The 114590-nt window shown below is 41.2% G+C and carries 131 protein-coding genes, 2 riboswitches and 1 other annotated feature (2 of these 134 cut by a window edge); of the genes, 106 read left to right on the top strand and 25 right to left on the bottom strand.

Annotated elements, in window-relative coordinates:
• On the top strand, positions 1-743 hold the 3' portion of the coding sequence (locus MKY11_RS11285; protein ID WP_039165914.1) for a dihydrolipoamide acetyltransferase family protein. It extends 514 nt beyond the left edge of the window; 743 of the gene's 1257 nt are visible here — the last part of the coding sequence; its start codon lies beyond the left edge, outside the window; it ends in the stop codon at positions 741-743.
• 68 nt (positions 744-811) lie between these two features.
• Positions 812-1105, top strand: coding sequence for a YesK-like family protein (locus tag MKY11_RS11280; protein ID WP_008342236.1), 294 nt, complete (start codon positions 812-814; stop codon positions 1103-1105).
• Positions 1106-1119: 14 nt separating this feature from the next.
• Here the strand turns inward: MKY11_RS11280 and MKY11_RS11275 are convergent, their stop codons facing one another.
• The gene (locus MKY11_RS11275) at positions 1120-2013 is read right to left on the bottom strand and encodes a YegS/Rv2252/BmrU family lipid kinase (protein ID WP_017367568.1); all 894 of its coding nucleotides are present in this window, start codon (positions 2011-2013) and stop codon (positions 1120-1122) included.
• Between the two features lie 167 nt (positions 2014-2180).
• Here MKY11_RS11275 and MKY11_RS11270 point away from each other — a divergent pair, with 167 nt between their 5' ends.
• From MKY11_RS11270 to MKY11_RS11245, 6 genes are all read left to right on the top strand, one after another.
• Positions 2181-2618 (top strand): BrxA/BrxB family bacilliredoxin, encoded by a 438-nt coding sequence (locus MKY11_RS11270; protein ID WP_024718894.1) that lies wholly within the window; start codon positions 2181-2183, stop codon positions 2616-2618.
• Between the two features lie 197 nt (positions 2619-2815).
• The gene (locus MKY11_RS11265) at positions 2816-3580 is read left to right on the top strand and encodes a transporter substrate-binding domain-containing protein (protein ID WP_008342238.1); all 765 of its coding nucleotides are present in this window, start codon (positions 2816-2818) and stop codon (positions 3578-3580) included.
• 119 nt (positions 3581-3699) lie between these two features.
• The gene (locus MKY11_RS11260) at positions 3700-4359 is read left to right on the top strand and encodes an amino acid ABC transporter permease (RefSeq protein WP_041507129.1); all 660 of its coding nucleotides are present in this window, start codon (positions 3700-3702) and stop codon (positions 4357-4359) included.
• On the top strand, positions 4352-5074 hold the full coding sequence (locus MKY11_RS11255) for an amino acid ABC transporter ATP-binding protein (RefSeq protein WP_338703591.1): 723 nt from the start codon (positions 4352-4354) through the stop codon (positions 5072-5074). Before MKY11_RS11260 ends, MKY11_RS11255 begins: the two co-directional genes overlap by 8 nt.
• A gap of 111 nt (positions 5075-5185) precedes the next feature.
• On the top strand, positions 5186-6139 hold the full coding sequence (locus MKY11_RS11250) for an aromatic acid exporter family protein (protein ID WP_007501130.1): 954 nt from the start codon (positions 5186-5188) through the stop codon (positions 6137-6139).
• A gap of 52 nt (positions 6140-6191) precedes the next feature.
• Complete coding sequence (locus MKY11_RS11245; protein WP_008342241.1) at positions 6192-6701, top strand: L,D-transpeptidase; 510 nt, start codon at positions 6192-6194, stop codon at positions 6699-6701.
• Between the two features lie 39 nt (positions 6702-6740).
• Here MKY11_RS11245 and prli42 read toward each other — a convergent pair whose 3' ends face one another.
• Complete coding sequence (gene prli42 / locus MKY11_RS11240) at positions 6741-6833, bottom strand: stressosome-associated protein Prli42 (protein ID WP_017357951.1); 93 nt, start codon at positions 6831-6833, stop codon at positions 6741-6743.
• A 101-nt stretch (positions 6834-6934) separates the two neighbouring features.
• On the opposite strand from prli42, the gene mce reads away from it, so the two are divergent.
• From mce to MKY11_RS11220, 4 genes are read left to right on the top strand one after another with little or no spacing between them, the layout of a single operon-like run.
• Positions 6935-7357: a methylmalonyl-CoA epimerase gene (gene mce / locus MKY11_RS11235; RefSeq protein ID WP_342501418.1), complete on the top strand. Its 423-nt coding sequence runs from the start codon at positions 6935-6937 to the stop codon at positions 7355-7357.
• The gene (locus tag MKY11_RS11230) at positions 7350-8813 is read left to right on the top strand and encodes an acyl-CoA carboxylase subunit beta (RefSeq protein WP_342501417.1); all 1464 of its coding nucleotides are present in this window, start codon (positions 7350-7352) and stop codon (positions 8811-8813) included. Before mce ends, MKY11_RS11230 begins: the two co-directional genes overlap by 8 nt.
• A 16-nt stretch (positions 8814-8829) precedes the next feature.
• A complete protein-coding gene (locus MKY11_RS11225; RefSeq protein ID WP_035390776.1) occupies positions 8830-9951 on the top strand; it encodes a tripeptidase T in 1122 nt (373 codons plus the stop codon).
• Positions 9952-9965: 14 nt separating this feature from the next.
• Positions 9966-10430, top strand: a complete 465-nt coding sequence (locus tag MKY11_RS11220) for a chemotaxis protein CheW (RefSeq protein ID WP_008342245.1) — start codon at positions 9966-9968, stop codon at positions 10428-10430.
• A gap of 126 nt (positions 10431-10556) precedes the next feature.
• Here the strand turns inward: MKY11_RS11220 and MKY11_RS11215 are convergent, their stop codons facing one another.
• Positions 10557-11336, bottom strand: coding sequence for a membrane protein insertase YidC (locus MKY11_RS11215; RefSeq protein ID WP_045034397.1), 780 nt, complete (start codon positions 11334-11336; stop codon positions 10557-10559).
• A gap of 64 nt (positions 11337-11400) precedes the next feature.
• A complete protein-coding gene (locus MKY11_RS11210) occupies positions 11401-11682 on the bottom strand; it encodes a hypothetical protein (protein ID WP_008342247.1) in 282 nt (93 codons plus the stop codon).
• A 120-nt stretch (positions 11683-11802) separates the two neighbouring features.
• On the opposite strand from MKY11_RS11210, the gene MKY11_RS11205 reads away from it, so the two are divergent.
• The 4 genes from MKY11_RS11205 (at position 11803) to MKY11_RS11190 (ending at position 16467) form a co-directional block, all read left to right on the top strand.
• Positions 11803-13059, top strand: coding sequence for a DNA polymerase IV (locus tag MKY11_RS11205; protein ID WP_007501120.1), 1257 nt, complete (start codon positions 11803-11805; stop codon positions 13057-13059).
• A 98-nt stretch (positions 13060-13157) separates the two neighbouring features.
• Positions 13158-14567, top strand: a complete 1410-nt coding sequence (gene gndA / locus MKY11_RS11200) for an NADP-dependent phosphogluconate dehydrogenase (protein ID WP_099496597.1) — start codon at positions 13158-13160, stop codon at positions 14565-14567.
• Between the two features lie 255 nt (positions 14568-14822).
• Positions 14823-15668 carry a GRP family sugar transporter gene (locus tag MKY11_RS11195; protein WP_024718904.1) on the top strand — a complete coding sequence of 282 codons (846 nt, stop codon included), beginning with the start codon at positions 14823-14825 and terminating at the stop codon, positions 15666-15668.
• Between the two features lie 13 nt (positions 15669-15681).
• Positions 15682-16467: an SDR family oxidoreductase gene (locus MKY11_RS11190; protein ID WP_008342255.1), complete on the top strand. Its 786-nt coding sequence runs from the start codon at positions 15682-15684 to the stop codon at positions 16465-16467.
• A gap of 125 nt (positions 16468-16592) precedes the next feature.
• Here MKY11_RS11190 and MKY11_RS11185 read toward each other — a convergent pair whose 3' ends face one another.
• On the bottom strand, positions 16593-17582 hold the full coding sequence (locus tag MKY11_RS11185) for a hypothetical protein (protein ID WP_342501416.1): 990 nt from the start codon (positions 17580-17582) through the stop codon (positions 16593-16595).
• Between the two features lie 424 nt (positions 17583-18006).
• Between MKY11_RS11185 and MKY11_RS11180 the strand changes: the two genes are divergently transcribed.
• From MKY11_RS11180 to MKY11_RS11160, 5 genes are all read left to right on the top strand, one after another.
• A complete protein-coding gene (locus MKY11_RS11180; RefSeq protein WP_017367558.1) occupies positions 18007-18318 on the top strand; it encodes a PTS sugar transporter subunit IIB in 312 nt (103 codons plus the stop codon).
• A gap of 3 nt (positions 18319-18321) precedes the next feature.
• Positions 18322-18654: a PTS lactose/cellobiose transporter subunit IIA gene (locus tag MKY11_RS11175; RefSeq protein ID WP_017357943.1), complete on the top strand. Its 333-nt coding sequence runs from the start codon at positions 18322-18324 to the stop codon at positions 18652-18654.
• Positions 18655-18679: 25 nt separating this feature from the next.
• Positions 18680-20026 (top strand): PTS cellobiose transporter subunit IIC, encoded by a 1347-nt coding sequence (gene celB, locus MKY11_RS11170; protein WP_039165893.1) that lies wholly within the window; start codon positions 18680-18682, stop codon positions 20024-20026.
• Positions 20010-21416 (top strand): glycoside hydrolase family 1 protein, encoded by a 1407-nt coding sequence (locus MKY11_RS11165; protein WP_039165890.1) that lies wholly within the window; start codon positions 20010-20012, stop codon positions 21414-21416. The genes celB and MKY11_RS11165 overlap by 17 nt, the downstream gene beginning before the upstream one ends.
• A 175-nt stretch (positions 21417-21591) precedes the next feature.
• A complete protein-coding gene (locus tag MKY11_RS11160) occupies positions 21592-22314 on the top strand; it encodes a GntR family transcriptional regulator (protein WP_008342268.1) in 723 nt (240 codons plus the stop codon).
• 50 nt (positions 22315-22364) lie between these two features.
• Here MKY11_RS11160 and zwf read toward each other — a convergent pair whose 3' ends face one another.
• Complete coding sequence (gene zwf, locus MKY11_RS11155; RefSeq protein WP_008342269.1) at positions 22365-23840, bottom strand: glucose-6-phosphate dehydrogenase; 1476 nt, start codon at positions 23838-23840, stop codon at positions 22365-22367.
• A gap of 222 nt (positions 23841-24062) precedes the next feature.
• On the opposite strand from zwf, the gene rnz reads away from it, so the two are divergent.
• Together rnz and MKY11_RS11145 are read left to right on the top strand one after the other, a co-directional pair.
• Complete coding sequence (rnz, locus tag MKY11_RS11150) at positions 24063-24992, top strand: ribonuclease Z (protein WP_039165882.1); 930 nt, start codon at positions 24063-24065, stop codon at positions 24990-24992.
• Between the two features lie 139 nt (positions 24993-25131).
• Positions 25132-26439, top strand: coding sequence for an aminotransferase class I/II-fold pyridoxal phosphate-dependent enzyme (locus tag MKY11_RS11145; RefSeq protein WP_039165881.1), 1308 nt, complete (start codon positions 25132-25134; stop codon positions 26437-26439).
• A gap of 44 nt (positions 26440-26483) precedes the next feature.
• On the opposite strand, the gene MKY11_RS11140 is transcribed toward MKY11_RS11145, so the two are convergent.
• Positions 26484-27248, bottom strand: a complete 765-nt coding sequence (locus tag MKY11_RS11140; RefSeq protein ID WP_041091946.1) for an alpha/beta hydrolase — start codon at positions 27246-27248, stop codon at positions 26484-26486.
• Positions 27249-27367: 119 nt separating this feature from the next.
• Positions 27368-28384: an NADPH dehydrogenase NamA gene (namA, locus tag MKY11_RS11135; protein ID WP_024718910.1), complete on the bottom strand. Its 1017-nt coding sequence runs from the start codon at positions 28382-28384 to the stop codon at positions 27368-27370.
• A 140-nt stretch (positions 28385-28524) separates the two neighbouring features.
• Here namA and MKY11_RS11130 point away from each other — a divergent pair, with 140 nt between their 5' ends.
• Positions 28525-30138 carry a M20/M25/M40 family metallo-hydrolase gene (locus MKY11_RS11130; protein ID WP_342501415.1) on the top strand — a complete coding sequence of 538 codons (1614 nt, stop codon included), beginning with the start codon at positions 28525-28527 and terminating at the stop codon, positions 30136-30138.
• 117 nt (positions 30139-30255) lie between these two features.
• A complete protein-coding gene (locus tag MKY11_RS11125; RefSeq protein WP_159145792.1) occupies positions 30256-30747 on the top strand; it encodes a DinB family protein in 492 nt (163 codons plus the stop codon).
• Positions 30748-30782: 35 nt separating this feature from the next.
• Here the strand turns inward: MKY11_RS11125 and proC are convergent, their stop codons facing one another.
• A complete protein-coding gene (proC, locus tag MKY11_RS11120; protein ID WP_024718913.1) occupies positions 30783-31610 on the bottom strand; it encodes a pyrroline-5-carboxylate reductase in 828 nt (275 codons plus the stop codon).
• Positions 31611-31651: 41 nt separating this feature from the next.
• Positions 31652-31863: a binding site (T-box leader), on the bottom strand.
• A 169-nt stretch (positions 31864-32032) separates the two neighbouring features.
• On the opposite strand from proC, the gene MKY11_RS11115 reads away from it, so the two are divergent.
• Both MKY11_RS11115 and MKY11_RS11110 read left to right on the top strand, forming a co-directional pair.
• The gene (locus tag MKY11_RS11115; protein ID WP_335364632.1) at positions 32033-32995 is read left to right on the top strand and encodes an MBL fold metallo-hydrolase; all 963 of its coding nucleotides are present in this window, start codon (positions 32033-32035) and stop codon (positions 32993-32995) included.
• On the top strand, positions 32996-33772 hold the full coding sequence (locus MKY11_RS11110; RefSeq protein ID WP_058336677.1) for an SDR family oxidoreductase: 777 nt from the start codon (positions 32996-32998) through the stop codon (positions 33770-33772).
• Positions 33773-33789: 17 nt separating this feature from the next.
• Here the strand turns inward: MKY11_RS11110 and MKY11_RS11105 are convergent, their stop codons facing one another.
• Both MKY11_RS11105 and MKY11_RS11100 read right to left on the bottom strand, forming a co-directional pair.
• Positions 33790-34119 (bottom strand): VOC family protein, encoded by a 330-nt coding sequence (locus tag MKY11_RS11105; protein WP_342501414.1) that lies wholly within the window; start codon positions 34117-34119, stop codon positions 33790-33792.
• A gap of 27 nt (positions 34120-34146) precedes the next feature.
• Entirely contained in the window at positions 34147-35475 is a 1329-nt protein-coding gene (locus MKY11_RS11100; RefSeq protein WP_342501413.1) for a CoA-disulfide reductase, read from the bottom strand.
• A 187-nt stretch (positions 35476-35662) separates the two neighbouring features.
• Between MKY11_RS11100 and coaA the strand changes: the two genes are divergently transcribed.
• On the top strand, positions 35663-36622 hold the full coding sequence (gene coaA / locus MKY11_RS11095) for a type I pantothenate kinase (RefSeq protein WP_008342294.1): 960 nt from the start codon (positions 35663-35665) through the stop codon (positions 36620-36622).
• A gap of 30 nt (positions 36623-36652) precedes the next feature.
• On the opposite strand, the gene MKY11_RS11090 is transcribed toward coaA, so the two are convergent.
• The 4 genes from MKY11_RS11090 to MKY11_RS11075 form a co-directional block, all read right to left on the bottom strand.
• On the bottom strand, positions 36653-37888 hold the full coding sequence (locus tag MKY11_RS11090; RefSeq protein WP_008343828.1) for an MFS transporter: 1236 nt from the start codon (positions 37886-37888) through the stop codon (positions 36653-36655).
• A gap of 231 nt (positions 37889-38119) precedes the next feature.
• Complete coding sequence (locus tag MKY11_RS11085) at positions 38120-38464, bottom strand: YolD-like family protein (protein ID WP_017367544.1); 345 nt, start codon at positions 38462-38464, stop codon at positions 38120-38122.
• Between the two features lie 15 nt (positions 38465-38479).
• On the bottom strand, positions 38480-39712 hold the full coding sequence (locus MKY11_RS11080) for a DNA polymerase IV (RefSeq protein ID WP_024718949.1): 1233 nt from the start codon (positions 39710-39712) through the stop codon (positions 38480-38482).
• A 141-nt stretch (positions 39713-39853) separates the two neighbouring features.
• The gene (locus MKY11_RS11075) at positions 39854-40303 is read right to left on the bottom strand and encodes a YfmQ family protein (RefSeq protein WP_024718948.1); all 450 of its coding nucleotides are present in this window, start codon (positions 40301-40303) and stop codon (positions 39854-39856) included.
• 286 nt (positions 40304-40589) lie between these two features.
• On the opposite strand from MKY11_RS11075, the gene MKY11_RS11070 reads away from it, so the two are divergent.
• Together MKY11_RS11070 and MKY11_RS11065 are read left to right on the top strand one after the other, a co-directional pair.
• On the top strand, positions 40590-41069 hold the full coding sequence (locus tag MKY11_RS11070; RefSeq protein ID WP_007501073.1) for a GNAT family N-acetyltransferase: 480 nt from the start codon (positions 40590-40592) through the stop codon (positions 41067-41069).
• The gene (locus MKY11_RS11065; protein ID WP_342501412.1) at positions 41066-42040 is read left to right on the top strand and encodes a GNAT family N-acetyltransferase; all 975 of its coding nucleotides are present in this window, start codon (positions 41066-41068) and stop codon (positions 42038-42040) included. The genes MKY11_RS11070 and MKY11_RS11065 overlap by 4 nt, the downstream gene beginning before the upstream one ends.
• A gap of 17 nt (positions 42041-42057) precedes the next feature.
• Here MKY11_RS11065 and MKY11_RS11060 read toward each other — a convergent pair whose 3' ends face one another.
• On the bottom strand, positions 42058-42765 hold the full coding sequence (locus MKY11_RS11060) for an expansin EXLX1 family cellulose-binding protein (protein ID WP_282745233.1): 708 nt from the start codon (positions 42763-42765) through the stop codon (positions 42058-42060).
• Positions 42766-42977: 212 nt separating this feature from the next.
• On the opposite strand from MKY11_RS11060, the gene MKY11_RS11055 reads away from it, so the two are divergent.
• From MKY11_RS11055 to MKY11_RS11045, 3 genes are all read left to right on the top strand, one after another.
• A complete protein-coding gene (locus MKY11_RS11055; protein ID WP_039165847.1) occupies positions 42978-43304 on the top strand; it encodes an iron-sulfur cluster biosynthesis family protein in 327 nt (108 codons plus the stop codon).
• A 12-nt stretch (positions 43305-43316) separates the two neighbouring features.
• Positions 43317-43556 carry a YqkC family protein gene (locus MKY11_RS11050; RefSeq protein ID WP_008343836.1) on the top strand — a complete coding sequence of 80 codons (240 nt, stop codon included), beginning with the start codon at positions 43317-43319 and terminating at the stop codon, positions 43554-43556.
• A 300-nt stretch (positions 43557-43856) separates the two neighbouring features.
• Positions 43857-45119 (top strand): tetratricopeptide repeat protein, encoded by a 1263-nt coding sequence (locus tag MKY11_RS11045; protein WP_024718943.1) that lies wholly within the window; start codon positions 43857-43859, stop codon positions 45117-45119.
• A 24-nt stretch (positions 45120-45143) separates the two neighbouring features.
• On the opposite strand, the gene MKY11_RS11040 is transcribed toward MKY11_RS11045, so the two are convergent.
• Positions 45144-46073 (bottom strand): alpha/beta fold hydrolase, encoded by a 930-nt coding sequence (locus MKY11_RS11040; protein ID WP_342501411.1) that lies wholly within the window; start codon positions 46071-46073, stop codon positions 45144-45146.
• Between the two features lie 119 nt (positions 46074-46192).
• Between MKY11_RS11040 and MKY11_RS11035 the strand changes: the two genes are divergently transcribed.
• Positions 46193-46417, top strand: coding sequence for a YqkE family protein (locus MKY11_RS11035; RefSeq protein WP_008343840.1), 225 nt, complete (start codon positions 46193-46195; stop codon positions 46415-46417).
• 175 nt (positions 46418-46592) lie between these two features.
• Here MKY11_RS11035 and MKY11_RS11030 read toward each other — a convergent pair whose 3' ends face one another.
• Positions 46593-47519, bottom strand: coding sequence for an aldo/keto reductase (locus MKY11_RS11030; RefSeq protein ID WP_008343842.1), 927 nt, complete (start codon positions 47517-47519; stop codon positions 46593-46595).
• A 168-nt stretch (positions 47520-47687) separates the two neighbouring features.
• On the opposite strand from MKY11_RS11030, the gene MKY11_RS11025 reads away from it, so the two are divergent.
• The 23 genes from MKY11_RS11025 (at position 47688) to lysA (ending at position 65847) form a co-directional block, all read left to right on the top strand.
• A complete protein-coding gene (locus MKY11_RS11025; RefSeq protein ID WP_342501410.1) occupies positions 47688-48245 on the top strand; it encodes an NUDIX hydrolase in 558 nt (185 codons plus the stop codon).
• Positions 48242-49423 (top strand): TIGR00375 family protein, encoded by a 1182-nt coding sequence (locus tag MKY11_RS11020; RefSeq protein WP_342501409.1) that lies wholly within the window; start codon positions 48242-48244, stop codon positions 49421-49423. The genes MKY11_RS11025 and MKY11_RS11020 overlap by 4 nt, the downstream gene beginning before the upstream one ends.
• Positions 49410-49862 (top strand): GNAT family N-acetyltransferase, encoded by a 453-nt coding sequence (locus tag MKY11_RS11015; protein WP_008343848.1) that lies wholly within the window; start codon positions 49410-49412, stop codon positions 49860-49862. The genes MKY11_RS11020 and MKY11_RS11015 overlap by 14 nt, the downstream gene beginning before the upstream one ends.
• A 267-nt stretch (positions 49863-50129) precedes the next feature.
• On the top strand, positions 50130-50351 hold the full coding sequence (locus MKY11_RS11010) for a hypothetical protein (protein WP_024718937.1): 222 nt from the start codon (positions 50130-50132) through the stop codon (positions 50349-50351).
• A gap of 111 nt (positions 50352-50462) precedes the next feature.
• Positions 50463-51593 carry a S8 family peptidase gene (locus tag MKY11_RS11005; protein ID WP_096881589.1) on the top strand — a complete coding sequence of 377 codons (1131 nt, stop codon included), beginning with the start codon at positions 50463-50465 and terminating at the stop codon, positions 51591-51593.
• A gap of 115 nt (positions 51594-51708) precedes the next feature.
• Positions 51709-52353 (top strand): stage II sporulation protein M, encoded by a 645-nt coding sequence (gene spoIIM / locus MKY11_RS11000; RefSeq protein ID WP_017367532.1) that lies wholly within the window; start codon positions 51709-51711, stop codon positions 52351-52353.
• A 121-nt stretch (positions 52354-52474) separates the two neighbouring features.
• Positions 52475-52927, top strand: coding sequence for a ferric iron uptake transcriptional regulator (gene fur / locus MKY11_RS10995; protein ID WP_003215577.1), 453 nt, complete (start codon positions 52475-52477; stop codon positions 52925-52927).
• A 117-nt stretch (positions 52928-53044) separates the two neighbouring features.
• Positions 53045-53272: a YqzK family protein gene (locus tag MKY11_RS10990; protein ID WP_008344420.1), complete on the top strand. Its 228-nt coding sequence runs from the start codon at positions 53045-53047 to the stop codon at positions 53270-53272.
• A 6-nt stretch (positions 53273-53278) separates the two neighbouring features.
• Positions 53279-54169 carry a site-specific tyrosine recombinase XerD gene (gene xerD, locus MKY11_RS10985; RefSeq protein WP_007501057.1) on the top strand — a complete coding sequence of 297 codons (891 nt, stop codon included), beginning with the start codon at positions 53279-53281 and terminating at the stop codon, positions 54167-54169.
• A gap of 153 nt (positions 54170-54322) precedes the next feature.
• Entirely contained in the window at positions 54323-55507 is a 1185-nt protein-coding gene (deoB, locus tag MKY11_RS10980) for a phosphopentomutase (protein WP_025207568.1), read from the top strand.
• An 11-nt stretch (positions 55508-55518) separates the two neighbouring features.
• Complete coding sequence (locus MKY11_RS10975) at positions 55519-56331, top strand: purine-nucleoside phosphorylase (RefSeq protein ID WP_019743098.1); 813 nt, start codon at positions 55519-55521, stop codon at positions 56329-56331.
• Positions 56332-56441: 110 nt separating this feature from the next.
• A complete protein-coding gene (locus MKY11_RS10970; protein WP_007501054.1) occupies positions 56442-57644 on the top strand; it encodes a D-alanyl-D-alanine carboxypeptidase family protein in 1203 nt (400 codons plus the stop codon).
• A 157-nt stretch (positions 57645-57801) separates the two neighbouring features.
• Positions 57802-58155 carry an anti-sigma F factor antagonist gene (gene spoIIAA, locus MKY11_RS10965; RefSeq protein ID WP_008344431.1) on the top strand — a complete coding sequence of 118 codons (354 nt, stop codon included), beginning with the start codon at positions 57802-57804 and terminating at the stop codon, positions 58153-58155.
• Positions 58152-58592, top strand: a complete 441-nt coding sequence (spoIIAB, locus tag MKY11_RS10960) for an anti-sigma F factor (protein ID WP_007501052.1) — start codon at positions 58152-58154, stop codon at positions 58590-58592. Before spoIIAA ends, spoIIAB begins: the two co-directional genes overlap by 4 nt.
• A gap of 12 nt (positions 58593-58604) precedes the next feature.
• The gene (gene sigF, locus MKY11_RS10955) at positions 58605-59372 is read left to right on the top strand and encodes an RNA polymerase sporulation sigma factor SigF (protein WP_007501051.1); all 768 of its coding nucleotides are present in this window, start codon (positions 58605-58607) and stop codon (positions 59370-59372) included.
• Between the two features lie 114 nt (positions 59373-59486).
• Positions 59487-60107 carry a stage V sporulation protein AA gene (locus MKY11_RS10950; protein ID WP_024718931.1) on the top strand — a complete coding sequence of 207 codons (621 nt, stop codon included), beginning with the start codon at positions 59487-59489 and terminating at the stop codon, positions 60105-60107.
• A complete protein-coding gene (locus tag MKY11_RS10945; RefSeq protein ID WP_007501049.1) occupies positions 60097-60513 on the top strand; it encodes a stage V sporulation protein AB in 417 nt (138 codons plus the stop codon). Before MKY11_RS10950 ends, MKY11_RS10945 begins: the two co-directional genes overlap by 11 nt.
• 20 nt (positions 60514-60533) lie before the next feature.
• Positions 60534-60986, top strand: a complete 453-nt coding sequence (spoVAC, locus tag MKY11_RS10940) for a stage V sporulation protein AC (RefSeq protein ID WP_024718929.1) — start codon at positions 60534-60536, stop codon at positions 60984-60986.
• Positions 60987-60998: 12 nt separating this feature from the next.
• Positions 60999-62015, top strand: coding sequence for a stage V sporulation protein AD (gene spoVAD / locus MKY11_RS10935; RefSeq protein ID WP_024718928.1), 1017 nt, complete (start codon positions 60999-61001; stop codon positions 62013-62015).
• Positions 62015-62365, top strand: coding sequence for a stage V sporulation protein AE (gene spoVAE, locus MKY11_RS10930; protein ID WP_007501045.1), 351 nt, complete (start codon positions 62015-62017; stop codon positions 62363-62365). The genes spoVAD and spoVAE overlap by 1 nt, the downstream gene beginning before the upstream one ends.
• A 6-nt stretch (positions 62366-62371) precedes the next feature.
• Positions 62372-62980 carry a stage V sporulation protein AE gene (locus tag MKY11_RS10925; protein WP_342501408.1) on the top strand — a complete coding sequence of 203 codons (609 nt, stop codon included), beginning with the start codon at positions 62372-62374 and terminating at the stop codon, positions 62978-62980.
• Positions 62934-64406 (top strand): spore germination protein, encoded by a 1473-nt coding sequence (locus MKY11_RS10920; protein WP_007501043.1) that lies wholly within the window; start codon positions 62934-62936, stop codon positions 64404-64406. Before MKY11_RS10925 ends, MKY11_RS10920 begins: the two co-directional genes overlap by 47 nt.
• Before the next feature lie 115 nt (positions 64407-64521).
• Positions 64522-65847: a diaminopimelate decarboxylase gene (lysA, locus tag MKY11_RS10915; protein ID WP_024718927.1), complete on the top strand. Its 1326-nt coding sequence runs from the start codon at positions 64522-64524 to the stop codon at positions 65845-65847.
• A 40-nt stretch (positions 65848-65887) separates the two neighbouring features.
• Here lysA and MKY11_RS10910 read toward each other — a convergent pair whose 3' ends face one another.
• The gene (locus MKY11_RS10910) at positions 65888-66772 is read right to left on the bottom strand and encodes a DUF1002 domain-containing protein (protein WP_277687675.1); all 885 of its coding nucleotides are present in this window, start codon (positions 66770-66772) and stop codon (positions 65888-65890) included.
• 321 nt (positions 66773-67093) lie between these two features.
• Between MKY11_RS10910 and MKY11_RS10905 the strand changes: the two genes are divergently transcribed.
• Positions 67094-67531, top strand: a complete 438-nt coding sequence (locus MKY11_RS10905) for a peptidylprolyl isomerase (RefSeq protein ID WP_007501040.1) — start codon at positions 67094-67096, stop codon at positions 67529-67531.
• Positions 67532-67562: 31 nt separating this feature from the next.
• On the opposite strand, the gene MKY11_RS10900 is transcribed toward MKY11_RS10905, so the two are convergent.
• On the bottom strand, positions 67563-68825 hold the full coding sequence (locus MKY11_RS10900) for an MFS transporter (protein ID WP_342502108.1): 1263 nt from the start codon (positions 68823-68825) through the stop codon (positions 67563-67565).
• A gap of 254 nt (positions 68826-69079) precedes the next feature.
• On the opposite strand from MKY11_RS10900, the gene MKY11_RS10895 reads away from it, so the two are divergent.
• The 7 genes from MKY11_RS10895 to MKY11_RS10865 all read left to right on the top strand — a co-directional run bounded on the left by MKY11_RS10895 (position 69080) and on the right by MKY11_RS10865 (position 73428).
• Complete coding sequence (locus MKY11_RS10895; protein ID WP_342501407.1) at positions 69080-69661, top strand: TetR/AcrR family transcriptional regulator; 582 nt, start codon at positions 69080-69082, stop codon at positions 69659-69661.
• Positions 69662-69861: 200 nt separating this feature from the next.
• Positions 69862-70098 (top strand): DUF2164 family protein, encoded by a 237-nt coding sequence (locus tag MKY11_RS10890; RefSeq protein WP_342501406.1) that lies wholly within the window; start codon positions 69862-69864, stop codon positions 70096-70098.
• A gap of 234 nt (positions 70099-70332) precedes the next feature.
• Positions 70333-70677, top strand: a complete 345-nt coding sequence (locus MKY11_RS10885; protein WP_008344451.1) for a hypothetical protein — start codon at positions 70333-70335, stop codon at positions 70675-70677.
• Positions 70678-70790: 113 nt separating this feature from the next.
• Positions 70791-70932, top strand: a riboswitch (FMN riboswitch).
• Between the two features lie 252 nt (positions 70933-71184).
• On the top strand, positions 71185-71835 hold the full coding sequence (gene ribE, locus MKY11_RS10880; RefSeq protein ID WP_026050106.1) for a riboflavin synthase: 651 nt from the start codon (positions 71185-71187) through the stop codon (positions 71833-71835).
• Positions 71836-71846: 11 nt separating this feature from the next.
• Positions 71847-72470, top strand: a complete 624-nt coding sequence (ribB, locus tag MKY11_RS10875; RefSeq protein ID WP_342501405.1) for a 3,4-dihydroxy-2-butanone-4-phosphate synthase — start codon at positions 71847-71849, stop codon at positions 72468-72470.
• Positions 72471-72496: 26 nt separating this feature from the next.
• Complete coding sequence (gene ribE, locus MKY11_RS10870; RefSeq protein ID WP_007501031.1) at positions 72497-72961, top strand: 6,7-dimethyl-8-ribityllumazine synthase; 465 nt, start codon at positions 72497-72499, stop codon at positions 72959-72961.
• 113 nt (positions 72962-73074) lie between these two features.
• On the top strand, positions 73075-73428 hold the full coding sequence (locus MKY11_RS10865; protein WP_017359785.1) for a GNAT family N-acetyltransferase: 354 nt from the start codon (positions 73075-73077) through the stop codon (positions 73426-73428).
• A gap of 24 nt (positions 73429-73452) precedes the next feature.
• On the opposite strand, the gene MKY11_RS10860 is transcribed toward MKY11_RS10865, so the two are convergent.
• Together MKY11_RS10860 and MKY11_RS10855 are read right to left on the bottom strand one after the other, a co-directional pair.
• The gene (locus tag MKY11_RS10860; protein WP_072367786.1) at positions 73453-73977 is read right to left on the bottom strand and encodes a DUF309 domain-containing protein; all 525 of its coding nucleotides are present in this window, start codon (positions 73975-73977) and stop codon (positions 73453-73455) included.
• Positions 73978-74064: 87 nt separating this feature from the next.
• The gene (locus tag MKY11_RS10855; RefSeq protein ID WP_008359694.1) at positions 74065-74157 is read right to left on the bottom strand and encodes a YjcZ family sporulation protein; all 93 of its coding nucleotides are present in this window, start codon (positions 74155-74157) and stop codon (positions 74065-74067) included.
• A 210-nt stretch (positions 74158-74367) separates the two neighbouring features.
• Between MKY11_RS10855 and MKY11_RS10850 the strand changes: the two genes are divergently transcribed.
• From MKY11_RS10850 to MKY11_RS10780, 15 genes are all read left to right on the top strand, one after another.
• Positions 74368-75126 carry a segregation/condensation protein A gene (locus MKY11_RS10850; RefSeq protein WP_007501021.1) on the top strand — a complete coding sequence of 253 codons (759 nt, stop codon included), beginning with the start codon at positions 74368-74370 and terminating at the stop codon, positions 75124-75126.
• Complete coding sequence (scpB, locus tag MKY11_RS10845) at positions 75116-75709, top strand: SMC-Scp complex subunit ScpB (protein ID WP_008344462.1); 594 nt, start codon at positions 75116-75118, stop codon at positions 75707-75709. Before MKY11_RS10850 ends, scpB begins: the two co-directional genes overlap by 11 nt.
• 112 nt (positions 75710-75821) lie before the next feature.
• Positions 75822-76301, top strand: coding sequence for a YpuI family protein (locus MKY11_RS10840; RefSeq protein WP_039165802.1), 480 nt, complete (start codon positions 75822-75824; stop codon positions 76299-76301).
• Positions 76302-76411: 110 nt separating this feature from the next.
• Complete coding sequence (locus tag MKY11_RS10835) at positions 76412-77563, top strand: D-alanyl-D-alanine carboxypeptidase family protein (protein ID WP_017367523.1); 1152 nt, start codon at positions 76412-76414, stop codon at positions 77561-77563.
• The gene (locus tag MKY11_RS10830; RefSeq protein ID WP_007501015.1) at positions 77551-78138 is read left to right on the top strand and encodes a nucleoside recognition domain-containing protein; all 588 of its coding nucleotides are present in this window, start codon (positions 77551-77553) and stop codon (positions 78136-78138) included. Before MKY11_RS10835 ends, MKY11_RS10830 begins: the two co-directional genes overlap by 13 nt.
• A 4-nt stretch (positions 78139-78142) precedes the next feature.
• On the top strand, positions 78143-78679 hold the full coding sequence (locus MKY11_RS10825) for a spore maturation protein (RefSeq protein WP_017359781.1): 537 nt from the start codon (positions 78143-78145) through the stop codon (positions 78677-78679).
• 134 nt (positions 78680-78813) lie between these two features.
• Positions 78814-79548: a 23S rRNA pseudouridine(2605) synthase RluB gene (gene rluB, locus MKY11_RS10820; RefSeq protein ID WP_008344472.1), complete on the top strand. Its 735-nt coding sequence runs from the start codon at positions 78814-78816 to the stop codon at positions 79546-79548.
• Between the two features lie 90 nt (positions 79549-79638).
• The gene (locus MKY11_RS10815; protein WP_017359780.1) at positions 79639-80169 is read left to right on the top strand and encodes a thiol-disulfide oxidoreductase ResA; all 531 of its coding nucleotides are present in this window, start codon (positions 79639-79641) and stop codon (positions 80167-80169) included.
• Between the two features lies 1 nt (position 80170).
• Positions 80171-81850: a cytochrome c biogenesis protein ResB gene (locus MKY11_RS10810; protein WP_039165796.1), complete on the top strand. Its 1680-nt coding sequence runs from the start codon at positions 80171-80173 to the stop codon at positions 81848-81850.
• Complete coding sequence (gene ccsB / locus MKY11_RS10805; protein ID WP_017359778.1) at positions 81834-83012, top strand: c-type cytochrome biogenesis protein CcsB; 1179 nt, start codon at positions 81834-81836, stop codon at positions 83010-83012. Before MKY11_RS10810 ends, ccsB begins: the two co-directional genes overlap by 17 nt.
• Positions 83013-83098: 86 nt before the next feature.
• The gene (locus MKY11_RS10800) at positions 83099-83821 is read left to right on the top strand and encodes a response regulator transcription factor (protein ID WP_003215596.1); all 723 of its coding nucleotides are present in this window, start codon (positions 83099-83101) and stop codon (positions 83819-83821) included.
• Complete coding sequence (locus tag MKY11_RS10795; protein WP_024718919.1) at positions 83818-85599, top strand: ATP-binding protein; 1782 nt, start codon at positions 83818-83820, stop codon at positions 85597-85599. The genes MKY11_RS10800 and MKY11_RS10795 overlap by 4 nt, the downstream gene beginning before the upstream one ends.
• 202 nt (positions 85600-85801) lie before the next feature.
• Complete coding sequence (sigX, locus tag MKY11_RS10790; RefSeq protein ID WP_007501006.1) at positions 85802-86362, top strand: RNA polymerase sigma factor SigX; 561 nt, start codon at positions 85802-85804, stop codon at positions 86360-86362.
• The gene (locus MKY11_RS10785; protein ID WP_327862406.1) at positions 86322-87428 is read left to right on the top strand and encodes a sigma X negative regulator; all 1107 of its coding nucleotides are present in this window, start codon (positions 86322-86324) and stop codon (positions 87426-87428) included. The genes sigX and MKY11_RS10785 overlap by 41 nt, the downstream gene beginning before the upstream one ends.
• A 100-nt stretch (positions 87429-87528) precedes the next feature.
• A complete protein-coding gene (locus MKY11_RS10780; protein ID WP_217967021.1) occupies positions 87529-88176 on the top strand; it encodes a M23 family metallopeptidase in 648 nt (215 codons plus the stop codon).
• 32 nt (positions 88177-88208) lie between these two features.
• On the opposite strand, the gene serA is transcribed toward MKY11_RS10780, so the two are convergent.
• The gene (serA, locus tag MKY11_RS10775) at positions 88209-89783 is read right to left on the bottom strand and encodes a phosphoglycerate dehydrogenase (protein ID WP_017359773.1); all 1575 of its coding nucleotides are present in this window, start codon (positions 89781-89783) and stop codon (positions 88209-88211) included.
• Positions 89784-90070: 287 nt separating this feature from the next.
• Positions 90071-90203: riboswitch (FMN riboswitch) on the top strand.
• A gap of 149 nt (positions 90204-90352) precedes the next feature.
• Here serA and MKY11_RS10770 point away from each other — a divergent pair.
• Complete coding sequence (locus tag MKY11_RS10770; protein WP_008344490.1) at positions 90353-90934, top strand: ECF transporter S component; 582 nt, start codon at positions 90353-90355, stop codon at positions 90932-90934.
• 34 nt (positions 90935-90968) lie between these two features.
• Here MKY11_RS10770 and MKY11_RS10765 read toward each other — a convergent pair whose 3' ends face one another.
• A complete protein-coding gene (locus MKY11_RS10765; protein WP_008344492.1) occupies positions 90969-91217 on the bottom strand; it encodes a ferredoxin in 249 nt (82 codons plus the stop codon).
• Positions 91218-91485: 268 nt separating this feature from the next.
• Between MKY11_RS10765 and MKY11_RS10760 the strand changes: the two genes are divergently transcribed.
• The 17 genes from MKY11_RS10760 to fni all read left to right on the top strand — a co-directional run bounded on the left by MKY11_RS10760 (position 91486) and on the right by fni (position 107519).
• On the top strand, positions 91486-92538 hold the full coding sequence (locus MKY11_RS10760) for a helix-turn-helix domain-containing protein (RefSeq protein ID WP_277518673.1): 1053 nt from the start codon (positions 91486-91488) through the stop codon (positions 92536-92538).
• Positions 92531-94039: an ATP-dependent DNA helicase RecQ gene (locus tag MKY11_RS10755; protein ID WP_058336694.1), complete on the top strand. Its 1509-nt coding sequence runs from the start codon at positions 92531-92533 to the stop codon at positions 94037-94039. The genes MKY11_RS10760 and MKY11_RS10755 overlap by 8 nt, the downstream gene beginning before the upstream one ends.
• On the top strand, positions 94036-94677 hold the full coding sequence (locus MKY11_RS10750) for a CPBP family intramembrane glutamic endopeptidase (protein ID WP_017359770.1): 642 nt from the start codon (positions 94036-94038) through the stop codon (positions 94675-94677). Before MKY11_RS10755 ends, MKY11_RS10750 begins: the two co-directional genes overlap by 4 nt.
• Positions 94622-95383 (top strand): LysM peptidoglycan-binding domain-containing protein, encoded by a 762-nt coding sequence (locus MKY11_RS10745; protein ID WP_236797595.1) that lies wholly within the window; start codon positions 94622-94624, stop codon positions 95381-95383. Before MKY11_RS10750 ends, MKY11_RS10745 begins: the two co-directional genes overlap by 56 nt.
• A gap of 64 nt (positions 95384-95447) precedes the next feature.
• On the top strand, positions 95448-95900 hold the full coding sequence (locus MKY11_RS10740) for a DUF2663 family protein (protein ID WP_007500988.1): 453 nt from the start codon (positions 95448-95450) through the stop codon (positions 95898-95900).
• Between the two features lie 87 nt (positions 95901-95987).
• The gene (locus MKY11_RS10735) at positions 95988-96776 is read left to right on the top strand and encodes a metallophosphoesterase (protein ID WP_008344501.1); all 789 of its coding nucleotides are present in this window, start codon (positions 95988-95990) and stop codon (positions 96774-96776) included.
• A 164-nt stretch (positions 96777-96940) separates the two neighbouring features.
• Positions 96941-97519, top strand: a complete 579-nt coding sequence (locus tag MKY11_RS10730; protein ID WP_007500984.1) for a genetic competence negative regulator — start codon at positions 96941-96943, stop codon at positions 97517-97519.
• Between the two features lie 196 nt (positions 97520-97715).
• Positions 97716-98990, top strand: a complete 1275-nt coding sequence (locus tag MKY11_RS10725) for a Glu/Leu/Phe/Val dehydrogenase (RefSeq protein WP_007500982.1) — start codon at positions 97716-97718, stop codon at positions 98988-98990.
• A 124-nt stretch (positions 98991-99114) separates the two neighbouring features.
• The gene (locus MKY11_RS10720) at positions 99115-100086 is read left to right on the top strand and encodes a YpdA family putative bacillithiol disulfide reductase (protein ID WP_024718498.1); all 972 of its coding nucleotides are present in this window, start codon (positions 99115-99117) and stop codon (positions 100084-100086) included.
• 155 nt (positions 100087-100241) lie between these two features.
• Positions 100242-100898: a glutamic-type intramembrane protease PrsW gene (gene prsW / locus MKY11_RS10715; RefSeq protein ID WP_008344507.1), complete on the top strand. Its 657-nt coding sequence runs from the start codon at positions 100242-100244 to the stop codon at positions 100896-100898.
• Positions 100899-101030: 132 nt separating this feature from the next.
• Entirely contained in the window at positions 101031-101951 is a 921-nt protein-coding gene (gene sleB / locus MKY11_RS10710; protein ID WP_138278688.1) for a spore cortex-lytic enzyme, read from the top strand.
• 16 nt (positions 101952-101967) lie between these two features.
• Positions 101968-103317 (top strand): germination protein YpeB, encoded by a 1350-nt coding sequence (gene ypeB / locus MKY11_RS10705; protein ID WP_008344510.1) that lies wholly within the window; start codon positions 101968-101970, stop codon positions 103315-103317.
• Between the two features lie 102 nt (positions 103318-103419).
• Positions 103420-104067 (top strand): flagellar brake domain-containing protein, encoded by a 648-nt coding sequence (locus MKY11_RS10700; protein ID WP_007500975.1) that lies wholly within the window; start codon positions 103420-103422, stop codon positions 104065-104067.
• Between the two features lie 63 nt (positions 104068-104130).
• Entirely contained in the window at positions 104131-104313 is a 183-nt protein-coding gene (locus tag MKY11_RS10695) for a YpfB family protein (protein WP_342501404.1), read from the top strand.
• 71 nt (positions 104314-104384) lie between these two features.
• On the top strand, positions 104385-105062 hold the full coding sequence (cmk, locus tag MKY11_RS10690) for a (d)CMP kinase (protein ID WP_017359766.1): 678 nt from the start codon (positions 104385-104387) through the stop codon (positions 105060-105062).
• 223 nt (positions 105063-105285) lie between these two features.
• Complete coding sequence (gene rpsA, locus MKY11_RS10685; protein ID WP_008344519.1) at positions 105286-106437, top strand: 30S ribosomal protein S1; 1152 nt, start codon at positions 105286-105288, stop codon at positions 106435-106437.
• A 14-nt stretch (positions 106438-106451) separates the two neighbouring features.
• Entirely contained in the window at positions 106452-107519 is a 1068-nt protein-coding gene (gene fni / locus MKY11_RS10680) for a type 2 isopentenyl-diphosphate Delta-isomerase (protein ID WP_342501403.1), read from the top strand.
• 175 nt (positions 107520-107694) lie between these two features.
• Here the strand turns inward: fni and MKY11_RS10675 are convergent, their stop codons facing one another.
• A complete protein-coding gene (locus tag MKY11_RS10675; protein WP_008344525.1) occupies positions 107695-107826 on the bottom strand; it encodes a YpzI family protein in 132 nt (43 codons plus the stop codon).
• A gap of 178 nt (positions 107827-108004) precedes the next feature.
• On the opposite strand from MKY11_RS10675, the gene MKY11_RS10670 reads away from it, so the two are divergent.
• The 8 genes from MKY11_RS10670 to spoIVA all read left to right on the top strand — a co-directional run.
• Positions 108005-108547 (top strand): hypothetical protein, encoded by a 543-nt coding sequence (locus MKY11_RS10670; RefSeq protein WP_017359763.1) that lies wholly within the window; start codon positions 108005-108007, stop codon positions 108545-108547.
• The gene (locus MKY11_RS10665; protein WP_007500964.1) at positions 108544-109428 is read left to right on the top strand and encodes a YIEGIA family protein; all 885 of its coding nucleotides are present in this window, start codon (positions 108544-108546) and stop codon (positions 109426-109428) included. The genes MKY11_RS10670 and MKY11_RS10665 overlap by 4 nt, the downstream gene beginning before the upstream one ends.
• Positions 109429-109434: 6 nt before the next feature.
• Positions 109435-109629 (top strand): hypothetical protein, encoded by a 195-nt coding sequence (locus tag MKY11_RS10660; protein ID WP_008344527.1) that lies wholly within the window; start codon positions 109435-109437, stop codon positions 109627-109629.
• A gap of 159 nt (positions 109630-109788) precedes the next feature.
• Positions 109789-111099, top strand: coding sequence for a ribosome biogenesis GTPase Der (gene der / locus MKY11_RS10655; protein WP_342501402.1), 1311 nt, complete (start codon positions 109789-109791; stop codon positions 111097-111099).
• A gap of 14 nt (positions 111100-111113) precedes the next feature.
• Positions 111114-112151, top strand: coding sequence for an NAD(P)H-dependent glycerol-3-phosphate dehydrogenase (locus tag MKY11_RS10650; RefSeq protein ID WP_039165750.1), 1038 nt, complete (start codon positions 111114-111116; stop codon positions 112149-112151).
• Between the two features lie 266 nt (positions 112152-112417).
• On the top strand, positions 112418-112621 hold the full coding sequence (locus MKY11_RS10645; RefSeq protein WP_024718503.1) for a DUF2768 domain-containing protein: 204 nt from the start codon (positions 112418-112420) through the stop codon (positions 112619-112621).
• Between the two features lie 18 nt (positions 112622-112639).
• Entirely contained in the window at positions 112640-113365 is a 726-nt protein-coding gene (locus MKY11_RS10640; RefSeq protein WP_007500961.1) for a hypothetical protein, read from the top strand.
• Positions 113366-113570: 205 nt separating this feature from the next.
• On the top strand, positions 113571-114590 hold the 5' portion of the coding sequence (gene spoIVA / locus MKY11_RS10635) for a stage IV sporulation protein A (RefSeq protein WP_008344534.1). The gene runs 459 nt beyond the window's last position; only the first 1020 of its 1479 coding nucleotides appear in the window; its start codon is at positions 113571-113573; its stop codon lies beyond the right edge, outside the window.

The following is a 114590-nucleotide window of genomic DNA, read 5'->3' as shown; positions in this document are numbered from 1 at the left end:
CGAAGCCGTCACAAGCAAAAGCGGCTCCTTCCATCTCTTCAATGCCTGGAGATGTTGAACTGCCGGTCACTCCGATTAGACAGGCGATTGCCGCAAACATGCTAAGAAGCAAGCATGAAATTCCACATGCCTGGACGATGATGGAAGTGGATGTGACAAACCTTGTGACAAGAAGAAATCAGCTAAAAGATCAATTCAAAGCAAAAGAAGGCTTTAATTTGACGTTTTTTGCATTCTTTGTCAAAGCAGTGGCTCAGGCCTTAAAGGAATTCCCTGAAATGAACAGCATGTGGGCTGGTGATAAAATTGTTCAAAAGAAAGCGATCAATGTCTCCATTGCTGTTGCGACAGATGATGCTCTTTTTGTCCCAGTGATCAAAGATGCGGATGAGAAAACGATTAAGGGAATCGCCAAAGAAATACATGAACTTGCTTTCAAGGTCAGACAAGGCAAACTGAAGCAAAGTGACATGGAAGGCGGCACTTTCACTGTGAACAACACAGGATCATTTGGTTCGGTTCAATCAATGGGGATTATTAACTATCCGCAAGCAGCCATTTTACAAGTAGAATCTATTGTAAAGCGCCCGATGATTGTAAATGGAATGATTGCCGCAAGAGATATGGTGAATCTTTGTCTTTCATTAGATCATAGAGTACTCGATGGTCTTGTATGCGGTAGATTCCTGCAAAGAATCAAACAAATTCTTGAAGGCATTGACGAAGAGACGTCCGTCTATTAAGCTCATTTATATGTCCCCTTCTCACAATGAGAGGGGGATTTCCATATCAATCAGAAAGGAGCGATGAGATGTCTGGACTAGATTTTTTTGCTTTTCTTACGATCGGTCTGATGTTTATCACAGCCATTGCGTTCGCTTTTCTTCGGTATATTTCCAAATCACGCAATCATCCTGAACGCTTACTGCTCATCATATCGATCGTTTCAATCATTCAAATCGCCTATTGCTTGTTGATGATAGGTGGATTTAAAGGAGTCGCCAATAGTTTATTAGGCATTTCCCTTCTGATAGGTACACTGCTAGGGTATGCACTTGAATATTTATACAGACGTTATATCAAAAAAACGCCCGCATCGAAATGATGCAGGCGTTTTCTTTATTCTGCTGGAACAATAAAGGTCAAATGCTGTTTTAATACTTCAAGGGAAGAAGGAGCGGTCATGTATACTTCACCATCTGTATCTGCATCCATTTCCTCTTTAGTATGAATATGAATGCGGGATGCTTGTATAAGAGACAGGTCACCTTTAAAATCTTCTAGCTCTTCGCGATTCATTGAAAAAATCTCTTTTAAAGCAGAGAAACTCGTATTTCTGCAAATTAAAATTTCGGCTTTTCCATCATCAATTGAAGCATTTGGCAGATCTATTTTATTTGTACCGATAAAGTGCCCATTCATGACAAGGACAATCACAGCTTCTTCTTCCCAGTTTTCCTCTTCGGTTTCAATGCGTACGTAGAAAGGTTCTGTCTGCTGAAGGGTTCGAAGAGCGCTCGTGAAGTAGCTGATTTTTCCGAGGACAGCTTTTTCTTTATCATTAATATTGTTTGAGGTATCTGCGATGAGACCAATCCCCCAAAAATTTAAAAGGTATCGATCCTCTGCTTTGATTAAATCGACCTTTTTTTCAGTGCCATCTATCACCATTTGAGCGGCCTTTGGCATCTGCTGAGGGATGCCCAGCGTTCTAGAAAAGTCATTGCACGTCCCGCCAGGTAAGATCGCTACAGTCGGCCTTTTTTCTAAACCGCCAATTCCATTCATACATTCATGGACGGTTCCGTCTCCGCCTAGTATAATCAGCAATTCAACCGACTCATCCATTTCACGGCAGAAATGATAGGCATCATTCGGCTGTTTTGTAGGCTTAAGGATGAGTTCATCAATATGTAAAGAAAGAAGAGGCACTGTTTGACCCAGTGTTTTTTCCATGTTTTTTTGACCAGCATTTCCGTTATAAATGAGTATTGCTTTTTTGAATTGTGCCATCACGCAGTTCTCCCTTTCATCACTTTACTATCACTTTTCCCCAATTCCACAGGTCATAAACGACGTTTGAAAAAAGTGAAGGGGGCGAAACAAGACATTTGCCCGCCGGCGTTTTCCTTGATATGATGTAGTTAAAATGGTTTGGTACGTAGAAGGAGTGGACGGTTATGAATATTGATTTTAATTTATTTATGAATGATATTGTGAAACAAGCACGAGAAGAGATTAAACAGGCAGGTTATACGGAACTGACAACAGCTGAAGAAGTCGATGAAGCGCTGACGAAAAAAGGAACGACACTTGTCATGGTGAATTCAGTGTGCGGCTGTGCAGGCGGTATTGCTAGACCAGCGGCTGGTTATTCTGTTCATTACGATAAGCGTCCAGATCAATTGCTCACAGTGTTTGCTGGACAGGACAAAGAAGCAACCGCAAGAGCACGTGAATACTTTGAAGGCTTCCCGCCATCTTCACCATCATTTGCTCTATTAAAAGACGGGAAAATCATGAAAATGGTCGAACGTCACGAAATCGAAGGACATGAACCGATGGAAGTGGTGTCAAAACTTCAAGCCGCTTTCGATGAGTATTGCGAAGAAGTGTAACATGTTACTTTTGAATGAATCATTTAGAGGCAGTCCGGTCTTTTGATCGGTCTGTTTTTTTTGTTTTATATGACATACGAATCAAAATAATTTTAGCAAAATACTATTGCATATCAAAAAGAAAGTGTTTAAAATACATTATAGTGAATAAATATTCAAATCTACTCATGATTTTAAATACTAGGAGGCATTATCATATGAAAAAGTGGTTATTATTACTTATGACAGCTGGTCTTGCAGCTGCATTAGCAGCATGCGGAACTTCTTCTAATAATTCAAACGCATCAGGAGACGACAAAACACTCATTATGGCGACTTCAGCAGATTATCCGCCATTTGAATCAAAAGACGGTGATAAAATTATCGGTTTTGATGTCGACCTTGCTACAGCTCTAGCGAAAAAGAACGGCTATAAGCTAGAAATTCAAGATATGGACTTTGCAAGCCTCGTGTCAGCTCTTAAAACAAATAAAGCTGATATTGTGCTTGCAGGCATGACACCTACTGAAAAGCGTAAAAAACAAGTTGATTTCTCAGATGTTTACTACAATGCTGAAAACTTGGTTGTATCAAAAAAATCTAGCGGTATAAAAACAGAGAAAGATTTAAAAGACAAAACGGTTGGCGTTCAATTAGGTTCTATCCAGCAAGATGAAGCAAACGGATTGCAAAAGAAATATAACTTAACGGTTGAAGATCGTAATAAAATCTCTGATATCATTCAAGAAATTAAAGCAGGCCGTTTTGATGCAGCCATTATTGAAGATAAAGTAGCGGCTGGCTACTTGAAAAAGGAAAAAGATTTCCAAGCATTTGGATTGAATAGCTCAAACGAAGGTTCAGCCATTGCATTCAAAAAAAATAGCGACTTAACAGCGAAATTCAATAAATCATTAAAAGAAATGAAGGATAATGGCGAACTTGATAAACTCATTAAAAAATGGTTTGCTGATGAAAAGTAAGTCAGGAAAAGGATCAGCGTCATTCATGAAAATCAAGTAGAAAGCGCTGAAAAGTTCAACATGTGTTGAACTTTTTTCCTGTTTATTCTTTGATTTTATCTGAAGGAAAAAAGGAGAATATCATGATGGATTTTAAAGAAGTAATACCTCAGATGCCCTTTATTTTAGAAGGTCTTAAAGTAACGCTTTCTATTGTTGTGGTATCACTGTTCCTTGGTTTTATTTTAGGAATCTTATTAACGCTCTGTAAAATTAGTGTATTTAAGCCGCTTATCTGGCTAGCCGATTTTTATACGTCAATCTTCCGAGGCACACCGCTTGTGCTTCAGCTTTTGATTATTTATTTTGGTCTTCCCCAGCTGCTCGGCTTTCAAATTGATCAATACTGGGCAGCTGTAGCCGCCTTTTCACTAAACTCGGCGGCGTACGTTTCTGAGATCATTCGTGCAGGAATCAATGCCATTGATAAAGGGCAAAAAGAAGCAGCCGTTGCTTTAGGTATCCCGTATGCTAAAATGATGAAGGACTTATTGCTTCCGCAAGCATTCAAAAATATTTCCCCAGCACTAGTGAACGAAACGATTACACTGACAAAAGAATCAGCGATTGTCACAGTCATTGGACTGGGCGATGTCATGAGACGAGCCTATCAAGCAGGTGCCGTCACCTATAACTATCTTGAACCGCTTATTTTTGCGGGTCTCATCTATTATGTCATCGTGCTTATTCTCACCTTCGTCGGCAAATCGGTGGAAAGGAAGTTAAAATCAAATGATTAAAATAGAGAAACTCACAAAATCTTTCGGTAAAAATGAAGTGTTGAAAGGGATTGATACCACGATTAAAGAAGGCGAAGTGGTAGCTGTCATCGGGCCGTCTGGTTCAGGAAAATCAACATTTCTTCGCTGTATTAACTTACTTGAAAAACCGACTTCTGGAATGATTACGATTCAGGGGACGGAAATTACCAATCCAAAAACAAATGCACTAAAAGTGCGCGAGAATATTGGTATGGTGTTTCAACATTTTCACTTATTCCCGCACAAAACAGTGCTAGAAAATATTACGTATGCGCCAATGAATGTAAAGAACCAATCGAAGGAAGACAGCATCAAGCAGGCAGAGGATCTTTTAAAAAAGGTCGGACTTTTAGAGAAAAAAGATGATTATCCAAACCGGCTGTCAGGTGGTCAAAAGCAGCGTGTCGCCATTGCACGTGCCCTTGCGATGACACCAGACATCATGCTTTTTGACGAGCCGACGTCTGCTCTTGATCCAGAAATGGTAAAGGAAGTATTAGAGGTCATGAAAGAGCTCGCTCAATCTGGGATGACGCTGATGATCGTCACACATGAAATGGGCTTTGCAAAAGAAGTAGCAGACCGTGTGATCTTTATGGATGATGGGAAAATTGTAGAGGATGCAAATCCTGTAGAATTCTTTGAATCTCCGTCTTCACAGCGTGCTCAAGATTTCTTGCAAAAAATATTATAATGAAAAAAACGAGGGGGAGACTTAACATCTCCTTCTTTTTTTGATTATAATGGGGAAAGTAAAAAAAGTTCATCATTTCACAAAAGTAGACAGAAAAGAGTGAATCACATCATGTTTAAAATCGGCTACCGAACGCTGAAAACAGCATTAGGAACAGCTCTAGCCATTTATATTGCACAAATGCTCGGTCTGCAAAACTATTCAGCTGCCGGCATTATTACGATCCTTTGTATTCAGGTGACGAAAAAAAGGTCACTCCTCGCATCGGGGGCTCGCTTTGCCGCATGCAGTCTTGCCATCTTATTTTCTTATTTGTTTTTTGATCTGATTGGCTATCATCCTTTCGTCATTGGACTGATGCTGCTCGTCTTTATTCCAACAACGGTCTTGCTTCGGATTAAAGAAGGGATTGTCACAAGTTCAGTGATTATCCTTCATTTGTATATGTCTGGAGGCATTACGCTTCATCTCATCTGGAATGAGCTTTTACTCATCACCATTGGTGTAGGGGTCGCACTCATTATGAACCTGTATATGCCTAGCGTTGATAAAAAGCTGAAACAATACAGTGAACAAATTGAAGCGAATTTTGCGAAAATCTTTGAAGAAATCGAGCAATATTTAATGACCGGAAAACAAGACTGGACAGGAAAAGAAATACCAGAGACGCATCAATTGATTAAAGAAGCGAAAGCTCTTGCATACCGTGATGTTGAAAATCATGTCTTAAGACATGAAAATCTGTATTATCATTATTTCAATATGAGACAAAAGCAATTTGAAATCATTGAGCGGGTGCTTCCGAAAATTACGTCCATATCTGTTACAACGGAGCATGGGCAAATCATTGCAGAATATATTAGAGATTTACGAGAACATATTCACCCAGGGAACACGGCGCATAAGTTCTTAAGACGCCTGATTGATATGAAAGAAGAGTTCGATGCACTGCCGCTTCCACAAACACGTGAAGAATTTGAAGCTAGAGCCGCACTCTTTCATTTTCTCGGGGAAATGGAACAATATTTGGTACTGAAAAGCTATTTTAAAGGGATGAAAGAATAAAGACGCATGAGTTCCTCCTTCATTGGTCAATCTAATGAAAAAGGAGGAGCCTATGCGTCTTTTATTTTATACTGTGCTGACCATGTCCCTTTCACCCATCTGGCCGCTCGGGCAAAACCCGCTTCCAGGAGATCCGTATGTCATTATTAATAAACAAACGAACGAGCTTGCGTATATTGATCATGGGAAAATTCAAAAAGTCTACCCGGCTTCTACTGGCAAAACAGCTGATTTAACGCCAGAAGGGGAATTTACGATTATGATCAAAGCGAAAGATCCTTATTACAGAAGAAAAAATATTGAAGGCGGCGCAAAGAATAACCCACTCGGCCGAAGGTGGATTGGATTTGATGCGCGAGGAACCGACGGGAGAACCTATGGCATTCATGGAACAAGTGATGAGACATCGATAGGGAAATTTATTACGGCAGGCTGTGTACGTCTTCATAATCAAGATGTAGAACGGCTATTTGATCAGCTTCCAGTTGGTACAAAGGTATGGATCACGACATCAAGCGATGCATTTGAGAAACTGGCCAAAGACAAACAGGCCATTCGTTAAAAAACGAATCACCTGCTTGTCTGCTTTTTTATCAACACTTTATAAAAAGGCTGCCGCTCCTGCTAAAAGTGAAGAAATTAACAGTAAGCTAATCATGAGCAATACCATAAATTTCATGAATTTCTGAGACATATCGCACCCCTATAATCAAATGTTTTTGCGACGAGCGCACCTTTCTTTATTCTAGCTCGTTTTTACGCAGGCGACAAGTGATGTACAAAGGAAGTGAACGGATGAATCAAATCGATCATATAGCCATTGCCGTTTTTTCTATTCAAAAAACAGCACGTACGTTCTCTAGGCTGTTTAACTGGGAATTTTCAGACATAGAAGTACTTCCGAATCAAGGGGTCAAAGTATCTTTTGCTTCCCTAGGTGATCTGCACATTGAGTTGATTGAACCGATGTCAAATCACAGCACATTACATACCTTTTTAATAAAAAGAGGAGAGGGGCTTCATCATATTGCATTAAAGTCAGGTGACATTCAGGCTGATCTCAGTCAACTTGACGAGCTCGGTGTACAGCTCATTCAAAAAGGCGCACAAAATGGTGCGAACGGAAAGCGCATTGCGTTTATTTCACCAAAAGAAACGTCAGGTGTGCTAGTTGAATTGTGTGAGCCTTTGAAAGGAGAGAAACAGGAAGATGCATGAATCGTTCAATGACTTGTCTGAATGGCGCGAGAAAGCTTTAAGGGGAGGCGGTGAAAAACGAGCAGCGGCTCACCGAAACAAAGGAAAGCTGACTGTTCGTCAGCGGCTTCATGAACTTCTTGATGAAGGCAGCTTTATGGAAATCCAGTCATTTGCTAAAGGCTGCCGCTCAGAACATTTAGGGGATGGCGTTGTCACTGGGACGGGACTGATTCATGGGAGACAAGTAGGCGTTTATGCACAAGATGCGACCGTGTACGGGGGTTCGCTAGGGGACATGCATGCGAAAAAAATAGCGGCTTTAATGGATTTGGCTGCTAAAAATCAAATGCCTGTTATCGGTCTAAAAGACTCAGGTGGTGCGAGAATTCAAGAGGGTGTGGTATCATTAGAGGGATACGGTCAGATTTTTAAACGGAATGTGCTGTACTCTGGTCAAATTCCGCAAATATCCGTTATTTTAGGCTCCTGTGCGGGAGGTGCAGTATATTCACCTGCATTGACGGATTTTGTATTCATGACGGAGCAAACAGCTCATATGTTTTTAACTGGTCCGAAAGTGATAGAAAAAGCAACAGGAGAGACGGTCTGTCCTGACCGGCTTGGAGGTGCAGCAGTTCAGCATCAAACAAGCGGGAATGTGCACTATACAGGGAAAGATGAGAGAGACGTGTTAAAAGCAGTTCGAACGCTTTTAACGTACATACCAACGAAACGACGGCCTGTCATTCATCGTAAGGTGCAAAAGCATGATGCGAGCGATCTTGGGAACATCTTGCCAAAGGAGCCATCACGTACTTATGATGTCAAACAAGTGGTGACAGCGATCACCGACCACGGCTCATTTTTTGAAACGCAGCGTTGTTTCTCCAAAAATATCGTCACAGGTTTTGCCAGATTACAAGGGTCTTCCATTGGTCTTGTAGCCAATCAGCCTAAGGTGCTGGCAGGAAGCCTTGACCTAGATGCTGCTGATAAAGCGGCTCGGTTTATTCGATTTTGCGATGCATTTCATATTCCCATTTTAACCCTTGTGGACGTTCCTGGATTTTTGCCAGGTGAGAAAGCTGAGCATGCAGGCATTATCCGCCACGGCGCAAAGCTTCTGTATGCGTACGCTGAGGCGACCGTTCCAAAGATCACTGTGATTTTGCGAAAGGCGTTTGGCGGTGCATACGTTGCGATGAATAGTAAGGGCTTAGGTGCTGACTTTGTGTATGCATGGCCAGAGGCAGAAGTTGATGTCATGGGAAAATCGTTTGCAGACGAAATTGTTCATCCTGCTTTGCGTGAGGTGGACAATGAACCTAGTGTCATGAAGGCAGCACAATTAGGATTAATCGACGATATTTTAATGCCAGATGAAACGAGAGAGCGGCTCATTCGCTCATTTGACCTGCTTCGCAGTAAGGAAGAAGATAGACCGTTAAAAAAGCATGGAAACATGCCGCTATAAGAGGAGGAACATCATCATGATCAATGAGAAACGCTTATTAGACGAATTTTTAGAACTTGTTCAAATCGATTCAGAAACGAAACATGAAGAAAAAATTGTTGAAGTCCTAAAAGAGAAATTTACTGGTTTAGGGCTTAATGTAGTTGAAGATGATTCAAAAGAGACAACCGGCCATGGAGCAGGCAATCTTATTTGCACACTTGAAGGGAATCAAGAGGCAGATACGATTTATTTTACTTCTCATATGGATACAGTTGTACCAGGTAATGGTGTTAAGCCAGTCATTGAAGACGGCTATGTCAAGACAGATGGCACAACCATTCTTGGTGCTGACGATAAAACAGGGCTTGCCGCGATGTTTGAAGCGATCCGTGTCCTAAAAGAGAAAAATGTACCGCATGGCAAGATTGAATTTGTCATTACAGCTGGTGAAGAATCAGGACTTGTAGGAGCAAAAGCGTTAGATCCGAAACTGATGACAGCAAAATATGGTTATGCCCTTGATTCAGATGGCAAGGTCGGTACCATTATCGTGGCTGCGCCAACACAGGCGAAAGTACGTGCAACCATTTACGGAAAAACAGCTCACGCAGGTGTGGCACCTGAAAAAGGCGTCTCTGCGATTACGATTGCATCAAAAGCGATCGCGAGCATGCCGCTTGGCCGTATTGATGAAGAAACAACGGCGAATATCGGTCGCTTTGAAGGCGGAACACAAACGAATATTGTCTGTGATCAAGTGGATATTTTGGCAGAGGCACGTTCTTTAGAACCGGCAAAAATGGAAGCGCAAGTAGCGAAAATGAAAGAAGCCTTTGAAAAAACCGCTAAAGAAATGGGCGGAAGTGCCGATGTACAAATTGACATCATGTATCCAGGCTTTAAATTCTCACACGGCGATCAAGTCGTTGAAGTGGCGAAAAAAGCGGCTGCGAAAATTGGCCGTCCTTCAGAACTACAGACAAGCGGGGGAGGCAGTGATGCAAACGTCATTGCTGGAAACGGCATCCCGACCGTCAACCTAGCTGTTGGATATGAAGATATTCATACGAAAAATGAGAAAATGCCGATTGAAGAATTAGTCAAGACAGCTGAAATGGTTCTCGCCATTATCGAAGAAACGACAAATCCATCGTAAAGGCAGGAGACTCTGTGAGCACGCAAAAGATCATTATTTTCCAAGTGGGACAAGAGGATTTTGGTATCAGCGTAGAACATATACGCTCAATTGAGAAGGTCCCTTATTTACAAGAAGTATCGAACCTTCCAAAAGAGATTAAAGGACTTATGTCGTTAAGAGGAGAGGTCATTCCAGTCAGTGACACAGGTGTCATGCTGCACGGAAAACCTCTGGATGTAACCGAACAGTCTAAGGTTCTACTATTTGAATTAAACGATCAAATGATTGGCTGCCTTGTTTCTGATGCAAAAGATATCATTGATATCGAGCTAAGTGAGATCAAGCCATTTCATATGAACACAAAGGCATCTGAATATTTCTTCGGCGTCGTTGAGAGAGAGAACAAGATGATTTTACAAGTGGACCCTAATAAGTTTCTAGGGAAAATCGAGGATCTTGATCAATTGCCTGAGCGATTGAAAGAGGAATTAGCATAAACAAAGGCCCCTTATCCATGGATAAGGGGTCATTTTGCGTGCCGGAGATCACGCATCTTTTATTTGTTGCGCTCTACAGAAGACAAATAAAGCCCCCTTATCATGTTCGGGTAAGGGGGCTATCATTTATTCAGCTGCTGGGTTAATTGAATCGTTTGCCGCAGCTTTTGTTTTTGATTTTTGGTACATCACATTTAAAATAATCGTTTGAATGGTGAGTAAAAGTCCACTTGTCATCCAATATAAAGGAAGTGCAGCGGGAGCATTAATTGATAGAAACAGCATCATGACTGGGAAAATCATGCCCATGATTTTTGCTTGTTTCAGTGCAGCTTCTGTTTGGGTGCCTGATTGCTTTGCGAATTTTTGTGTGACATAAAATTGCAAGAAATACATGGCCCCTGCAAAGATCGCCACCAAAAGATCAGTTTGTCCTAAGTTAAACCATAAGAACGAATGTGTTGCGATCTCAGGTGTTGAGCGGATTGCTGAGTAAAAGCCAAGAACAATTGGGATTTGAATCAGCATCGGCAGACAGCCCATTGCCAGCGGGTTCACATTGTTGTCTTTATATACTTTCATCATTTCCATTTGCAGTTCTTTTTGTTTTTCAGGTTCTTTCGTTTTTTTCAATTTGCTTTGTATTTGGTCAATCTGAGGCTTAACGAGTGCCATTTTCTCTTGCATCACTCTCTGCTTTTTAAATTGGTTTGCAAAAAGTGGGAAAATAAGCAGCCGGACAATCAATGTCACGAACATAATAGATAAACCGTAGTCATCATGGAAAAAGTTCGCAAGCCAGATAATCAACTCAGAAAAAGGCTGAACAAAATAATGATGGAAAAACCCATCAGAGCTTGTATTTGTTTGCGCACTTGCAGCAAATGCAGGTGACGCTACCATCATAAAAAATAAAGTCGTACAAATTGTCAATAAACGTTTCAATTCGTTTCCTCCTCAATAATAAAATCTAATAAGAGAGAGGAAGCGAATGGTCTTCATCATCATTTGATGATCTTTTCATTCGAATGACTTTACTAATCCAAGTTGTAATGCGATCATATATGATAAACAGAAAGTCTGTTCGATTCAAACAAGATGCATCCAACTCTTCTAAACGATGTCCTCCGAGGTGCTCGTTCATTCGGCAGTCTTTTAATAAGAAGGCAATGCCGATGGCGGTCAGCGCTGGAAGAATAATCGTAAAGAATTCAACAAGGAAAAAGACTTCATTGAATGTATCAATAATCATGATTATCACATCCATTTCATTACTCACAGTGTACTATACACCATATGAAATGTCTAATGGAACAAACAGGTGAAATCACGGTGAAGTGAAGGAAAGTAGATCACCTAAGGAGGCAAGCGAATGGCTGATTCTCAAAAGAAGGGGCGAATCATTTTTCATATTGATATGAATAGTTTTTATGCATCGGTAGAAATGGCGTATGATCCTTCTTTGAGAGGGAAACCTTTAGCCATTAGCGGAAATGCAAAAGAGCGCAAAGGGATTGTTGTGACTTGTAGCTACGAGGCAAGAGCACTCGGGGTAAAGCCGCCGATGCCACTCTGGGAAGCGAAGCGGCTATGTCCGGGACTGATTGTGCGTACACCCAACTTCGACCGGTACCGCAGCTCCTCACAAGAAATGTTTACCATACTAAGAGAATATAGTGACTTAGTTGAACCCGTTTCAATTGATGAAGGCTATATTGATTTAACCGATACACCTTATGCTGAGCATGCCGTGAAAACCGCTCATGATATTCAAACGAGGCTAGTAGAAGAGCTCATGCTTCCTTCGAGTATTGGCATTGCACCAAATAAATTTCTAGCGAAGATGGCGTCTAATTGGAAAAAGCCAATGGGCATTACCATTTTGCGTAAACGAGATGTCCCGACAATGCTCTGGCCGCTCCCTGCAGGTGACATGCATGGGGTTGGACAGAAAACGGCAGATAAGCTGAAAACCATCGGAATTCATACAATTGAAGATTTAGCGAAAGCGAATGAATATGCGCTGAAAGAGTTATTAGGCATCAATGGACCGAGGTTAAAGCAAAAGGCAAACGGAGAGCATGACGGCATTGTAGATCCAGAAAGAATATACGAATTTAAATCTGTCGGCAATTCTTCCACTCTTCCTCACGATTCTGATGATACAGATGAACTCGTCTCATTAATAGAGAAACTGTCGCAATCGGTGAGTGCCAGATTACGAAGAAAAGAAGTGATGGCAAACCGGCTGCTCATTATGATTCGGTATGCAAGCTGGAAAAATATCACACGGAGCGTCACACTCACGAATCCAACTGATCGAAAGGAAGATCTATTTGAGGCGGCAAAGCAGCTATTCCTAAAGCATTGGAATGACCAGCCAGTAAGACTTTTAGGCGTGACGGGGACCGATCTTGTGGAACGAAAATCAGCCGTCAAGCAACTTGATTTATTCTCTTATACAGAAGATGCAAAAGACGAACCGCTCCAATCTCTTTTAGACGGACTGAAAGAAAAATACGGTAAACCACTCATTCAAAGAGGAGTGACCATTAAGGAAAAAGAGAGCAAAACAAGTGGTACAAGTTTTAATAAAGACTTTTTTCAGGACGAAAGAGGAAATGACTAGCCTGAAAACTTGATAAAAGAGGTGATGTTGTGGTAATTTCAAAGGGTACATCATTTCAGCAGTAATCAATATAGTGTGTTAGAAGGGACGTCAGAATTATGTCAAAACAACAAATCGGTGTCGTTGGACTAGCCGTTATGGGGAAAAACCTTGCCCTAAATATTGAAAGCCGCGGTTTCTCCGTGTCCGTTTATAACAGATCTAGCAGCAAAACAGAAGAGTTTCTTCAAGAATCACAAGGGAAAAACGTTGTAGGCACATACAGCATTGAAGAATTTGTTCAATCGCTTGAAACGCCGCGTAAAATTCTTTTAATGGTAAAAGCGGGTGCAGCAACAGATGCAACCATTCAATCATTACTGCCTCACCTAGAGAAAGGTGACATTTTAATTGATGGTGGAAATACATATTACAAGGATACACAAAGACGTAACCAAGAGCTTGCGGAAAGTGGTATTCACTTCATTGGTACAGGTGTTTCTGGCGGTGAAGAAGGCGCACTTAAAGGTCCTTCTATCATGCCTGGCGGTCAAAAAGAAGCGCACGAGCTAGTGAAACCAATTTTAGAAGCCATCTCTGCGAAAGTAGATGGTGAGCCTTGTACAACGTATATCGGTCCAGATGGAGCAGGCCATTATGTCAAAATGGTTCATAACGGTATCGAGTACGGAGACATGCAATTGATCTCTGAATCATACTTTATCTTGAAGCATGTCGCTGGCTTATCAGCAGATGAGCTTCATGAAGTATTCTCAGAGTGGAATAAAGGCGAACTTGACAGCTACTTAATCGAAATCACAGCTGACATTTTCACAAAAGTGGACGAAGAAACGAACCAGCCGCTAGTAGATGTCATCTTAGATAAAGCTGGCCAAAAAGGAACTGGAAAATGGACAAGCCAAAGCTCACTTGATTTAGGTGTCCCGCTTCCAATCATTACGGAGTCTGTTTTCGCTCGTTTTATTTCTGCGATGAAAGATGAGCGTGTGGAAGCAAGTCAATTAATTCAAGGGCCTGAGCCAACTCAATCAGCTGAAGATAAACAAGCATTAATCGAAGCTGTTAGAAAAGCTCTCTTTATGAGTAAAATCTGCTCATATGCACAAGGTTTTGCGCAAATGAAAGCAGCGTCTGATGAGTATAACTGGGATTTGAAATACGGTGAAATTGCCATGATCTTCCGCGGTGGATGTATCATTCGTGCAGCCTTCCTGCAGCAAATCAAAGAAGCATATGACCGTAACCCTGAATTGAAAAACCTATTGCTTGATCCTTACTTCAAGGATATCGTAGAAAGCTATCAATCATCACTTCGTAAAGTGATTTCACTTGCAGTAGAACAAGGTGTTCCTGTTCCTTCATTCTCAAGTGCACTTGCTTACTTTGATAGCTATCGTACAGCTGTCCTTCCAGCTAACTTAATTCAAGCACAGCGTGACTACTTCGGCGCACATACGTATGAGCGTACAGATAAAGAAGGCGTCTTCCATACTGAATGGATGAAATAAGTATAAAACCTCAAAAGACCTTACCTTGGTAAGGTCTTAGATTGTTGACAAAGGGCTAAAATGAACTTGATTTTAGCCCTTTGTCTTCTTTTTAGCGTGATAGAAAACCTTTGCAGGACTGACACCGAATGCGAGGGTTTGTCTACACGCTGTGACCTTACCTTTGGTAAGGTCTTTTTTGTGTTTATATCTATTCGGCTAAAAATCCGAAAAAGAGGGATGCTAAGTAAAAAAGAACAGAAAGTAGGGATAGAAGTGGGCATTTTATATGCACTTCTCCCAGCGATATTTTGGGGAAGTATTGTTCTCATCAGTGTCAAACTTGGCGGGAATGCCTATCAGCAAACACTCGGCATTACCCTCGGCGCTTTTTTGTTTTCAATCGGCGCCTATTTGATCAAAATGCCGGAACTGACACCGCTTATTTTTGCGGTTTCCGTTATCTCTGGGATCTTTTGGAGTATTGGGCAAATGAATCAGCTTTCAAGTGTCGCCTTTCTAGGGGTGTCAAAGGCTGTTCCTTTATCAACGGGTATGCAGCTTGTGAGCACGACATTATTTGGTGTCATCGTCTTCAAAGAATGGCAAACCATGACGGTCATACTTATTGGTTCTTGTGCCATTTTATTTATTATTGCTGGCGTTGTCATGACATCCCTCGGTCAAAAAAAGAGTGGCGGAAACGAAGGCGGCAATTTTAAAAAGGGAATTATCATTTTGCTCATCTCAACCGTAGGCTACGTCGGATATGTCGTCATTTTAAGATGGTTTCATATAGATGGCTGGTCTGCGCTCGTTCCACAATCTGTCGGCATGCTGCTTTCATCGTTAGCGATTAGTCTAAAGCAAGACCCGTTTAGCAAATATACGTTCAGAAATATCATTGCTGGTCTTGTGTGGTCGACAGGAAATCTAGGGCTTCTTTTGGCGATTCCACTCATTGGCGTAGCAGTAAGTTTTTCCATGTCTCAAACAGGAATTGTCATCTCGACTTTAGGCGGTATTTATTTATTAAAAGAGAAAGCATCTAAAACAAGCTTTGTCATTGCAGGCTGCTTGATGATTATCGCAGGCGGTGTGCTACTAGGTTTTACAAAATAGGAGGTTTAAGCGAATGTATCCAGATTTGGAAGGAAAAACAGTTCTCATCACAGGAGCAGGTACAGGGATAGGTCAGGCGATGGCACGCCGGTTTGGACAAGAAAAAGCCAATGTAGTGATCAATTATTTCTCAGATAAAGAAAACCCGGACGACACGATTGCTGAGATTCAAAAAAGTGGCGGACAGGCTGTCAAAATTCAAGGGGATGTTTCAAAAGAAGAGGATATGAAGGCGATGATTGATCAAGCTGTTGATACATATGGCAGTCTTGATGTCATGATCAATAATGCAGGAATTGAAAATGAAGTTCCTTCAACTGAAATGACGCTAGATAACTGGAACAAAGTGATGTCCACCAATTTAACAGGTATGTTTTTAGGGTGCCGTGATGCATTAAAGTATATGACAGAACACGGGATCGAGGGGTCGATTATTAATATGTCGTCGGTCCATCAGCAAATTCCGTGGCCTCATTTTGTCCATTATGCAGCAAGTAAAGGAGGCGCCAAGCTTTTGACGGAAACGCTGGCACTAGAATATGCCCCTAAAAAAATTCGCGTAAACAGCATTGCACCAGGCGCAATTGATACCCCGATCAATGCCGAAAAATTTGATGATCCAGCATTGAAAAAGGGCGTCATTGAGCTGATACCGATTGGTTATATCGGAAAACCGGAAGAAGTGGCAGCATGTGCTGTCTGGCTTGCATCAAAAGAGGCGAGCTATGTGACAGGGTTGACGTTATATGTAGACGGCGGTATGACCAAGTACCCTGGATTCCAAGCAGGAAAAGGATAATCGTGATGATCACGGGCTGGGCCCAGAGGACAACACAACATCAAATTATGATCTAGTATGTGCATGTGAAGACTAGTGAAAAGCGTGTGTATAAACATTCACACGCTTTTATCCGTTTATACGCCTTATTCAAATATGGCTTCTTTGTTGTTCACGATGATGCCTACTTTGGTTTTGACACGAGGAACGCCATCTTTTTGAAGATAATCATATAAAATAGGTTCTATTTCATTTATATCTGTACGAAGTATTTTAGGAGATAACTCCTCGATAAATGGATCGTTTTTAACTGCTAGACAGTTCGCCATTGTATCGAGTGCAATTAAACTGAAAGGTCTTCCTTTGTTTAGCCATGATTTCATTCTGAGCCATGTTGGAAAGCATGCTGATGCCAACCTGCCCCAACTGTCGTTAAAAGAGGAGCAATGAGACTCCATCCAATCAAGTATGTGATGTGAACGGAAACGATATAGGCTGGAGAGAGCCGTCATTGGCAATTCCTTTTCACTTACACATTTCAATTGATCAAAAATACGTCTCATTCCTTCCTCGGCTGGTAAACTACTGGCTGCTGCCCAAGAAAGCGGATGAAAAAATTCATCGGCATCATTCTCCCAAAGCTCTCTTACCCAATCCGAAGCTGCAGTACCTAAAACATCAGCTGCGATCTCCAGCATTCTTGATTTAACTTCATGATTTTCCGTTCCATAAAATCTAGATTTTACAGACATCAAAATTTTTTGTGTATCGTGTTTTTTCAGGGCATTGATGACATCGTATTGAAGAAACCATCTTGTGATTGAGAAATCTAATAAAGACTCCAAATCGTGTTGAACCGCTTGTAATGTGGGTATTTTCTCTTCTGCTGTGACCAATACATCTTCTTCTGGCTGACAAGCCTCTCCGTCTTCTTCATAAAAATCATCGTGCAATAAAAATTTCTTTGGAGAGTGGATGATCGCTAAGTGATACCATTCAATTGGACGTAAAGAATAGGTTAAGAGCCGCCTGTGACAATCATTGCATAAACGATAAGGCTGAGCTGGTTCATCAGAAGTTTTTACAACATCAATCTCGTTTCTTTTACAGGCTTCACACAAATGAGTGACTGCCATGATATCGACTCCCTTTGATTGCAAAGATATGAATAGATTCGAAAAGTAGCAGCAAAAGACGTTTACCTATCCATCAAATTGAGTGGGAATAGCATCTGTTTCCATCTCGGGGCAGTTACTTCTCATGATTTATGGGTTTTTGAATGAGCTAAGTCATTAGCACTTATTTTAACAAAGTTCTCAAAGACTGTCTTCTGAAGAAGAAGCTACTTTATGGTTCATTCGGAGAGTATTTTTTAAAAGAAAAGGGGTCTCGTTCATATCTGGATGAGATCTCTTTTGTTCTGAAAGCTTGATGTGAGTATTGATACGGTCATTTTTAAAATAAAATACATACATATAAAATTAAATGTCTAGACATTTAAAAATAAAAATATATAATATTAACTGGAAGCGCTTTTATTACAACAATGGGGTGAGAGAAATGAAACGTATTTTATTAGCATGCAGTTCAGGTATGTCTACGAGTTTACTAGTCACAAAGATGAAGGCACATGCTGAGTCTATAGGGGAAGAAGCAGAGATTTGGGCAGTCGGACAAGACCAAGCGAAAAAAGAAATGGCACATGCCGATGTTGTATTAATTGGACCGCAAATGAGCTTTTTAAAAGGGGATCTTCAAAAAGAAGCTCAAAAATATGGGATTGAAGTAGAGGTCATCGATATGCAGGCGTATGGGCTAGCAGATGGACAAAAAGCGTATGAACAAGCGGTTTCATTGATGGGGGAATCTTAAAGGATGGAAAAGAAAACGCTCGAAGGACTCACGGAAGAACAAATCAGTTTTCAATTGATCTTACACAGCGGAAATGCACGAAGCAAATTGCTTCAATCTCTTAAACAATTTAGAGAAGGTCATGAAACAGTAGCATCTGACCTTCTCAAAGAAGCGGAAGATGACTTGCGGAATGCACATGATATCCATTTTCAGATGGTACAGCAAGAGGCAAGCGGAGAAACGATTTCATTCTCCTTGCTGCTCATGCATGCCGAAGATCATTTCATGTCAACGATGACAATAAAAGAGCTTGTGGGAGAGCTCTTACCGATATTGCAATCACTGAAACAATAAAGGGTGTAAACAAGGGGGGAAACCAATGTTTGATAAAATAAGTGCGATTTTGGTTCCGATTGCTGGGAGATTGAACAACAATCGCTATCTAGGGGTATTAAGGGATGCCTTTATGCTTGCGTTCCCATTAACAATTTTTGGTTCCATCATGGTCGTATTAATGAATTTGCCATTTTTAGATAAGATCATGAGTCAAACAGCACTGGAAGGTGTTCAGTCTGCACTGAATATTGCACCTAGTGCGACCATCAGCATTATGAGTGTGTTTGTTGTATTTGGGATTGGCTACTATTTATCGAAAAGCTATGATGTGGAAGCTGTCTTTGGCGGTGTGATCGCTTTAGCCTCTTTTCTACTCCTTACGCCATTTTTACTAGAACAAGAGGGCGGTGCATCCATTGCAGGCGTCATCCCAGTCGATCGTTTAGGCGCAAAGGGAATGTTTCTTGGAATGATCACAGGCTTTTTGTCGGCTGAAATTTATCGCTATTTTGTCCAAAAGAAATTTGTCATCAATATGCCGCAAGGGGTTCCGCCAGCTGTTTCTAAGTCTTTTGCTGCACTTATCCCGGCTACTTTGACACTCACAACCTTTTTACTGATCAATATCATCATTACACAAGGGTTCAAAACCAACATGCATGACTTGATTTACAATGCGATTCAGGCGCCGCTTGTCGGACTTGGAAGCGGTATCATTCCGACCTTGATCGCTATTTTCTTTATACAAATTCTTTGGTTCTTTGGGCTCCACGGCCAAATTATTATTAACTCTGTCATGGACCCGATTTGGAATACATTGTCCATTCAAAATCTAGAAAGCTACACAAAAACAGGTGAGGTTCCAAACATTATCAGCAAGCAGTTTATCGAAATCTATACAGTGGGTATGGGTGGAACCGGTATGACGCTAGCTGTTGTGTTTACGATTTTAATTTTCCTTAAAAGTAAGCAATTGAAACAAGTAGCAAAGCTCGGCTTAGGACCAGGTTTATTTAACGTCAATGAACCCATTATCTTCGGTTTACCGATTGTGATGAACCCGCTTATTCTCATTCCATGGATTTTGGCGCCAATGGTGATTACTTGTATTTCTTATTTTGCGATGGCCGCAGGTATTGTGCCGCCTCCGACGGGCGTGAATATTCCTTGGACAGTCCCGATCTTTATTAGCGGAGTCATGGCAACAAATTCATTAGCGGGCGGTCTGCTTCAGCTGTTTAATTTAATGATTGTGTTTGTCATTTGGTTCCCGTTCCTAAAATTTATTGATCGTATGAATGTGAAAAATGAAAAAATAGTCCCGACAGAAAAAACGAAACAAACAAACATCAAAGGTGAAGGAGACTCAATACATGTCGATGGAAACTAACAGTCAATCATATACATTTCCAGAAGGTTTCTGGTGGGGATCTTCTGCCTCTGCTACGCAAACAGAAGGCAGTTATCCAGGAGATGGAAAGGGACCGAACATTTGGGATCACTGGTTTGAAAAAGAGCCGAATCGTTTTTTTCAGGGCGTCGGTCCAGGTGTAACCTCGCAATTTTATCGTAAATACAAAGAGGATATCCGCCTCATGAAGGAGATTGGGCACAACTCGTTTCGTCTATCTATTTCATGGTCACGCCTTTTACCTGAGGGAAAAGGGGCTGTTAATGAAGAAGCTGTGGCTTTTTACAATGATGTGATCAATGAACTGATAGCGAGTGACATTGAACCGTTTGTGAACTTGTATCATTTTGATATGCCAATGGCGTTGCAGGAGACGGGAGGATGGGTAAACAGGCAGGTCGTAGACGATTATGTCAGCTATGCGACATTGTGTTTTCAGCTTTTTGGCGACCGGGTGAAAAAATGGTTTACCCATAACGAGCCGATTGTCCCTGTAGAGGGTGGATATATGTATAGCTTCCATTATCCAAACGAAGTTGATTTCCAAAAGGCAGTGCAAGTTGGATTTCATGAGATTTTATCAAATGCTAAGGCCATTGCGGCTTATAAAGAGATGAAGCAGGATGGGAAAATAGGCATTATCCTGAACCTTACTCCTTCGTATCCGCGAAGCCAGAATCCGCGGGATGTCGAAGCAGCTGAGATGGCTGACGCCTTCTTTAACCGGTCCTTCCTAGATCCAGCAGTGAAAGGACATTTCCCTGAAAAGCTGGTGGACGTGTTAAAGAAAGAAGGATTGATGCCGGCTATGGAGGAAGGAGACCTTGAACTCATTCAAGAGAACACGATCGACCTTCTCGGCATCAACTATTATCAGCCAAGAAGAGTGAAAGCAAAGGAACATATGCCTCACCCTGATGCACCATTTATGCCAGATCATTATTTCGATTCTTTTGAAATGCCGGGTAGAAAAATGAATGTGTACCGCGGCTGGGAAATCTATGAAAAGGGTATTTACGATATATTGAAAAAAGTCCAGACAGACTATGGGAATATTGAATGCTTTATTTCTGAAAATGGAATGGGTGTTGAAGGAGAAGAGCGGTTTCAGGATGAAGAAGGAATGATTCATGACGATTACCGCATTGATTTTATTTCTGAGCATCTTAAATGGGTGCATCAAGCCATTCAAGAAGGAAGTCATGTAAAAGGCTATCATCTGTGGACGTTTATGGATAATTGGTCATGGTCGAATGCCTATAAAAATCGCTATGGATTTGTCTCAGTGGACCTTGAGGAAGACGGGAAACGTACCATCAAAAAAAGTGGCTATTGGTTTCAATCGGTTTCAGAGAATAATGGTTTCTAATCAAGATACTTGCTCTTTCCTTGAAAAGGGCAAGTATTTTTCTTATGTAAAGATGAAAGGGGTGAAATGAAAGTGGCTCGAACCTTTTAAGCGCACTAGGCTTAGTGTAGAATGAGAGGAAGGCTAGAAAGCGCTATAATAGGATATGAAAAAACAAGTCAGTTGGTGGTGTGAGATGACAAAATACGAACTCATTTCAGAAGAAATTAGAAAAAGAATAGGAACAGCATATTATCCAGAAGATCAACCCATTCCAGATGAAAACTCGCTTGCCGCTGAATTTAAATGCAGCAGAATGACGATGAAGCGTGCGCTCGATCTTTTAGTGGCGGAAGGTCTGCTCTTTAGAAAAAGAGGTCATGGCACATTTATTGTGAAGGCAGCACTAAATCAAGGTGCGATCAACGTATCAGGTCATGAAAATAAAGGGTTCACGAAAGTGATGGCAGATAAAAACGTGACGAGCCAAATCATTCGCTTTGATGTGCATTTTCCAAGTGAAGAGGTGGCAGCTCATTTATCCATTGACTCAAGCACACCTGTCTATGACATTATTCGGCTCCGTTTGGTAGAAGAAGAGCCATATGTATTAGAAAAAACCTTTATGCCTGTCAATGTCATTAAGGGAATAGATGAAGAGGTTTTATTGGGTTCCATCTATAGCTACATTACAAACACACTGCAATTAAAAGTAGCAGGAGCGCACAAAAAAATTAGAGCGGCTAAATCAGATCAGCTTGATCAGCAATATTTAGGCTGTGACCCTACGGATCCGGTGCTAGAAGTGGAACAGGTGGCTTATTTAAACACAGGTCGGCCGTTTGAATATTCCTTTAGCCATCATCGCTATGATAAATTTGATTTTTCAACGGTTGAAATTACGAAAACACGACTTTAAAAAAAGAGCAGAACCCCCTCAATCGGGAGACTGCTCTTTTTTTGTTGATTTTATATATTCCACCAGTGATATCCATCTTTTTCAAGAAGCTGATCTGCTTCTTTTGGTCCCATAGAACCAGCAGGATAATTTGGTTTTAACGTTTTGGTTTCAGCCCATTTTTCTGAAATTGGATCAACAAAGTTCCAAGACAGTGCTACTTCATCCCAGTGGGCAAAGTTTGTTGCGTCACCTAGCAAACAGTCATGAATTAGCTTTTCATACGCTTCTGGTGTATTCATGATGTCGTTGTAATTTGTTTGATAGTCAAGCTTAATTGGTTTAGCATACGTTCCGCCATCAAGCTTGCGAGCATTCAGGTGAAGGGTGATGCCTTCGTCTGGCTGAATGTGAATCACAAGTAAGTTTGGATGCATGGAATTCCCGTTTCCGTAGTACAGGTTCATCGGAATGTCTTTAAATTGCACCACGATTTGAGTGGATTTCTTTTCTAGACGTTTTCCTGTACGAATGTAAAATGGTACCCCGGCCCATCTGAAGTTATCGATGAGAAGTTTTCCTGCAACGAATGTTTCTGTGTTGGAGTTTGGGTCGACATTTTGCTCTTCAAGATAGGAAGGAACCATATTGCCATCAATCGTTCCTGCATCATACTGTCCGCGGACAAAGAATTGATCCACTTCATCTTTCGAGAATGGACGAAGCGCACGCAATGCTTTCCGTTTTTCGCTACGGATTTCCTCTGTATTGAGCTTAATCGGTGGCTCCATGGCTAGTAGTGCAACCATTTGAAGCATATGGTTTTGTACCATATCTCTCAGTGCACCAGAACTCTCGTAATATCTCGCACGGTCTTCGACACCTAATGATTCACTCGATGTGATTTGAATGTTTGAAATATAGCGGTTTGTCCAAAGCGGTTCAAAGATCGCATTCGCAAAACGAATTACCTCAATGTTTTGCACCATCTGTTTACCAAGATAGTGGTCAATACGATAAATTTGATCCTCTGTAAATGCATCTCGGATCTCTTCATTTAATGTTTTGGCACTAGGCAGGTCATGACCAAACGGTTTTTCAATAACAAGTCGAGACCATCCAGTCGTTTCTGATACGCCTTCACTTTTTAGAAACTTCGCAATGGTTCCGAAGAATTCTGGTGCCATCGCTAAATAGAACATCCGGTTATTCGGGATACTGTATGTATCTTCAAGACCAGAAAGAAGCGTGTTCAGTGCTTGATAGGAAGCAGGGCTTGAGACATCAAAATCATGGTAATAGAAATGAGAAATAAATTCCTCTGCTTTTGCTTCTGCATCATCAGAAGAGACCGATTCTTTTACCACAGCTCTTAGGTCTTCATGAGACCAAGGACGACGTCCAACACCTACAACGGCGAATTGATCTCCAAGCTTTCCGCTATGATAAAGTCTATGTATAGAAGGGTAGAGCTTGCGTTTTGCAAGGTCTCCTGTTGCGCCAAAAATGACAATGACTGCTTTTGGATAGTTAGTTTCTGTATTCACGAAAAGTACCTCACTTTATTCGTAGCATTGTTGTAAAAACCGAGAATGTATGTACATTTTCTTTATTTTAAAGGTTCATTGTTCGTAAAGCAAACATTTGATTCGACTTTTTCTGCCCGAGTTTGACTTTTTTCAAAAATTCCGCTGAATTCACATTTATCCTGTCTTCATGTATTCTATATGAATGAAGAGATTGTATACCGGCTGTAGGAGGAAATCGTAATGGAACTGCTCTTTTTAGGAACAGGTGCAGGCATTCCTGCAAAAACAAGAAACGTCACTTGCACTGCGCTGAAGCTTTTAGAAGAGAGAAAAGCCGTGTGGCTTTTTGATTGCGGAGAAGCGACGCAGCATCAAATATTACATACAACGATTAAACCAAGAAAAATTGAGAAGATCTTTATCACGCATATGCACGGTGATCATGTATATGGTCTCCCGGGTCTGCTTGGCAGCAGGTCCTTTCAAGGCGGAGAGGATGAATTGACGATATATGGTCCAAGCGGCATTAAAGCTTTTGTAAACGCGGCACTTTCAGCGACACAAACGCATTTGACTTATCCGCTGCATATCATAGAAATAGAGGAAGGGATCGTTTTTGAAGATGAGACCTTTCAAGTAGAAGCAAGACGAGTGTCTCATGGGATCCCAGCTTACGGTTATCGGGTCGTGGAAAAAGATGTACCTGGTGCACTAAAAGCCGAAGACCTAAAAAAAATCGGTGTAAAACCTGGACCTTTGTATCAGAAGTTGAAAAATGGGGAAACCGTTACACTCGAAGATGGAAGAATGATTGATGGAACCGATTATTTGGAACCCCCTAAAAAAGGGAGAATCGTTGCATTTTCAGGAGATACCCGTTTGTGCGAGAATATAACAAGGCTTGCCAAGAATGCGGATGTGTTAGTCCATGAAGCAACATTTGGGAAAGAAGATGCAGAACTAGCCTATAATTATTATCACAGTACGACAGAACAGGCAGCAAAAACAGCGCAGGAAGCAGGCGCAAAAAGACTGATTTTGACCCATATTAGTGCACGGTACCAAGGGGAAGAGTCACTGAAACAATTACTCAAAGAAGCCCGCGATATATTCCCGCTGACTGAAGCTGCACATGATTTCTTTTCTTTTCCTATTGACCGTACCCTGTAAAAATTGGATGAATCGTCAAAAAAAGTTGTGTGATTTTTTTGATATTTATGATGACGCTCTTTTTCAGGTAGTGGTAAAATGGTGAAGAAAAAACAAATGACGAATTACACTATGAAGAATACGGGAGGCACAATCAAAGATGAGCGGTTTTACAGCGTTAAGTGAAGCAGAATTAAATGACCTATATGCAGCACGACAAAAAGAATATGAAACGTACAAAAGTAAAAACTTACACTTAGACATGTCTAGAGGGAAACCTTCACCAAAACAGCTCGATTTATCTATGGGCATGCTCGATGTCGTGACATCAAAGGATGCAATGACAGCTGAGGATGGTACAGATGTGCGAAACTATGGCGGCTTGACAGGCCTTCCTGAAACAAAGAAATTTTTTGCAAGTGTGCTCAATCTGAAGCCAGAACAAATCATCATTGGCGGTAATTCTAGTCTAAATATGATGCATGACACAATTGCACGTGCTATGACTCACGGCGTATATGGCAGCAAAACACCTTGGGGAGAGCTTCCAAAGGTAAAATTCCTTGCACCAAGCCCAGGATATGATCGTCATTTTGCCATTTGTGAGCATTTTAACATAGAGATGATTACGGTAGATATGAAGTCGGATGGACCTGACATGGATCAGGTGGAAAAATTGGTTGCAGAAGATGAAGCCATCAAAGGGATTTGGTGTGTACCGAAATATAGTAACCCTGACGGCATTACGTATTCAGATGAGGTTGTTGACCGTCTTGCTTCTATGCAGACAAAAGCAGACGACTTCCGTATTTTTTGGGATGATGCCTATGCAGTCCACCATCTAACAGATACGCCTGATACGTTAAAAGATATTTTTCAAGCAGTAGACAAAGCAGGACATGCAAACCGTGTGTTTATGTTCGCCTCTACTTCTAAAATTACGTTCCCAGGCTCAGGTGTTGCACTAATGGCATCTAGTCAGGACAACGTCAGCTTTATTCAAAAACAGCTATCAGTTCAAACCATTGGGCCAGATAAAATCAATCAATTAAGACACCTTCGTTTCTTCAAGAATCCAGAAGGATTGAAGGAACATATGAAAAAGCATGCAGCGATTATTAAGCCGAAATTTGACCTCGTTCTTTCGATCCTTGATGAAAAGCTTGGTGGAACAGGCATCGCTGAGTGGCACAAACCAAACGGCGGATATTTTATTAGCTTAAATACACTCGATCATTGTGCAAAAGCTGTTGTGCAAAAAGCGAAAGAAGCCGGTGTGACACTAACAGGTGCAGGGGCGACATATCCTTATGGAAACGATCCGCTTGATCGTAACATCCGTATTGCGCCAACGTTCCCAACACTTGAAGAACTAGAGCAGGCGATTGACATCTTTACGTTATGTGTTCAGCTTGTCAGCATTGAAAAGTTGCTGTCTGAGAAAAGTCAATCAGCACCAACGGTATAATGAAAAAACTCCTTGACTGATGTCCGGTCAAGGAGTTTTTGTTTTTAGTTAGCTGTTTGATAATAAGAGACAGGCTGTTTTGCTGCACACCACACATCATAAATCGCAAGCTGCACAATATGTGGTTCATCGTGATGAATATAGTGCGAGCTGTTCTGCGCCTGAATCCATCCGCTTTGGGATGACAATGTGAGCATTCGTTTATGAAGCCTGAGCCAAGCTTCATGTGCTGGATGAAACAAGCGGCTTTTGCCTGATGAAATGACAAGAAGGGGCATCATCCCATAATGCGTTTGCTCCTCTTTGATCGTACGCAGCATTTGCTCAAAGTCCTCATGTGTACATTCTGCTGTGAACTGCGCCATATATGAAGTGCGTTCTTCCTTTGATAAGAGCGGCAGAATGACCTGCTCTTGCTCCTCACTTGCTGGGTCTAGAAGGACCATACCGATAACATCTTCTTTTCTGCGGCTTGCCCATAAGCGGCTGACAAGAGAGCCAAATGAGTGCGCCACAATGAGAAATGGCGGCTGAATATTGGCTTGATGTAAGAGTGTATCTAAATCATCCGCAAGATCATGCAAAGTTCTTCCTTCTTTGCTTTCACTGCTTTTTCCATTACCTAAACGGTCATATAAGAAAACACCAAGCTCTGGGTCAATATCACGAGCGATATTCGCCCACGTATCGCCTGAAATTCCATATCCTGCTTCAAAAATAATGGTGGCTTGCTTTTTTCCTTGACGATGCCTTGTATAAAAGTGATGTCCATCTATATGATACGTTCTTTCAATCAATGCCGAGTTCATTCTTCCATCTCCTCTAAGTGGTTCTTTAGCTAAAAGACGGCACAAAAGGCAAAGATGTTTCTCTTAAAAACAAAAAAGATGCCTATTTCAAAAAATAGACACCTTTTTGCTTAAAGATGTTACCAAGCGCGATCGTATTGGCGCGGGCTTTCGATGGATGTACGAAGCTCTTTAGCGGCTGTTTTTGGGAAATACGGATCCCGTAAAAATTCTCTGCCGATAAAGATCAAGTCAGCACGCTGATTTTGTAAAATTTCTTCGGCCTGTACACCAGATGTGATCATACCAACAGCGGCTGTTTGGATGCCGGCACCTTCTCTTATTTTCTCAGCAAAGGTGACTTGGTAGCCGGGGAATGTTTTAATACTGGCTTGCACCACAGCGCCTGAGCTCACATCAATTAGATCGACTCCTTGCTCTTTCAGCCATGCGGCAATGCCAATATAATCTGCAATATCTAGTCCCTTTGTTGTGTAATCAGAAGCGGATACACGGACAAATAATGGTCCATCCCACACTTCATTGACTGCATCAACAACTTCTCTCAAGAAGCGATAACGATTTTCTGGTGAACCGCCATATTCATCTGTCCGGTGATTGGCAAGCGGTGAGAGAAATTCGTTAATCAAATAGCCATGCGCACCATGAATCTCAATGATGTCAAATCCAGCTTTCTTGGCGCGGACAGCGGCATCTTGAAACGCCTGAACTGTGTCTTTTATTTGATCGATAGACATCTCAAGAGGTGTTTTAGATTGCTCGTCAAATGGAATGCTGGATGGAGCAAGAATGTCACCATCTAGCTCAGCCTTGCGTCCTGCATGGGCTAGCTGGATGGCCGTTTTTGTTCCGTACGCTTTGATTTGTTCGTTTAATGAGGCAAACCCTTCAATGTGCTCATCACTCCAAATTCCGAGGTCCTGATCACTAATTCTTCCCTCAGGTGAAACAGCACTTGCCTCGACCATAATTAATCCGGCCTGACCTTGCGCACGGGAAATATAATGTGCAAAGTGGAAAGGCTGTAATTTTCCATCACGGTCATAGGATGAATACATACACATCGGGGACATGACGATGCGGTTTTTGAGTGTGACACCTTTTAATGTCCAAGGTGAAAAAAGCTTTGTTTCCAATTACCTTCGCCTCCTCATAGAATGGTATAGCCGATTATAACAGTCATTCAAACATTCGTCATAAAAGGTGCTCAAACCATATAGCTTTTGAACATGATTTTGTATAATGAAAGATATGGACATCAAAGGGGGATAAACGGATGAAATGGCAAACGGAAAGTGAACTAAAGGAGCTACTCACAGCTCTGATGCAGTATGAAAGCATATCTGGTACAACGGGAGAAGTTGCATTAGCGGAATATTTATATTACTTGCTGAGGGAGCGGCCATATTTTGAGCAGCATCCTGATCACTTGGCTTTGCATCCAATGAAAGATGGCCGGTATTTTTTAACGGCACTTGTCAAACGAAGTACGCTGCCACGTACTGTTTTACTCCTCAGCCATTTTGATGTCGTCGATACAGAGGATTACGGAGAATTTCAAAATATGGCGTGTAAGCCCGAAGAGTTAATGGCGTCCTTTTCTCAAAAAAGTGCACTTCTTCCAAAAAGGGCAAGAGAGGATTTAGCTTCAGGTGACTGGCTGTTTGGACGAGGGTCCATGGATATGAAAGCAGGCCTGACTGTCCAGCTTTCCATGCTGGAAAGAGCGATGGCAGGGAGGTTTGAAGGAAATATTCTGCTCGTCACAGTGCCAGATGAAGAAGTGAATTCACAGGGAATGCTGGAGGCTGTTCCGAAACTAAAGGAAATCAAGGAGACGTATGACCTTGAGTATACCGCGTGTTTAAACAGTGAGCCGATGTTTGAAAAGTATCCCGGGGATGCGCACCAATACATCTATACAGGTAGTATAGGGAAGGTACTTGCGGGATTTTTCTGCAAAGGAATTGAAACACATGTAGGTGAGCCCTTCTCAGGATTAAATGCAAATTTTATGGTATCTGAATTAAACAGGCTGTTAGAACTGAATAGTGATTATTGTGAGGAAGTAGATGGTGAAGTGACACCGCCTCCGACCAATTTGATGCAAAAGGATTTGAAAGAAGCTTACTCTGTTCAAACGCCTCACACGGCTGTTTCTTTATTTAATGTGCTGATGATGAACCGCTCTAGTGAAGAGCTTCACGGGCTCCTCTATGAAACTGCGAAACAAGCAGCAGCCCAAATCGAAGCCAATCTCAAACAGAAAACCGCTGCATTTCAACGCTTTAAACATTTTACACCCATCGATACAAACATCACGGTGTTAACGTATCATGAGCTGTACGAAAAAGCTGCTGAACGATCCGGCAAGCAGGAGGTCGAGCGAATTGTCAACTACGCCTTTGCCAACCGGGGTGAGCTTGGGGATCGTGATTTTTCAACCAAAATTGTATCGGAACTGACGACCCTTTGTAAGGAAGATGGAGCACTGATTGTGTTGTTTTATAGTCCGCCTTTTTACCCATCAGTTTCTTCAACAAACGATCTGCATATTCAAACGACCTTAAAGAAGATTCAAAGAGAAGCAAAAGAGATCTATGGAATCGAAGTAGAAGAAGTCAAATATTTTCCTGGTTTATCTGATTTAAGCTACTTACAGCTTGAAAATCAAGATATAGCCGATTATACAGCCAACATGCCGCTATACCAAAAAGGCTACTCGTTACCACAAGGAGAAAAAGAAGCTCTTAACGTTCCTGTCATCAACGTTGGTCCATTAGGAAAGGATGCGCACAAATGGACAGAACGGCTGCATGTCCCATTCTCTTTTGGCGTTTTGCCATCGCTCTTACAATCAACAATTCATGCTTTACTAGAAAAGAATTAAGTGAAAGCCCTATCGCCATGATAGGGCTTTTCTTTTTGATTTTAATCACCTTCTGTCTAAAGAAATAGAGTATGATATAGAATGATACTTACATATATTTGAAGGGGGATTGTGAGAGTGAAAACAGGAGTACTAACAAAAACAGAGATCATGACATCACTTCAAGAGAGTTTGCGTAAGCTTGAGGAGTTATTATGGACATGTGATGAGGCTACATTAGATGAATCTTTTGGGGAAGGCAAGTGGTCGATTAAACAAATTGTTGGACATTTGTATGATACAGAAGAAGTCTGGTCAGAGCGGATAGAGCAGGCAATATCAAATGAGCACACGCTTTTCGCATCATATGATCCAGAGATATATGTGAAGGGAAGAGCTTATGAAACGTATACCGCACAAGAGGTCAGTGCATTGATCGAGCGCTTAAAAGAGAGCAGAAACAAAACACTACAACTATTAGAAAAGGATACATGGGATTTTTCAGGTCTCCATCCTGAAGAAGGGATGATGACAGTCCAAATATTAGCTGAAACCATTGCTTTACATGAAATTCATCACCTCGATCAAATCAAAGCCATCATGTCCATGAGAGCATCGAGTGATAGATGAAAAGCACCTGTCATCAAGGCAGGTGCTTTTCTATATTATTTATACGTACTCGCTGAAAACATGTCGTTTAATTCTGCTGCGCGTTTTGTCGCTGTTTTCACACAATCGACAATCGCTTCTTCAAATTGATAGGAAGCAAGGGTATTCAGTCCTGCTTCTGTCGTTCCACCTTCGCTCGTAATTTCTTTGCGCAATTCAGCAGGTTCCTTACCGCTATCCTGAAGCATATTTGCAGCGCCTGCAATCATTTGACAAATGAGCAATTTCGCTGTCTCTTGGTCCATCCCAAGTTCCGATGCACCTCGCTCCATTCCTTCAATCAAGTGATAAATAAAGGCAGGACCGCTGCCTGCAATGGCTGTGACCGCATTCAGCTGTGATTCATCTAAAACCGTCACATGACCGATCGTTTCAAACAGCTGAACTGCTTTTTCCTTTTGCGCTTCTGTGACTTCATCACTGACAGCAATGCCAGTAGCTGATTGTTGTATGGCTGCTGATGTATTTGGCATCGCACGAACCACCGCCGTTTTTGCGCCAGCATAATGCTGAATGGTTTCAATAGAAATGCCCGCTAAAATAGAAATAATCAGCTGTCCATTTAAATGGGGCCTTACTTCAGAAATGCCACTTTCCGCATCTTTTGGTTTTAAAGCAAACACCAGCATATCGGCTTCTTCATAAATAAAGGAACGCGCGAAATCTGTTTTGACTCCATAACGTGCATTTAATTCTTCTAATCGTTTTTCATTTGTTTTATTTGTGACAATGATATCTTCATTTGACATAATGCCGCTCTTTAAAAGACCTTTAATCATAGACTCGGCCATTGAGCCTGCACCAATAAATCCAATTTTACTCATAAGCTGCTCCTCCTTGTAGAAAATAAAAAAACCTCTCGTCTGCAAAGGACGAAAGGTTTTTCGCGGTACCACCCTCAATTAGCATGCAATCATGCATACTCAGCTCTAGTCCCTTAACGCGGGAAACGTTTAGGTTTGCCTAACAGCTCAAAGGGCAGGTTCAGCAAATAAGAGGATGGTGAAGTCTTACAGCCGGCGGACCTCACTCTCTTGCATCGTTATTTTGCTTACTAATCCTTGTCATCGCGCATCTTATATTTGTTGTTCATTATGCAACGATGGACAAGTTTGTGTCAATAGGGAGAGATAAAAAAATTGACCATCTAAACCGCATGACAGTCTGCCCTTTGCAAGATACAATGAATAAAGAAGAGTGAGTTCAGATGATCTATGAGTCAAAAATCAGGAGATGACGTATAAAAGTGAAAGAAGAAATGATTCAATTATCCATCCCCACACCGTTTGCGGTGGGGGATGTCCATGCATATGTATTAAAAGGCGATGCCGTGACCTTAGTCGATTGCGGACCGATGACACAAGAGGCGCAGCATGCCTTTGTCACGCAATTAAAGGAACATCATTTATCAATAGATGATATTGATCAAGTGGTTTTGACACATCATCATGCAGATCATGTCGGTCTTTTAGATCTGATGAAACCTCATGTCCGTGTCATCGGACACGAGTTAAATGAGCCCTATATTAGTCAGGATGAAGCGTTTAAACAGCGTCAAATCCATTTTATGAATGATTTTTTTCAGCAGTTAGGTGTGCCGCTTCGTCAAGGTGAGTGTGAAAGAATTGTGATGCAGTCCTATACATATTCATGTACGGCACATGTCGATGACGTCATAAAAGAAGGCGATCGTTTGAAGGGACATGAGCACTTCCAAGTGCTAGAGACCCCGGGACATGCACAATCTCATCTTTCTTTTTTAGATGAAACAACAGGGAATTTCATCGGCGGTGATCTGCTGCTTACGACCATTTCTTCCAATCCGTTAATGGAAGCGCCAATGAAAGGAACAGAACGTCAAAAATCGCTGCTTCAATATAAAGCATCACTCAAGCGTTTATTGCATTTGCCCATTCAGGCGATTTATCCAGGGCATGGCCAGCTCATTACCTCTCATCACGAATTGATCGAAGAAAGATTTAAAAAACAGGAAAAACGGGCAAATACGATGTATCAGCTGCTTCAACGAAAGGAAATGACCGCCTTTCATCTTTGTCGCACCCTATTTCCGGGCCTGTATGAAGAAGCATTATTTCTGACAATGTCTGAGACAGTCGGACAGCTTGATGTGCTTTTAGCGGCTGGACAAATTGAAGAAGTGCAAAAAGACGGAACCCTCTACTATCGAGCAAATGAAGGAGTGAAATAAATGGGGCGACTAACAGGAAAGAGAATATGGATTACAGGTGCTTCAGGCGGTATTGGTGAAAAGATGGCGTACTTGGCAGCAGCCGAAGGAGCAGAAATCATTGTGTCGGCAAGACGAATTGAAAAGCTCACAGGTGTACAAGAAAAGATTATAAGTGCTGGCGGCGTATGTCACATCGTTCAGCTTGATGTCAGTCAGCTTGAGGACATTGATCAAGCCTATCAACAAGTGGGTGCTGTTGATATTTTGGTGAACAATGCCGGCTTTGGTGTGTTCGATCTCGTCGAAGACGCATCCATTGAGGAAATGGTGTCGATGTTTGAGGTCAACGTCTTTGGTTTAATTGCCTGCACAAAAAAGGTCCTTCCTGAGATGAAACAAAGAGGGAAGGGACATATTATCAATATTGCGTCACAGGCAGGCAAAATTGCCACCCCTAAATCCGCCATCTATTCCGCATCAAAGCATGCGGTTCTCGGTTTTTCAAACAGCCTGAGAATGGAGCTGGCAGACAGCGGAATTCATGTCACAACCGTCAATCCAGGACCGATTGCGACAGACTTCTTTACCATTGCAGACCGCAGTGGTGAATATGTGAAAAATGTTGATTTTATGATGCTCAGTGCTGACAAGGTAGCAGGGAAGGTCGTTTCCGCCATGATGACGAAAAAAAGAGAGATTAATTTACCAGGATGGATGAATGCTGGCAGTAAATTGTATCAATTATTCCCGTTTTTATTTGAAAAAGCAGCACGTAAAGCGATGATGAAAAAATAACAAAAAAAAGAAACCGGTCACAGGCTGGTTTCTTTTTTTGTTTGATGGAGCTTAATATTGGTGACGCCAAAGACATTGTCATCAACATTTTCGAAGCTTAAACCGCCTAAGTCTGGGTCAGCTAATATTTGAATATCCGATACGGTCACTTCATGCTCGCTTAAATACTGGTGAAAGTTTTTTAAATCCTTCACAAATAGATCAATCATACTATGCCGAACTCCTGTAAAAGAGTTCATAAAGTAGATTCGTTTCTCGTGTTTTGTTTTGACGAGATAAAAAGAAGGTCCCTCGCCATGAGTAAAAGTGAGCATGGCGGCTTCTTCTGATTGATGTAGAACGATCATCTATAAAATCTGTTCATACCAAGTTTTCTATATTCGTCTTGCCGCTTGCTGAAGTGGATCCCATACACTGTTAAAAGGAGGGGCATAGCTAATATCTAAATCTTCAAGGTCTGTCACAGTCAGCCCTTGATAAAGAGCAGTTGCCATGACATCAATTCGTTTATCAACACCTTCTTTACCAATGATTTGTGCGCCAAGCAAGGTGTGATCATCGCTTCTGTAAATCAGTTTCACTTTCATTTTCTCTGCATCTGGGTAATATCCAGCGTGGTCAGTGCTGTCGATGGTGATGGTGGAGAAAGGAAGGCCTGCGTCTTTTGCTTCTTTCTCTGATAAACCCGTTCGCCCTGCTGTCACGTCCATAAATTTCATCACCGCTGTGCCGGTTACGCCTTGAAACGCGCGGTTTGTTCCTGTCATATGAAAGCCTGCGATTCTTCCTTGTTTATTTGCTGTCGTGCCGAGCGGAATATAGTCCAGTTCCTTTTTGATACGGTGATAGGTTGCTGCGCAGTCACCCGCCGCATAGATATCTTGTACATTGGTCTGCATGTATTCATTCACAACAACTGCACCATTTTGAAGTCGCTGAATTCCTGTGCTGTCTAAAAAGGATGTTTGCGGAGTGACGCCAACGGCAATGATGATCATATCTGTTTCAATGGTCTGTTTGTCTGTTTGAACAGCTGTTACATGTGTTTTGCCCTTTAACTTTTGCACTGTTTCACCAAGTACTACTTGAATGCCTTGATTATCCGCTTCTTCTTTCAGATACTTTGCCATATCGGGGTCAAAGCCTGGGCCAAGTGTTGCACCCCGCTGAATGATATGAACGTCTTTGCCTAGCCCTTTTAAATTTTCTGCCATTTCTAAGCCGATATATCCTCCGCCGATGATCGTGATATGTGTGACGTCTTTTTTTAGATTGTCTAAAATAGACATCGCATGCGGGATTGTTTTTAATACGTGGACACCTTCTAATGAATGACTGTCTAGATCAAGTGTGGCGGGGCTTGCTCCTGTCGCAATTAACAGACGGTCATACGTTTCTGTAAAGGGCTCTTTTGTTTTAGAATGAATACCCGATACTGTTTTTTGCTCCGGGTCAATTGAGGTCACTTCGTGTAAGCATCTGGCATCAATTCCGTATTTGTCACGAAAAGTTTCAGCGCTGCGTGCGATGAGTTTTCTGTGATGATCAATGAGACCGCCGATCAAGTAGGGGAGTCCGCACTGTCCATATGAGAAAATCTCTCCTTTTTCAAAAGCTACAATTTGCGCGTCTGGATCCTCTCTATATATTTGCATAGCGCAGCTCATTCCTGCTGCATCTCCGCCAATCATCACATATTTCATTTGGTGTGCTCCCTTCTATCTATCAAACTGAATACTCTTATTTACCCTCATTTTCCTTTATTTAATGCTTTTTTTCGCAAAAGAAGCAAACTTTCGTTGAAAAATAAAGACAGCGCCTTCATTTTAAGCTACAATCGGATTATCGTCTTTTTGGTTATGAGTTTAGTTTAGATTGGTGGGAAAGACTTTGGGTGACGAACGACTAGATTTTAATACACTATATACACGCCATACGAGAGAGGCATGGGCCGCTCTTGGAGAATATATGCCGGTATCTGTTTCAGAAGAAGAAGTGAGAGCACTTCAAGGATTAAACGACTACTTATCGCTAGAAGAAGTGCGAGATATTTACATACCGCTTATTCGGTTTCTGACATTACATGTCTTTGCAGAAAAACAAAAAAATCAGCATGTCAATGCTTTTTTAAACTACCCGCATCATGCGAAAATCCCTTTTTTAATTGGGATTGCAGGAAGTGTGGCCGTCGGAAAAAGCACGACAGCACGTATTATTGAAACACTTTTATCAAGGCTTGGAGATGGGCTGAAGGTGAGTCTCGTAACAACGGACGGCTTTTTGTATCCTCAAAAAGAGTTAAAAGATCGGGGGCTGATGGAAAAGAAAGGCTTCCCGGAAAGCTATGATGTTAAAGCGCTACTTTCGTTTTTAAATGAATTAAAATCAGGGAAACAAACTGTGCATGCACCTGTATATTCACATCTGACCTATGACCGTCTTGAAGGGGTGTATGAAACAGTAGAAGATGCAGATATTGTCATCATTGAAGGGATCAACGTGTTGCAATCACCGGCACTGGATGATCTGAAGGATGAGCCGCGCGTGTTTGTATCAGATTACTTCGATTTTTCGATTTATGTAGATGCCGCTGAGACGCAAATTCAATGCTGGTATAAAGAACGGTTCCGTTTGCTGCGGGAAACAGCCTTCCAAGACCCTGAATCTTTCTTTCATCAATACAAAGATTTGACGGATGAAGAAGCAGATCAGATGGCAAGCACGATTTGGAATACAGTGAACCGGCCTAATTTATATGAAAATATTTTGCCGACAAAATATAGAGCCGATTTGATTTTAAAAAAAGGCGATCAGCATAAGGTGGAAGAGATCGCCATCCGCAGGGTATAAAGAAAACCGCTCAAATTGAGAGCGGTTTTTTTAATGACCTCCACTTACTTTCACAGCCACGGCAGCCGCCGTTCGTTTTTTTAGGCGGTAGTATCCGATAAGTAAAAACGGAACGCCTGCAGCGGTGACAATCGCCAAGACTGAAAAAATAGAAAGGGGATGGGCTGCGCCAAATAAGTCAATACACAATCCTCCGACAAACGGTCCGACGACGCTGCCGAGCTGAGAAAACCCCATTGCGCCGAAGTATGATCCTTTCACTTCAGGTTTTGCAATATTGTCTACAAACAGATCCATCATCGCAAAGAGCAGCACTTCACCAATCGTAAACACGACAATGATGAAAGCAAGCGTACCGAGACTTTGTGAAAAAGCAATGGCAAACAAACTGCCTGCTAGAAGCACGTTCCCAGTCGTTAATGACAAAATCGTTGAATAGCGCTTAGCGATCATAATCAGCGGGTACTGAACGACAATGACAACCACTGCGTTTAAGGATAAAAGATACCCAAACAGTTTAGGGCCATCCTCAATCATAGGGGATGCCGATAAATATTGAGGCAGTGTTGAGCTTAGGTGTGAATAGCCAAATGAACATAAAGTAACGCCAATGAGGATGATGCTAAAGACCGTATCTTTCTGAATAATGGAAAGAGCTTTTTTGACGCCGATTTGTTTGGTGCTTTCTGGAGCAGCCACTGGATGCTTTTGAAATTGCCATGCCAGCGTTAACCCGTACAACAAGTAAATGAGGGCAGCGACGAGAAATGGAAAAGTCGTTTTTGATGACCCGAGATATAAGCCAAGCAGCGGGCCGAAAATGACACCAATGTTAATGGCCGTATACCGTAAGTTAAAGACAAACAACCGAATGCTCGATGGGGTGACATCGGATAAGAGTGCTTTAGACGTTGGTTCAAACAGCGCCCGGCACAGTCCATTTAAAGCATTCATAAAAAAGAAGACCCAAATGGCATCTGCAAATGCGAAGCCAACAAAGACAAGTGTCCAGCCAAAGATGGATAAAAGCATGACCTTTTTTCTGCCGATTCGGTCGGAAACATAGCCGCCGTAAAAACTCGCAACAATCCCAATAAGAGAGCTGACGGCAATGATCAATCCAGCTGAAGAGGCTGAGGCGCCTTTGACTTGTGTCAAATAAACGGCTAAAAAGGGAATGCTCATGGATGTCGCCATTCGGCCAAATATCGTGCCGATGATGATCGTCCAACTAAGTGGATGTAAAGTGCGTAAGTTATTTTTCATGCTGTGTCTCCCCTGAGTTTGTAAGATGTTCCAATCATACATGAAAAATTGTGCAAATTAAATACACAATTTGATGGAGGAGTCATCCGTCAAATGACAGAGAAGCTTGAACCGTTCCGTTCATTCCAAGAGCATATGCCTCGTTTTCAAGGTTTTAAGCCTTGATGGGTCATAATTTTTTCAGAAAAACGAAGCGTGTTTTTCGATGATCATGTTTTCGTTTTGCGAAAATCAATTGAGATCGATGGCAATAATTTGATGTAAGGAAAGGTTTAGAACATCTTCGTCATTCACGATTTTCATTTGGCGTGTTTCATAATGAATGGCTTTCACCCAGCCCCAAAACTGTGCTTTCATGCCTGATGAGACATATGTCACGCAAATCGCTTGATCCTCGGTAATCGACTGTGTGATCAAAACATTCATTTCCTCTAGCTGATCGGAGCTGAGCGGTAGAGGTGTATATTCTTTTTTCTTTCGTTTTTGAGCAAGTAGTTGCTCCCGGTGCTCTGGTAGCATCATTCGGCTTGATTCCCACATGATGTTGTATCCAGGTGTTAATTTATTGGGATTCATGCTTGTTCGCCTCCGTTATTTGTAATGCCCGCCAATTTTTTCGGCGCGGTGATATGCCTGCCCTGCGCTTGTCAGTGACGAAGCATGCAATAATGCCGCAGGTCCATATTTCAGATGGATTTCATCAAATACTTTGCTGAGTTGATCTTTCTTCAAATGATGATCAAATAAAGTCAGCTGATAGTGGCTGTCAGGCTGCAGTTGTGAGAGGGTAATGCCTACACTGCGAATGGGCTGGCCATCCCAGTGCTGCTGGCATAGCTGAATCGCTGCCTCTGCAATATCTGAGCCATACTGTGTCGGTGAATGAAGCTTCATTTGTCGATGAAAGCCTGTTGGATGTGAAAAATCAGCCCCTCTTACACCAACAGACACCGTTTGACCGAGATAATGCTTAAAACGTGCCCGCCTAGCGACTTCCTCACTCAATTCAAGAAGAGCGACTTTGATCTCCTCAAAAGATGCGTAATCACGGGGAAGGGTCATATGATGCCCAACGGCTTTTTGCTGATCATGTGTGTGAATAGTGACTGGGGAGGGATCGTGTCCTAAAGCTGTTCGCTGCAGAAGCTCCCCATTGATTCCCCAGCGTTTCTTTAATCGGTCTAACGGATAAGTAGCAAGTGTGCCAATGGTACTGATGCCCATTCGTTTCAAATGATGCTCCATTCGTTTGCCGACGCCAAATAATTTTCCAATTGGAAGCGGCCATAAATCAGCAGCAACCCGGTCGGCACTCAGTTCATAGATGCCGGATGTGTTTTTTTTGGCAAAATGGTCACAGGCCATTTTAGCGAGCACTTTATTAGGGCCGATGCCCACACGTGCGTAAATGCCAGTCTGATTCATAATCGTTGTTTGTATATGTTGAGCGATCTCATGTGGAGAGCCGAATAGTGTAAGACTGCCTGTAATATCAAGAAACTGTTCATCAATGGAATATGGCTCGACAAGGTCTGTGTATTGTTCAAGCAGTTCTGTAATCATGACAGAGACATCGAGATAGCGCTGCATACGTGGACGTACAACCACTGCTTCAGGACATTTCTCCTGTGCTTCCCATAACCTTGATGCATTTTGTACGCCACGTTTCTTAGCGAGAGGGCAGGCTGCTAGGACGACTCCGCTTCTTCGTTCTGGATCTCCAGAGACAATGAGCGGTACATTCTCCAAATGAGGCGCCTCCACCTTCTCGACTGATGCATAAAATGACTGCATATCCACAAGCAGAATGGCTCGTTCATTCATTGTACTTCACCTCTAGGAACGTATGTTCTGTATCTATTGTAAACAACATGAGGTGAAATTCATACTGGTAAATCATTCAAAAGCTGTCCATACAAAAAAGACGAAGTGGTGAACACTTCGTCTCGTCTGCTGCAACGATTGTTAGGCATGTGCCATGTTGTGGAATGTTTGGAGCGGTTCAGAACGCAGACGATAAGCCATCAGCTTTTTCTTTGGCTTATGTGTAAACTGCCGAACCACATCCACATGGTCATCATAATGGAACAGATAAAGGGTGACATCATGTTTCCCATGCTTTGTTTGCATAGTAAGCGGCGCTGGCCCTTCATTCGGATGAAGAAAGCGTTCTTCATCACCAGGGTAAATATAATAGCGTTCAATAAAGATCGCATCATTAAAATGTTGAATGATTTCAGATGCTCGCTGCTCATCAAGCGAACGACCTTGAAAAGTAATATTTGTTTGCTCACTTGTTACTTTAGCATGTACGGCGTAGCGGCTAAAAAGGCGCTCAACAACACCAGAGGGCAAAGAGGTGACAAGCAGCTTTAAAAGACTAAATACAACAAGCGAAATAACAACCCAAACCAATCTCATCATCTCCAATAAACATTTGTACCATTTCCTATATGAACCATCTTAACATAACAAATGAATGAAACTTTCGCACAAAAAGTGAACTTTTTGAAATAAGTGTGAAGATTTAAAAGGAGATGACGGCTGAAAGACGAAGAACCAACAAGTGAATATGAAAAAAGACAGGCATACTGTCTTTACAATCACTTGATCAGCCAGGTAGACTATTGAAACAATCGTATTTCTGAGAAAAAATCGATCCAAGCAAGGAAAGCCAAAATGGAAAAGGGGCGAGGCCAACATGATACGTCAAGTGAAACCGTCAGATTTTTACGCAGTCACATCCGTCATTCAAAGCTGGTGGGGAGGCAGAGATTTGCGTGCAAAATTGCCAAAGCTCTTTTTTGAACATTTCCAGCAAACAAGTTTTGTTGTCGTTGAAAAGGGAGAGCTGATCGGCTTTTTGGTTGGTTTTTTATCGCAATCTCATTCGGATGAAGCCTATATTCACTTTGTTGGTGTCCACCCAGATCACCGTAAATTAAAGATAGGTAAAATCCTCTATCAAGCTTTTTATGAAGCGGCTGAAAAGGAAGGAAGAACAACAATTAAAGCTGTCACAGCTCCTATCAATAAAGTCTCCATTGCTTACCATACAAAACTCGGGTTTCAGATAGAAAAGGGAGATAAAACAGTAGATGGCATCTCAGTCTTTTCAGATTACGATGGCATTCATGAAGACCGTGTGTTATTTGTGAAGAAGCTGGAGGCAATGAAATGATTGTTCATTTAGATCACACAATAAGTGATGTAGCAAAGCAGATCTTACATATTCAACTAGCTGCATACCAACAAGAAGCTGAACAAATTGGCTATGCTGATCTTCCGCCATTAAAAGAGACCATTCAAGATGTCATGAAAGCAAAAGAGCAATTTATTGGTTTTCAGCAACATGATCTCTTATTAGGTGTAGTCTCTTATGAAGAGCTGAAAGATTGTTTGATCATTAGTCGATTGGCTGTGCATCCAAAAGCGCTAAAGCAGGGTATTGGAACAAGACTTATGTCCACAATCATAGAGAAGAATGTTCCGATAGAACTGACCACAGGGCAGGAAAACACCCCTGCAAAAAGGCTATATGAAAAATTAGGGTTTTTTGAAACAAATGTCATTCATGTGGAAAAAGAGCTCACCCTATCAAAAATGAAATGGACACCGCGACGCAAGGTTGAGGTTGTCGAATTCAAAAACGAATGGCATGAAGAATTCCGTCAAGAAAAGCAGCGACTCAAGCAAATCATTCAAAAGAGCTGGATAGAAGGATACCATATAGGCAGCACGTCAGTTACAGGACTTGTTGCCAAACCAATTATAGATATATTAATAGAAGTAAGCGATATAGAAGAGATTGATAGAAAAAAAGAGAGATTTGAACACCTTGGATATGAAGCGCTCGGTGAAAATGGTATAAAAGGGAGACGTTTTTTTCAAAAGGGTGGCTTGAATCGTACGCATCATGTCCATGTGTATGAAAGGAATCATCCTGATGTGAAAAGACATTTATTGTTTCGAAATTACTTAAGACTCCACCCAGAACGAGCTGAAGCGTATGCGTCTGTCAAGGAACAATTAGCAAAGCAGTATCCGGAAGATATACAAAGCTATATGGCGGGAAAGAATGAAATCATAAAAGAAATAGAAAATGAGGCATATCGCTGGGATAAAGAAGGAAGAGAGGAAGCTCTTAAATAAGCTGCCTCTTCATCTCGTTAATTAGGAAGTTGAACATTGCCTTTTACAATATAGGCCTGTGAAGCAGCAGTAGATGGAAGAGCGGGTAATTGATCCTTTACTATGACCCCGCGAATATCTGTGATTCGAACAGGAAGAGATGTAGACCCCATATGAAAGCCAAGGAAATGGTTGTAGTCTGTCTTTTCCATGTTCACCCATTGTCCATCTTTGTAATATTCCATTTTCATAACCGGATATTTATGATTGCGCACTTGAATCGCAGCCCACCACTCACTGCTACCTTCTTTTATTCTGTAAGCTACATTTCCGCTAATCGGTGCTTTTATAATTTTCCAACTAATTGGGATTTTCCCATCTTCCATATTGCCAATTTTGGCAAAGGCATTAGGAGAAAGATCAAGAGCTCCTTTTGCTCCTTCTGGATATTTATCGGTTACATACACAACGGTTTTTCCTTTTGGCCCCGTTACTTCAAGGTAAGCCCCTGCAAGTGCCGCATTTACCCCTTTATAGTTATAGTCATGGGGATTTAAAGCTGTAATTTTCATGTCAGAGGGAATAGGGTCTAATAAAGCGGCGCCCCCTGAGTAACCAGATCCCGTATAAGTCGCATAGCTTTCTCGTACTTCATCAAGGATAGATGCCGCTTTCATGTTGGGCATAGTGAAACTCAACATCAATATCAGCGCCCCGATAAAGCAGAGAGATAATCTTTTTTTCACGATCTAAAACCTCCTGTTTCTTCTTTTAAAATTGATAGCGTCATCAGTATAAATCTAAAAAACAGGATGCAGAAAGAGCCAATAGATAGATATAATCCTAGTGAGAAGAGCGTGTATTTCAAAGAGTATGACTTTCGGATTTAGTCGTGTGTCATGTTTTATGGTGTTTTATGTGTTACAATGTAAGAATCAATTTAAAAAGGATGTTCGCCATGTATATTCACATCACAGAACTGGCTAAAACGTATATAGAGAAACAGCAAACAGGAAACGGAACGAAGGAATTACTGCTTCGCTACGATTCAGAAGGTTGTGGCTGTGCAGTGAGTGGCGTACCGATGCTTTGGTTAACAAGTGAAAGAACAGGTGAATGGGAACCACTTAAAAATAGCCAACATTTAAAACTATATATACACACAGCACAAAAGGTGTTTTTTGACGAGGAAATGACGATTGATTTCAATGAAAAAGCCAATACACTTATGTTGAAAAGTCCTCAACAAATACTCAGCCCGAGAATGGGTATACTTGTAAAGTAAGGTGGAAACGTAGTGGATCAAAAGCTGAAAGTGATACAAAATACGGCACAAAATAAAACGTGGGTGTCGTTTTTAAATAATAATCATCCATATAGCCTTTTGCACTGGTCAATCGGTGGAATGGATTCAGTAAAAAAGGACGTCTGGCTTCTCCAAGATGAAGTCACATTTGAAACGGAAGAATTTCCAACGCTTGAATTAGCAGTCAGTTGGATAAAAGAGAATATGGAACACGTAACAGATGTGTTATAAGCCCTTTGCTGAAGAGGGCTTTTTTTGTGCCATCATCATCTCATCAAACAGGAGAACTGTCTAATTTGAAAAATGAGATTTTTCAACGATAAAAAGTCATTTTTAACAAACATTTAGACAAAATGAGAAAAATAGAAAGAGAAAAATAGAGACTGTAAATGCCGAAAAATCGGCAATGAAAGCGGTTATTGCGGGATACCGAAAACTTTACGAAAAACGACATTTCATATTTCTTCCATTCGAGGAAATATGATAGAATACAACATGTATCGTACATGAGGAGGGAGGTGCTAAGGTGAATTGAAGCTCAAGCTGTCATCGCCTCAGGTTGGAATCAAAATAAACGAATGGTATAGGCAGATTTGCGGATTTCATGTCATGAAAGCAGAGAAGCTAAAGGCCGAGATCGAGCAGGAAATCCTTGAGATGGAGCAAGATCAGAACTTGCTGCTTTTTTACCAGCTGATGGATTTTCGACATAAGGTCATGCTTGAATATTTTGAACCGGCAAAAAAAGCCTCGAATGATGAGGAGATTAAGAAGCTTCTAGAAACAATTGAACATTCGCAGACCAAATTAACAGATATGCTTGAATACTATGTTCATTTTTTTACAGGAATGTTTGAATTTGAACAGAGAAACTATTTGAGCGCCATTGCTTATTACCGTTCCGCAGAAAAAAAGCTCAATCTCATATCAGATGATATAGAAAGAGCAGAATTTTATTTTAAATTAGCAGAAATATACTACCACATGAAACAAACCCACTTTTCGATGCACTATGCTTTGCAAGCGTTAGATACGTACTCTGCCTACAGAACGTACACGCTGAGAATCATCCACTGTGAATTTGTCATCGGTGCAAACTATGATGATTTGAAATGCTATGAACATGCATTGCCCTACTTTAAAAATGCTCTAAAGCGAGCACGCTCAATTGGAAACCCTCGAGTCATAGGTTCGGCCCTTTTCAACTTAGGTAACTGCTATTACCAAATGAACGATCTTGCTACAGCAAGTCGCTATCTCAAAGACTCTCTTGAAGTGTTTGAAAAGGAGAATTTAACCCATCTGAATCGCTCTCTAGACCCACTATTTATGCTGACCCAAATCCTGTTTAAACAAAAACAAATAGAAGAGTCGTTAACCCTCTATCAACAAGGTATTATGAAAGCCTGTGAATTAGAAGATGAAATTTACATCTGCAAGTTTCAGTTTTTAAAAGCATTATACGTTGATGCAGAAATAAAAATCATAGACGATACATTAGATTTGTTGGAGGACAAGCGTTTATACCCAGATATTGAGGAACTGGCACTTGATGCGGCTCATTATTATAATGAGCTTGGATTATTTGAAGTTTCTACCCGGTATTACGAAAGGAAAATTCAAGCCATATCAAAAATTCAAAATGGAGGTCATTTATATGAAAATGAGTTTGATAGTTCTTTTATTGGCAGCAACTGCAGGGTTATCGGTCATGAGTCAGCAGCAATCGGAAGAGAGCCATATGGAGCTGGCGGGCAGACACCATACAACAGTGGTGACTATCGTATAAGTTAGCAAAAAGAGGAGACGAACTGCTGTTCATTCTCCTCTTTCATTTTGATTGAATTGAAATGCTTCCAAAAATGCTTCGACCTCTTGTTCATAGACTTCCTTATTGTCACTATAAGACATCGCATGCGCACCATGTGGCGCAATAAATAGCCGTTTATCACCTTTTTTGCGTGCGTATAACTGCTCGCTTTGCTCACAAGGGATATAGTCATCATGGAGGCTATGAATAAAAAGGATAGGTTCTTTCACCTGATCGATTACATCAAGTGGAGAAACTTGCCGAATGCTGTATCCGTCCCGCCATTTCAACACTTGATCACTTAGTGGAAGAATCCACTGTCCTGAAAGACGAAAATCTGTTTTTAATCGATACAGAAGCTGATCCTCAAAGGAAGCAAAAGGACAATCAGCGATGTAAAAATTGGCGTTTGCATCTGGTTTTGCAGCATATAATAAAGTTGTGACTGCGCCCATCGATTCTCCGTGTATCCCAATGATTGCTTTTTCCCCAAGCCTTTTTCTCAGCCACTTGACGACTTGAGCCAAATCTTCTTTTTCATAATATCCATAGCTCGTTGTTTTTCCGCCGCTCATCCCATGTCTTCTATGATCATAAAGCAGCACATTCCATCCAAGCTTTTGGAATAATTTCATATACTTCACGGAATTGATCAAACTGACTGTAACCCCGTGACAAAGAACGATGGTGCGTGTTGTATGAGGGATCGGTAAAAAATAGCCATGAAGATCATAACCAAATGTTGAAGGAATACAAACTTTCTCTTTTTGCAGCTGTTGAAACTCCTCGTGATGATAGTGCCCTTCATCTGATTCTCGTTTGATGAGCTCTTCATCCGTTAATTTTCGTATATACATCATTTTATTGGTAAAAAAAATGCCGATTGCAGCGAGTGGAAATAATACCAAGGCGAGTATAGCGAGCCATTTCTTCTTCAAGCTGATTCTTCCTTTCCGAAGGGTTTCTATGAAGATCATACCACATGTTGGGAGTTTGGCGTGACTCTTGCTGAGCAAATAAAACGGATGATACACTAAAGCAAAAGGAGAGAGGCAAAGTGAAAAAGACCAATCAAGATCAAGCAAAGCTAAAGGACGGCATAAAGGATGATGTGAAACAGCAGCTCCTTCAAATGAAGCAGAATCTGGCCGCCGAGACAGAAAAAAGAGAAGAACAAAAACGACAAGACCTCCTTCGGCAACAGAAAGAAAAAGAAAAAAATAAAAGCTTCTCAGAGCTGCTAGATGAAAGTCATTTAGACTGGAGAAAGTATAAAAGTTAAAAAAGGGAGCTATGATGCTCCCTTTTTTATGTTATATCATTGAGATGAATACATACTACATGAGCCTGAGAGAAAACACGTCTAACTCCCTCGTATCACTTCATTTCAGAATCGCACCAATAGGGTTGTACATTAAAACAAAACATAAGTGGCAAGCTGTTCTTCCATTTGTCTTCTATTGATTCAAACGATGCGTCTCATACACAGACTGTTTTGTGAAATATGACAAAGCTTTAACTTCTTGGTCGCTTAATGAACGCGCATTTGCCGCTGCCACGTTCTCTTTTAACTGTTTCACCGAGCTTGCACCAAATACAACGGAACTGACTGCAGAATGCTTGAGCAAGTATTGAATGGACAGCTCTGTCAGTGATAGGTCATAAGCGACTTTCTTTAACGAAGGAATGATTTGCTGGAGCTCTTCAAATGAATATTCAAGATACCCGTTCTTTTGAATCGCCGCACTTGCTTGCGAAAGGGGTTTTTCAGTTAATAATCCTTTTGCTAAAGGACCTCTTGCCACGACACTAATGCTTTGTTCTTCAAGAAGAGAAAACCATTCTTCTGGGCGGCGATCGAGTAAACTATATTGCATCATCACGCTCACGATATTTGATTTTTTGGCGTATTCTTTAATGACATTCGGACGGATCGACGATATGCCGTAATAGCGAATGACACCTTCTTCAACCAATTCTTCAAATGCCTCGATGGTTTCGTCAATTGGATCGTCAATTGTGCCGCCATGCAATTGATATAAATCAATATAATCTGTTTGAAGTCGTTTCAGGCTTTGTTTCACTGCCTCTTTTATATATGCTTTTGAAGGATCCCAGTCCCAGCCAGGTTTGCCTTTTTCAAAGCGGTTGCCGCCTTTAGTGGCCAAAATCAAATCTTGGCGTCTGTTCTTAATGGCTTCCCCGACGATTTCCTCATTTGTTCCAAAATCATATAAATCAGCTGTATCCAAATAGTTAATCCCAAGATCAATGGCTTCATCTAATAAAGAGAGCGCTTTTTCTTTTTCAGTCCCAAGGGACATACATCCTAGTGCCGCCTCACTAACCAAGAGATCAGAGGTGCCAATTCGTCTTTTTTTCAATTCAATCACACTCCTATCCTTTCACATTAAGTGAAACAATTCTGGAATTCAAGCTAGGTGATTTCAAAAGGCGCATTGAAGCAGGCGTTCGCATTTTGGCTTCTCCTAAAACATCTATGTTAAAATGAATGAAGTAAAAAGTGAAAGTAGAACGAGGAGCTGACAAAATTGAAGGACTTTGAAGAAAAAACATTATCGTCAAAAACATTATATAACGGAAAAATCATTGACTTGGTTCTTGAAGATGTAGAATTGCCGAACGGAAAACCAGGCAAACGCGAAATCATTAAACATCCAGGTGCAGTAGCCGTCATTGCACGTACAGACGAAAATAAAATCATTTTGGTCAAACAATACCGTAAAGCACTGGAGAGAGCCATCGTTGAAATCCCGGCTGGAAAATTAGAAAAAGGAGAAGAGCCGGCACATACAGCACTGAGAGAATTGGAAGAGGAGACAGGCTATACAACTCAGGAGCTCCAAAAGCTGACCGCTTTTTATACATCACCAGGGTTTGCGGATGAAATTGTTCATATCTACCTTGCCGATCAGCTGGTCCCGCTTGAAGAGAAACGAGAGCTGGATGAGGATGAATTTGTCGAAGTGATGGAAGTTTCATTAGAAGAAGCGCTGCACCTTATCGAAAAACAGCATATTTATGATGCAAAAACAGCCTATACCATTCAATACTTACAATTGCAAGAGGTACTTAAGTCTACAAAATGAGGGAATTCTTTGCAGATATCCATATTCATATTGGTCGAACAAGAACAGGCAAGGCTGTCAAAATTACAGGTGCAAGGTCACTGACCATTGACCAAATTCTCATTGAAGCGTCTCAAAGTAAAGGGATGGGGATGATTGGTGTGATTGATGCACAATCTCCTGAAGTACTAGAAGAATTGATAGAAGGTGTAGAGGAAGGCACGTACACTGAACTAAGCGATGGCGGTTTATCATTTGGAAAGACCGTTTTGCTTTTAGGCAGTGAGCTAGAAATCAATGATGACCAATCAAAAGGTCCGATTCATGTGCTTGCCTTTATGCCCACGCTTCGCAAAATGTCTGAGTTTTCCGCATGGCTTTCTCTTCATATGAAAAATGTGCATTTGAGTTCACAGCGGTTATATGTGGATGGAAGAACGCTTCAGCATAAGGTGAAGGAACTAGGGGGATTATTTATTCCTGCCCATATTTTTACGCCGCATAAAAGTTTATACGGCAAAGGGGTCAATACGTCTTTAACCGAAGTATTCGATCCAGAACTCATTGATGCTGTTGAGCTTGGCCTTAGCTGTGATACGTCTATGGCCTCCCAGCTAAGTGAGCTAAACCGCTATCCTTTTTTAACAAATTCAGATGCCCATTCTTTAGGGAAAATTGCGCGGGAATATACTAAGATCCGAATGGATCATGCCTCCTTTGCTGAATTCGAGCTAGCGCTTCAAGGAAAAGATGGCAGAAACATCACTGGAAATTATGGGCTCGCTCCGCGGCTCGGAAAGTATTATCATACGACCTGTGAGAAATGCGGGGTAAGACCTGACAGTCAGGAGCAAGAAAAGTGCCAAGCATGCGGCCATACCCGAATGACAAAAGGGGTGAGTGAGCGGTTAAAGGAGCTTGCTGACCAAGAAAGTGACAAAGGAATAAGGCCTCCTTATGTTCACCAGCTTCCCCTTCAATTTATTCCAGGTGTTGGAGCCAAAACGTTAGAAAAGTTAAAAGCTGTCTTTCATACAGAGATGAATATTCTTCATCAAGCAACAGAACAAGAATTAAAAGCGGTCCTGCCTGAGAAAACAGCCGATTACATCATCAAAGCAAGAAGAGGTGAAGTTGGACTGATCGCTGGCGGAGGCGGGGTCTACGGTAAGGTGGATATCAATCATGAATCAACTTAAATGGACATGTCACACATTTGAACAACTGTCTAAAGAGGACCTTTACCTGATTTTAATGGAAAGAGTGAATGTGTTTGTTGTAGAACAAACATGTCCTTATCCTGAAATTGATCATCGTGATCAAGAGGCGCTGCATGTAATCGCCAAAGAGAACGGCACGATTGTGGCTTATTGCCGCATTTTCCAAAGCGGGATCATGTACAAAGAGGCATCCATTGGCCGTGTCCTTGTGACGAAGACCGGCCGGAAAAAAGGTTACGGGAAGATCCTGCTCGATCAGGCGATAAAAAAGCTCAGTGAATTAGGCGAAACAAAGATTAAAATCCAAGCACAGGCTTATTTGAAATCGTTCTACGAATCGTTTGGCTTCGAAGCTGTCTCAGATTGTTATGATGAGGATGGAATTCCGCATCTTGATATGGTGAGAAAAGAAAGATAGGCGTGTATACGTCTATTTCAGCGTGTAGACAAACCCTCGCATTCTTTGTCAGCCCTGCGCTCCGGTGCTCACGAATGTCAAATTCGCTCCGCGCCAGTGCTCGTCCTTCCTAGACTGCAAAGGTTTTCTATCACGCTGAAAAGAAGACAAAAGGCTAAAATCAAGTACATTTTAGCCTTTTGTCAACAATTTGAGATAGACGTGTATACGTCTATCTTTTTTAGGTTCTTTCATGTATCATAACGACAACGAAAGGGGTTTTGCGAAATGGGAAAAAGCAAAGCAAAGAAAAAGAGAGAACACCTTCAAAGGCAGCACAGTCGAAATCCAGAACAATCGAGAGGAAATATACCGCATTTTAGTACACACGAAAGAAAGACAAAAACAAAACAAGAAGCCTTGCAGCATATGATGAAAAAACATAAAGGTAGGAATGCTTATGATCGCTATGAACAGGATCATAAGCATTTTTATTTTGCTTTTTTGTGACAAGTAGATCAAATAATTGGAAAAATTTTAAAAAATAGGACAAACGGTCGTTTCTTTTTGTCTAAAAATGTAGTTAAATGACAAAAAGAAATGAAAGGGAGAGTGGGTATCGTGAAGGTCAAATCATTTGGAGCAGGGCTTTGTATGGCAAGTATGCTGCTGGCATCGATGACATTCGGCGCATCAGATGTATCTGCAAAGGATCAAGCAAAAAAAGAGTATATGATCGGTTTTTCTTCTTCCGTTCAAGACAAAACACAAAAACAGCTTGTTGAAAAAGCTGGCGGTCATGTGAAAGAATCAATAGATAAAATAGATATGATGAAAGTTTCGTTGAACGAAGCATCAAAAGAAAAACTACATCAAGCAAAAGAAGTTACTTTTATTGAGGAAGACCAAAAAGCAAAAACAAGCGGTCAAAGCGTCCCTTATGGTATCAAAAGCATCAAAGCACAAAAGGTACATAAACGAGGATATGCCGGACAGAATGTCAAAATAGCTGTTCTTGACAGTGGAATCGACGGCAAGCATGAAGATTTACATGTAACTGGTGGTGTCAGCTTTGTTCCAACAGAGTCCGATCCGCTCGTTGATCCGCATGAACACGGAACCCACGTTGCAGGCACGATCGCAGCTTTAGATAATAAGGTAGGCGTCGTTGGTGTGGCACCAAAAGCTTCGATCTATGCGGTGAAAGTGGCAGATGAAAATGGTGACGGCTACTATAGCTGGATCATTAAAGGCATTGAATGGGCGATTGAGAATGAGATGGATGTCATCAATATTAGTATGGGGGGAGCAAGTGAATCGGAGGCGCTGAAAGAAGCGGTAGATCGAGCATATGACAACGGGATTCTCATTGTGGCATCTGCAGGAAATGCTGGAAGCTACGGGTCACTTAATACGATAGATTACCCGGCCAAATACAGCTCTGTCATGGCAGTTGCATCTGTGGATCAACGAAAGCAAAGAGCCTTTGATTCCTCTGTTGGGGAAGAGGTGGAAGTATCAGCACCAGGTGTTTCAACATTAAGTACCATTCCTCATAACGAATATGGATATAAGAGTGGAACGTCTATGGCATCACCTCATGTAGCTGGTGCTGCGGCAGTCATTCTATCAAAACATCCGAATCTCACAAATGATGAATTGCGTGAAAGGCTGACAAAAACGGCCACAAAACTTGGCGAACCTTTTTATTATGGAGCTGGGCTTGTGAACGTACAAAAAGCTGCACGATAAAGGAAACGAGAAAGCAGTGTACAGTTGCTTTCTCGTTTTTCTTTTCATAAAACTGTCATGTTTCGTCTGCTCTCTCATAGAATCTAGTAACCTTTACTATTTGGGAGGAAGGCGCATGCGGAAAAAGTCTTGGAAAGAACATCTTCTTCAGCACGTGAAAGATCATTTATCAATTTATTTGTTTGTTTCTGTACTATTTTTAATGGGCGTCATTTTTGGAGCCATTATCGTCAATAGTATGACAATGAGTCAGAAAGAGGATTTATTCTACTATTTAAATCAATTTTTTGGTCAACTGACGAATGAGAAAGCAGCAGAATCAAAAGAAATGTTTTTGCAAAGCTTTTTGCATCATATGAAATATTTGGGCCTCATGTGGATACTCGGAATTTCCATCATTGGCCTGCCGCTTATTTTTCTGATGATCTTTTTAAAAGGGATTGTAGTTGGGTTTACTGTCGGTTTTTTGGTCAATCAAATGGGGCTTAGCGGTTTTTTTCTATCTTTTGTCTCGGTGCTTCCTCAAAATATCTTGCTCATTCCTGCGTATTTAGTGATCGGAACTTGTGCGATTGCGTTCTCCATTCGTTTAATTGGTCAGCTTTTTATGAAAAAAACCATCAGTCAAGCGCCAATCCATTGGTTTGGCCGGTATGCTTCTGTTCTACTGATGATTTTAACCCTCGCTGCTCTTTCGTCCTTTTTTGAATCATACTTATCATTCATGCTGATGAAAAAGCTGGCAGGTGTTCTGTTTTGATAATTTTATAATCGTTATTAAATAATAATCAATTTATTTATCAATTTAAAATGATTATAGTTGGCTCTCTGCACATCATTTGATATAATGATCAAGTAATGTGGCGTAGGAGGGAAAGTCAATGGAAAATCGGATTGATCGAATTAAGAAACAGCTTCATTCTTCCAGCTATAAGCTCACGCCACAGCGTGAAGCAACAGTAAGAGTACTGCTTGAGAATGAAGAAGACCATTTAAGTGCAGAAGATGTATACCTCCTCGTAAAAGAGAAGTCTCCTGAAATTGGTCTTGCTACTGTTTATCGGACGTTAGAATTGCTTACTGAACTGAAAGTTGTTGATAAAATTAACTTTGGAGACGGCGTTTCGCGATATGATCTTCGCAAAGAAGGAGCCGCCCACTTCCATCACCATCTTGTCTGTATGGAATGCGGAACAGTCGATGAGATAGAAGATGATTTATTAGAAGATGTTGAAGAGATTATTGAACGCGACTGGAAATTTAAAATTAAGGATCATAGATTGACATTCCATGGTATTTGCCACCGGTGTCATGATGATGAATCCGGCAAATAATCCGAATTGGAACCTTTTCATTCAAAATGAAAAGGTTTTTTGCATGTTCGCTGTATATTCCTTGTCCCACCTGGCATATGCTGAAGTAATGAGAACACGAGAAAGGACATGAAGAACATGCGAAAATGGCTCAAAACAACAGGTGAAGTAATGAAAGTATTTATCTTGTTCACTGGTTTTACCGTCCTGTTCTATTATGCTATGATATGGATAAATTCAGAATATGAAAGCTATCATCGTTATGATAAACCAGAAGGTGCAGCGATAAAAGTGATGGAAATGGATCAGCCGAAACAAGACAGCTGGCAGGATCGATTGATTTATTTTTATCAAAACGGGGAGTAGAAACCATTGAAGGATCAATTATCCGACTTTATTCATTTTATGACAGTAGAGAGAGGACTCTCTGAAAATACCATTGTCTCTTATAAAAGAGATTTACAGAACTATTTGTCTTTTTTAATGACGCATGAACAATTGACAGATGTAAAAGACGTCACACGCCTTCATATTATTCATTATTTAAAACAGTTAAAAGACGAGGGGAAATCGAGTAAAACGTCCGTCCGTCATCTATCATCGATACGCTCCTTTCATCAATTTTTGCTCCGTGAAAAAGTGACAACAGATGACCCGTCATGGAACATTGAATCACAAAAAACAGAGCGGAAATTACCGAAAGTTCTATCATTAGATGAGGTAGAAAAGCTGCTCGATACACCTAAGCAGCAAACACCATTTGACTACCGTGACAAAGCCATGCTCGAACTTTTATATGCAACAGGTATTCGCGTAAGTGAAATGCTTGATCTGACTCTTGCAGATGTGCATCTGACCATGGGGTTTATCCGCTGTTTTGGAAAAGGAAGAAAAGAGCGAATCGTGCCTATTGGTGAAGCTGCTGCAAGTGCGATTGAAGTGTATATAGAAAAAGGCAGAAACAAGCTGCTCAAAAAACAGCCGGCCGATGCCTTGTTTCTGAATCATCACGGAAAAAAAATGTCGCGGCAGGGCTTTTGGAAGAACTTAAAGAAACGAGCCATAGAAGCAGGTATTCAAAAAGAATTGACGCCTCATACGCTCAGACATTCATTTGCGACACATTTGCTTGAAAACGGTGCGGATCTTAGAGCCGTACAGGAAATGCTCGGACATGCCGATATTTCTACTACACAAATTTACACACATGTCACAAAAACAAGATTAAAAGACGTGTATCACAAATTCCATCCAAGGGCATAAGTAAAGCATGGCACGGTGAACGTGTATCATGCTTTTTTATGTTTGGACCGTTTATGGTTGTCAATTGACTTGAAAACGGTTTATACTTGAGATGTCTGACCTCTCCAGTTGTGAAAGGTGAAAGGACAAGAATATTGAAGGAGGCGCTTTTTTATGCCTGATTATCAGTATAAACGTATTTTCCTCATTGTGATGGATTCAGTAGGAATCGGGGAAGCACCTGATGCTGCTGATTTTAATGATGTAGGTGCAGATACACTTGGACATATTGCTGAAAAAATGAACGGGCTTCATATGCCGAATATGGCGAAGCTTGGGCTAAGTCATATTAAAGAAATTAAAGGAATTCCAGCGGACGAAAAACCGCTTGCGTATTATGGGAAAATGCAAGAAGCATCCAACGGGAAAGACACAATGACAGGGCATTGGGAAATCATGGGTCTTTACATCGACACACCATTTAAAGTCTTTCCAGACGGCTTTCCAGATGAACTGTTAAATGAATTAAAAGAAAAAACAGGGCGTGGCATCATTGGAAATAAACCAGCGTCTGGTACAGAAATTCTGGATGAGCTTGGCGAAGAGCATATGAAAACAGGCGATTTAATCGTTTATACTTCAGCAGATTCTGTGCTGCAAATTGCTGCACACGAAGAAGTTGTGCCATTAGACGAACTTTACCGCATTTGCGAAATCGCACGTGAACTGACTTTAGATGAAAAATATATGGTAGGGCGCATCATCGCTCGTCCATTTGTCGGGGAGCCGGGGGCATTTGTTAGAACACCAAATCGTCATGACTATGCATTAAAACCATTCGACCGTACCGTCATGAATGAATTGAAAGATGATGGACTTGATGTCATTGCGATCGGAAAAATCTCTGATATTTATGATGGTGAAGGAATCACCTCTTCACTCAGAACGAAATCCAACATGGATGGAATGGACAAGCTAGTGGAGACGCTGAAAACAGACTTTACTGGGCTGAGCTTCTTAAACCTTGTCGATTTTGATGCGCTTTATGGACATAGAAGAGATCCAGAAGGCTACGGTAAGGCACTAGAGGAATTTGACGCACGTCTACCTGAAGTGTTTGATCTATTAAAAGAGGATGATCTGCTTGTGATCACAGCAGATCACGGAAATGACCCGGTTCATCACGGAACAGATCATACAAGAGAATACGTTCCGCTTATTGCTTACAGCAAAAAGCATCAAGAGGCGAATGAGCTGCCAACAGCGAAAACATTTGCTGATCTTGGGGCAACGGTAGCAGATAATTTTAAATCAACGCTGCCAAAATACGGAACAAGCTTTTTATCTAAACTCAAATAGGGGGAAATCACGTGGGAGCACAGTTTTCAGAAGCGGCGGCATATATTAAACAAGCATCGACATATGTACCAACAGTTGGATTAATTTTAGGTTCAGGTCTTGGCATTTTAGCCGATGAGATTGAAAATCCAATCAAATTGAAATATGAAGATATTCCTGGATTCCCTGTTTCAACAGTAGAAGGGCATGCAGGCCAGCTCGTCATTGGAACGCTGAAAGGCACGGTCGTTTGTGCCATGCAAGGACGTTTCCATTACTATGAAGGGTATGATATGAAGCAGGTGACATTTCCTGTCCGTGTGATGAAAGAAATCGGCATTGAAACATGTATTGTGACAAATGCAGCGGGCGGTGTGAATACGTCCTTCCATCCTGGCGATCTTATGTTGATTACAGATCATATCAATATGATGGGAACCAATCCGTTAATTGGACCAAACGACAGTCAAGGGGTTCGTTTCCCTGATATGTCTGCACCGTATGATAAAGATTTGTTGGCACTTGCAGAGAAAACGGCTAAACATTTAGGCATATCTGTGCAGCAAGGGGTTTATGCAGGAATGACAGGCCCTTCATATGAAACACCGGCAGAGGTTCGTTTCCTCAGAACGCTTGGCGCTGATGCAGTCGGTATGTCGACTGTGCCAGAAGTGATTGTGGCACGTCATGCAGGCATAAAAGTACTTGGTATTTCATGCATCTCTAATGCGGCTTCAGGTATTTTAGATCAGCCGCTTTCTCATGATGAAGTGATCGAAGTGACGGAAAAAGTGAAAGCAAGTTTCCTTGATTTAGTGAAAGAAGTTGTCAAACAACTCTCATAGATCGTGTGAAAAAGCCTTCTGTTCATAAACAGAGGGCTTTTTTTTATGGCAATCAAACGATCTCTGAATAAAACAGCCTTTATGAGGAAAAAATAGAAAGGATTACGATAATGGAGGTCTGCCACTTGAAACGTCATATATGTGCATTGTTTACTTTAATGATCCTTATTTCAATGGTTTCACCATCAGCGATGGCAAAAGAAAAGATCGAAAAGCCAGGAGAAAAACAAACATCAGAATTGGCGCATGAAGCCAAATCAGCGATTTTAATGGAACGTGACACGGGAAAAGTGCTTTACAACAAAAACAGTGATGAAAAGCTTGCCCCTGCAAGTATGACCAAAATCATGACGATGCTTCTCATCATGGAAGCGATGGATCAAGGGAAATTAAAAATGACTGATAAAGTAAGAACGAGCGATCATGCAGCATCTATGGGAGGCTCACAAATTTTCCTTGAACCGGGAGAAGAAATGACGGTTAAAGACATGCTAAAAGGCATTGCGATTGCGTCAGGAAACGATGCTTCAGTTGCCATGGCAGAACATATTGCTGGATCTGAAGAACAGTTTGTTGAGCAAATGAACAAAAAGGCAAAAGAGCTTGGACTCACCTCAACGGTCTTTCAAAATCCAACAGGACTTCCTGAAAAAGATCATTACAGCACGGCTCATGATATGGCAAAAATGGCGAAAGAGCTGTTGAAATATGAAGAGATCACCAAGTTCACAGGTGTATACGAAGACTATCTTCGTCAGAACACGGATAAAAAATTCTGGCTTGTGAATACAAACCGTCTCATTAAATTTTATCCAGGTGTGGATGGGGTGAAAACAGGGTTTACAGGCGAGGCGAAATACTGTCTAACTGCATCCGCTAAAAAAGGGAACATGCGCGTGATTGCTGTTGTATTCGGCGCAAGCACACCAAAAGACAGAAACGCCCAAGTCGTCAAAATGCTGGATTACGCCTTTAGTCAATATACAACGCATCCTCTGTACAAGCGTGGTCAAGATGTAGCAGAGATCAAAGTGAGCAAAGGGAAAAAGAAAAAAATTCAGCTTGTCACGTCTGAACCGATTTCTCTTCTAACGAAAAAAGGCGAAAATGTCGATCAGATCAAAAAAGAAATTAAATTAACTCAAGATGTCACAGCCCCATTTTCAAAAGGAACGAAACTTGGCACCATCATCTTGAAAAAAGATGGAAAAGTGCTTCATGAAAGTCCTGTTGAAGCGAAAGAAGATATGGAAAAAGCCGGTGTTTGGACGTTCTTCAAACGGGCTATGGCCGAATTTGTTAAATGGAAGTAAAAGGTGAAAGACTGCTGCAACTGGCAGTCTTTTTTGCTATGAACGAAAAGAACATCTAAATGTGACGAATGATCACTAGTTTTGTCATGGTGAAGGATTTGCATGTGAAGAAAGAGAAACATTCTTTATCCGAAAATAGAGCAAGGAGGAAGAAAAGATGAGCCTTGGTATTGATTTTCAAATAAAAGAGAGCGTACTTTGCATTCGGTTGACAGGGGAGCTTGATCATCACTCCGCAGAGACATTGAGACAAAAGGTGACGAATTATTTGGAAACAGAGGACATTCGCCACATTGTGCTGAATTTAGCTGATTTATCGTTTATGGACAGCTCTGGGCTCGGAGTGATTTTAGGAAGATACAAAGAAATTAAACAACTTGGCGGTGAAATGGTCGTCTGTGCGATCTCGCCAGCGGTGAACCGTTTATTTGATATGTCCGGCTTGTTTAAAATTATTCGTATGGAGCCTTCAGAGCAAACTGCGCTGCAAACATTGGGGGTGGCATCATGACAAATGAAATGAATCTGACTTTTTCTGCTTTAAGTCAAAACGAATCCTTTGCGAGAGTAACGGTGGCAGCATTCATCGCTCAGCTTGATCCAACATTAGATGAGCTAACAGAAATCAAAACCGTTGTATCAGAGGCGGTCACGAACTCGATCATTCACGGGTATGACGGGAATCCAGACGGCAAGGTGCACATTAGCGTTACACTGGATGACCATATTGTGTATCTGACGATTCGAGACGAAGGTATGGGCATTTCAGATCTTGAGGAAGCAAGGCAGCCGCTTTTTACGACGAAACCAGACTTAGAGCGCTCCGGGATGGGCTTTACGATCATGGAGAACTTTATGGATGATGTCATGGTGGACTCATCTCCAGAAATGGGCACAACGATCCGCTTAACAAAGCATCTATCAAAAAGCAAAGCGCTTTGTAATTAAGGAGCTGCTCATATGGATGTGGAGGTAAAAAAGCAAGCAAAAAAAGCACAGCTGTCTAATGATGAAGTGAAACAGCTCATCAAAAAAAGCCAAGACGGAGATCAACAAGCAAGAGACCTCCTCGTAGAAAAAAACATGCGTCTTGTTTGGTCCGTTGTTCAGCGCTTTTTAAATAGAGGATATGAACCAGATGATCTGTTCCAAATAGGCTGTATTGGCCTGCTGAAATCTGTTGATAAATTTGATTTGTCTTATGATGTGAAGTTTTCGACGTATGCCGTTCCAATGATCATTGGTGAAATTCAGCGTTTCATTCGTGATGATGGAACCGTCAAAGTCAGCAGGTCTTTAAAGGAACTTGGAAATAAAATCAGGCGGGCAAGGGACGAATTGTCTAAATCTCATGGCAGAATGCCGACTGTTCAGGAAATCGCTGAATATCTGGACATCACACCTGAGGATGTTGTCCTTGCTCAAGAAGCGGTCCGCTCACCATCATCTATTCATGAAACCGTGTATGAAAATGACGGCGATCCGATTACGTTGCTCGATCAAATTGCCGATCATTCAGAAGAAAGATGGTTTGATAAAATTGCGCTAAAAGAGGCGATTAAAGAATTAGAAGAGCGTGAGAAACTGATTGTCTATTTAAGGTATTATAAAGACCAAACACAATCAGAAGTAGCAGAAAGACTCGGAATTTCCCAAGTGCAAGTCTCACGGCTTGAAAAGAAAATTTTAAAACAAATTCAAATGCAAATGGATCAAAAGGACAGCTAGCCAATTCGGCTGGCTTTTTTTGTGTGGTAATTACCGGTAAATCAAGTTCTTTCAGTATGAGAACCATTTTTCACCACATACTATTTTTAACCCATCGTATAGGAAGTGACTTGGATGGACGGACAAATCTTTATTCGGCTGCGCCATCGGATTAAGACTGGTAATGATCAGCTTATTTATTTAGAGGATATCGCCCAAATCACTGGAGATGACAGTGCTGTGCAAAAGCTGAGCAAAATGCCGATATACCATGTCAGCAAAAAGGATCGTCACATCGTTGTGTTAGATATCATGCATGTGGTCAAAACGATCAAAAAAACATGGCCTGACATTGACATTCAAACAGTCGGAGGCTCAGAAGCCATTGTTGAAATAGACACAGGCAAACGCCAGCTGTCCCCCGTATTATTCGTGTTTGTATGGCTCCTCTTATTTGTCGGAGCGGCCCTTGCCATCATGAATTTCCATGAGGATGTTAGTATGCGACTTGTTCATATCCGCCTTTACGAGATGATTACTGGAAACACGGTTGAGCATCCGTATTTATTACAAATTCCATATAGCTTTGGACTCGGTTTTGGCATGATTTTATTTTTCAATCATGTGTTTAAAAAGCGTTTAAACGAAGAGCCAAGCCCGCTTGAAGTGGAAATGTTTAAATATCAGCTCGATCTTGATCATTATGTCGCACTCAATGAAAACAAAGAAACATTGAAAGATATCCATGATCGGTAAATGGCTTTTTGTGGTGCTTGTTGGGCTCGGCGGCGGTTTAACGGTAGGGGCAGGATTTGTGGCGTTTCTTACAGTGCTTGGTATTATCCCTCGATTAATGCAATTAACGAAAACGCAGCGTTTTATTCAAGGATATGAGGCTGCCGTGATAAGTGGAGCGGTCGTTGGCGGCTGGGCTACTTTAAGTCAAGTCCATTTGCATTTATCCAAATGGCTGGCGCTACCGATCGGTCTTTTATCTGGCATTTTTGTCGGCATGCTTGCTGCCGCACTCACAGAAGTGTTAAATGTACTTCCTATCTTAACGAAAAGAATTGGAATGGACGGGAAAATTGTGCTGCTGCTCATGGCCATCGTCTTAGGAAAGGTGTTTGGCTCGCTATTTCATTGGCTTATTTATATTTAAAAATGTGGAGGGAACAACACGTGTCAAGTTTAAAAGAGAACTATCCATCTAAAGTGAAAACGTATCAGCCGAAACCTCCTTATGTACTGAACTGCATCAAGGCTTTTCTTGTCGGCGGTTTGATTTGTGCGATAGGCGAGGGATTGCAAAATTTCTATATTACTTTTTTTGATTTTAATGAGAAGACAGCAGGGAATCCAACGGTGGCGACCCTTATTTTAATTTCTTCTATTTTAACTGGTATTGGTATTTACGATAAAATCGGCCAGTTTGCTGGAGCGGGATCAGCTGTCCCGGTGACAGGATTTGCAAATAGCATGACAAGTGCGGCTCTTGAGCATAAAAGTGAAGGGCTTGTGTTAGGTGTAGCGACCAACATGTTTAAACTAGCTGGGAACGTCATTGTGTTTGGTGTCGTCTCGGCATATGTCGTAGGGATTATTCGATACGTCTTGGAAAAGATGTTTTCGTAGGAGGAATAAAACGTGAAACTAACAGGTAAGCAATCTTGGGTATTTGAACACAAGCTTTATGTGAATGCGGAAGGAACAGCTGCAGGACCGAAAGAAAAAGAAGGCCCAATCGGTCATCTCATTGATAAAACCTATGATGAAATGCACTGTTATCAAAAGAACTGGGAAATGGCTGAAAGGCAGCTCATGGATGATGCCATATCAATGGCCTTATCAAAAGCGAATTTGCAAAAAAGTGATATTGACCTTTTGCTGGCAGGAGATTTACTGAACCAAAACGTGACAGCCAACTATGTGGCAAGAGAACTCAAAATCCCGTTTCTTTGTTTATTTGGTGCCTGCTCCACATCTATGGAATCAGTCGCCATTGCCTCAGCGTTAATAGATGGTGGGTTTGCCAATAGAGCACTTGCTGCGACAAGCAGTCACAATGCGACGGCAGAGCGGCAATTCCGTAATCCAACAGAATATGGCGGGCAAAAACCAGATACAGCCACAAGTACAGTGACAGGGAGCGGTGCTGTCGTCATCAGCCAAGAACCTTCCCAAATTCAAATTACAAGTGCCACTGTCGGACGGGTGATGGATCTTGGGATTACAGATCCATTCGATATGGGTTCTGCTATGGCGCCTGCAGCGGCAGACACAATCAAACAACATTTAGAAGACTTAGGAAGAACAGTAGATGATTATGATCTCATCCTAACAGGAGATCTATCTGGAATTGGATCGCCTATTTTAAAGGATCTTCTGAAAGAAGATGGCATTCAGCTTGGACGGAAGCATGATGATTGCGGATTAATCATATACACACCTGATCAAAATGTATTCGCTGGAGGCAGCGGCTGTGCCTGCTCAGCTGTCGTGACATTCAGTCACATCTTTCAAGAAATGAAAGCAGGGAATTTGCAAAGAGTATTGGTTGTAGCAACCGGGGCGCTTCTCAGCCCAATGATGGTTCAGCAAAAAGAGACCATTCCAACCATTGCGCACGGAGTTGTATTTGAGCGTGCAGGAGGAGAAAGCTAATGGATTATTTGATTGCTTTTGTTGCAGGCGGACTGATTTGCGTAATCGGCCAGCTTTTACTTGATGTACTGAAACTCACACCGGCACATGTCATGACGACCTTTGTTGTGGCGGGGACGATTTTAGACGGGTTTGGTATTTATGATAAATTTATTGAATTTGCAGGAGCGGGTGCTACCGTCCCTATCGTAAGCTTTGGTCATAGCTTGCTTCATGGGGCGATGCATCAGGCCGATGTCCACGGATTTATTGGAATCGGAATTGGGATTTTTGAGTTAACCTCTGCTGGAATATCAGCTGCGATTTTATTTTCATTTATCATTGCACTTATCTTTAAACCGAAAGGATAACCTAATATGGGGCAAAGACGCAAAGTCATTTTAGTGACAGACGGAGATATATATGCTGCCAAAACGATTGAGCTTGTCGCAAAGAAAGTCGGCGGAAGATGTATTTCCAGCTCAAAAGGGAATCCGAGCAAACGAACAGGGCCAGAACTGGTCCAGATGATTTTAAAAACGCCGTATGACCCAGTGTTTGTCATGTTTGATGATTCTGGCCTAACAGGTGAAGGAACAGGGGAGACGGCTATGAAGCACGTAGCACGTCACCCTGAAATTGAAGTGATTGGCGCCATTGCAGTGGCATCTAAAACCCATCAAGCGGAATGGACAAAGGTACATGTCTCCATTGACCGGGAAGGTGAACTGACAGAATACGGCGTTGACAAACATGGACTTCCAGAAATGGAACCACACAAAATGAGTGGAGATACAGTGTATTGTCTCGATTCACTACAGCCTCCGATTGTTGTCGGCATTGGAGATATTGGCAAGATGGGACGGAAAGATGATCTAAGCAAAGGGTCCCCCATCACAATGAAGGCAGTCGAATTAATTTTAGAAAGGAGCGGTTTCCATGAAGAAAGACAAGGTGCACGTGTACCGAGATCCGAAGAAAAATGAAGATTTTTTCAAAGACAATGTCGGGATGGGTCTCAGCTTTGACCTTGGCGTTCGGAAAATTTATGTCCATGATCAGGAAATCCAGCTTTACTATGTAAATGGATTATGTGATACACAATATGTGATCTATTTATTAAAAGAACTGATTGAAATCAATGACAATGAACCTGAATCAGATGATCTTGCACGTGTGGTAGAAAACCGTCTTGTCAATCAGCAAGTCTCAAAAGTTGAAACACTTGATGAAGCAGTGGATCAAGTGTTGTCTGGACTTGTGGCAGTCGTTGTCGAAGGTGAAAATTACGCATTTATTATTGACGTCAGGAGCTACCCTGGCAGAATGCCGGAGGAACCGGATACAGAAAAGGTTGTCAGAGGTGCAAGAGACGGCTTTGTTGAAAACATCATTGTGAACACAGCACTCATTCGCAGAAGAGTGCGGGATGAAAAACTGCGATACAAAATGCTTAAAGTAGGCGAGCGTTCTAAAGCAGACGTTTGTGTTTGTTATATTGAAGACATAGCTGACCCTGATCTTGTTGATATTATCGAAAAAGAAGTGTCTGGGATTAAAGTTGACGGACTGACGATGTCTGATAAAACAATAGAAGAATTTATCATTAAGCAAGGATATAATCCCTTCCCGCTTGTGCGATACACCGAGCGCCCAGATGTAGCCGCTAACCATATATTAGAAGGGCATGTCATCATCATTACTGATACATCTCCTAGTGTCATCATTACACCAACCACTATTTTTCATCACGTTCAACATGCTGAAGAATACCGCCAGGCGCCAGCAGTTGGGACTTTTTTAAGATGGGTGCGTTTTTTAGGCATCTTATGTTCTACTTTTCTTTTGCCGATCTGGTTTCTTTTTATTCTAGAACCGAATCTTCTGCCAGACAATCTAAGCTATATTGGATTTAACAAACCTTCTCATATTCCTGTCATTCTCCAAGTATTCCTTGCTGATTTTGGGGTGGAATTTTTACGAATGGCGGCGATTCATACGCCGACCGCCTTGTCGACTGCCATGGGCTTGATTGCAGCTGTCTTAATTGGACAAATTGCAATTGATGTCGGTTTATTTACACCAGAGGTCATATTATACGTCTCGCTAGCAGCCATCGGTACATTCACCACTCCAAGTTATGAACTGAGTGTCGCTAATAAAATCATCCGACTGATCATATTAGCACTAGTAGCGATCTTTAAGCTGAATGGACTGATCATCGGTTTTACGCTGTTACTTATTTATTTAACATCCATTCGTTCCTTACAGACGCCTTATATGTGGCCGTTCATTCCTTTTAATGGAAAGGCTTTGTGGCAAGTGCTCATTCGGACGTCTGTTCCTGGCTCAAAAGTAAGGCCAAGCATCGTTCACCCTCAGAACAGATCAAAAATTCCGCCAAATTCTTAACGCTCGTTGAAAGTGGCTGAAGATTGTGATATTGTATTTTTAACTTTGAGAAACGGCAAAAGGCAGCTTGTGCAGCTGTCTTTTTTCAGCCGAGGCGGAGAAAGAGGGAATGACATTGTATTTACACGGCACTTGCAGACAAAATGAACTCGGACATTTAGAAATTGGTGGTGTTGATGCCGTTTCTTTAGCTGAAACGTATGGGACACCACTTTATGTATATGATGTGGCTTTAATACGGGAGCGTGCAAAAAGCTTTCAGAAAGCATTTATTGAAGAAGAACTAAAGGCTCAGGTGGCATATGCGAGTAAGGCTTTTTCTTCTATTGCCATGTTCCAGCTGGCAAAAGAAGAAGGCTTATCACTTGATGTCGTTTCAGGCGGGGAGCTGCACACAGCCATTTGTGCCGGGTTTCCAGTAGAAAAAATTCATTTCCATGGTAACAACAAAAGCAGAGAAGAATTAAAGATGGCATTAGCGCATGGAATCGGCTGTATTGTTGTTGATAATTTCTATGAAATCAATCTCATTGAACAGCTTGGGCAAGAGCTGTCAAAACAGGTGAAAGTACTCCTCCGCATCACGCCGGGCGTTGAAGCACATACGCATGACTATATTACAACAGGTCAAGAAGATTCAAAATTCGGTTTTGATCTTCATAATGGACAAGCAGACGAAGCGGTCAAACAAGTACTTGAATCAGAAGTGATCGAGCTTTTAGGTGTCCACTGCCATATCGGCTCTCAAATCTTTGATACAGCTGGTTTTGTCCTTGCGGCAGATAAAATTTTCTTGAAGCTGGATGAATGGAGAGAATCATTTGGATTTATTTCCACAGTGTTGAACTTAGGCGGAGGCTTTGGCATCCGTTATACAGAAGAGGACGAACCACTTCCAGCAACTGAATACGTGGAGAAAATTATTCAAGCGGTGAAAGAAAATGTAGCCCGCTATGAGTTTAAGATGCCTGAAATTTGGATTGAGCCAGGCCGCTCACTTGTTGGAGATGCGGGAACCACTCTTTATACGATTGGTTCATCAAAACATGTACCTGGCATTCGCGATTATGTAGCCATTGACGGCGGAATGAGTGATAACATTCGACCTGCTTTATATCAAGCAAAATATGAAGCAGCAAGCGCCAATAAAATGAGTCAAACGCATGATCAAACTGTGTCCATTGCAGGAAAATGCTGTGAAAGTGGAGATATGCTCATTTGGGATATTGATCTGCCAGAGTTATCACAGGGAGACTTGTTAGCTGTCTTTTGTACAGGAGCTTATGGCTACAGCATGTCAAACAACTATAACCGCATCCCGCGCCCGGCTGTAGTATTTGTAGAAGATGGGGAAGCGCAGCTTGTCGTTGAGCGTGAGACATATGAGGACATTGTCAAATTGGATTTACCTTATCAATCAAAAGTGAAATCATCGACTTAAAAAAAGCTGCCTGATCATCAGGCAGCTTTTTCTATGACATTTATTTTCCACCAGTAAATACAGAGACGATCGCGTTCCAAATAGAGACAAAGAAATCCCAAATCTTCTGTAGAAGGTTTTTCCCTTCATCTGATTCTATGAATTTTGTAATCTTGTCTTTTGCTTTATCAATTTGAGATCCGACTTGTTTCCAATCGATATTGATATTTTTCATCTTATCAAAGAGAGAGACAAGTTGATCTTTTTGGTCTTGCGTTAGATTTAAGTTCAAATCAGAAGCGGCTTGATCTACTTTTTCTTCCACTTCTTTTGTTGTTTTAGGAACTCCATTTTTGGCAATGTCATCTTTGATTTTTGCAATCAGGGCAGAAGCATTGTCTTTTCCAATAGAGTCTCCCAGTTTAGATGTTGTTACAAGTTCTTCGTTTGCCACCTGTTTCACATCTTCGGGAATGGCTTTGTCGCTTGACACTTCATAGGCTTTTAATAGACCTGTCAGTGCTGCTGTACCAGATACTTCAAACGGCGCCGTCACGACAACCTTTGCATCTTTCACGCCTGCGGTCATTAAAGCATTTAAATACATCTCATCTGTAATGGTCTTAATGTTATGTGTATCCACGGTCAGACCCGCACCTGATTTTTCAATGGTGATGGATGAAGATGATAATGCTCTCGTCCCGATAGAAGAACGAGGGATATACTTTCCTAAATATTCGTGCTCTTCTTTATTGGTTACTTCAATTTTTGTCGCATTTTCAGGTGGATTCAACTCGTCAAGCACCTTCTGACGATCAGCCGGTGTTAAGTCTTGCCCGAGTGTGACGATGACATCGCCGACAGCTGCATCCGCTAAGCTGACTTTTGGCGCACCAATCAGTAAAAGGAGCGCTGCCATCATACCAAGCATTGTTTTTTTAAACATGTTGACCTCCTTCAAGTCGAAAGCGTTTCTCGATGGTGAGAAACTCATCTTTTGAGTACATGATTTGAATCGTACTCCATCATATAGACGTAACAAATCAGTCTGACGTTTCAATTTTCTTTTAAAGATGTTTGAAACCTCCAATATGATGAAGTGATTTGCTCAGTCTGTGATCATTTCCTTAGGAGAAAAGGATCAAGCTCTTTTATTTTATCAATGATGGCAAAAGAGGTAAATCACATTCGACAAGCAGGGGATGTTTAACATCACCGAAAATGTGCTATAATGAGCGTTGTTTAACCTGAAAGGAGAATGTGAAAAATGGCGAAAAAAGGATACATACAATTAACGAATGGAAAGAAAATTGAGTTTGAACTTTACCCAGAGGCTGCTCCAGGTACAGTAGCAAACTTTGAAAAATTAGCGAATGAAGGCTTCTACGATGGATTGAAATTCCACCGCGTGATCCCAGGGTTCGTAAGCCAAGGCGGCGATCCAAACGGTAATGGAACTGGAGGACCTGGTTACACAATTAAATGTGAAACAGAAGGAAACCCTCATCAGCACGAGAGAGGTTCATTATCAATGGCACACGCTGGTAAAGACACTGGCGGCAGCCAATTCTTTATCGTACATGACCCACAGCCGCACTTAAACGGTGTTCACACTGTTTTTGGCAAAGTAACATCTGGTATCGAAGCTGTTCTTGATATGGAACAAGGACAAGGCATGGAAAAAGTCGAAGTGATCGATGCTTAATCCAAAACACCGCTTAATTGCGGTGTTTTTTTTATTTTAAATCTGATGTTCCTGTGATCTGTGCCGTGAAGCGGTAGGTGATCATCCAATATAAAAGGGCTAAGGCGCTGATAGAGGCTCCAAATAGACATACCCCATTCCAGCCAGCGTTTGCGTATATGTTAGTTGATACAATAGAACCGAGCGCACTGCCGAGGGAATAAAAAATCATATAAGCAGCAGTCAGCCGGCTTCTCGCCTCAGGCCGGACCATGAAAATCATACTTTGATTGGTCACATGAACGGCCTGCACAGATAGGTCAAGAATGACTATACCAACGATTAATAAAATGAGGGAATATTCAGTGAAAAAAATAAAACACCATGAAAAGAGTAATAGGACAAGGGCGATGCACGTTGTTAACTGTCCTAAGCCTCGATCAGCAAGGCTTCCAGCTCGAGCGGCACCTAATGCTCCGGCAACTCCAGCAAGGCCAAATGCACCAATTGCCGTATGTGACAGATTGTATGGCGTAGTGCTGAGAGGCAGCACAAGTGAAGTCCACAGCGTGCCAAACACAACAAAGATCAGAAAACCCAGTACGCCACGAATAAGTAGAATTCGTTCTTGTCTGAACAATATAAACATTGAAGCGAGCAAGTTCACATAGGATATGGAGACTCTCTTGCTGTCAGCACGCGGAAGATACCGGTACAACACGCCAGTTATGATCAGCATCATCACGCCGGAAACGAGATAGACTGATCTCCAGCCGGCGAGATCGGTTAGTACACCAGCAAACGTTCGTGCGAGAAGAATACCAATCACAATTCCACTTTGAACCAAGCCCACTATGCGGCCACGTTCTTCAGGAGCGGCCCATGTCGCTGCGAATGCTACGAGTACCTGAGTGACTACAGCGAGCAGTCCCACCGCAGCTAGTCCTATGAACAGGACGGTGGCGGTAGGGGCGATACCGACTAGAATGAGAGATAACACGGATACTAGCATTTGAGCTACGATGAGCCGCCGATGGTTGATCAGATCACCAAGTGGTACGATCAGTAGCAGTCCAAGCGCATAACAAAGCTGAGTAATCGTAATGACCATACCAACGGATGAATAGCTGATACCAAACTCGGATGCGAGGGAGTCTAATAATGGCTGTGCAAAGTATATGTTTGCAACTGCCATCCCCGAGGCTGTCGAAAACAGTAGAGCCATATTGCGAGTCATCGTTGATCGGGTGTTTATTTGTAAATGAGTCGTTTCCAGATCAGAATGTTCAACGGCATTCATTTTTTCTTTTTTCATGCATGTCATCCTCTCTTTTTGTACTAAATAGTATAATATACTGTTTGGTATAAAATAATTCCTGTTAAGGATAACCAGAGAAACGTTTTAAAGTCAAGATGATGTAGTGAAGATCTTGAGATGGGCAGTCGGTTTGACAATGATACGTCAATAAAATAAAATGATAATGTACCGATGAGTAAAAAATCCTTATAAGAAATAGATGATTGATTTAGTGAAGAGGTTTTTATGATAGATAGAAATGAGGGTTGATGATGGTTCGACAACGGGAATTTGATGAGGAAAAAGCATTAGATGAGGCCTTGTTGCTTTTTTGGGAGAAGGGGTACAGAGCCACTACATTAAGCGACGTAACTGCAAAAATGGGAATACAGCGGCCAAGCTTATACTCAGCGTTCGGTGATAAAGAGGAATTGTTTGAAGCGGCATTACGCAAATATACAACTCAGCATGCTGCCCACATTCGAACAAAACTTCAAAACAATCTATCTGTAAAGGAAGCATTTCATACATTATTTGCTGAATTAGTAGCAGAGGAATATGGAAATGGGCCGAGTAAAGGGTGCTTCTGCATCAATACAATAGTCGAGCTTGCCCCCCACGAAGAGAAATTTGAAATTCTCACAAGAGAGCATCAGATGTATCTTTCGGTCATTTTTGAAGAAAAAATTGTACAAGGTATTCGCTCGGGTGAGCTCGAAAGCAGTCTGAATGCCAAAGCCTTAGCACAGGCGCTGGTTGTTTCTTTTATTGGACTTACAGTCCTCATGAAATCTCGCCCAGAGCGTTCATTTGTAGATCATTCTGTAGCGACGATCCTATCCATATTGAAATAAATAGTCTATATAAAGAAAGCGTATTTTGATCAATTGATTAAAACACGCTTTTTCTTTTAGGGTGTTATGGACACGTTTTTGTGATATGATAAGAGAACAAACATTCGTATTTGTGAGTGTCACCATTTGCAGCTCTAAAAATAAGTGAAAGTGCAAATCTAAAAAGCGTGTGATCATGCTGTAAGAAAGCAGGAGATACTTTGAAACCATTAACAAAAGAAGAAAAAAATCAGATGATGATTGTCATTCAGCGTTACTTTGCTGAAGAACGAGAAGAGGAGATTGGTGAATTAGCAGCCATCAATATATTAGAATTTATCACAAAGCATCTTGGAAGCTACTATTATAATCAAGGGGTTCGTGACAGCCGAAATATCGCTGTTCAAAGATCTCAATTGTTAGAGGAAGATCTATTCGCATTAGAGAAAAGAATATAATCAAAAAGCTCGTCTTTCTTGTTCACCCTGCTAACAGATAAAGAGGAAAAAAGACCCCCTTAATAAAGAACGCATATTCGTATCATATGTAATGATGAAAAGGTGGAACCAAAAGTCCATTTGAATCGTTATATAAGTAACCATTAATGAAAATCAGCTTTTTTGGTTTTATTTCATCAAAAGAAGGAATAGAACATACAAATAGGCGAAGTGCAGATGATGGAGGTTCTAAAAATGGGGAAAATCAAATTGAAAATCGCAATCTTATTTGTTTTACTGCTTTGTTTAGGCGCAGGTTATTTATACATGAATGGCATGAAAATTGAAGATGTGCCAACAGCCATTGGCGAAAGTTTAACGAATAATGATAAAGATTACACCATCTATGAATATACCATTACAAAAATTGATGGTGATGAGTATTACGGTCAAGCCAAAAATGGCACGAAAATCATTTTTAATGGGAAGAAATTTGAAGATGATGTGGCCGATCTGAAAAAAGGCGATCGTATTAAAGCATACTTTAGTAATGAAAAAAGAATAGACGGTCTTATAAAAGTAGTAAAAGTCGTCAATTAACAAGTCTCCTTTCCTATAGGGAGGCTTTTTTTATGAACAGGTGATAAATCTTGATTGTTGCATTTGACCACAAGGATCGCTATAATAGCCCCTAAGGACAGCTAAATATCGATTGTATCCTTCGGGGCAGGGTGAAAATCCCGACCGACGGTAATAAAGCAAATGCTTTACAGCCCGTGACCCGTTAATTTATTAACGGTTGATTCAGTGAGAAGCTGAAGCCGACAGTGAAAGTCTGGATGGGAGAAGGATAACGAAAGCTATGTATGAACAAAAAATATGTGTTGATCATAGTTTTATTTCTAATGCAAAAAAACCAAAGCCCCGGAATTTTTCCGGGGCTTTCTGTATGTCAATATAGTCATCGCATGCAGTGTTTATTAGGTGATCCCTCATTTACCTTGTATGGACCATAAAAAGCGACGAAGGTGTTCAATCGATCACATGTCCCAAACATCGCTTTTTCATAAAGTGAGAAGTACAAAAGAAAGAGAAAGGGAGGATCACATGTTTACGGGGATTATTGAAGAAGTGGGTACAGTCCAGTCATTAAGCAAAAGATCCGCAGATGCCATGGAAATTATCATCAAGTGCAGTCGTGTACTAGAAGATGTTCACCTAGGCGATAGTATCGCCATCAATGGTGTTTGTCTCACTGTCACAAGCTTCACAAAAGAACAGTTTGCGGCAGATGTGATGCCTGAGACGGTCAAAGCGACATCACTTGATCAGCTTGCGCCAGGTAGCCAAGTGAATTTAGAGCGAGCGATGTCATCAAATGGACGATTCGGCGGTCATTTTGTTTCAGGCCATGTTGATGGAACGGCTGTGATTACCCGTGTAGAAAAGAAGAGTAATGCCATTTACTATGATTTGAAAATGGACAAGACCCTCACAGATATGCTCACAAAAAAGGGATCGATCGCAATAGACGGCGTCAGCTTGACTATTTTCGATTTGCGAGATGCTCACGTGACAGTTTCTATCATTCCACATACGCTTGAAGGAACTATTTTCCCGACTAAATCTATGGGGGATGTAGTAAATATTGAATGTGACATGATCGGTAAATACATTTATCGCTTTTTAACAAAAGAGCAAAACGAAAAGCAGCCATCACGATTAACCCCATCATTTTTAAAAGAGCACGGATTCTAGGAGGCGATTGTATGTATCATTCAGTTGATGAGGCAGTAAATGCCCTGAAACGAGGAGAAATCATTATCGTAGTAGATGATGAAGACAGAGAAAATGAAGGAGACTTTGTGGCACTTGCTGAGCATGCAACGCCGGAAGTCATTAACTTCATGGCTTTACATGGAAGAGGTCTTATTTGCACACCAGTTCATGTCTCGATTGCGAAACACTTGGATCTGCACCCCATGGTCGAGCGAAATACGGATGCACATCATACAGCATTTACAGTGAGCATCGACCATACGTCAACGACAACTGGTATAAGTGCTTTTGAGCGCTCAACGACCATATTGGCCATGTTAAATAAAGAGTCAAAACCAGAAGATTTTGCCCGACCAGGTCATGTTTTCCCTCTTATTGCGAAAGAGGGAGGCGTAGTAGAAAGACCAGGTCATACAGAAGCGGCCGTTGATCTTGCTAAACTTGCGGGTTCAGTGCCAGCGGGTGTCATATGTGAAATTATGAATGCAGATGGAACCATGGCCCGCGTACCCGAACTACAAAAAATTCAAAAAGAACACGATTTAAAGATGCTGACGATTGAAGCATTGCAGGCATATATAAACAAGCAAACAACGACAATGAAAACAAAATAAAAATCACAAAAAAGGATGATGAACATATGAATACAATACAAGGGAATGTAGTAGCAGAAGGATTAAAGTTTGGAATCGTCGTCGCTAGATTTAATGATTTTATTACAAGTAAATTGCTAGATGGGGCAGAAGATACATTGCTCAGACACGGAGCAAACGGTGACGATATTGATGTCGTGTGGGTGCCGGGGGCTTTTGAAATTCCGTATATGGCAAAAAAACTAGCAGAAACAAAAAAATATGATGCAGTCATTACACTTGGAACCGTGATTCGCGGGGCAACATCACATTACGATTATGTTTGTAATGAAGCGGCTAAAGGAATCGCACAAAGTGCCATCTCAACAGGGGTGCCGATTATCTTTGGTGTACTGACAACAGAATCTATTGAACAAGCTATTGAAAGAGCCGGTACAAAGGCTGGAAATAAAGGCAGTGAATCGGCTGCAGCTGCTATTGAAATGGCCAACCTAAATCGAACGTTTCGTTAATTTGATGAAAAAGAGTTTAAAAACAACCTAAAAGTGTTTATAATGTGTGATGAGCAAGTGATTCATAAGACATTTGCTGTAAAATAGGATAATTTTAATATTGAGGGGTATATATGTTAATTCGTTACAAGAGGTCTTTTGAAAAAATTGCCATGGGACTCCTGTCCTTTATGCCGGGTGAGAAAGACGTCAAACAGCTTCAGCAGACGATAAAGTCGTATGAAATGGATGAAGATCGGCAGCTGTTCCTTTGGAAAGATGGCGAGGATATCGTCGGTGCGATTGGTGTGCTGAAAACAGACGACCAAGTACAAATCGAACATATTAGTGTCAATCCGTCCCATCGTGACCAAGGCATCGGCAAGGAAATGGTATTAGCCGTGGAAGAAGTATTCAAAACGAAAACACTCATTCCAAATGAATTAACGCAAGGCTTCTTTCATAAGTGTCACAATGAAACAAACTAAATATCACACGTGTAAAAGCAGAGGTTATATGCCTCTGCTTTTTTTACGTTCCATCTGTTTTTCACGTTCAAGCAATACGTCCGTCCGATCACGCAGTCTATGCTTTTCAATTAAGAATGTATGGGATAAGTTGCTCTCCTGTCCGAAGGTTAAGCCTTCTTTTTCCGCCATCTCTTGGCATAAAGAAAGAAGCGTTTCATCTCGGATTGGCAGCATCACACTTTCGTAGGGCATGTCTTCATCGATTTTCTTTTTCAGTGTTCTCAGCAGTAAAAGAAATGCCTCTTCATCAAGACCTAATTCTGTTAGTACGTTCCGGTCCGAATCTAATATATGAAGGCTGTTTGAAATCAGCCGTTTTGCTCCTTTTCCATTTCCTCGTCTTTGATGATACAAAGCAACAGCAAGCTGAATGAGACCCACCCAGTACTTTTTGCGCTGATGAGGAGGATCTTCTTTCCAAAATTCTTCAAGAATTTCATGACACTCAAAATAATCTCTTGTCGTATGAAATTCATGTAAAAAAGCCACGTACGCTTTAGGATACACAGCGGTCATCTCCTTTTCCACTATCAGTCTAACATACCGAAAAGAAAAGAAGAAAGAGCGCCCTTTATGAAAGGACGCTCTGTTTCTTTAATAAACCCAAGCCGCGCCAACGATGATCAGCAAGATGAACAGCACAACAATAAGCGCAAATCCTCCGCCGAAGTAATAACCATCTCCCATAATGTTACGGCCTCCTTTTTCATCAGTTCTGATTACAATGGTATTCTATGTATAAATGCCCTCATTGGTATGGGCGAATCCACTGTTTTTCTTTTTTTGCTTGCTGCCTCATGGTCGAAATTATATTGGACGAGAGCTTTATGGTGTCTTATACTAAAGGTTAGCCGATGAAAACGGTACTTAGAAGACAGTAGAAATGGTGAGAAAAGAATGCTGGAATATCAGGTGAAAATAGATTCGTTTGAGGGTCCTTTGGACTTGCTTTTACATTTAATTAACCGTTTGGAAATTGATATTTATGATATTCCCGTCGCTAAAATTACGGAGCAGTATTTATTATATGTCCACACGATGAGGGAGCTTGAACTGGATGTTGCAAGTGAGTATTTGGTGATGGCTGCAACTCTCCTCAGCATTAAAAGCAGAATGCTTCTTCCAAAACAAGAGGAAGAGCTGTTTGATGAAGACCTGATGGAAGAAGAAGAGGACCCTCGTGATGAGCTGATTGGCAAATTAATTGAATACCGCAAGTATAAGAATGCAGCGCAAGAACTGAAGGAACGTGAAGAAGAGCGGCAAAACGCCTTCACAAAACCACCAAGTGATTTAAGTGAATTTGCAAAAGAAGCAGAAGCGAAGGACACAAACTTACATGTCACGGTGTATGATATGTTAGGTGCGTTCCAAAAGGTATTGAACCGCAAAAAAATAACAAAACCAGCACCATCAAAGATTACAAGACAAGAAATCCCGATTGAAGACAAAATGAATGAGATTATGAACCATTTAAGAAAAACAAAAAAGCGAACCAATTTCATGACTTTGTTTCAACATGATCAAAAGGAACACCTTGTCGTGACGTTTCTTGCTGTTCTCGAATTGATGAAAAGCCATCAAATCATGCTGGAGCAGGAAGGAAACTTTGAAGATATTTATATCATAGGGAGTGAAACGATTCATGACGCTTGATATCGTGAATTGGAAAGCCATCTTAGAAGCGCTGCTATATGCAGCAGGTGACGAAGGCTTAACAAGAAAACAGCTCATGTCTGTTCTTGAAGTTGATGAGGCAGCGTTGCTTGATATTATGTCTGCCGTAAAGGAAGAATATCAAAAACAAGAACGAGGGATTGAGCTTATTGAATATGCAGATTCATATATGCTGCTGACGAAAAAAGAATACAGCGTATATTTAAAAAAATTAGTAGAGACACCATCGAAAGGTTTGTCACAGGCAGCGCTAGAAGTGCTCGCCATTGTCTCGTATAAACAACCGATTACACGCAGCGAAGTCGAGGAGATCAGAGGCGTTAAATCAGAACGAGTGCTGCATAGTTTAGTTGCCAAAGCACTGCTCTGTGAAGTAGGACGTGCCGATGGACCGGGACGAGCGATCCTTTATGGGACAACACCTACCTTTTTAGAGCAATTTGGTTTAAAAGCCTTAGATGAATTACCGCCACTTCCAGAGAATGTGGAAGCAGATGGGGTGCAAGAAGAGGCTGATCTCTTTTTTGAAAACTTCAATCAAACATTTGAAGAGATAAAATAGTTCAAAATAAGGAAAAATGTATGATAAAATATAAAAAGATTTTAGGTCTAAAATCTTCGTTTGAAAGATAAAATGGTGACAAAGCCATGAGGGGAAGGTAAACACGAAACAAATGGCACATATGAATGTAAAGGCTCAAGTTGATCAAGCAGGCGTTTTTTTATCAAAGGTTGCAGTTGAAGTGAATGATTTTCTGAACGAAGCTACCTTATCAAGCTTGAAACGATTAAACCCGGAAGCGGAAGCCTATTATTGTGACATATTAATTACATTGCGGAAGCTTGCAGTTTATAGCGAGGATGCCGCGGCGGTTTGTAGGAAAATCAGGCAGCAGCAGACATTCCCGCAGCAAGCCGCACAGCAGACGCTTCATCGTATTTATCATCAATGTATTGAAGAATTTTTTACACCAAAAAAGGATACATGGTATGAAAATAGCCGTTCAGCCTACACAGGAAAAAGCTGCATTGTTTTCCATCATGAAGTATCGGCTGAGGTCAAACGTTTGTTTTCTTCATTAGAAAAAGATTTTTTAACGATGAGAGAAGAGCTGGAATATACAACATCTCATCAGCAAATGAAAATGGTATAAAGAAGACAAGGCAACTCTCACATGAGAGTTGCTTTTTTTTATGGACGAGGCATCATAACTTTTTCAGCCGCGCATACACTTGTACAAAACGGACAAGGACGTGAATGAACATGCCCTATTTAAAAATTGGAACAGCAGTCCTTCTTCTATTAACACTCTTACTGCCTTTTTCCTCACACGCTCAAGCAGACGTCTCATTATCGGTGAGTGCGAGAAGCGCCATTTTAATAGATGGACAGTCAGGCAGAGTCCTATTTGGAAAGGACGAGCACGAAAAAAGAAGAATCGCCAGTATCACAAAAATTATGACGGCTGTATTAGCCATTGAATCAGGAAAAATGAACGACATGGTCAAAGTGTCAAAACGTGCGATTCAAGCGGAAGGTTCTTCGATTTATTTAAAGGAAGGACAGAAGGTGAGTTTAGAAGACTTGACATACGGGCTCATGCTGCGCTCTGGAAATGATGCAGCTGTTGCCATTGCAGAACATGTTGGCGGCAGCTTAGAAGGCTTTATTTTTATGATGAACCAAAAGGCCTCTGAACTAGGCATGGAGAATACGAATTTTCAAAATCCGCATGGACTCGATGATCATAAAAACCATTATTCATCAGCTTATGATATGGCGATCTTAACGAAGTACGCCATGAAGCATCAGCAATATCAAAAAATTGCCGGTACCACCTTTTATAAAGCAAAAACAATCGAGGGTTATTGGAAAAATAAAAACAAGCTGCTCACGGGTTTGTATCAATATTCGACTGGAGGGAAGACAGGATATACAAAACTTGCAAAACGCACACTTGTCTCCACAGCTGCAAAAGGAGATGCTGCGCTCATTGCTGTGACGATTAATGCACCGGATGACTGGAAGGATCATATCTCAATGTTTGAGTATGCATTTGATCACTATAAAACGTATGTGCTTGCTGAAAAAGGCAGGCTCGCTTCGTTAAAAGGGACTTTTTACGAAAAAAAAGCGTTTATTAAGCGGGATGTGGACTATTTACTAAATGAGGATGAGAAAAAACTAGTGGAAATCGAAACGGAAATGCTGACGCCTGAAAAGAAATGGGAGAAAAACAAAGAAGCGATCCCAGATGTAGTAGGGAAAATGACGTTCTTACTGGATGGTCAGGTAATTGAGCAAGTCCCCATTTTTTATGAAAACAAACGCAACCGAATGCCCCAAAAAAGCTTTCAAGAAATGTTTAAGTCTGTCTTTCAGACATCGATAGGCGGATCTTCATGGTCAATCTGATTTGGGTATTCCTCACGGTCATCGGTCTTGTCTATGCAATGTTTAACGGAACGATGCATGAAGTGAATGAAGCGGTCTTTAAAGGATCAAAAGAAGCGGTCACCATTTCAATTGGGTTGATTAGTGTTCTTGTATTCTGGCTAGGATTGATGAAGATCGCAGAAGAAGCGGGGTTGTTACATTTCTTTAGTAAATTATGCCGGCCCTTTATCTCAAAACTATTTCCTGAGATTCCTGCGAATCATCCAGCGATGGGGTATATTCTGTCCAATCTCATGGCAAATTTCTTTGGCCTTGGGAACGCCGCTACACCACTTGGGATTAAGGCGATGGAGCAGATGAAAGCATTAAATGGCGGAAAAAATGAGGCGAGCCGATCTATGATCACTTTTTTAGCAGTCAATACATCTTCTATCACACTTGTGCCAACGACTGTCATTGCCATTCGTATGACCTATGGCGCAGATCAGCCAACAGATATTGTAGGCCCAACCATTTTGGCGACACTTATTTCAGGTATCGGTGCGATTATGATTGATCGCTATTTCCACTATCGCAGAAGCAGGCGGGGGTGATCTTGTGGCATTTATTAACTGGCTGTCACTTGCTTTGATTCCACTGATCATCGCAGGAATATTGATTGCAGGGACGATTAAAAAAGTACCGACGTACGAAACATTTGTAGAAGGCGGGAAAGAAGGCATTCAAATTGCCTTTTCAATTATTCCGTATTTAGTCGGTATGCTTGTCGCCATTACGATTTTCCGAGCATCAGGTGCCCTTGATTTTGTCATGGAGTTATTGAAACCTGTGTTTACAGCGATTGGTGTTCCTACAGAAGTGGTGCCGCTTGCGCTTATTCGTCCTATATCAGGAACAGCGGCGCTTGGTATGACATCAGACTTAATTGCGACTTATGGTCCAGACTCTTTTATCGGCAAGCTTGCCGCCGTTATGCAAGGGTCAACGGATACGACCCTTTATATTTTAACCGTCTATTTTGGAGCAGTTGGTATTAAAAAAATGGGAGATGCACTGAAAGTGGGGCTGCTTGCAGACCTGATTGGGATCATTGCATCAATTATTATCGTCAGTTTGTTATTTAGCGGCGCCTAATCAGGTGCTTTTTTTATTTCGTGGATGGAAAACAGCTTTTTTGTCGAAATTAGACAGATGAAACGCTTATTTTTCCACGAATGCTTGTTTGTTTCAAGCCAAGCAAGTAAGATAGTACATGAGGTGAAAGACAAATGGAACGTTTACAGAAAGTAATTGCCCATGCCGGCGTCGCTTCTAGACGAAAGGCTGAAGAATTAATTAAAGAAGGACGAGTTACCGTTAATGGTGAAACAGTGACAGAGCTCGGAGTAAAGGTGGGCTCTTCAGATAAAATTGAAGTCAATGGCTTAAAGCTTGAAAGAGAAGAACCGGTTTACTTTATGCTTTATAAACCGCGCGGCGTCATTTCAGCTGCCGAGGATGATAAAGGACGCAAAGTCGTGACAGACTTCTTTGATGATGTTCCGCAGCGTCTGTATCCAATCGGCCGGTTGGATTATGATACGAGCGGTTTAATTTTGATTACAAATGATGGCGAATTTGCCCATAAGCTCATGCATCCGAAATATCAAATTGATAAAACGTATGCAGCGAAACTAAAAGGCATCCCTTCAAAAGAATTGCTTAGAAAGTTAGAAAAAGGAATCATGTTAGACCATAAAAAAACAGCACCTGCCCGTGCCAAAATGCTTTCGATTGATAAACGAAAGCAAACATGTATTGTGCAATTAACCATTCATGAAGGCAGAAACAGACAGGTTCGCCGCATGTTTGAAGCAATCGGCCACGACGTTTTAAAACTCAAAAGAGAGCAATATGCTTTTCTTCATATTGAAGGCATGAGACCAGGAGATCGCAGAGAATTGACGCCGCATGAAGTAAAACGCCTAAGAGCGATTGCGGATCATGGGAAAAGCGCTTTTTAATTTTCACATAAACTTCAAAAAATGAAGAAGCATCAAAAGAAGGAGAATGCTATAATTTACCTGAATGTCTATGGGGAAGGGGTACTTCAGATGAAGAAAAGACGATTTTTCATACGGACGGGCATTCTCCTCGTGATGCTTGCTGCACTGTGTTATACGATGTATAACTCAGTATTTGCCAAACAGGATCAAATCAAAGAAGGATCTATTGCGCCGAACTTTGTCCTTCAATCGGTAGATGGGGAACGGATTGAATTAAAGGACTTAAAAGGCAAAGGTGTCTTTCTCAATTTTTGGGGTACATGGTGCGGTCCATGTAAGCAGGAATTCCCTTATATGGCAAATCAGTATGAAGTGTTCAAGGATCGCGGTGTCGAAATTGTTGCCGTAAATGTGGGGGAATCCAATATTGCTGTGAAGAATTTTATGGATGCTTATGGCGTGAATTTTCCTGTTGCCATGGACAAAGATCGTCAAGTGACAGAGGCATATGATATTACGCCGCTGCCAACCACATTTTTAATTAATCCTGAAGGCAAAGTAATCAAAGTCATAAAGGGGACGATGACAGAACGTAATGTCTATGAATATATGAATTTGATTAAACCAAAGGGGTCATAGAATGAAAGAGGTAAAGTGCGAGTGTGGACATATTAATCCAATCGGTACTGTTCTATGTGAATCATGCGGGAATCCCATTTCAGTAAAAGAGAAAAATTCATCAAAACTGCTTGATATGAGATATGACGGCAGTGCAAGACGCTCGCAAACATACAACAAAACGATTGTTGATAAAGTATGGAACTTTTTTTCTTCCGTAAAAGTGGGTGTGTGGCTCATTGTCATCACACTGTTAGCTTCTTCGCTAGGAACTATTTTTCCGCAGGAGCGGTTTATTCCGCCAGGTGCATCAGCTTCCACTTATTATGAGGAGCAATATGGGTCGTTTGGCAAGTTATATTACATCCTTGGATTCCATGATCTTTATAATTCTTGGTGGTTTTTAGCCCTTGTCGCATCTATCGGAATTTCCCTTGTGATTTGCAGCCTTGATCGAGTGATTCCACTTTATCGTGCACTCAAAAATCAAGGGGTTGTCAAAAAAGAAGGCTTTATGAGAAGGCAGCGTCTTTTCAGCGAAACAAACCAAACATTAGATCAACATACATATGAAGGCATCGTTAGTAAAATGAAACAAAAGCGTTACCGCGTACGAGAAGAAGATGGACATATTTTAGCTGAAAAAGGACGCTTTTCCCGCTGGGGACCTTACGTCAATCATATTGGATTAATTATATTTCTCATTGGATCCATGCTCCGATTTGTCCCAGGAATGTACGTGGATGAAACATTATGGGTAAGAGAAGGCGAAACGGCACCAATCCCAGGGACGGGAGGCCAATACTTCTTAAAGAATAATGCGTTTTCAATTGACCGCTATGAATCTGAAAAAGAAAAAGAAGTCTTTGAAAATGCTATTGAAAAGGCTGGCGATGGTCAAGTCGTCAAAAGTTATAAAACCGATGCCGTTTTATACAAACGTGAAGGAGAAGTTGTTTTTGGTGAAAAGCCAAAGCTGAAGCAGGTAACAGAACACGATATTAAAGTGAATGAACCGCTTAAGTTTGACAATTTCTCATTATATCAAGTGGATTTTAAACAAAATGAACTCGATCAAATGGTCTTTCAGCTGATTCGAAAAGATACTGAGAAATCTTTCGGAACAGTGAAGATTAATCTGCTGGAGCCTAAGTCAGAATATGATCTTGGTAGCGGTTACAAAGTCAAGGTGATGAGTTATTTGCCTGATTTTTATTTTGACGAAGATGGCACACCTAGTACGAAAACGAGGAATCCGAATAATCCTGCGTTCGTATTTGAAATGATCTCTCCTGAAAAACCAAAAGGTGAAAAAAGTTTTGTCGCGATTCAAGAGACAGTAGAGGGTTCTGATAACAATCTTTATAAAATGAAATTTGACCGGGTTGAAACAAAAAACGTAACAGGTTTAACGGTTCGAAAAGACTTAACACTCTGGGTACTTATTGTTGGCGGAATGATCTTTATGATTGGTGTCGTACAAGGGATGTACTGGCAGCATAGAAGAATCTGGCTGTCGGTAAAGGATGGAAAAGTGTTTGTGGCAGGACATACAAACAAAAACTGGTTCGGCTTAAAGTCTGATCTCAAGGTGTTACTGCATGGCAGTGGCATCAAACAGCCAGTGGATCAAAAAGAACTGCCTGATACAACAAGTATCAGCAAAAGCAAGGGGGAAGGATTAGATGGCGGCAGTCAGTGAAAACCTGTTATTTGCAGCTTTTCTATTGTATTTAGCGGCAGTTCCTTTTTTTGGAGGGGCCATTAAAGGAAAAAAGAAAGAAGAGGGTCCGCGCAAAAACAAGGCGGCACTTATCGGCATAACGCTCACCATCATCGGTTTTTTGAGTCAATTTGGCTATTTTATTTCAAGGTGGATCGCGTCTGGTCACGCACCAGTCAGTAATCTGTTTGAATTCACCACAGCCTTTGGCATGATGCTGGTGCTCGCATTTATTATTTTATATTTTGTCTATCAAGTGTCTGTGCTAGGTTTATTCACACTTCCAATCGCTTTATTAATCATTGCTTATGCAAGCATGTTTCCATCGGATATTTCACCGCTGATTCCTTCACTTCAAAGTAATTGGCTATATATTCACGTCACGACAGCAGCGCTTGGTCAAGCCATTTTGGCGATCAGTTTTGTGGCAGGTGTGATTTTTCTTTTGAAGCATGTCGATCAAACAAAACCGGGGAAGAAAACCTTTGGCTTAGAGCTGGTCATGTTTATGATTGTGGTCACCCTTGCATTTATCGCTGTCACGTCCATTTTTAGAATGACAGGGTATGAAGCGAAATTTAATTGGGTAGATAAAAATAAAGAAGAGAGCGTCATGGTCTATGAGCTGCCTGCTTTAGTAGGACCTCATAAAGGAGAACTTATCACAAAAGATCGTTTAGAGCCTGTAGTTGATCTGCCGCCTGTTTTTTCAGGTAGAAAGGTGAATACAGTGCTGTGGTCATTTGGCGTTGGGCTGATTATTTATGGACTGCTAAGATTGATCATTCGCAAACGACTAAGTGCGCTGCTTCAGCCGCTCGTAAGACAGGTGAATCTCGATTTAGTCGATGAAATTGGGTACAGGGCTGTTTCCATAGGATTCCCTGTATTTGCGTTAGGCGGTCTTATTTTTGCGATGATCTGGGCACAAATTGCATGGACGAGATTCTGGGGATGGGACCCGAAGGAAGTATGGGCTTTAATTACATTTTTATTTTACGCCGCCTATCTCCACCTTCGGTTATCACGAGGCTGGCATGGTGAAAAGTCCGCTTGGCTTGCTGTAATCGGATTTGCGATCATTATGTTTAACCTCATCTTTGTCAACCTAGTGATTGCGGGGCTTCATTCTTACGCGTAATCGCATGAAAAAGGCCAACTTTTATGATTCAATTCGGCTTTTTGTTAAAATGTATGTAACAACGGAGAAAGCAGGAGGATTATCTAATGGAACACACAACTCAAACGAAAATATTAGTCGTCGATGATGAGGCAAGAATTCGTCGCCTTTTAAAAATGTATTTAGAACGGGAAAATTATGAAATTGATGAAGCGGAAAATGGGGATGAAGCCATTCAAAAAGGACTTCAAACCGATTATGACCTCATTTTGCTTGATTTAATGATGCCTGGGACAGATGGGATTGAAGTGTGTAATCAAATCCGAGATAAAAAAGCCACACCAATTATTATGCTGACAGCAAAAGGTGAGGAAGCTAACCGTGTGCAAGGCTTTGAGGCAGGAACGGATGATTATATCGTCAAACCTTTCAGCCCGCGTGAAGTGGTTCTTCGTGTGAAAGCACTGCTAAGAAGATCGTCTCAAACGTCATACCTTAATACTGGAACAACCACAAAAGATGTTCTCGTGTTTTCTCATCTATCTATTGATCATGATGCGCACCGGGTCACAGCAGATGGAAAAGAAGTCAGCCTCACGCCGAAAGAATACGAACTTTTGTACTTCTTGGCAAAAACGCCGGATAAGGTCTATGACAGGGAAAAGCTTCTCAAAGAAGTGTGGCAGTATGAATTCTTTGGGGATCTGAGAACAGTGGATACCCACGTCAAAAGGCTTCGTGAAAAACTGAATAAAGTGTCACCAGAAGCAGCGAAAAAAATCGTGACAGTATGGGGTGTCGGGTACAAATTTGAGGTCGGCGCTGAATGAAGCTGTGGAAAAGTGTCGTAGGAAAGCTATGGTTAACCATTCTTTTCCTCGTGCTCATTGTTTTATCGATTTTAACTGTGCTTCTTTTAGAGTTCATTGAGAATTACCATGTGGAAGAAGCAAAGTCTGATTTAACACAAATGGCCAACAAAGTAGCAGTCATTTTAGAAAGCCATGAGGATCAATCGCTTGCAAGATCGATTACATCAGAACTAGCTGATAAATTGACAAGTATCGCGATTGTTCAAGAGGATGGACTAGAATGGTATTCGTCTGAAAAAGGCGGGAAGCTTCCTGCGATCACAAAAGAACAAATTGAAGCAGACAAAGATTTGAACAGAGCACTGACAGAACGAAAAAAAATCAGTAAACGAGCTGAATCAGATACAGGCAATCAGAAGGATGAACGCATTGTAGTAGGTGTTCCTTACGAGGCGAACGGAAAGAAAGGGATGGTCTTTCTTTCTCAATCCCTCCTTGCTGTAGAGCAGACAACAAAACATACGACGCGTTATATCTTCCTCGCAGCCGGAATTGCGATTGTGCTGACGACGATTTTCGCTTTCTTCTTATCCACTCGTGTCACCTATCCTCTCAGAAAGATGAGAGAGGGAGCACAAGATTTGGCGAAAGGGAAATTTGATACAAAGATTCCTATTTTAACGCAAGACGAAATTGGGGAACTGGCGATCGCCTTTAATCAAATGGGTAAGCAGCTTAAATTTCATATAACCGCTTTAAATCAAGAAAAAGAACATTTGTCCAACATTCTCAGCAGTATGGCAGACGGTGTCATCACGATCAATATTGATGGAACGATCCTCATGACAAACCCTCCTGCAGAAAGATTCTTGCAGGCTTGGTATTACGAGCAAAATATGAAGATCAAAGATGGGGATGAACTGCCGCCGGAAGCGCGTGAATTGTTTCATACTGCCGTCAGTACGGAAAAAGAGCAAATGATCGAAGTCACGCTGCAAGGGCGTACTTGGGTTCTTCTCATGTCTCCGCTTTATAACCAGCAAGATGTCAGAGGGGCGGTAGCGGTACTTCGCGATATGACAGAAGAGAGAAGACTGGATAAGCTAAGAAAAGACTTCATTGCAAATGTCAGTCATGAACTCCGCACACCTATTGCTATGCTCCAGGGCTATAGTGAAGCGATTGTCGATGACATTGCCGGATCAGAAGAGGAAAAGAAAGAGATTGCCCAAATTATCTATGATGAATCACTTCGAATGGGGCGTCTTGTGAATGATCTTCTCGATCTCGCACGTATGGAAGCTGGTCATATTACACTGAATCTTGAATCAACTGATACAGAAGAGCTGACTGAAAAAATCTACCGTAAATTCCTTGGAATTGCGAAAGAAAAACAAATCAACCTGACGTATGAAATTCAAGTAGAAGAACCGTATTTTGTATTTGATCCAGATAAAATAGAACAGGTTTTTACAAATCTCATCGATAATGCCATTCGTCATACACCAGAAGGCGGAGAAGTTCACTTCTCAGTTCAATCGGTGGAAAATGGGCTCAAAATGGATGTGAAAGATTCGGGAAGCGGCATTCCTGAAGAGGATCTCCCGTTTATTTTTGAACGGTTCTATAAAGCAGATAAAGCAAGAACAAGAGGACGTTCCGGTACGGGGCTGGGCCTTGCGATTGTGAAGAACATCGTAGAAGCGCATCAAGGCTCCATTCATGCACATAGTAAAGCTGGAACAGGTACTCACTTCACTTTCTATATTCCGAAAAAAAAGCAGGAACTCGTCTAATCTTGACGAAGAATCTTGTTACATGAGAAACACTTCTTTTCGAAAGAAAATGAAGTGTTTTTTCTATTTTCATATTTTTAAGGAGAAGTTAAACAAAAAGCCCTTTCCAAATTGTCGATCTTGTAATATATTTGTCATAAAGTTGTAATGTAACGTTTTGTGAGAGTCACTCGACAAAAATAAGTGAACGGAGGGGTTTCCTATGCATGAAACCTTTCAAAAAATATATGATTCGTACCATCAAGATTTGTACCAATTTTTATTTTATATGGTAAAAGATAAAAATCAGGCAGAGGATCTCGTGCAGGAGGTTTACATTCGGGTACTTCACTCATATAAAACTTTTGAAGGAAGAAGCAGCGAGAAAACATGGCTGTTTTCAATTGCAAGGCATGTGGCAATTGACTGGTTTCGCAAACAGCAAACCATCAGACAACGGGTGCTCGGCACGTTTGATTGGGATAAACAGGATGTAAAAGATCCAGACCTGCTCCCAGATGAATTGGCTGTACAGGATGAAAATATCAAAGAAATTTATGCCGCACTTGATCATTGCACCATTGATCAACGAGCCGTCATCATTTTAAGGTTTATCCAAGGCTACTCAATCATGGAGACGGCCAAGGCGCTAAAGTTCTCGGAAAGCAAAGTCAAAACAACGCAGCACCGAGGCCTGAAAGTGCTCCGAAAACATATGGAGCTTTTGAAGGAGGAGCTAGTGAATGAAAACGAACAGGTCCAATTGGAGCGAAGAACGAATTAAAGTATTACTCAGTCAGCTTCCAAAAGTGGAGGACAACCGTTCATCTAAGCAGATTTACCAGCAAATGCTGATGGCAAGCGGGAAGAAAAAGAAAAGTGCCAGATGGATCGGTCCAGCGGTCGCAACCGTTGTGGTCTTATTTATGGCGTTTTTGATTTCTCCTCATTTATTTCAGCCGGCTGCTCAAGATATAAAGAAAGTGAAAATGGACTCGAGTGCTGAAAAAGGACAGGTGAATGCTACATTAGAGGCGGTAAAAAACACAAATGATCCTTCACATGTTGCTTACGCATCTGACAAAGAAAAGTATATGACGATTTCATACATAGATGAATCGACTTCTCAAGTTGTCCCAATCAGTATTCAAAAAGAAAATAAGCATGACGATGTGCAGGCGCTTCTTGATACATATGAAAAACTGGAGCTGCCTGAAATGACAAAACCTCTTCAAGCCTATATGGATATGGTGGATGTGAGTGAAAAAGGGGACACGCTGATTTTTCAGCTGAAAAATGATTTGTCTCTTGATACATTAAAAGAAGCCAATCGTTTTAAAGACATGGTCAAAGAAACGTTAAAATGGAGCCAATATAAACAAGTACAGGTCAAGTCTGTCAATGGCTCGCACCTTCAATTAGGGACGAATGGCCGTCTTGGTACCATTTCAATTAATAAACAAACAAAGCACGCTTACTACGTTTTAGAAAATAAGAGCGGGACATTTTTGGTGCCGTCAAAAGATGATTATCCTTCTTATAAAGATGCGGTAGAGGCGATGAAGCGGGCGAATGATGCAGGACTCGATCCACTCATTAAAGAAGAGCCTATTCAAAAGGTGACATCAAAAGGAAAACATGCAACCATCACGTTTGGAGCATCAGCACAATTAACGGACTCAATTGATCATATTTTACTTATTGAAGGACTGCTGCTCACAGCGAAAGATTTCGGTTTTACAGATGTCACGATACAAAATGCAGGAATAGATCAAGTAGGCCCATATGAATTAAAAGAACCGCTAGAGGTACCGGCACTGCCAAACCCAGTTGTTATCAAAGAACGCTAAAGGACGCAACTTATTGCGTTCTTTTTTCATGTATAGAAAAGGGCTTCCTTGAGGTATACTAAGCTGTCATGAAAAGAACTTCAAAGAAGGGAAGTCACTGATGAAAAGGTATTGCTACATATGTGCTAGCTGTTTCTTGTTCGTGACCTTATCACCGTTTGCCCGTGCAGAGAAAACAACCGAGTGGGTGGAACCAATCAAAGGTGAAGTCACTGATTTGTTTGGGACAAGAGGTGGTTCGCATAAGGGGTTAGACATTGCTGCACCGGAAGGAGAATCCATTTTGGCTGCTAGCGAAGGTGTGGTCACTCGTTCCTATGTATCTGCTACATATGGTGAAGTTGTATTTATTCGGCATCCAAATGGATATGAAACCGTCTATGCGCATTTAAATGCGCGTTTTGTGAAGAATGGTGACCATGTACAAACAGGACAGCCGATCGGCATCATAGGCAACACAGGCGCTTCTAGGGGCACTCATTTGCATTTTGAGGTGCACAGGGGTAATTGGTCAGTTAGTAAAGAAGATGCAGTAGATCCGCTCACAATCATTGCAAGAGATCGTTTCCAAGAGCCAGCCCTTCATGTAGATGGATATGAGAAACATACATATGTCATACAACAAGGGGACACGCTCTGGTCCATTGCTAAAGCACATCAAATGACCGTTGATCAATTGAAGAAAATCAATGCACTGACAACGCATCTCATACGTACAGGTGAACGTTTAATCGTTTCAACAAAATAAACCTCATGCTTTTGCATGAGGTTTACCATTTTTTATAGGTCAATCAGACGCACAGAAAGAATATCGCTTACTTCAGTTAACGTTTGGACAATTTCATCTTCAAGGTGCTTGTCAAAAGAAAGCATCATGATGGCTTCGCCGCCTTTTTCTTTACGGCCTACTTGCATTGTCGCAATGTTCACATCGTGGTCGCCTAAAATCTTTCCAACTTGACCGATCACACCAGGTGCGTCAGTATGCTGAATATAGACAAGGTGCCCATCTGGGTAAAAGTCAATATTGAAACCATTAATAGAAACGACACGTTCACCTAGATGCGGGATATACGTTGCTTTTAATGTAAAGGTGGAAAGGTCACCTTTGACTTCAATGGAAATGCTGTTCTCATAGCCAGATTCGCTTGAAGAAATTTTCTCGCTAAAGCTAATGCCGCGTTCTTTTGCCACCATACCTGCATTGACTTCATTTACAGTCGAATCGACACGCTCTTTCAAAAAGCCAGAAAGCAGACTTTTTGTAATAAATGATGTTTCGAGTTTTGCGATAGATCCTTCATATGAAATGCTGACTTCTTTTACAGGTTCTCTCATCGATTGAGAAACAAGACGTCCAAGTTTTCCCGCAAATTGATGATAAGGCTGGATTTTTTTGAACTCGTCTTTTGTCATCGCTGGTAGATTAATAGATGACATGACCGGGAGTCCTTTTGCAAATTGAAGAACTTCTTCAGAGACTTGTGCCGCCACATTTAATTGTGCTTCTTTTGTAGATGCACCAAGATGCGGAGTGGCAATGACGTTTGGATGATCCACAAGTGGATTCTCAGTAGGTGGTTCTACTTCAAATACATCGAGTGCAGCCCCTGCGACATGACCATTTTCAAGTGCTTCAAGAAGGTCTCGTTCGTCAATGATGCCGCCGCGTGCACAGTTCACTAGACGAACACCTTTTTTCGTTTTTGCGATTGTTTCTTTATTGAGAAGTCCTCTAGTTTCTTTTGTTAAAGGTGTATGTACCGTAATAATATCTGATACTTCAAGCACTTCATCAAGTGATTTTGCATTGACACCAATTTTTTCGGCACGTTCTTTTGTGAGGAAAGGGTCAAATACGTTGACCGTCATGCCAAATGCTCTTGCACGCTGGGCGATTTCACTTCCAATTCTGCCTAAGCCAACAATCCCAAGAGATTTTCCGTAAAGCTCAGCACCGACATATGCGCCTCTGTTCCATTCTTTTGATTTCACAGAAATATTCGCTTGAGGAATATGACGCATGAGAGATGAGATCATCGCAAACGTATGCTCTGCCGTTGAAATCGTATTCCCATTTGGCGCATTGATGACAATCACACCGTGTTTTGTCGCTTCATCAATGTCAATGTTGTCGACTCCCACACCGGCACGGCCAACAATTTTTAATGAAGTCATTTTTTCATAAAGTTCTTTTGTCACTTTTGTGGCACTTCTGACAAGTAAGGCATCAAACGTGTGTAATTCATCTTCTGCTTCTGTTACATTTTTTTGAACAATTTCAACAAAATCTGATTCTAATAGTGGTAAAAGACCATCATTGCTCATCTTATCTGAGACTAATACTCGAAACATCGTAAGATTTCCTCCTAAAATAAACGTCATAAATATCTGATAATTTACCATATTCCTTTTCACTGTGTCAATCAAATTAAAGCAGTAAAGCGAAAAAGAAAACACGAACATTTTTTAGTGTCTTGATCGAGAATGGACACCTTTAAACAAAAGATAACCAATTTTAACGCATTTGTCATTATAAATTTTAGGTTTTTTACGATTTTTTAAAACTGATGAATTTGCTCAGGATTTTTATCTGTACAAATGCTCATATATCATATATAATGATGTCGAATTGAATAATGATCAATCTTCGGGGCAGGGTGTAATTCCCTACCGGCGGTGATGAGGCATAGTCTCTAAGCCCGCGAGCCTTTTTTGGCAGGATTCGGTGTGATTCCGAAGCCGACAGTATAGTCTGGATGGGAGAAGATGGAGGTTCGTAAACGTTGAAAACATGTCTGTTTATACGTTTATTTGTGTAGCCTAAATTTCCCGCTCCTGTGTATGTATTCAGAGCGGTTTTTTTGTGGCTAAAATTGAACAATCCTCTTTTCGAAAGATTTGATCGAAAAGGAGAGAGAATATTGAATCAAAGTAAAGTAAAACGTTTAGTTGTCATCAGCATGCTTAGCAGTATCGCATTTGTATTAATGTTATTGAATTTCCCTTTCCCTGGGCTTCCTGGGTATTTAAAAATTGATTTTAGTGACATTCCTGCGATTATTGCGATTTTAATTTATGGGCCAGGTGCTGGGATTGCTGTTGAAGCTTTAAAGAATCTATTGCACTACCTCATTCATGGTAGCATGTCCGGTGTTCCTGTGGATCAAGTAGCGAATTTTACAGCAGGTGTACTATTCATCTTACCGGTGGCTTTTATTTTTAAAAAGATTAAATCAGCAAGAGGGTTAGCGTGGTCCATGATTCTCGGAACATTACTCATGACAGTCATGATGAGCATCTTAAACTATTTCTTGTTCCTTCCTGCTTATACATGGTTTTTGAATGCACCCGTCCTGTCAGATCATGTGCTAAAGGCAACCATTACAGCAGGGATCTTGCCTTTTAACCTGATTAAAGGAATCATCATCACCATCGTCTTTAGTTTCATTTTTGTCAAAATGCGTCCATGGTTTGAAAATAAACGCCGACTTCAAAATAGTTAATATAAAAAAAGCCCCTTTTAAAGGGGCTTTTATCCTATTCATGCTTAAGTGGATCACCATCGAAAGTTTCGTCCGCAACTTTAATTGAGTCAGTTGGGCAACCTTCAAATGCATCAAGCATATCTTCTTCAAGTACTTCTGGAACTTCTACAGTCCCCTGATTGTCATCAAGCGTGACAAATGCAATGCCTTCATCATCATAATCATAAATGTCTGGAGCAGCTGCACCGCATGCGCCGCAAGCAATACATGTGTCTTTGTCTACAATTGTATATTTTGCCATGTTAAAAAAATACCTCCCAGATTGTTCGATGGAACAAATGGTTTAACCTTTTTAGTTTCACCGATAAAAAACCAATTTCCTCAAACCTTATTGTAATGATTTTAAATTCACATTTCAACTGTAAAGTGATTGAGAATGCTTATCACATAAGGGTTTGTTCATAACTTTCCCCCATTAATTGAGTTTAAACATTTCTTCTTCAATGAAATCTGTTAAAATAAAGGGAGAAAATATTCGAATTTTGTCAGGAAGACAGGTGCTTTGGTCAATGACGATTCATTACTTGGATGTCATGTTGATGGACAGCGTACATAAATTGAACGGCGAACGCTCCATTAGTGCTGTCTACCATCTTTTTAAAGGAAAAAAATCATCGCAAACGATACAGGATGCAAGTTTGTTTCAGCTTTCTAGCTACTTCGGCTGCTATCCAGCTTTTACGAGGGATCAGCTGAATCGCTCTGTAAAAAGGCTGCTAGAGCAACACTTTATCAGAAAGACAGAGGATACATTCATTGCCACAGATGAAGGAATAAGTATGCTCAGGCAGTGTTTCACTGAAAAACCGATGCCAGTTTATTTTGATGGTGCCAAGTATCATGATAAAGCAAAGGTGTTATGGATGAGGCTGTCTTTACTTGTGCAGGTCCTTTCACATCATGCAGCGCGGTCACAACACTATGTGCCGATTCAAAGAGATATATCGGTTCAAAACTGGACGAAATCCTTCTTCTCGCAATATCACCAGAAGAAAAAGCTTTCTGAAGATATCCATCATGAGCTTGAAACACTTCTTGCTCATTTAACTGATCAAGAGGCACTGCTTTTTGTTTATTCATTGACTTCAAATGAAAGAATCGGACGGACGTACCAGCAAATGGCGGAATGGATGAAAGAAGATGTATGGTATGTTTACTTGCTTTTTTGGAATGTGCTCCATTATTTTATTCAATGTGCGCAAAAAGGTGAGGCACCGATCATCCAGCGAATGATAGATGATCTTCAATTCAAACGTGTGCTGACCACCTCTACCCATAAAACGCTTGAGCTTGTACAAAAAGGGTTCAGTATTGATCAAATTGCTCATATTCGTTCATTAAAAAAAGCGACAATTGAAGATCATATTGTGGAGCTCTCGATACATGAGCCGAGCTTCTCGATCGAACCATATGTCAGCAGTGAAGCTCAAAAGGCGATACATGAGGTAGCCGGTCAGCTCCAAACCAACAAGATGAAGCTGATCAAAGAAAGTCTCGAGCATTCATTTACTTATTTTCAAATACGATTGGCATTGACAAGGATGGTGAAAGCAAGTGGATAAGCTTCATCAGACGCTGATGCGATACTTTGGTTATGATGCCTTCAAAACAGGTCAGGAGGACATTATTCGAAGTGTACTTCAACAAAAAGATACGGTTGCCATGCTTCCTACTGGTGGCGGGAAGTCACTTTGTTATCAAATTCCGGGCTATTTGACAGACGGGTTAGTGCTGATCATTTCACCTCTTTTATCACTCATGGAAGATCAAGTGGAACGCATGAAAATGCGCGGTGAAAAGCGAGTGGCTGCGCTTAACAGTACACTGTCTTTTCAAGAAAGAAGACATATTATTCGGCATTTGCCATCATATAAATTTTTATTTGTCGCACCTGAGGCGCTTATGTCAGAGGTATTGTTAGAGCAGCTCAAAGCGATGCATGTGGGTCTATTCGTTGTAGATGAAGCTCACTGTATATCGGAATGGGGACATGATTTCCGCCCGGAATACTCCAAGCTTGGGGAATGGAGGGAAGCGCTCGGCAATCCTGTCGCCTTAGCACTAACGGCAACTGCAACGAAACAAACCTTAAAAGATACTGTGCAAACGTTGCGGCTAGAGCATCCAGATGTTCATATTCATTCAGTCAACCGGCCGAATATTGCACTATTAAAAGAGGCACATGAAACGAAAGAAGCAAAAGAGAAACGAGCACTTGAGCTTGTGGAAACCCTTCAAGGGCCTGGGCTGATTTATTGTCCGACCCGGCAAATGACAGAAGATATCTCACGTTTGGTGAAACAAAAAACGCATCAACGTGTAGAGTTTTATCATGGCGGAATGGAGTCAGGAGACCGCATGCTGATCCAGCAGCAATTTATCAGTGGTCAAATTGATCTCATTTGCTGTACAAGTGCTTTTGGAATGGGAATTGATAAAGCAAATATACGCTTTGTGATTCATATGAGTCCGCCTCAGTCAATTGAAGCATTTATGCAGGAAATTGGAAGAGCTGGACGGGACGGGAAAAATAGTGTGAGCGTTCTTTTATATACAGAAGAGGATGCGGATATTCAAAGTCATTTGATTCAAGCAGAAGGTTTTGATGATCCAGAAATTGATTTTTTCTTAGCCCGAGTATCACACATGCCGATAAATGATGAAAAGAAATTACGTGAACAATTGATGGAAGCAGGGCTTCAGGAGACGCGCGCGCGAATGCTCTCGCATTATTACACGATGTACCAAACTGAACAGCCTCGTTTGCTCATGAAGAAGCTGAAAGAAAAGCTGCAGGATAGACAAACAGAAAAGCTAAAAAAAGTGTGGCAGTTTAAAGAGCATATCACTGGCCATCGCTGCTTTAGGCAATCTCTGTTATCATACTTTGATGAGCAGCTTGATCTAACGGAGGACGCTTCCTTTGGGAACTGCTGCTCTTCATGCGGACTTGACCTGTCTGATTACGAAAAAAAAGATCAACCATTGGAGCTGAATGAAATGAAACACTGGAAGACCGAGCTGGATCGTCTGTTTCACCTGACAAAAGAGGCGCAGCATTGATTGAACAACATCGCCGTATTATTGAAAAATTAACCGATCGACAAGTAGTAGAACAGTTGTATTTCACACAGCTGCTCATGCTGATTGTCTCTTTTTTACTAGGGATGTTTATGTTTGATCATTGGACTGATTTTACAGCCTTATGGCAGATCCGAGATATGCGTATCCTGACTTACGGAATTGGCGGCGCTTTGCTTGTGATTATTGTCGACGCTATTGTCATGAAGGTGTTTCCGGCTCATATGTATGATGATGGCGGATTAAATGAAAAAATGTTCAAAAACCGCAGCATCCTGCATATTGTTTGGTTAACGCTGCTCATTGCCTTTTCAGAAGAAATTTTATTTCGCGGGATCGTTCAGCAGCAATTTGGACTGGAGATTGCAAGCATTGTGTTTGCACTTCTTCACTTTCGCTATTTGTCAAAAATACTCTTGTTTATCCTTGTGGTTTCTATTAGTATTTTTTTAGGACTTTTATACGAGTGGACAGGGAATTTATTCGTTCCTGTCATGACACACTTTGTCATTGACCTAGTCTTTGCATGTCAAATTCGTTTTAAATATTGGGGGAGGGATGAACATGGAAGAAATGTCGAGAATGAAGAGAAAAAAGCAGCAGCTGACAAACATCCATGATGATGTAGAGGAAAATCTTGAAGAAGAAAAAGTGCATCCTTCAGATGACTCTCACTTTCCTACACGAGAAGATTTTCATGAATATAAAAAGCAGCGAACCAAAAAGGTGCGTAATCCATTGTTTACGACACTGGCTATTATCTTTCCTATTATTGTCGTCACGGTTTTCTTCCTGTTGATTTATTACACATCAAAGGAAATTAACGATAACAACAATCAAGGTGTTTATATTGATAAAACATCGAGTGCTGACACAGATCCAGTCCCGTCAGCACTTGTTGACACAAAAAATGATTCAAGCGCTGACAAAGCGGATGCGTCTGATGATGAGAAGAAAAAGAAAGATGCTGATAAAGAAAAGCAGCGTTCAAAAGAAAAAGCAGAGCAAAAGAAAAAAGAACAAGCCGCTAAAGAGAAGGCTGAGCGTGAAAAGGCCGAAGCTGCAAAAAAGCGTGAGCAGCAACAGCTCGCTCTTCAAAAACAGCAGGAAGAGAAAAAGCGAAAAGAAGCAGAAGAGAAGAAGAAGCAGGAAGAAAAGCCTGTTCGTGTCGTGCAGCATACTGTTGGACCAGAGGAAAACTTGTATCGAATTTCCATGAAGTATTATCAAAACCGATCAGGGGAAGAGAAAATTCGAGCTTACAATCATTTAAAAGGAAATAGCGTGTACAGCGGACAAGTATTGAATATCCCATTAGAAAATTAATATTTGACATGAATGAATCGAAAAGCACATACATATGTAGAAAAAAGGGACAAGGGTGTATGTGATGACTTTGCACGCAATCAGCCGCTATATGGATCAGCCGACACAGAAAATGATTGAAACATTGATCAAAAGGAAACGCAAATACGAGGGATTTGCAAAACAATGCAAAAGGTGGCAATGGACAGCCCTTTTATCACTTGCGATTCTTCTGTTTTATTTTGTGATAACAGCTAATAGCGGGGGCTCCCTGCAGCCGGAAGCGATGATTGCCACATTGCTTGGCCATGAGGTGTTTCTGTTTTGGATCATGGCTGAAGTGTTTGCTTTTTACGCATCGTATTATTATAAGAAAAAAGAAGAAAAGGCTGAGGATGAATATCATAAGCTCAGATGTGAAATTATACAGAAAAGCACAGATTTATGGCCTCAATCAAATCAGTGGAAAGAGCGCGAGGCCGTTTTTCACTTCATGCAGACGCAATATGACATCAACCTCTATTATGAAAGTAAATAAATGAGCAAAAGACGTTTAAACAGTTGAAACGTCTTTTTTCATTCAAGCGTCCTATAAAAGAAAGCTGATACAAGGGAGTCATTCATAATGAAATATGCCATCGGATTTACTGCTGCCATAGCGGCTGTGACAACAGGTGTGTGTGTAACAGCGAAAATGGTGAAAACGGCAAAACAAAACAACATCAAAAAGCATTACTTTACAATAGAAGGACTTCAGTCAGATCGACCTGCAGTCATTTTCTTTATTTCTGATACCCATCGCCGTCTAATTAGTGATACTTTATTAGCGGAAGTGGAAGAGCAGCAGCCTGATGTCATTATGATCGGCGGGGACTTAGCTGAAAAGGGAGTCCCTTATGCTAGAGTCGAAGAAAATGTGAAACGTTTAGCAAGGATTGCCCCGGTGTATTTTGTGTGGGGGAATAACGACCATGAGCTGCATCAGCAAAAACTCAAAGACATCCTCCATACCTATCAGGTGACGACATTGCAAAATGAGACGGCTGTGTGGGATTTTGAAGGACAGCCCATTAAAATAGGCGGAATCGATGATATCAGGCTTGAAAAAGCAGATTATGAAGCGATACGGCCGGAGTTTGTCAAAGAAGACGTGAATATCCTTTTATCACACAACCCAGATGTGCATCACTTGATGAGTGAAGAAGAGGGAATTGATCTCGTTTTGAGCGGTCATACCCATGGGGGTCAAATTCGTATTGGGAAATTTGGTCCGTATGAAAAAGGAAGAACAGGCCAAGTCAAAGGTGCTTTCTTTCTAATTAGTAATGGTTACGGAACAACAAAGATTCCGATGCGTCTTGGAGCAGAACCAGAAACCCATCTGATCTATTTAATGCCGCTAAAAACGCGCTAAGTTGATGCCCCATCAATATTTTCCATAAAAGTCACCGTAAGCATAGCTTCATGCTTGTCTTCCGTCTTGACACAGTGTAAACTGAATACAAAATTAAGAACCTATGACTCATCATCTCATATACTACAGTATGATGTGTGTTAGAAGAGGCAGGAGGGAACGTTATGCGGCTAGAGCGTCTGAATTATAATAAAATCAAAATTTTTCTCACACTAGATGATCTGACAGACCGAGGTCTTACGAAAGAAGACCTTTGGAAAGATTCGTTCAAAGTTCATCAGCTGTTTAAAGACATGATGAACGAAGCGAATCAGGAGCTCGGTTTTGAAGCGAATGGACCGATTGCTGTTGAAGTATTTTCTCTTCAGGCGCAGGGGATGGTCGTCATTGTGACAAAGAGTCAGCAGGAAGATGCTGATGATGAGTTTGATGAAGATTACATTGAGATGCAAGTCAAGCTCGACGAGAGCAAGCATGTGCTCTATCAATTTGCCTCGTTTGAAGATGTGATTCAACTGTCCCATAGTTTAAGTCGTATTGGACTTTTAGGGGGTACAGTTTACCATTATGAAGGTCAATATTTTCTCAGTCTAGATGATTTCGAAGAACTGTCTGCAGATACGGTCATTTCTATTTTAGCGGAGTTCGGTTCACCGACGACATTAACCATTCACCGGTTAAAAGAATACGGAAAAGTGATCATGCAGGAAGATGCAGTGAAAACGATTCAACTGTATTTTTAATCACTTTTTTCTATTATATTTAATACTGTTGTGATGAAACAACAGTATTTTTTTATATCCATTTTTATATTTATAAACGCTGATATTTTATTTTGATAAAAAACGCTTTTTACCTTTGCTTTACCAGTACGAAGGTGTATACTATTGCTTGAAAGGGAGCAGTAGATCATGAAAGATTTCTAGGGGGTTTATTTTAATGGCAGCCGATCAAAACGCCGCTCATAACGCAGAAGATAAGCTAGATGTTTTAAAGTCAACTCAAACCGTCATACATAAAGCGCTTGATAAATTGGGCTATCCGCAAGAAGTGTATGAATTGCTGAAGGAGCCAATTCGCCTATTAACGGTCAAAATTCCAGTACGTATGGATGATGGATCGGTGAAAATTTTCACTGGTTATCGTGCGCAGCATAATGATGCTGTCGGTCCAACAAAAGGCGGAATTCGATTCCACCCGAACGTTACTGAAAAAGAAGTAAAAGCGCTTTCAATTTGGATGAGTTTAAAATGTGGTATTGTGGATCTTCCTTATGGCGGAGGAAAAGGCGGTATTATCTGTGATCCAAGAGAAATGTCATTTAGGGAGCTTGAAAAACTAAGCCGCGGCTATGTACGCGCAATTAGTCAAATCGTTGGACCAACAAAAGATGTTCCAGCACCAGATGTGTTTACAAACTCTCAAATCATGGCATGGATGATGGATGAGTATTCTAGAATTGATGAATTTAACTCGCCAGGATTTATTACAGGAAAACCAATTGTTCTTGGAGGCTCACATGGACGTGATACTGCAACGGCAAAAGGTGTAACGATCTGTATTAAAGAAGCGGCGAAGAAAAAAGGAATTGACATCAATGGGGCTCGTGTTGTCGTTCAGGGATTCGGAAATGCAGGAAGTTACTTGGCTAAATTTATGTATGATGCCGGAGCGAAAATCGTAGGAATTTCAGATGCTTACGGCGGTTTGTATGATGAAGATGGTCTCGATATTGACTACTTGCTTGACCGACGTGACAGCTTTGGAACCGTCACTAAATTATTTAATGATACAATTACAAACCAAGAGCTGCTTGAGCTAGATTGTGATATCTTAGTACCTGCAGCCATTGAAAATCAAATTACAGAAGATAATGCGGCGAACATTAAAGCCAAAATTGTCGTAGAAGCAGCAAATGGACCAACGACATTGGAAGGGACAAAAATTCTTTCAGATCGTGGTGTACTGCTTGTTCCAGACGTACTTGCAAGTGCGGGTGGAGTGACTGTTTCTTACTTTGAATGGGTTCAGAATAACCAAGGGTTCTACTGGACAGAAGAAGAAGTAGAAACTCGTTTAGAAGATATGATGGTGAAATCATTTAATAATATTTATGAAATGGCGCAAAACCGCCGTATTGATATGCGACTAGCAGCATATATGGTCGGTGTACGTAAAATGGCTGAAGCTTCTCGATTCAGAGGCTGGATTTAAGCGACTTATTTGCATCGCGCCTTAAAATCTCCTATCCTTAAATAGGAGATTTTTTTATGGAATCATGCAAAGAATCAAACAGCCCAGCAATTGTTATTGCAGTGAAACGACAGGAGTGGAACAAATGAAACAAGAAAAAGCGATCATAATAGGAGGCGGCCCGTGCGGTCTATCAGCTGCCATTGCATTCAAGCAAATTGGGATTGATGCACTTGTGATTGAAAAGGGCAATGTGGTCAACAGTATTTATCATTACCCTACACACCAAACCTTCTTCAGTACAAGTGAAAAGCTTGAGATCGGTGACGTCGCTTTTATCACTGAAAATCGGAAACCCGTTCGTATTCAGGCGCTTTCCTATTACCGAGAGGTGGTCAGACGAAAAAGCCTTCGTGTGAATGCTTTTGAAAAGGTAAACGCTGTGACGAAAAAAGATGGCCGTTTTACGGTAAATACATCAAAAGACGACTATACATGTGACTATGTTGTGATTGCGACTGGCTACTATGATCATCCTAACTATATGAATGTAAAAGGGGAAGACCTTCCTCATGTGTATCATTATTTTAAAGAAGGACACCCCTACTTTGATAAAGATGTGACGGTGATCGGCGGGAAGAACTCTAGTGTTGATGCTGCCCTGGAACTTGTGAAATGCGGAAGCAGGGTGACGGTTTTATATAGAGGAACTGAATATTCATCCAGCATCAAACCTTGGATTTTACCAGAGTTTGAAGCGCTTGTTCGAAATGGCACCATTCGAATGGAGTTCGGTGCAGAGGTGAAGGAAATCACAGAACAGGATATTGTCTTTACAAACCAGCAGGGCCAAACGGATCGAGTGAAAAGTGATTATGTGTTTGCGATGACAGGTTATCATCCTGATCATTCATTTTTAGAAAAAATGGGTGTAACAATCGATCCAGAATCAGGCCGCCCAGCATTTGATGAACAAACAATGGAAACAAATGTAGAAGGTATTTTCATTGCAGGGGTCATTGCAGCTGGTAACAACGCCAACGAAATTTTCATTGAAAATGGAAGATTTCATGGCGGGTTAATTGCAGAAGAAATCAACAAAAGAATCAACGGGTAAAAAAAGAACTGGGTCCTTCTAAGGGATTCAGTTCTTTTTTATGTAAATTGGGATTATATAGAAGATTATTTTTGGGAAAATGGGCTCGAGTCATATAAAAAAGGGGTGATTCGTGGTACGATAATAAAGGATAATGTAGGGAAAGAGGTCTGATTATGATCGCAATCATTTCAGCAGGTTTAGCTCCCGGCATCGCACTTTTAAGTTATTTTTATTTGAAAGATCAATACGACAATGAGCCGGTTCATATGGTCATCAGATCTTTTATGCTAGGTGTCATACTTGTGTTTCCAACCATGTTTATTCAGTATGTCCTCCAAGAGGAAAATATCGCCACGAATCCTATCGTGATTTCATTTGTGACATCGGGTTTTTTAGAAGAATCATTAAAGTGGTTTATTTTAATGGTCAGTGTCTATGCGCACGTACAGTTTGATGAACACTATGACGGGATTGTCTATGGAACAAGTGTCTCACTTGGATTTGCGACACTTGAAAATATTTTGTACTTAGTGGGTCATGGGGTAGAGTACGCGTTTACACGTGCCTTGCTGCCTGTATCAAGCCACGCTTTATTTGGTGTGGTGATGGGATTTTATATAGGTAAAGCTCGCTTCTCTGATAAAAAAGAGCAGCGAAAATGGCTGATTCTCTCTTTAATACTTCCTATCCTTTTTCATGGCTTATATGATTTCATTCTTCTTGGCATGAAAAATTGGGGATATATTATGTTGCCGTTCATGATTTTTTTATGGTGGTTTGGTCTGCGGAAAGCCAAAAAAGCCCGTGCGGTGAAGATGGTACAAATTTAAATTGGAAAACGTCCTATACGTCTTTAGGGCGTTTTTTGTCTTTTCCATCCAATTCCCTCCTGTGATGAATGTATAAAAATAGGGATCGGAAGAAACATATATTCAAACATCAAAAGTACAGGAGGATCAAATATGGACAAAGCTCGTTTCATGAAACAAATCGTCCTTATCTTCTCAATTGTTCTGCTCGCGTCTTCATTGATGACAGCTGAAAAAAGTGAAGCTTTCACGAATCAAGTGATTCAGCGGGGAGCTACAGGAGAAGATGTCGTCGAGCTCCAGGCAAGGCTCCAATACAATGGTTTTTACAATGGAAAAATAGACGGGGTGTATGGCTGGGGAACTTACTGGGCCGTGCGCAATTTTCAAAGCCAGTTTGGTGTAAAGAAAGTCGATGGACTCGTAGGGGAAAAAACAAAAAGCCTATTAGTTCAAAAGACGAAATACTATAAAGAGTTTGTGCAGCAGCAGCTTCAAAAAGGAAATCAGTTTACGCATTATGGCGGGAAACCTCTTGATCAGCAAACAAAGGCTCCTGCGCAAAGAAACACGCAAAAAAAGACAGCACAAGGTGCAAAAGAGAATCAAAAAAGTCAAAGCGGAGGAAACAGCTCGACTGGGAAGTCTGGAAAGCAGTCAGGAAATGGTCAAGCAAATCAAACGCCGAAACAAACAGCAGCCAACATGCCAGGTGGTTTTTCAAGCAATGACATTCAGCTTCTTTCACAAGCTGTTTATAGTGAAGCGAGAGGTGAACCTTATGAAGGACAGGTAGCGATCGCAGCCGTCATCTTAAACCGTTTAAACAACCCGACCTTTCCAAACACGATTGCTGGTGTCATTTTTGAACCGCTTGCGTTTACTGCTGTAGCAGATGGACAATTTTATATGGCGCCAAATGAAACCGCTAAAAAGGCAGTATTTGATGCCATTAATGGCTGGGACCCATCTGAAAGCGCCGTTTATTACTTTAATCCTGATACAGCAACAAGCCCATGGATTTGGGGAAGACCACAAATTAAACGAATCGGGAAACATATTTTCTGTGAATAAAAAGAGGTGTAAATAAATGATCAGAGGAATATTGATTGCTATTTTAGGAATTGCTGTCATCTCAACAGGATACTGGGGCTATAAAGAGCATCAAGAAAAAGATGCAGTACTGCTTCATGCAGAGAACAACTATCAAAGAGCCTTCCATGATTTAACGTATCAAGTCGATCAGCTGCACGATAAACTTGGCGCAACACTTGCGATGAATAGCCAAACATCTATATCTCCAGCACTGGCAGATGTATGGAGAATGTCATCAGAAGCGCATAACAATGTCAGTCAGCTTCCGCTCACATTGATGCCTTTTAACAAAACAGAAGAGTTTCTAGCGAATGTCGGTGACTTTAGCTACAAATCGTCACTTAAATCTTTATCAGATGAACCATTAAACAAAGATACACACAAAACCATTACCACTTTATATGATCAAGCGGCAGATATTCAAAACGAACTTAGACAAGTGCAGCATCTCGTACTCAACAAAAATTTAAAATGGATGGATGTTGAAATGGCACTGGCTGATGGAGATCGAAAAAACGACAACACCATCATTGACGGATTAAAAACCGTTGAGAGAAATGCTGATGCGTTTGCAGATGTTGATCTTGGCCCTACAAATGTGTCAACTGAATCAGAAACGCAAGGCTACAATCACTTAAAAGGGCAAAAGATTTCAAAAAAAGAAGCGATTCGCATCGCCCAGCAATTTGCGCCTGACCATAACAAAGATTTTAAGGTGAGAAAAAGTGGGAGTAAAACGAACCGTGATGTCTACAGCCTGTCAATGTCTGACCCAGACAACCGGGCAAACTTTTATTTAGACTTGACTGAAAAAGGCGGCCATCCTGTCTATCTTCTTCAGAACCGTGAAGTGAAAAAACAAAAAATCAGTTTAAATGATGCCTCAGAAAAAGCACTAAGTTTCTTAAAGAAGCATGGATTCGATACCGAATCATTTCATTTAGATGAGAGTGCGCAATTTGATAATATCGGCGTATTTACCTATGTGCCTTTACAGAATAACGTATTGCTTTATCCAGATAGTATTCGAATGAAAGTCGCTTTAGATGATGGTGAGGTTGTGGGATTCTCAGCGAAAGACTATTTAATGAATCACAGAAAACGTGACATAAAAGCACCAAAGATTTCTCGAAAAGAAGCTGAAAAGACCTTAAATAAACATGTGAAGATCGAGGATACACATGTAGCTCTTGTTCAAAATGATATGTCAGAGGAAGTTCTCTGCTATGAGTTTTTAGGAACCATTAAAAACGACACGTACCGAATGTTCATTAATGCAGATACTGGAAAAGAAGAAAGAGTAGATAAACTAAAAAATGCAGAACCTATATATAAAGACCTATAGAAAAGGAAGCGAGGAAAAGGCGAATAAGCCTTTTCCTTTTGTTTTATACATGGTTTAATATAAGAGAGGATACGATTTCACAGATGAAAAGAGTGATGAGGAATGTTACAAATAGGGGATGCAATCACAATTGAGTATGTCAATGAGAACAAAGAAGTGAAAACTGCAAAATCGAAAGTTTTGGAAAATAATAACGATGATATTTGCATTAATTATCCAGCTGATAAAGAAACGGGGCGCACGATCTATTTAAATCAAGAAACAGAAATCACCGTCTTCTTTTTCGATGAAAATCAAATTCCATACAAATGTACAAGCAAAGTCATTGGGAAAAGAAAAGAAGATATCCCGATGATTGTCGTTTCGATTCCGCCAAAAGAAGAAATGATTCGGCTTCAGCGAAGAGAATATCTTCGAGTGGATACGATGGTGAAAGCGTCCATTACGCAAAATGGTGAAGAAACCTTCGACACATTTATTGTCAATATGAGTGCTGGCGGTGTAGCAATTGCTGTTCCAGAAGGTGTCTCACTAAAAGAATATGGCGAGGTCGTCACAGAGTTTGAACTTTCACTTAAAGAACCAGTGAAAATTAAAGCGATTGCAGAAATGAATCGTGTTTATCAAGATGAACAGACGGGGAAAACAAGAGCGATCATGGAATTTACTGAAATCACAAACGACCACCAGCAACACATCATGAAGTATTGCTTCCAGCAGCAGCTTCTAACACGTGTGAAAAAAGTATAAGAATAAAGGTTGTTAAAAGCTTCCATACTAGAGAGAAAGAATCTAGCGTTGGAGGCTTTTTGTATGAAAACAATGGAAAGATGGCTATTCAAAGCAGTGCTCATTCAGCTCATTCTGCTTTTGGCGGTTCAGGTCACCCTTCACTTGACGAAAGGAGAACTATTTTTGTCAAAAGTCGTACAATACGAGGGTGTGAATAACATGAGCATTGAAGATTGGATTGAGACATTTAAACAAAAGGGTTGATAGAAAATTCCCCCGTTTGAGCAGTGATCGTGTTACAATTCATAAGGGAGATTCAATCAAGGAGAGGTATTATGAAAAAGAAATTATCTATCGCAATTGACGGTCCTGCTGCAGCAGGAAAAAGCACTGTGGCAAAAATTGTCGCAGCGAAAAAATCATATATTTATATCGATACAGGTGCGATGTACCGCGCAATTACACTTGCAGCACTCAATCAAGGCGTAGACCTTGAAGACGAACAGGCACTTGATGCGTTATTGAAAAACACAGTCATTGAACTTGTGTCAACTGACGAAGGTCAAAAAGTACATTTAGACACGATCGATGTCACAGAAGACATCAGAACAGACCGCGTAAGCAATCAAGTCTCTGTTGTTGCAAAGCATAGAGCTGTCCGGGAAGAAATGGTCCGCAGGCAGCAAGAGCTGGGGAACCGAGGCGGTGTCGTCATGGATGGAAGAGACATTGGCACGCATGTTCTTCCAGATGCAGAAGTGAAAATTTTCTTGCTTGCGTCAGTAGAGGAAAGAGCAAAACGTCGTTTTGAAGAAAATCAGAAAAAAGGCTATGATGTCAATTACGATCAGCTGATCGAAGAGATTGCAAGACGTGACAAGCTTGATTCTGAGCGGGAGGTATCACCGCTGAAGAAAGCAGATGATGCCATCGAAATTGACACGACTTCCCTTTCTATTCAAGAGGTTGCAGGTAAAATTTTAGATGCAGCAGAGCGTGTAGAAAAACAGTAAGAAATTTTAGAAAACTTTTATAAGTTAGAGGTTTATCTCTTGACAAACAAGGTCTTTTATTAGAAGTTTATACTAATACTATTTTTATTGATCATTCAAGCAATTCTGTTGATTTGAATGTTTCTATAATACATATTCGGCTGGCAATCATCATGCTAAGGACACATATTCACCCAGTCGTTTTAACTAAGCTGTGTAGGTTTGGACCAAGGAGGTTATCGAAATGACAGAGGAAATGAATCAAATCGATGTTCAGGTACCAGAGGTTGGAGATGTAGTGAAAGGGATTGTTTCTAAAGTTGAGGACAAGCATGTCAATGTAGATATCGTCAATGTGAAACAACCTGGGATCATCCCAATCAGTGAATTATCAAGTCTTCACGTTGAAAAAGCATCAGATGTCGTGAAAGATGGCGACGAGTTAGAGCTTAAAGTAACAAAGGTCGAAGACGATGCTTTGATTTTATCGAAACGTGCTGTTGATGCAGACCGCGCTTGGGAAGACCTAGAGAAAAAGTTTGAAACAAAAGAAGTATTTGAAGCAGAAGTAAAAGACGTTGTCAAAGGTGGCCTAGTGGTCGACATTGGTGTTCGCGGATTTATTCCTGCGTCTCTTGTTGAGGCACACTATGTAGAAGACTTCACTGACTACAAAGGAAAAACACTCTCGCTTGTTGTGGTAGAGCTTGACCGCGAAAAAAACCGCGTGATTCTATCGCATCGTGCAGTCGTTGAGCAAGAACAATTAGACAAGAAGCAAGACTTCCTGCAAAAGCTTGCAGTAGGCAGTGTGATTGATGGAAAAGTGCAGCGCCTGACTGACTTTGGTGCATTTGTTGACATTGGCGGCATTGATGGATTAGTTCACATTTCTCAACTATCCCATGCGCATGTCGAAAAGCCATCTGACGTTGTTGAAGAAGGACAGGAAGTGAAAGTCAAAGTTCTTGCTGTTGACCGCGATAACGAACGTATCTCACTATCTATTAAAGAAACATTACCAGGACCTTGGAGCCAAATTGGCGAAAAGGTAAAACAAGGTGATGTTCTTGAAGGAACCGTTCAACGCCTTGTGAGCTTTGGAGCATTTGTTGAAATTCTGCCAGGTGTAGAAGGACTTGTGCATATTTCCCAAATTTCACACAAACATATCGGTACTCCTCAAGAAGTCCTTGAAGAAGGGCAGACTGTGAAAGTGAAAGTGCTTGATGTCAATGAAGATGAAGAGCGCATTTCACTTAGCATTCGTGAATTAGAAGAGAATCCTGAAAAACAAATTGAAGAGGATTACCGTCAATACCAGGCGAAAGAAGAAAATACAAGCGGATTCCAGCTTGGTGACCTGATTGGTGATAAACTCAATAAACTAAAATAATTTGGTGATCAAAATTGACGCGAGCAGAAAGAAAGAAACAGCATATTGAGCATGCTTTGTCGACTGGCCAGCATGCAGCAACAGGTTTACAAGATGTTTCCTTCGTTCACGCCAGTTTACCAGATCTTGCGACATCACAAATTGATACACATACGACAATTGGCGGACTGACTTTCGGTTCGCCAATTTTTATCAATGCAATGACTGGTGGAGGCGGAGAATCGACCTATGAGATTAATCGCTCTTTATCTATCGCAGCGAAGGAAACCAATATTCCGGTAGCAGTCGGTTCACAAATGGCTGCACTGAAAGATGCAGACGAACGTCGTACGTATGAAGTGGTTCGAAAGGTGAATCCAGATGGACTCGTTTTTGCCAATTTGGGCAGTGAGGCGACTATTCAGCAAGCACGGGATGCCGTTGACATGCTGGGGGCAAACATGCTCCAAATTCACTTAAACGTGATTCAAGAGATTGTCATGCCTGAAGGAGATCGTGATTTCAGAGGTGCTGTTGAGCGGATCTCAGCCATTGCTGAATCAATTGAGGTGCCTGTTGTCGTCAAAGAAGTTGGATTTGGGATGAGTAAGGAAACAGCAAAGAAATTATTTGCTGCTGGAGTTGCTGCTGTTGATGTAGGTGGATTTGGGGGAACGAATTTTTCTAAAATCGAGAACCTGCGCCGTCAAAAAGCACTTCGCTATTTTGACCAGTGGGGAATTCCAACTGCAGCGAGTCTGGCTGAAGTACATACAGCCTTTCCAGATCAAACTGTCCTAGCTTCTGGAGGCATTCAAGATGCACTTGATGTGACAAAATCAATTGCTCTTGGTGCGTCTGCCGTTGGATTAGCCGGCTTTTTCTTAAAATCCCTGACGAGTGGAGGAGAAAAGGGCCTCATCTCTGATATCATTGATCTACAAGATGATGTGAAGATGTTGATGACAGTACTTGGCATGAAAACAATTGAGGAGCTAAGGCAAGCTCCGATTGTGCTTACAGGGGAAACAAGTCATTGGCTGAAAGAAAGAGGCGTGGATACTACGTACTATAGTTTAAGAAATAAGAAGACAAAGGACTAAATGAAATGTAGCCCTTTGTCTTCTTTTCAGCGTGAAAGAAAACTTTTTTTGTCTATGAAAGACAGCTACTTTTTGCGGAGCGAATTTGACATTCGTGAGCACCAATGCGCAGGACTGACACTGAATGCGAGGGTTTGCCTGCACGCTGAGACATGTGGTAATCACATGTCTTTTTTTATTGATTTCTTTTGCGAGCGTCTTCCGGGCCTTCTAAAGTTGTTGCCCCTTTGTGATGAATGGATTGATCACGGTCAGACTCAACTCTTCTTGACGCCTTAAGGCGTTTTTCCTGTCTATCCTTACCCATCATACATCCCTCCTCAACTATTAGGGTGTCACCTCTTGTTTATTTCATGCAAATCCCGCACCTTCTCATATGTTTAAAAATTGGAGATTTTCCCATAATGTAATTGAGGTGATGAGGGTTGGAGGCATTGTACTATTATTGGTCAATATGGTTCGTTTGGATTATGGTGACATTTATCATGGAGAAAAGCACGTGGCGCAATGTGCTGGGCGTATGTGTTCTCATTCATATTATATGCAGTCATGTCATGGTTTCTATTTTAGACATTAGGATCAATGCAGGATTTTTGATGACCTTTTTATATGCTTGCATGTCATTCGTGATCTTTCGACCTGCTCATCGAATCATGCGAATCATGCAATTAGGTTCCATGGTCAGTGCGTATGCCTTTTTTATGATTTTTGCATTATATGATCCAGTTTGGTTCACGATAATAAAGGTGGACTGGGTTGTATTTGCCTTGCTGATCTTGATGTGTTTAACATATGGGCATCAGTTAACGGAACGGATCACTTTATGGATGATGGCTATATGTCTGGGGGAAGCCCTTTATGCGCTTACGATTCATCGCCTCACATCTTCCATTGTCATAGGAGATCTCTCGTTTCTTTCCATGGCTGTTCAAGGAGCTGTCTTTCTATTAGGTGTAGGTCAGCTTGAAAAACTCTTGAACACCCGTTCATCTAGAAAACCAGTAAAAGGGGCTGCAAAATCAACATGACGGATTACACGTTTCCTGTGATTATTGGTGTCATCTTTGGGATGGCGGCTAGGCTTTATATGCTAAGAACTGATTATCGGCAATATCCCACATATATTCATGGACAAGTGATTCACATTGCGCTAGGTTTTATCGCATCAGGGCTTGGTGCTATTATTATGCCTGCGCTGATCCAGGAAGAATTCACTGCAATTACCTTTCTGACGCTTGCAGCCACGCAATTTCGTGATGTGCGTAATATGGAAAGAAATACATTGACCCAAATGGATTCGTATGAGCTTGTCTCACGAGGCAGTACATATATTGAAGGCATTGCGATCGCCTTTGAAAGTCGAAATTATATTGCCATTCTTACTGCCCTTATTACAACGACCGCCTGTATTTTCTTTTCGCTCGTCGTTGGGACCGTGGTCGGTATTCTTTGTTTTTTCATGGCAAAACTATTAATGTCAGGGAGCCAATTAAAGGATATCGTGAATATTCAAAAAGGGGAACTTCGTTTTGACGGCGCAGGACTTTACGTAAATGATATTTACATTATGAATATCGGGCTGCCTGAAAAGCAAAAATTGATTTTAGAGCATGGAATGGGGTTCATCTTGACTCCGAAGAATTTTAACTCGGCCACAACCATCGCAAACCTTGGGCAGCGGCAAGCTATCTTATTTGATTTATCCAACGTGCTTGGTGTATACCGAGATTCTGGTGAACCATCGCTTTGTCCGCTCGCAAAACGTGATCTGAATAATGGCACACTTGGCGTATTCATTTTACCGCAATGGCAGCGTGAAGATTTGGCTGTCCGTGTATTAGAAGAGGTGCCTATTTTAGAAAATGCCATTAGAATGCCGACAGATTTCATTAAAAAGAAAGTGAGGTAATAGGGCATGGCGAACACCATTGAACAATTTATATTGGCTGTGGCGACAACAAATAAAGAGCGGGTCATTGGCGGAACAGCCGTTTTTTTCTGTGAAAATAAAGAAGAGCTCGACATGTATGCCATGAATTTAGAGGCCATTTTAGATGGAATTGCACACGGTATTGGAGAAGATCTTTACTTGATCGTCAAACATTTTTAAGTTATTCATTGTGGTCTGATTAAAAATTGATATAATATATAAGTTGAACCCTTCATGTTTGAAGGGTTTATTTCATAAAACTGAATGAAAATTATAAATCCCGGTTGAAACATGATGATGAACATATTGAATCGCGGCTGGATTGAAAGGAAGGGTACTATGGGTAAACCTGTCGTAGCCATTGTTGGAAGGCCCAACGTTGGAAAATCTACAATTTTTAATCGAATCGCAGGCGAAAGAATATCGATTGTAGAAGACACACCTGGTGTAACAAGAGATCGAATCTATAGCTCTGCTGAATGGTTAAATTATGACTTTAATTTAATAGATACTGGTGGAATTGATATTGGAGATGAGCCGTTTTTGGCGCAAATTCGCCATCAGGCTGAAATCGCAATGGATGAAGCGGATGTTATTATCTTTATGGTCAATGGAAGAGATGGCGTCACATCTGCGGATGAAGAAGTCGCAAAAATTTTATATCGCACGAAAAAACCTGTCGTACTTGCTGTCAATAAATTGGACAACCCTGAAATGAGAAGCGACGTGTATGACTTTTATGCACTTGGATTTGGCGAACCGTATCCGATTTCTGGAACGCACGGGCTCGGTCTAGGTGATCTGCTTGATGCTGTCGTAGAGCATTTCAAAAACTTACCAGATACACAGTATGATGAAGAAGTGGTCCAGTTCTGCTTAATCGGCCGCCCAAATGTAGGGAAATCCTCTTTGGTGAATGCGATGCTCGGTGAAGAACGTGTCATTGTCAGCAACATCGCTGGTACGACAAGAGACGCTGTAGATACAATGTTTACGTACAATCAACGTGACTTTGTCATTGTCGACACAGCCGGTATGAGAAAAAAAGGGAAAGTATATGAAACAACAGAGAAATACAGTGTACTCCGTGCGTTGAAAGCCATTGATCGATCGGATGTTGTCGCTGTTGTTCTTGATGGTGAAGAAGGCATTATTGAACAGGATAAACGTATCGCTGGCTACGCACACGAAGCGGGTAAAGCCGTTGTGATCATTGTGAACAAGTGGGATGCTGTTGAAAAAGACGAGCGTACAATGAAGGAATTTGAGCAAAACATTCGCGAGCATTTTCAATTCCTTGATTATGCACCTGTCTTATTCATGTCTGCTCTTACGAAAAAGAGAATTCACACGTTAATGCCAACAATCATTACCGCTAGTGAAAATCATGCGATGCGCGTTCAAACTAACATTCTAAATGATATTATCATGGATGCCGTAGCAATGAACCCAACGCCGACCCATAACGGACAGCGTCTGAAAATTTACTATGCAACACAAGTGGCGATCAAACCGCCGTCCTTTGTTGTGTTTGTAAATGATCCAGAACTTATGCACTTTTCTTATGAGCGTTTCCTAGAAAACCGAATTCGAGATGCATTTGGTTTTGAAGGAACACCAATTAAAATATTTGCGAGAGCGAGAAAATAAAAAGGGTGAGCAGGATGAAGAAAATTTCAGTACTTGGAGCAGGGAGCTGGGGAACAGCTCTTGCGCTTGTATTAGCTGATAATCATCATGATGTACACATGTGGGGACATAGACAAGAATTAATTGATCAAATCAACGAGAAACATGAAAATCATGATTACTTGCCTAATGTTGCATTGCCAGCGTCTATTCAAGCGACAACAGATATGAAACAGGCACTAGAAGGGACAGATGCGATTATTGTCGCTGTGCCAACAAAGGCTATTCGAGAAGTATTGAAACAGGCCAATGAGTTCATTACGTCAAAGGTGCCATTTGTTCATGTCAGTAAAGGAATTGAACCAGATACGCTTCTTAGAATTTCTCAAATGATTGAACAAGAAGTCCCAGAAGCGAAAAGGGAAGCAGTGGTTGTCCTGTCAGGACCAAGTCACGCTGAAGAAGTTGGCTTGCGTCATCCGACAACTGTGACTGTCTCGTCAGAAAATATTGAAGCAGCTCAATTTGTTCAAGATTTGTTCATGAACAATAATTTTAGAGTGTACACCAACCCTGATGTGATTGGGGTGGAAATTGGCGGGGCGCTGAAAAACATCATCGCTCTTGCGGCAGGGATCACAGATGGACTCGGATATGGCGATAATGCGAAAGCAGCGCTCATCACAAGGGGGCTTGCTGAAATCGCCCGCCTCGGCACAAAAATGGGAGGAAACCCTCTTACGTTTGCCGGATTAACAGGTGTTGGAGATTTGATTGTCACATGTACAAGTGTTCATTCGCGTAACTGGCGCTGCGGTAATTTACTCGGTAAAGGATATAAGCTCGAAGAAGTGCTTGAAAAAATGGGGATGGTTGTCGAAGGCGTCCGCACAACAAAAGGCGCTTATCAGCTCTCCAAAGAATACAAGGTCAGCATGCCGATTACGGAGGCTCTTTACGGCGTCCTATTTGAAGGGAAAAAAGTTGACGATGCTGTAGAATCCTTAATGGCACGTGTGAAAACACATGAGATGGAAGACCTTGTGAACATGTTCGAAAACCAAACAAAGTAATTGGAAGACTGAACTTAGGCGTGTAGAGGATGCAAGAAGGGGAAGACTTGCATAACATAACAATGAAGTTTGATTAGAGCTTTGCCTCTACAGAATGAGGAAAAATAGTCGACCTAATGACTGAAGCAGAGTCCCCCTCTTTGCTTCAGTTTTTTTATTCACTTTTTTCTGAATGATTGGAAAAATGATTGATATTTTACTTAATTTTGGTTTAGAATGAAATATAAACGCTTACAATTCGTTTATATTAAAGGGGGACAGGCACGATGAGTTTTGCTTTAATCAAGATGTGGTTTGCGCTTGGTTCAATGGGGCTCATGTTTTTAGCCGTTGTAACCATTTATTTGAGTAGGTTTAAGCTGAAGAGCCGATTTCTGAAAATAACAGCTTCGACTGTTGCGTACAGCTTAATGCTCATATCAGGTATCATTGTGTTTTTAGTTGTAGTTAGCGGGCCGGTCAATGAATAAAGAAAAAGGAAGAATGTGATGATCAAAGCAAAAATCAGTGTCATGCTGTTAACACTTATTTTACTTACGGGGTGCCTCTATCCAGAGAATCGCAAAGCTGAAAACCGCGTGCCATATAAAGAGCAGCTGCAAAGTGTGCAGACAGCGATTGAAGATTTTCAAAAAGCGACAAATGGCCTTTTACCGATTGAAACAAAAGAAGGCGACACACCGATTTATCAGAAGTATGTCATTGACTTTAAGCGTCTGTCACCAAGATATTTACATGATGTACCGTCGACATCTTTTGAAGGCGGGGGCGAATATATCTATGTCCTCACAGACGTCGAACAAAATCCAACGGTGAAACTGCTTGATGTCAAAATGACACAAACGATCAGTGAATTACGTCTAAGGATCAAAATATATCAAGATGAACATACATATCCGCCATATGGCAAAGTAGTATCCAAAGATTTATATACGTTAAATGAAAAAAAACTAGGGTTAAAAGCACCGCCTACAGTGACGAGCCCTGTCACGGGTGAATCACTTCCATTACTGATTTCCTCAAATGGCGAAATCTATGTTGACTATCGCAGTGATTTTGCCCAGATTTTGAAAAATACGAAACAAAAGCTGAAACCAGGTGAAAATATTCAAGATGTCTATTGGCAGGAAACCCCGTTTGTACCAGCGTTTTCTGTTCCATATACGATCAACAAAAAAGGTGAGCCGGCTTTTTTAGAAAAAAAGACGTCATAAACAAGAATGAACCTTTCTCCTCTGCATATAAATGAGGAGAAAGGTTTTTTTATGGCTAAACATACTCTCAAAACAAAAAAGGTGTCATATTCAAATAGGACAACGTCATACACATATATTGTCCTGACACCTTTCAAGCACCGTTTGATTGAAGTATAGAGTATTTTATTTGAAAACGAGGATAGCAAGTCCGGGAGGGGATCACTTGGAAAAAGTCGATATTTTCAAGGATATCGCTGAACGAACAGGAGGCGATATATATTTAGGAGTCGTTGGAGCTGTTCGTACAGGGAAATCTACGTTTATTAAAAAGTTTATGGAGCTCGTGGTGCTCCCGAATATCAATAATGAGGCAGACCGTGCAAGAGCACAGGATGAATTGCCGCAAAGCGCAGCAGGAAAAACCATTATGACCACAGAGCCAAAATTTGTGCCAAATCAAGCGGCATCCATTCACGTGAGTGATGGCCTGGATGTCAACATTAGGCTTGTCGATTGTGTAGGCTACACCGTGCCTGGTGCACGCGGGTATGAAGATGAAAATGGTCCGAGAATGATTAATACGCCGTGGTATGAAGAGCCAATCCCGTTTCATGAAGCTGCGGAAATTGGTACACGCAAGGTCATTCAAGAGCATTCAACCATTGGTGTTGTGATTACAACAGATGGATCAATTGGGGAAATCCCAAGACATGACTATATTGAATCAGAAGAACGTGTCATTGACGAACTCAAAGAAGTTGGAAAGCCGTTTATTATGGTGATCAACTCTGTGAGACCTTATCACCCTGAAACAGAAGCACTGCGGCAGGAACTTAGTCAAAAATATGATATTCCTGTACTCGCGATGAGTGTCGAAAGTATGAGAGAACAAGACGTCCTCAGTGTACTTCGTGAAGCATTATATGAATTCCCAGTGCTTGAGGTGAATGTGAACCTGCCAAGCTGGGTCATGGTACTAAAAGAAGATCATTGGCTAAGAGAGAGTTATCAGGATTCAGTGAAAGAAACCGTCAAGGATATTAAGAGATTAAGAGATGTTGACCGAGTGGTAGGTCAGTTCAGTGAATTCGATTTTATCGAAAGAGCGGGCTTAGCAGGCATTGAAATGGGTCAAGGGATCGCAGAAATTGATCTGTATGCGCCGGATGATCTATATGATCATATCCTAAAAGAAGTGGTTGGTGTGGAAATTAGGGGCAAAGATCACCTTCTTGAGCTCATG

Origin of the sequence: Bacillus sp. FSL W7-1085 (assembly GCF_038595035.1) — a bacterium.
In the GTDB taxonomy this organism is placed as follows: domain Bacteria; phylum Bacillota; class Bacilli; order Bacillales; family Bacillaceae; genus Bacillus; species Bacillus altitudinis.
Note: the sequence above shows the minus strand (reverse complement) of the source record. Positions and strands in the feature narration are given on the sequence as shown.

Excerpts from the sequence above, each read along its gene's own strand:
- ribB (WP_342501405.1), top strand. The coding sequence starts at position 71,847 with ATGTATCATTCAGTTGATGAGGCAGTAAATGCCCTGAAACGAGGAGAA.
- MKY11_RS10885 (WP_008344451.1), top strand. The coding sequence starts at position 70,333 with ATGGGGAAAATCAAATTGAAAATCGCAATCTTATTTGTTTTACTGCTT.
- MKY11_RS10740 (WP_007500988.1), top strand. The coding sequence starts at position 95,448 with ATGACTTTGCACGCAATCAGCCGCTATATGGATCAGCCGACACAGAAA.
- MKY11_RS10700 (WP_007500975.1), top strand. The coding sequence starts at position 103,420 with ATGTTACAAATAGGGGATGCAATCACAATTGAGTATGTCAATGAGAAC.
- rluB (WP_008344472.1), top strand. The coding sequence starts at position 78,814 with ATGGAACGTTTACAGAAAGTAATTGCCCATGCCGGCGTCGCTTCTAGA.
- MKY11_RS10645 (WP_024718503.1), top strand. The coding sequence starts at position 112,418 with ATGAGTTTTGCTTTAATCAAGATGTGGTTTGCGCTTGGTTCAATGGGG.
- MKY11_RS11185 (WP_342501416.1), bottom strand. The coding sequence starts at position 17,582 with ATGGCAGTCACTCATTTGTGTGAAGCCTGTAAAAGAAACGAGATTGAT.
- MKY11_RS11205 (WP_007501120.1), top strand. The coding sequence starts at position 11,803 with ATGGCTGATTCTCAAAAGAAGGGGCGAATCATTTTTCATATTGATATG.
- MKY11_RS11230 (WP_342501417.1), top strand. The coding sequence starts at position 7,350 with ATGCATGAATCGTTCAATGACTTGTCTGAATGGCGCGAGAAAGCTTTA.
- MKY11_RS10990 (WP_008344420.1), top strand. The coding sequence starts at position 53,045 with ATGCGAAAATGGCTCAAAACAACAGGTGAAGTAATGAAAGTATTTATC.
- MKY11_RS10950 (WP_024718931.1), top strand. The coding sequence starts at position 59,487 with ATGGACGGACAAATCTTTATTCGGCTGCGCCATCGGATTAAGACTGGT.
- MKY11_RS11180 (WP_017367558.1), top strand. The coding sequence starts at position 18,007 with ATGAAACGTATTTTATTAGCATGCAGTTCAGGTATGTCTACGAGTTTA.
- MKY11_RS11085 (WP_017367544.1), bottom strand. The coding sequence starts at position 38,464 with ATGAATCCCAATAAATTAACACCTGGATACAACATCATGTGGGAATCA.
- der (WP_342501402.1), top strand. The coding sequence starts at position 109,789 with ATGGGTAAACCTGTCGTAGCCATTGTTGGAAGGCCCAACGTTGGAAAA.
- MKY11_RS10640 (WP_007500961.1), top strand. The coding sequence starts at position 112,640 with ATGATCAAAGCAAAAATCAGTGTCATGCTGTTAACACTTATTTTACTT.
- MKY11_RS11070 (WP_007501073.1), top strand. The coding sequence starts at position 40,590 with ATGATACGTCAAGTGAAACCGTCAGATTTTTACGCAGTCACATCCGTC.
- rnz (WP_039165882.1), top strand. The coding sequence starts at position 24,063 with ATGGAACTGCTCTTTTTAGGAACAGGTGCAGGCATTCCTGCAAAAACA.
- mce (WP_342501418.1), top strand. The coding sequence starts at position 6,935 with ATGAATCAAATCGATCATATAGCCATTGCCGTTTTTTCTATTCAAAAA.
- fur (WP_003215577.1), top strand. The coding sequence starts at position 52,475 with ATGGAAAATCGGATTGATCGAATTAAGAAACAGCTTCATTCTTCCAGC.
- MKY11_RS11215 (WP_045034397.1), bottom strand. The coding sequence starts at position 11,336 with ATGATGGTAGCGTCACCTGCATTTGCTGCAAGTGCGCAAACAAATACA.
- MKY11_RS11010 (WP_024718937.1), top strand. The coding sequence starts at position 50,130 with ATGGGAAAAAGCAAAGCAAAGAAAAAGAGAGAACACCTTCAAAGGCAG.
- MKY11_RS10895 (WP_342501407.1), top strand. The coding sequence starts at position 69,080 with ATGGTTCGACAACGGGAATTTGATGAGGAAAAAGCATTAGATGAGGCC.
- MKY11_RS10855 (WP_008359694.1), bottom strand. The coding sequence starts at position 74,157 with ATGGGAGATGGTTATTACTTCGGCGGAGGATTTGCGCTTATTGTTGTG.
- MKY11_RS11210 (WP_008342247.1), bottom strand. The coding sequence starts at position 11,682 with ATGATTATTGATACATTCAATGAAGTCTTTTTCCTTGTTGAATTCTTT.
- rpsA (WP_008344519.1), top strand. The coding sequence starts at position 105,286 with ATGACAGAGGAAATGAATCAAATCGATGTTCAGGTACCAGAGGTTGGA.
- MKY11_RS10840 (WP_039165802.1), top strand. The coding sequence starts at position 75,822 with ATGGCACATATGAATGTAAAGGCTCAAGTTGATCAAGCAGGCGTTTTT.
- MKY11_RS10905 (WP_007501040.1), top strand. The coding sequence starts at position 67,094 with ATGGCGAAAAAAGGATACATACAATTAACGAATGGAAAGAAAATTGAG.
- MKY11_RS11175 (WP_017357943.1), top strand. The coding sequence starts at position 18,322 with ATGGAAAAGAAAACGCTCGAAGGACTCACGGAAGAACAAATCAGTTTT.
- MKY11_RS10725 (WP_007500982.1), top strand. The coding sequence starts at position 97,716 with ATGGCAGCCGATCAAAACGCCGCTCATAACGCAGAAGATAAGCTAGAT.
- scpB (WP_008344462.1), top strand. The coding sequence starts at position 75,116 with ATGACGCTTGATATCGTGAATTGGAAAGCCATCTTAGAAGCGCTGCTA.
- sigX (WP_007501006.1), top strand. The coding sequence starts at position 85,802 with ATGCATGAAACCTTTCAAAAAATATATGATTCGTACCATCAAGATTTG.
- MKY11_RS11100 (WP_342501413.1), bottom strand. The coding sequence starts at position 35,475 with ATGAAATATGTGATGATTGGCGGAGATGCAGCAGGAATGAGCTGCGCT.
- MKY11_RS10850 (WP_007501021.1), top strand. The coding sequence starts at position 74,368 with ATGCTGGAATATCAGGTGAAAATAGATTCGTTTGAGGGTCCTTTGGAC.
- MKY11_RS11020 (WP_342501409.1), top strand. The coding sequence starts at position 48,242 with ATGAGGGAATTCTTTGCAGATATCCATATTCATATTGGTCGAACAAGA.
- ribE (WP_026050106.1), top strand. The coding sequence starts at position 71,185 with ATGTTTACGGGGATTATTGAAGAAGTGGGTACAGTCCAGTCATTAAGC.
- MKY11_RS10780 (WP_217967021.1), top strand. The coding sequence starts at position 87,529 with ATGAAAAGGTATTGCTACATATGTGCTAGCTGTTTCTTGTTCGTGACC.
- MKY11_RS11110 (WP_058336677.1), top strand. The coding sequence starts at position 32,996 with ATGGGGCGACTAACAGGAAAGAGAATATGGATTACAGGTGCTTCAGGC.
- gndA (WP_099496597.1), top strand. The coding sequence starts at position 13,158 with ATGTCAAAACAACAAATCGGTGTCGTTGGACTAGCCGTTATGGGGAAA.
- MKY11_RS11265 (WP_008342238.1), top strand. The coding sequence starts at position 2,816 with ATGAAAAAGTGGTTATTATTACTTATGACAGCTGGTCTTGCAGCTGCA.
- MKY11_RS10760 (WP_277518673.1), top strand. The coding sequence starts at position 91,486 with ATGACGATTCATTACTTGGATGTCATGTTGATGGACAGCGTACATAAA.
- MKY11_RS10945 (WP_007501049.1), top strand. The coding sequence starts at position 60,097 with ATGATCGGTAAATGGCTTTTTGTGGTGCTTGTTGGGCTCGGCGGCGGT.
- MKY11_RS10810 (WP_039165796.1), top strand. The coding sequence starts at position 80,171 with ATGAAAGAGGTAAAGTGCGAGTGTGGACATATTAATCCAATCGGTACT.
- MKY11_RS11065 (WP_342501412.1), top strand. The coding sequence starts at position 41,066 with ATGATTGTTCATTTAGATCACACAATAAGTGATGTAGCAAAGCAGATC.
- MKY11_RS10745 (WP_236797595.1), top strand. The coding sequence starts at position 94,622 with ATGGAAGAAATGTCGAGAATGAAGAGAAAAAAGCAGCAGCTGACAAAC.
- MKY11_RS10675 (WP_008344525.1), bottom strand. The coding sequence starts at position 107,826 with ATGGGTAAGGATAGACAGGAAAAACGCCTTAAGGCGTCAAGAAGAGTT.
- MKY11_RS11015 (WP_008343848.1), top strand. The coding sequence starts at position 49,410 with ATGAATCAACTTAAATGGACATGTCACACATTTGAACAACTGTCTAAA.
- serA (WP_017359773.1), bottom strand. The coding sequence starts at position 89,783 with ATGTTTCGAGTATTAGTCTCAGATAAGATGAGCAATGATGGTCTTTTA.
- proC (WP_024718913.1), bottom strand. The coding sequence starts at position 31,610 with ATGAGTAAAATTGGATTTATTGGTGCAGGCTCAATGGCCGAGTCTATG.
- MKY11_RS11160 (WP_008342268.1), top strand. The coding sequence starts at position 21,592 with ATGACAAAATACGAACTCATTTCAGAAGAAATTAGAAAAAGAATAGGA.
- spoIIAA (WP_008344431.1), top strand. The coding sequence starts at position 57,802 with ATGAGCCTTGGTATTGATTTTCAAATAAAAGAGAGCGTACTTTGCATT.
- MKY11_RS10660 (WP_008344527.1), top strand. The coding sequence starts at position 109,435 with ATGGCGAACACCATTGAACAATTTATATTGGCTGTGGCGACAACAAAT.
- MKY11_RS11280 (WP_008342236.1), top strand. The coding sequence starts at position 812 with ATGTCTGGACTAGATTTTTTTGCTTTTCTTACGATCGGTCTGATGTTT.
- MKY11_RS10925 (WP_342501408.1), top strand. The coding sequence starts at position 62,372 with ATGGGGCAAAGACGCAAAGTCATTTTAGTGACAGACGGAGATATATAT.
- deoB (WP_025207568.1), top strand. The coding sequence starts at position 54,323 with ATGCCTGATTATCAGTATAAACGTATTTTCCTCATTGTGATGGATTCA.
- MKY11_RS10795 (WP_024718919.1), top strand. The coding sequence starts at position 83,818 with ATGAAGCTGTGGAAAAGTGTCGTAGGAAAGCTATGGTTAACCATTCTT.
- MKY11_RS10815 (WP_017359780.1), top strand. The coding sequence starts at position 79,639 with ATGAAGAAAAGACGATTTTTCATACGGACGGGCATTCTCCTCGTGATG.
- MKY11_RS10720 (WP_024718498.1), top strand. The coding sequence starts at position 99,115 with ATGAAACAAGAAAAAGCGATCATAATAGGAGGCGGCCCGTGCGGTCTA.
- MKY11_RS10735 (WP_008344501.1), top strand. The coding sequence starts at position 95,988 with ATGAAATATGCCATCGGATTTACTGCTGCCATAGCGGCTGTGACAACA.
- MKY11_RS10800 (WP_003215596.1), top strand. The coding sequence starts at position 83,099 with ATGGAACACACAACTCAAACGAAAATATTAGTCGTCGATGATGAGGCA.
- MKY11_RS11130 (WP_342501415.1), top strand. The coding sequence starts at position 28,525 with ATGAAATGGCAAACGGAAAGTGAACTAAAGGAGCTACTCACAGCTCTG.
- MKY11_RS10665 (WP_007500964.1), top strand. The coding sequence starts at position 108,544 with ATGACGGATTACACGTTTCCTGTGATTATTGGTGTCATCTTTGGGATG.
- cmk (WP_017359766.1), top strand. The coding sequence starts at position 104,385 with ATGAAAAAGAAATTATCTATCGCAATTGACGGTCCTGCTGCAGCAGGA.
- sigF (WP_007501051.1), top strand. The coding sequence starts at position 58,605 with ATGGATGTGGAGGTAAAAAAGCAAGCAAAAAAAGCACAGCTGTCTAAT.
- MKY11_RS10765 (WP_008344492.1), bottom strand. The coding sequence starts at position 91,217 with ATGGCAAAATATACAATTGTAGACAAAGACACATGTATTGCTTGCGGC.
- MKY11_RS10835 (WP_017367523.1), top strand. The coding sequence starts at position 76,412 with ATGCCCTATTTAAAAATTGGAACAGCAGTCCTTCTTCTATTAACACTC.
- MKY11_RS10910 (WP_277687675.1), bottom strand. The coding sequence starts at position 66,772 with ATGTTTAAAAAAACAATGCTTGGTATGATGGCAGCGCTCCTTTTACTG.
- spoIIM (WP_017367532.1), top strand. The coding sequence starts at position 51,709 with ATGCGGAAAAAGTCTTGGAAAGAACATCTTCTTCAGCACGTGAAAGAT.
- MKY11_RS10865 (WP_017359785.1), top strand. The coding sequence starts at position 73,075 with ATGTTAATTCGTTACAAGAGGTCTTTTGAAAAAATTGCCATGGGACTC.
- MKY11_RS10695 (WP_342501404.1), top strand. The coding sequence starts at position 104,131 with ATGAAAACAATGGAAAGATGGCTATTCAAAGCAGTGCTCATTCAGCTC.
- MKY11_RS10900 (WP_342502108.1), bottom strand. The coding sequence starts at position 68,825 with ATGAAAAAAGAAAAAATGAATGCCGTTGAACATTCTGATCTGGAAACG.
- ccsB (WP_017359778.1), top strand. The coding sequence starts at position 81,834 with ATGGCGGCAGTCAGTGAAAACCTGTTATTTGCAGCTTTTCTATTGTAT.
- MKY11_RS11145 (WP_039165881.1), top strand. The coding sequence starts at position 25,132 with ATGAGCGGTTTTACAGCGTTAAGTGAAGCAGAATTAAATGACCTATAT.
- ribE (WP_007501031.1), top strand. The coding sequence starts at position 72,497 with ATGAATACAATACAAGGGAATGTAGTAGCAGAAGGATTAAAGTTTGGA.
- MKY11_RS10920 (WP_007501043.1), top strand. The coding sequence starts at position 62,934 with ATGAAGAAAGACAAGGTGCACGTGTACCGAGATCCGAAGAAAAATGAA.
- MKY11_RS10785 (WP_327862406.1), top strand. The coding sequence starts at position 86,322 with ATGAAAACGAACAGGTCCAATTGGAGCGAAGAACGAATTAAAGTATTA.
- ypeB (WP_008344510.1), top strand. The coding sequence starts at position 101,968 with ATGATCAGAGGAATATTGATTGCTATTTTAGGAATTGCTGTCATCTCA.
- MKY11_RS10730 (WP_007500984.1), top strand. The coding sequence starts at position 96,941 with ATGCGGCTAGAGCGTCTGAATTATAATAAAATCAAAATTTTTCTCACA.
- MKY11_RS11250 (WP_007501130.1), top strand. The coding sequence starts at position 5,186 with ATGTTTAAAATCGGCTACCGAACGCTGAAAACAGCATTAGGAACAGCT.
- MKY11_RS11255 (WP_338703591.1), top strand. The coding sequence starts at position 4,352 with ATGATTAAAATAGAGAAACTCACAAAATCTTTCGGTAAAAATGAAGTG.
- prsW (WP_008344507.1), top strand. The coding sequence starts at position 100,242 with ATGATCGCAATCATTTCAGCAGGTTTAGCTCCCGGCATCGCACTTTTA.
- MKY11_RS10970 (WP_007501054.1), top strand. The coding sequence starts at position 56,442 with ATGGAGGTCTGCCACTTGAAACGTCATATATGTGCATTGTTTACTTTA.
- MKY11_RS11245 (WP_008342241.1), top strand. The coding sequence starts at position 6,192 with ATGCGTCTTTTATTTTATACTGTGCTGACCATGTCCCTTTCACCCATC.
- MKY11_RS11080 (WP_024718949.1), bottom strand. The coding sequence starts at position 39,712 with ATGAATGAACGAGCCATTCTGCTTGTGGATATGCAGTCATTTTATGCA.
- spoVAE (WP_007501045.1), top strand. The coding sequence starts at position 62,015 with ATGGATTATTTGATTGCTTTTGTTGCAGGCGGACTGATTTGCGTAATC.
- spoIIAB (WP_007501052.1), top strand. The coding sequence starts at position 58,152 with ATGACAAATGAAATGAATCTGACTTTTTCTGCTTTAAGTCAAAACGAA.
- MKY11_RS11225 (WP_035390776.1), top strand. The coding sequence starts at position 8,830 with ATGATCAATGAGAAACGCTTATTAGACGAATTTTTAGAACTTGTTCAA.
- MKY11_RS11105 (WP_342501414.1), bottom strand. The coding sequence starts at position 34,119 with ATGATCGTTCTACATCAATCAGAAGAAGCCGCCATGCTCACTTTTACT.
- sleB (WP_138278688.1), top strand. The coding sequence starts at position 101,031 with ATGGACAAAGCTCGTTTCATGAAACAAATCGTCCTTATCTTCTCAATT.
- MKY11_RS11275 (WP_017367568.1), bottom strand. The coding sequence starts at position 2,013 with ATGGCACAATTCAAAAAAGCAATACTCATTTATAACGGAAATGCTGGT.
- prli42 (WP_017357951.1), bottom strand. The coding sequence starts at position 6,833 with ATGTCTCAGAAATTCATGAAATTTATGGTATTGCTCATGATTAGCTTA.
- celB (WP_039165893.1), top strand. The coding sequence starts at position 18,680 with ATGTTTGATAAAATAAGTGCGATTTTGGTTCCGATTGCTGGGAGATTG.
- MKY11_RS10830 (WP_007501015.1), top strand. The coding sequence starts at position 77,551 with ATGGTCAATCTGATTTGGGTATTCCTCACGGTCATCGGTCTTGTCTAT.
- MKY11_RS10650 (WP_039165750.1), top strand. The coding sequence starts at position 111,114 with ATGAAGAAAATTTCAGTACTTGGAGCAGGGAGCTGGGGAACAGCTCTT.
- MKY11_RS11090 (WP_008343828.1), bottom strand. The coding sequence starts at position 37,888 with ATGAAAAATAACTTACGCACTTTACATCCACTTAGTTGGACGATCATC.
- MKY11_RS11055 (WP_039165847.1), top strand. The coding sequence starts at position 42,978 with ATGTATATTCACATCACAGAACTGGCTAAAACGTATATAGAGAAACAG.
- MKY11_RS11140 (WP_041091946.1), bottom strand. The coding sequence starts at position 27,248 with ATGAACTCGGCATTGATTGAAAGAACGTATCATATAGATGGACATCAC.
- MKY11_RS11165 (WP_039165890.1), top strand. The coding sequence starts at position 20,010 with ATGTCGATGGAAACTAACAGTCAATCATATACATTTCCAGAAGGTTTC.
- MKY11_RS11190 (WP_008342255.1), top strand. The coding sequence starts at position 15,682 with ATGTATCCAGATTTGGAAGGAAAAACAGTTCTCATCACAGGAGCAGGT.
- MKY11_RS11270 (WP_024718894.1), top strand. The coding sequence starts at position 2,181 with ATGAATATTGATTTTAATTTATTTATGAATGATATTGTGAAACAAGCA.
- MKY11_RS10670 (WP_017359763.1), top strand. The coding sequence starts at position 108,005 with ATGGAGAAAAGCACGTGGCGCAATGTGCTGGGCGTATGTGTTCTCATT.